101 protein-coding genes and 3 tRNA genes (1 of these 104 running past the window's edge) are annotated in these 114,035 nt (G+C 70.9%); 63 read left to right on the top strand and 41 right to left on the bottom strand.

What is annotated here, in order from left to right; all coding sequences use genetic code 11:
- From IE250_RS05735 to IE250_RS05680, 12 genes are all read left to right on the top strand, one after another.
- A protein-coding gene (locus IE250_RS05735; protein WP_189668218.1) for a class I adenylate-forming enzyme family protein crosses the window boundary here: on the top strand, positions 1-816 show its end. It extends 855 nt beyond the left edge of the window; only the last 816 of its 1,671 coding nucleotides appear in the window; its start codon lies off the left edge, out of view; its stop codon occupies positions 814-816.
- Positions 813-1,787: an NAD-dependent epimerase/dehydratase family protein gene (locus IE250_RS05730; protein WP_189668217.1), complete on the top strand. Its 975-nt coding sequence runs from the start codon at positions 813-815 to the stop codon at positions 1,785-1,787. The genes IE250_RS05735 and IE250_RS05730 overlap by 4 nt, the downstream gene beginning before the upstream one ends.
- Before the next feature lie 95 nt (positions 1,788-1,882).
- Complete coding sequence (locus IE250_RS24385; protein WP_229872155.1) at positions 1,883-3,415, top strand: ATP-binding cassette domain-containing protein; 1,533 nt, start codon at positions 1,883-1,885, stop codon at positions 3,413-3,415.
- Positions 3,412-4,170, top strand: coding sequence for a hypothetical protein (locus tag IE250_RS05720; protein WP_189668216.1), 759 nt, complete (start codon positions 3,412-3,414; stop codon positions 4,168-4,170). Before IE250_RS24385 ends, IE250_RS05720 begins: the two co-directional genes overlap by 4 nt.
- Before the next feature lie 293 nt (positions 4,171-4,463).
- The gene (locus tag IE250_RS05715; protein ID WP_189668215.1) at positions 4,464-6,344 is read left to right on the top strand and encodes an acetolactate synthase large subunit; all 1,881 of its coding nucleotides are present in this window, start codon (positions 4,464-4,466) and stop codon (positions 6,342-6,344) included.
- Positions 6,345-6,349: 5 nt separating this feature from the next.
- A complete protein-coding gene (gene ilvN / locus IE250_RS05710) occupies positions 6,350-6,874 on the top strand; it encodes an acetolactate synthase small subunit (protein WP_189668214.1) in 525 nt (174 codons plus the stop codon).
- Positions 6,783-7,946 (top strand): ketol-acid reductoisomerase, encoded by a 1,164-nt coding sequence (ilvC, locus tag IE250_RS05705; protein WP_373301597.1) that lies wholly within the window; start codon positions 6,783-6,785, stop codon positions 7,944-7,946. The genes ilvN and ilvC overlap by 92 nt, the downstream gene beginning before the upstream one ends.
- A gap of 126 nt (positions 7,947-8,072) precedes the next feature.
- The gene (locus IE250_RS05700) at positions 8,073-8,693 is read left to right on the top strand and encodes an ASCH domain-containing protein (RefSeq protein WP_229872153.1); all 621 of its coding nucleotides are present in this window, start codon (positions 8,073-8,075) and stop codon (positions 8,691-8,693) included.
- Between the two features lie 205 nt (positions 8,694-8,898).
- Entirely contained in the window at positions 8,899-9,297 is a 399-nt protein-coding gene (locus IE250_RS05695; protein WP_189668369.1) for a VOC family protein, read from the top strand.
- A 68-nt stretch (positions 9,298-9,365) separates the two neighbouring features.
- On the top strand, positions 9,366-9,899 hold the full coding sequence (locus tag IE250_RS05690; protein WP_189668213.1) for a pyridoxamine 5'-phosphate oxidase family protein: 534 nt from the start codon (positions 9,366-9,368) through the stop codon (positions 9,897-9,899).
- 104 nt (positions 9,900-10,003) lie between these two features.
- The gene (locus tag IE250_RS05685; RefSeq protein ID WP_189668212.1) at positions 10,004-11,062 is read left to right on the top strand and encodes a 3-isopropylmalate dehydrogenase; all 1,059 of its coding nucleotides are present in this window, start codon (positions 10,004-10,006) and stop codon (positions 11,060-11,062) included.
- 209 nt (positions 11,063-11,271) lie between these two features.
- The gene (locus IE250_RS05680) at positions 11,272-12,402 is read left to right on the top strand and encodes a branched-chain amino acid aminotransferase (protein WP_189668211.1); all 1,131 of its coding nucleotides are present in this window, start codon (positions 11,272-11,274) and stop codon (positions 12,400-12,402) included.
- Positions 12,403-12,476: 74 nt separating this feature from the next.
- Here IE250_RS05680 and IE250_RS05675 read toward each other — a convergent pair whose 3' ends face one another.
- On the bottom strand, positions 12,477-13,355 hold the full coding sequence (locus IE250_RS05675; protein WP_229872152.1) for a GAP family protein: 879 nt from the start codon (positions 13,353-13,355) through the stop codon (positions 12,477-12,479).
- A 72-nt stretch (positions 13,356-13,427) separates the two neighbouring features.
- Between IE250_RS05675 and IE250_RS05670 the strand changes: the two genes are divergently transcribed.
- The 4 genes from IE250_RS05670 (at position 13,428) to IE250_RS05655 (ending at position 19,289) form a co-directional block, all read left to right on the top strand.
- A complete protein-coding gene (locus IE250_RS05670) occupies positions 13,428-14,741 on the top strand; it encodes a sensor histidine kinase (protein WP_189668210.1) in 1,314 nt (437 codons plus the stop codon).
- Positions 14,738-15,397, top strand: coding sequence for a response regulator (locus tag IE250_RS05665; protein ID WP_189668209.1), 660 nt, complete (start codon positions 14,738-14,740; stop codon positions 15,395-15,397). Before IE250_RS05670 ends, IE250_RS05665 begins: the two co-directional genes overlap by 4 nt.
- 121 nt (positions 15,398-15,518) lie before the next feature.
- A complete protein-coding gene (locus IE250_RS05660; RefSeq protein WP_229872151.1) occupies positions 15,519-17,282 on the top strand; it encodes a cellulase family glycosylhydrolase in 1,764 nt (587 codons plus the stop codon).
- 186 nt (positions 17,283-17,468) lie between these two features.
- Entirely contained in the window at positions 17,469-19,289 is a 1,821-nt protein-coding gene (locus IE250_RS05655) for a cellulase family glycosylhydrolase (RefSeq protein ID WP_189668207.1), read from the top strand.
- An 80-nt stretch (positions 19,290-19,369) separates the two neighbouring features.
- On the opposite strand, the gene IE250_RS05650 is transcribed toward IE250_RS05655, so the two are convergent.
- Complete coding sequence (locus tag IE250_RS05650; RefSeq protein ID WP_189668206.1) at positions 19,370-19,948, bottom strand: hypothetical protein; 579 nt, start codon at positions 19,946-19,948, stop codon at positions 19,370-19,372.
- A gap of 160 nt (positions 19,949-20,108) precedes the next feature.
- On the opposite strand from IE250_RS05650, the gene IE250_RS05645 reads away from it, so the two are divergent.
- Genes IE250_RS05645 through IE250_RS05635 form a run of 3 tightly spaced genes read left to right on the top strand, consistent with a single transcriptional unit; the run spans position 20,109 to position 22,716 of the window.
- Positions 20,109-21,038 carry an ABC transporter ATP-binding protein gene (locus IE250_RS05645; protein WP_189668205.1) on the top strand — a complete coding sequence of 310 codons (930 nt, stop codon included), beginning with the start codon at positions 20,109-20,111 and terminating at the stop codon, positions 21,036-21,038.
- A gap of 14 nt (positions 21,039-21,052) precedes the next feature.
- Complete coding sequence (locus IE250_RS05640) at positions 21,053-21,880, top strand: ABC transporter permease (protein WP_189668204.1); 828 nt, start codon at positions 21,053-21,055, stop codon at positions 21,878-21,880.
- Positions 21,877-22,716 carry an ABC transporter permease gene (locus IE250_RS05635; RefSeq protein ID WP_229872150.1) on the top strand — a complete coding sequence of 280 codons (840 nt, stop codon included), beginning with the start codon at positions 21,877-21,879 and terminating at the stop codon, positions 22,714-22,716. Before IE250_RS05640 ends, IE250_RS05635 begins: the two co-directional genes overlap by 4 nt.
- Here the strand turns inward: IE250_RS05635 and IE250_RS05630 are convergent.
- From IE250_RS05630 to IE250_RS05605, 7 genes are read right to left on the bottom strand one after another with little or no spacing between them, the layout of a single operon-like run.
- Positions 22,601-24,112 (bottom strand): alkaline phosphatase family protein, encoded by a 1,512-nt coding sequence (locus tag IE250_RS05630; protein ID WP_189668202.1) that lies wholly within the window; start codon positions 24,110-24,112, stop codon positions 22,601-22,603. The genes IE250_RS05635 and IE250_RS05630 overlap by 116 nt on opposite strands.
- Entirely contained in the window at positions 24,109-25,344 is a 1,236-nt protein-coding gene (eboE, locus tag IE250_RS05625; protein WP_189668201.1) for a metabolite traffic protein EboE, read from the bottom strand. The genes IE250_RS05630 and eboE overlap by 4 nt, the downstream gene beginning before the upstream one ends.
- Positions 25,345-25,356: 12 nt before the next feature.
- The gene (locus tag IE250_RS05620) at positions 25,357-26,232 is read right to left on the bottom strand and encodes a TatD family hydrolase (RefSeq protein ID WP_189668200.1); all 876 of its coding nucleotides are present in this window, start codon (positions 26,230-26,232) and stop codon (positions 25,357-25,359) included.
- A 2-nt stretch (positions 26,233-26,234) separates the two neighbouring features.
- Complete coding sequence (locus IE250_RS24380) at positions 26,235-26,906, bottom strand: EboA domain-containing protein (RefSeq protein ID WP_229872149.1); 672 nt, start codon at positions 26,904-26,906, stop codon at positions 26,235-26,237.
- Positions 26,903-27,799 (bottom strand): sugar phosphate isomerase/epimerase family protein, encoded by an 897-nt coding sequence (locus IE250_RS24375; protein ID WP_229872148.1) that lies wholly within the window; start codon positions 27,797-27,799, stop codon positions 26,903-26,905. Before IE250_RS24375 ends, IE250_RS24380 begins: the two co-directional genes overlap by 4 nt.
- On the bottom strand, positions 27,796-28,881 hold the full coding sequence (locus tag IE250_RS05610) for an SCO3242 family prenyltransferase (protein ID WP_189668199.1): 1,086 nt from the start codon (positions 28,879-28,881) through the stop codon (positions 27,796-27,798). Before IE250_RS05610 ends, IE250_RS24375 begins: the two co-directional genes overlap by 4 nt.
- A complete protein-coding gene (locus tag IE250_RS05605; protein WP_189668198.1) occupies positions 28,881-30,104 on the bottom strand; it encodes an inositol-3-phosphate synthase in 1,224 nt (407 codons plus the stop codon). Before IE250_RS05605 ends, IE250_RS05610 begins: the two co-directional genes overlap by 1 nt.
- 354 nt (positions 30,105-30,458) lie before the next feature.
- Between IE250_RS05605 and cimA the strand changes: the two genes are divergently transcribed.
- Complete coding sequence (gene cimA, locus IE250_RS05600; protein ID WP_189668197.1) at positions 30,459-32,090, top strand: citramalate synthase; 1,632 nt, start codon at positions 30,459-30,461, stop codon at positions 32,088-32,090.
- A gap of 132 nt (positions 32,091-32,222) precedes the next feature.
- Here the strand turns inward: cimA and IE250_RS05595 are convergent, their stop codons facing one another.
- Together IE250_RS05595 and IE250_RS05590 are read right to left on the bottom strand one after the other, a co-directional pair.
- Complete coding sequence (locus IE250_RS05595; protein WP_189668196.1) at positions 32,223-33,131, bottom strand: MurR/RpiR family transcriptional regulator; 909 nt, start codon at positions 33,129-33,131, stop codon at positions 32,223-32,225.
- Positions 33,132-33,242: 111 nt separating this feature from the next.
- Positions 33,243-34,382, bottom strand: coding sequence for an N-acetylglucosamine kinase (locus IE250_RS05590; RefSeq protein ID WP_189668195.1), 1,140 nt, complete (start codon positions 34,380-34,382; stop codon positions 33,243-33,245).
- Between the two features lie 176 nt (positions 34,383-34,558).
- Here IE250_RS05590 and lplAB point away from each other — a divergent pair, with 176 nt between their 5' ends.
- The 6 genes from lplAB (at position 34,559) to murQ (ending at position 41,750) form a co-directional block, all read left to right on the top strand.
- Positions 34,559-35,605, top strand: coding sequence for a lipoate-protein ligase LplAB (gene lplAB / locus IE250_RS05585; RefSeq protein WP_189668194.1), 1,047 nt, complete (start codon positions 34,559-34,561; stop codon positions 35,603-35,605).
- A gap of 182 nt (positions 35,606-35,787) precedes the next feature.
- Positions 35,788-37,080 (top strand): sugar ABC transporter substrate-binding protein, encoded by a 1,293-nt coding sequence (locus IE250_RS05580; RefSeq protein WP_373301595.1) that lies wholly within the window; start codon positions 35,788-35,790, stop codon positions 37,078-37,080.
- Entirely contained in the window at positions 37,077-38,009 is a 933-nt protein-coding gene (locus IE250_RS05575; RefSeq protein ID WP_373301594.1) for a carbohydrate ABC transporter permease, read from the top strand. The genes IE250_RS05580 and IE250_RS05575 overlap by 4 nt, the downstream gene beginning before the upstream one ends.
- Entirely contained in the window at positions 38,006-38,878 is an 873-nt protein-coding gene (locus IE250_RS05570) for a carbohydrate ABC transporter permease (protein ID WP_229872146.1), read from the top strand. The genes IE250_RS05575 and IE250_RS05570 overlap by 4 nt, the downstream gene beginning before the upstream one ends.
- The gene (locus tag IE250_RS05565) at positions 38,875-40,707 is read left to right on the top strand and encodes a glycoside hydrolase family 3 N-terminal domain-containing protein (RefSeq protein ID WP_189668193.1); all 1,833 of its coding nucleotides are present in this window, start codon (positions 38,875-38,877) and stop codon (positions 40,705-40,707) included. Before IE250_RS05570 ends, IE250_RS05565 begins: the two co-directional genes overlap by 4 nt.
- Positions 40,708-40,790: 83 nt before the next feature.
- Positions 40,791-41,750 (top strand): N-acetylmuramic acid 6-phosphate etherase, encoded by a 960-nt coding sequence (gene murQ / locus IE250_RS05560; protein ID WP_189668192.1) that lies wholly within the window; start codon positions 40,791-40,793, stop codon positions 41,748-41,750.
- A 74-nt stretch (positions 41,751-41,824) separates the two neighbouring features.
- Here the strand turns inward: murQ and IE250_RS05555 are convergent, their stop codons facing one another.
- Both IE250_RS05555 and IE250_RS05550 read right to left on the bottom strand, forming a co-directional pair.
- Entirely contained in the window at positions 41,825-42,343 is a 519-nt protein-coding gene (locus IE250_RS05555; RefSeq protein WP_229872145.1) for a GNAT family N-acetyltransferase, read from the bottom strand.
- Between the two features lie 112 nt (positions 42,344-42,455).
- Positions 42,456-43,271 carry a YggS family pyridoxal phosphate-dependent enzyme gene (locus IE250_RS05550; RefSeq protein WP_189668191.1) on the bottom strand — a complete coding sequence of 272 codons (816 nt, stop codon included), beginning with the start codon at positions 43,269-43,271 and terminating at the stop codon, positions 42,456-42,458.
- Positions 43,272-43,434: 163 nt separating this feature from the next.
- On the opposite strand from IE250_RS05550, the gene IE250_RS05545 reads away from it, so the two are divergent.
- The gene (locus IE250_RS05545) at positions 43,435-43,848 is read left to right on the top strand and encodes a YccF domain-containing protein (RefSeq protein ID WP_189668190.1); all 414 of its coding nucleotides are present in this window, start codon (positions 43,435-43,437) and stop codon (positions 43,846-43,848) included.
- Positions 43,849-43,897: 49 nt separating this feature from the next.
- Here IE250_RS05545 and ybaK read toward each other — a convergent pair whose 3' ends face one another.
- Positions 43,898-44,398, bottom strand: coding sequence for a Cys-tRNA(Pro) deacylase (ybaK, locus tag IE250_RS05540; protein WP_189668189.1), 501 nt, complete (start codon positions 44,396-44,398; stop codon positions 43,898-43,900).
- Between the two features lie 130 nt (positions 44,399-44,528).
- Here ybaK and IE250_RS05535 point away from each other — a divergent pair, with 130 nt between their 5' ends.
- A complete protein-coding gene (locus tag IE250_RS05535) occupies positions 44,529-45,281 on the top strand; it encodes a sulfite exporter TauE/SafE family protein (protein WP_189668188.1) in 753 nt (250 codons plus the stop codon).
- An 8-nt stretch (positions 45,282-45,289) separates the two neighbouring features.
- On the opposite strand, the gene IE250_RS05530 is transcribed toward IE250_RS05535, so the two are convergent.
- Together IE250_RS05530 and IE250_RS05525 are read right to left on the bottom strand one after the other, a co-directional pair.
- Complete coding sequence (locus IE250_RS05530; RefSeq protein WP_189668187.1) at positions 45,290-46,531, bottom strand: SGNH/GDSL hydrolase family protein; 1,242 nt, start codon at positions 46,529-46,531, stop codon at positions 45,290-45,292.
- Between the two features lie 155 nt (positions 46,532-46,686).
- Positions 46,687-49,470 (bottom strand): DEAD/DEAH box helicase, encoded by a 2,784-nt coding sequence (locus IE250_RS05525; protein ID WP_229872144.1) that lies wholly within the window; start codon positions 49,468-49,470, stop codon positions 46,687-46,689.
- Between the two features lie 195 nt (positions 49,471-49,665).
- On the opposite strand from IE250_RS05525, the gene IE250_RS05520 reads away from it, so the two are divergent.
- Entirely contained in the window at positions 49,666-50,961 is a 1,296-nt protein-coding gene (locus IE250_RS05520) for a glycoside hydrolase family 6 protein (protein ID WP_189668186.1), read from the top strand.
- Positions 50,962-51,045: 84 nt separating this feature from the next.
- Positions 51,046-51,825: a beta-glucanase gene (bglS, locus tag IE250_RS05515; protein ID WP_189668185.1), complete on the top strand. Its 780-nt coding sequence runs from the start codon at positions 51,046-51,048 to the stop codon at positions 51,823-51,825.
- A gap of 21 nt (positions 51,826-51,846) precedes the next feature.
- Here the strand turns inward: bglS and IE250_RS05510 are convergent, their stop codons facing one another.
- Positions 51,847-52,926 (bottom strand): LacI family DNA-binding transcriptional regulator, encoded by a 1,080-nt coding sequence (locus tag IE250_RS05510; RefSeq protein ID WP_229872143.1) that lies wholly within the window; start codon positions 52,924-52,926, stop codon positions 51,847-51,849.
- Positions 52,927-53,005: 79 nt separating this feature from the next.
- A complete protein-coding gene (locus IE250_RS05505) occupies positions 53,006-54,019 on the bottom strand; it encodes an EamA family transporter (RefSeq protein WP_189668183.1) in 1,014 nt (337 codons plus the stop codon).
- Between the two features lie 39 nt (positions 54,020-54,058).
- Between IE250_RS05505 and IE250_RS05500 the strand changes: the two genes are divergently transcribed.
- The gene (locus IE250_RS05500; protein WP_189668182.1) at positions 54,059-54,607 is read left to right on the top strand and encodes a CGNR zinc finger domain-containing protein; all 549 of its coding nucleotides are present in this window, start codon (positions 54,059-54,061) and stop codon (positions 54,605-54,607) included.
- A gap of 19 nt (positions 54,608-54,626) precedes the next feature.
- Here IE250_RS05500 and IE250_RS05495 read toward each other — a convergent pair whose 3' ends face one another.
- The 3 genes from IE250_RS05495 to IE250_RS05485 form a co-directional block, all read right to left on the bottom strand.
- Complete coding sequence (locus IE250_RS05495; protein ID WP_189668181.1) at positions 54,627-55,439, bottom strand: aminoglycoside 3'-phosphotransferase; 813 nt, start codon at positions 55,437-55,439, stop codon at positions 54,627-54,629.
- Positions 55,440-55,544: 105 nt separating this feature from the next.
- Positions 55,545-56,399 (bottom strand): phosphotransferase, encoded by an 855-nt coding sequence (locus IE250_RS05490; protein WP_189668180.1) that lies wholly within the window; start codon positions 56,397-56,399, stop codon positions 55,545-55,547.
- Positions 56,400-56,501: 102 nt separating this feature from the next.
- Positions 56,502-57,473 carry a 3-methyladenine DNA glycosylase gene (locus tag IE250_RS05485; protein WP_189668362.1) on the bottom strand — a complete coding sequence of 324 codons (972 nt, stop codon included), beginning with the start codon at positions 57,471-57,473 and terminating at the stop codon, positions 56,502-56,504.
- A 130-nt stretch (positions 57,474-57,603) separates the two neighbouring features.
- Between IE250_RS05485 and IE250_RS05480 the strand changes: the two genes are divergently transcribed.
- Positions 57,604-58,566: an aldo/keto reductase gene (locus IE250_RS05480; protein ID WP_189668179.1), complete on the top strand. Its 963-nt coding sequence runs from the start codon at positions 57,604-57,606 to the stop codon at positions 58,564-58,566.
- Between the two features lie 31 nt (positions 58,567-58,597).
- Complete coding sequence (locus tag IE250_RS05475) at positions 58,598-59,473, top strand: PhzF family phenazine biosynthesis protein (protein ID WP_189668178.1); 876 nt, start codon at positions 58,598-58,600, stop codon at positions 59,471-59,473.
- Here IE250_RS05475 and IE250_RS05470 read toward each other — a convergent pair.
- Positions 59,458-60,879 carry a heparan-alpha-glucosaminide N-acetyltransferase domain-containing protein gene (locus IE250_RS05470; protein ID WP_189668177.1) on the bottom strand — a complete coding sequence of 474 codons (1,422 nt, stop codon included), beginning with the start codon at positions 60,877-60,879 and terminating at the stop codon, positions 59,458-59,460. The two genes, IE250_RS05475 and IE250_RS05470, sit on opposite strands and share 16 nt — an antisense overlap.
- Positions 60,880-61,224: 345 nt before the next feature.
- Here IE250_RS05470 and IE250_RS05465 point away from each other — a divergent pair, with 345 nt between their 5' ends.
- The 10 genes from IE250_RS05465 to IE250_RS05420 all read left to right on the top strand — a co-directional run bounded on the left by IE250_RS05465 (position 61,225) and on the right by IE250_RS05420 (position 67,890).
- A complete protein-coding gene (locus tag IE250_RS05465; protein WP_189668361.1) occupies positions 61,225-62,040 on the top strand; it encodes a class I SAM-dependent methyltransferase in 816 nt (271 codons plus the stop codon).
- 95 nt (positions 62,041-62,135) lie between these two features.
- Positions 62,136-62,918 carry a fumarylacetoacetate hydrolase family protein gene (locus IE250_RS05460; protein ID WP_189668176.1) on the top strand — a complete coding sequence of 261 codons (783 nt, stop codon included), beginning with the start codon at positions 62,136-62,138 and terminating at the stop codon, positions 62,916-62,918.
- Between the two features lie 2 nt (positions 62,919-62,920).
- The gene (locus IE250_RS05455; protein WP_189668175.1) at positions 62,921-63,475 is read left to right on the top strand and encodes an NUDIX hydrolase; all 555 of its coding nucleotides are present in this window, start codon (positions 62,921-62,923) and stop codon (positions 63,473-63,475) included.
- Between the two features lie 8 nt (positions 63,476-63,483).
- Positions 63,484-63,771 (top strand): antibiotic biosynthesis monooxygenase, encoded by a 288-nt coding sequence (locus IE250_RS05450; protein WP_189668174.1) that lies wholly within the window; start codon positions 63,484-63,486, stop codon positions 63,769-63,771.
- 119 nt (positions 63,772-63,890) lie between these two features.
- Entirely contained in the window at positions 63,891-65,387 is a 1,497-nt protein-coding gene (gene gltX, locus IE250_RS05445) for a glutamate--tRNA ligase (RefSeq protein WP_189668173.1), read from the top strand.
- Between the two features lie 58 nt (positions 65,388-65,445).
- Positions 65,446-66,570 (top strand): CPBP family intramembrane glutamic endopeptidase, encoded by a 1,125-nt coding sequence (locus tag IE250_RS05440; protein WP_189668172.1) that lies wholly within the window; start codon positions 65,446-65,448, stop codon positions 66,568-66,570.
- Entirely contained in the window at positions 66,567-67,427 is an 861-nt protein-coding gene (locus IE250_RS05435; protein WP_189668171.1) for an HAD family hydrolase, read from the top strand. The genes IE250_RS05440 and IE250_RS05435 overlap by 4 nt, the downstream gene beginning before the upstream one ends.
- Positions 67,428-67,545: 118 nt before the next feature.
- A tRNA-Gln gene (locus tag IE250_RS05430) sits at positions 67,546-67,617 on the top strand.
- A gap of 91 nt (positions 67,618-67,708) precedes the next feature.
- Positions 67,709-67,781: transfer RNA gene (locus tag IE250_RS05425), tRNA-Glu, on the top strand.
- 36 nt (positions 67,782-67,817) lie between these two features.
- A tRNA-Glu gene (locus IE250_RS05420) sits at positions 67,818-67,890 on the top strand.
- Positions 67,891-67,944: 54 nt separating this feature from the next.
- Here the strand turns inward: IE250_RS05420 and IE250_RS05415 are convergent.
- The 3 genes from IE250_RS05415 to IE250_RS05405 form a co-directional block, all read right to left on the bottom strand.
- Entirely contained in the window at positions 67,945-68,919 is a 975-nt protein-coding gene (locus IE250_RS05415) for a PH domain-containing protein (RefSeq protein ID WP_189668170.1), read from the bottom strand.
- Positions 68,920-69,037: 118 nt separating this feature from the next.
- Positions 69,038-69,220: a hypothetical protein gene (locus tag IE250_RS05410; protein ID WP_189668377.1), complete on the bottom strand. Its 183-nt coding sequence runs from the start codon at positions 69,218-69,220 to the stop codon at positions 69,038-69,040.
- Positions 69,221-69,443: 223 nt separating this feature from the next.
- Positions 69,444-70,163 (bottom strand): IclR family transcriptional regulator, encoded by a 720-nt coding sequence (locus IE250_RS05405; protein WP_026365378.1) that lies wholly within the window; start codon positions 70,161-70,163, stop codon positions 69,444-69,446.
- Between the two features lie 94 nt (positions 70,164-70,257).
- Here IE250_RS05405 and leuC point away from each other — a divergent pair, with 94 nt between their 5' ends.
- Positions 70,258-71,796 carry a 3-isopropylmalate dehydratase large subunit gene (leuC, locus tag IE250_RS05400; RefSeq protein ID WP_189668169.1) on the top strand — a complete coding sequence of 513 codons (1,539 nt, stop codon included), beginning with the start codon at positions 70,258-70,260 and terminating at the stop codon, positions 71,794-71,796.
- 13 nt (positions 71,797-71,809) lie between these two features.
- Positions 71,810-72,445 (top strand): 3-isopropylmalate dehydratase small subunit, encoded by a 636-nt coding sequence (gene leuD / locus IE250_RS05395; RefSeq protein WP_189668168.1) that lies wholly within the window; start codon positions 71,810-71,812, stop codon positions 72,443-72,445.
- 107 nt (positions 72,446-72,552) lie between these two features.
- Here the strand turns inward: leuD and IE250_RS05390 are convergent, their stop codons facing one another.
- Positions 72,553-73,413: an LLM class flavin-dependent oxidoreductase gene (locus IE250_RS05390; RefSeq protein ID WP_189668167.1), complete on the bottom strand. Its 861-nt coding sequence runs from the start codon at positions 73,411-73,413 to the stop codon at positions 72,553-72,555.
- 160 nt (positions 73,414-73,573) lie between these two features.
- On the opposite strand from IE250_RS05390, the gene rnhA reads away from it, so the two are divergent.
- Positions 73,574-74,011 (top strand): ribonuclease HI, encoded by a 438-nt coding sequence (rnhA, locus tag IE250_RS05385; protein WP_189668360.1) that lies wholly within the window; start codon positions 73,574-73,576, stop codon positions 74,009-74,011.
- Between the two features lie 89 nt (positions 74,012-74,100).
- Positions 74,101-75,504: a dihydrolipoyl dehydrogenase gene (lpdA, locus tag IE250_RS05380; protein WP_189668166.1), complete on the top strand. Its 1,404-nt coding sequence runs from the start codon at positions 74,101-74,103 to the stop codon at positions 75,502-75,504.
- Positions 75,505-75,626: 122 nt separating this feature from the next.
- On the opposite strand, the gene IE250_RS05375 is transcribed toward lpdA, so the two are convergent.
- The 5 genes from IE250_RS05375 to mmuM form a co-directional block, all read right to left on the bottom strand.
- Positions 75,627-77,993: a sialidase family protein gene (locus tag IE250_RS05375; RefSeq protein ID WP_189668165.1), complete on the bottom strand. Its 2,367-nt coding sequence runs from the start codon at positions 77,991-77,993 to the stop codon at positions 75,627-75,629.
- 196 nt (positions 77,994-78,189) lie between these two features.
- Positions 78,190-78,507 carry a hypothetical protein gene (locus IE250_RS05370; protein WP_189668164.1) on the bottom strand — a complete coding sequence of 106 codons (318 nt, stop codon included), beginning with the start codon at positions 78,505-78,507 and terminating at the stop codon, positions 78,190-78,192.
- Positions 78,508-78,960: 453 nt separating this feature from the next.
- Complete coding sequence (locus tag IE250_RS05365) at positions 78,961-79,584, bottom strand: hypothetical protein (RefSeq protein ID WP_189668163.1); 624 nt, start codon at positions 79,582-79,584, stop codon at positions 78,961-78,963.
- An 851-nt stretch (positions 79,585-80,435) separates the two neighbouring features.
- The gene (locus tag IE250_RS05360) at positions 80,436-82,598 is read right to left on the bottom strand and encodes a hypothetical protein (RefSeq protein ID WP_189668162.1); all 2,163 of its coding nucleotides are present in this window, start codon (positions 82,596-82,598) and stop codon (positions 80,436-80,438) included.
- Between the two features lie 54 nt (positions 82,599-82,652).
- On the bottom strand, positions 82,653-83,555 hold the full coding sequence (gene mmuM / locus IE250_RS05355) for a homocysteine S-methyltransferase (protein ID WP_189668161.1): 903 nt from the start codon (positions 83,553-83,555) through the stop codon (positions 82,653-82,655).
- 194 nt (positions 83,556-83,749) lie between these two features.
- On the opposite strand from mmuM, the gene IE250_RS05350 reads away from it, so the two are divergent.
- Entirely contained in the window at positions 83,750-84,778 is a 1,029-nt protein-coding gene (locus IE250_RS05350) for a DUF695 domain-containing protein (protein WP_189668160.1), read from the top strand.
- Between the two features lie 57 nt (positions 84,779-84,835).
- On the opposite strand, the gene IE250_RS05345 is transcribed toward IE250_RS05350, so the two are convergent.
- Both IE250_RS05345 and IE250_RS05340 read right to left on the bottom strand, forming a co-directional pair.
- Positions 84,836-85,510 carry a hypothetical protein gene (locus IE250_RS05345; protein ID WP_189668159.1) on the bottom strand — a complete coding sequence of 225 codons (675 nt, stop codon included), beginning with the start codon at positions 85,508-85,510 and terminating at the stop codon, positions 84,836-84,838.
- 491 nt (positions 85,511-86,001) lie between these two features.
- Entirely contained in the window at positions 86,002-86,418 is a 417-nt protein-coding gene (locus IE250_RS05340) for a hypothetical protein (protein ID WP_189668158.1), read from the bottom strand.
- Positions 86,419-86,601: 183 nt separating this feature from the next.
- Here IE250_RS05340 and IE250_RS05335 point away from each other — a divergent pair, with 183 nt between their 5' ends.
- Positions 86,602-87,003, top strand: a complete 402-nt coding sequence (locus IE250_RS05335; protein WP_189668157.1) for a nuclear transport factor 2 family protein — start codon at positions 86,602-86,604, stop codon at positions 87,001-87,003.
- A gap of 86 nt (positions 87,004-87,089) precedes the next feature.
- Here the strand turns inward: IE250_RS05335 and IE250_RS05330 are convergent, their stop codons facing one another.
- Entirely contained in the window at positions 87,090-88,583 is a 1,494-nt protein-coding gene (locus IE250_RS05330) for a family 43 glycosylhydrolase (protein WP_189668156.1), read from the bottom strand.
- 399 nt (positions 88,584-88,982) lie between these two features.
- Here IE250_RS05330 and IE250_RS05325 point away from each other — a divergent pair, with 399 nt between their 5' ends.
- Entirely contained in the window at positions 88,983-92,624 is a 3,642-nt protein-coding gene (locus IE250_RS05325; RefSeq protein ID WP_189668155.1) for an alpha-L-rhamnosidase, read from the top strand.
- 147 nt (positions 92,625-92,771) lie between these two features.
- Entirely contained in the window at positions 92,772-93,950 is a 1,179-nt protein-coding gene (locus IE250_RS24370; RefSeq protein WP_229872142.1) for an NUDIX domain-containing protein, read from the top strand.
- Between the two features lie 32 nt (positions 93,951-93,982).
- On the opposite strand, the gene IE250_RS05315 is transcribed toward IE250_RS24370, so the two are convergent.
- Positions 93,983-94,720 carry an SDR family NAD(P)-dependent oxidoreductase gene (locus IE250_RS05315; RefSeq protein WP_189668154.1) on the bottom strand — a complete coding sequence of 246 codons (738 nt, stop codon included), beginning with the start codon at positions 94,718-94,720 and terminating at the stop codon, positions 93,983-93,985.
- Between the two features lie 143 nt (positions 94,721-94,863).
- On the opposite strand from IE250_RS05315, the gene IE250_RS05310 reads away from it, so the two are divergent.
- The 4 genes from IE250_RS05310 to IE250_RS05295 all read left to right on the top strand — a co-directional run bounded on the left by IE250_RS05310 (position 94,864) and on the right by IE250_RS05295 (position 98,466).
- Positions 94,864-95,211: a DUF5808 domain-containing protein gene (locus IE250_RS05310; protein ID WP_189668153.1), complete on the top strand. Its 348-nt coding sequence runs from the start codon at positions 94,864-94,866 to the stop codon at positions 95,209-95,211.
- A gap of 133 nt (positions 95,212-95,344) precedes the next feature.
- Positions 95,345-96,349 (top strand): tripartite tricarboxylate transporter substrate-binding protein, encoded by a 1,005-nt coding sequence (locus tag IE250_RS05305; RefSeq protein ID WP_189668152.1) that lies wholly within the window; start codon positions 95,345-95,347, stop codon positions 96,347-96,349.
- Position 96,350: 1 nt separating this feature from the next.
- The gene (locus tag IE250_RS05300; RefSeq protein WP_189668358.1) at positions 96,351-96,947 is read left to right on the top strand and encodes a tripartite tricarboxylate transporter TctB family protein; all 597 of its coding nucleotides are present in this window, start codon (positions 96,351-96,353) and stop codon (positions 96,945-96,947) included.
- Between the two features lie 10 nt (positions 96,948-96,957).
- The gene (locus tag IE250_RS05295; protein ID WP_189668151.1) at positions 96,958-98,466 is read left to right on the top strand and encodes a tripartite tricarboxylate transporter permease; all 1,509 of its coding nucleotides are present in this window, start codon (positions 96,958-96,960) and stop codon (positions 98,464-98,466) included.
- A 10-nt stretch (positions 98,467-98,476) separates the two neighbouring features.
- Here the strand turns inward: IE250_RS05295 and IE250_RS05290 are convergent, their stop codons facing one another.
- From IE250_RS05290 to IE250_RS05280, 3 genes are all read right to left on the bottom strand, one after another.
- Positions 98,477-99,223 carry a sulfite exporter TauE/SafE family protein gene (locus IE250_RS05290; RefSeq protein WP_189668150.1) on the bottom strand — a complete coding sequence of 249 codons (747 nt, stop codon included), beginning with the start codon at positions 99,221-99,223 and terminating at the stop codon, positions 98,477-98,479.
- 91 nt (positions 99,224-99,314) lie between these two features.
- Positions 99,315-100,628, bottom strand: coding sequence for a sensor histidine kinase (locus IE250_RS05285; protein ID WP_229872141.1), 1,314 nt, complete (start codon positions 100,626-100,628; stop codon positions 99,315-99,317).
- 32 nt (positions 100,629-100,660) lie between these two features.
- Complete coding sequence (locus IE250_RS05280) at positions 100,661-101,344, bottom strand: response regulator transcription factor (RefSeq protein ID WP_229872140.1); 684 nt, start codon at positions 101,342-101,344, stop codon at positions 100,661-100,663.
- A 176-nt stretch (positions 101,345-101,520) separates the two neighbouring features.
- On the opposite strand from IE250_RS05280, the gene IE250_RS05275 reads away from it, so the two are divergent.
- From IE250_RS05275 to IE250_RS05265, 3 genes are read left to right on the top strand one after another with little or no spacing between them, the layout of a single operon-like run.
- Positions 101,521-102,591 (top strand): LolA family protein, encoded by a 1,071-nt coding sequence (locus IE250_RS05275; protein WP_189668149.1) that lies wholly within the window; start codon positions 101,521-101,523, stop codon positions 102,589-102,591.
- Entirely contained in the window at positions 102,588-103,616 is a 1,029-nt protein-coding gene (locus tag IE250_RS05270; RefSeq protein WP_229872139.1) for an ABC transporter ATP-binding protein, read from the top strand. Before IE250_RS05275 ends, IE250_RS05270 begins: the two co-directional genes overlap by 4 nt.
- Positions 103,613-104,542, top strand: coding sequence for an ABC transporter permease subunit (locus tag IE250_RS05265; protein WP_229872138.1), 930 nt, complete (start codon positions 103,613-103,615; stop codon positions 104,540-104,542). Before IE250_RS05270 ends, IE250_RS05265 begins: the two co-directional genes overlap by 4 nt.
- Before the next feature lie 44 nt (positions 104,543-104,586).
- On the opposite strand, the gene IE250_RS05260 is transcribed toward IE250_RS05265, so the two are convergent.
- Complete coding sequence (locus tag IE250_RS05260) at positions 104,587-105,966, bottom strand: MFS transporter (RefSeq protein WP_189668148.1); 1,380 nt, start codon at positions 105,964-105,966, stop codon at positions 104,587-104,589.
- A gap of 293 nt (positions 105,967-106,259) precedes the next feature.
- On the opposite strand from IE250_RS05260, the gene murA reads away from it, so the two are divergent.
- The 3 genes from murA to IE250_RS05245 all read left to right on the top strand — a co-directional run bounded on the left by murA (position 106,260) and on the right by IE250_RS05245 (position 109,558).
- Complete coding sequence (gene murA, locus IE250_RS05255) at positions 106,260-107,576, top strand: UDP-N-acetylglucosamine 1-carboxyvinyltransferase (RefSeq protein WP_189668147.1); 1,317 nt, start codon at positions 106,260-106,262, stop codon at positions 107,574-107,576.
- Positions 107,577-107,765: 189 nt separating this feature from the next.
- Entirely contained in the window at positions 107,766-108,494 is a 729-nt protein-coding gene (locus IE250_RS05250; RefSeq protein WP_189668146.1) for a lysophospholipid acyltransferase family protein, read from the top strand.
- The gene (locus IE250_RS05245) at positions 108,491-109,558 is read left to right on the top strand and encodes an NAD(P)H-dependent glycerol-3-phosphate dehydrogenase (RefSeq protein WP_268247782.1); all 1,068 of its coding nucleotides are present in this window, start codon (positions 108,491-108,493) and stop codon (positions 109,556-109,558) included. Before IE250_RS05250 ends, IE250_RS05245 begins: the two co-directional genes overlap by 4 nt.
- A 78-nt stretch (positions 109,559-109,636) precedes the next feature.
- Here the strand turns inward: IE250_RS05245 and IE250_RS05240 are convergent, their stop codons facing one another.
- A complete protein-coding gene (locus IE250_RS05240; RefSeq protein WP_189668145.1) occupies positions 109,637-110,326 on the bottom strand; it encodes an AMIN-like domain-containing (lipo)protein in 690 nt (229 codons plus the stop codon).
- 19 nt (positions 110,327-110,345) lie between these two features.
- Positions 110,346-111,671: an MFS transporter gene (locus IE250_RS05235; protein WP_189668144.1), complete on the bottom strand. Its 1,326-nt coding sequence runs from the start codon at positions 111,669-111,671 to the stop codon at positions 110,346-110,348.
- 71 nt (positions 111,672-111,742) lie between these two features.
- Between IE250_RS05235 and IE250_RS05230 the strand changes: the two genes are divergently transcribed.
- Together IE250_RS05230 and IE250_RS05225 are read left to right on the top strand one after the other, a co-directional pair.
- On the top strand, positions 111,743-112,744 hold the full coding sequence (locus IE250_RS05230; RefSeq protein WP_189668143.1) for a GlxA family transcriptional regulator: 1,002 nt from the start codon (positions 111,743-111,745) through the stop codon (positions 112,742-112,744).
- A 49-nt stretch (positions 112,745-112,793) separates the two neighbouring features.
- Positions 112,794-114,008 (top strand): trans-sulfuration enzyme family protein, encoded by a 1,215-nt coding sequence (locus tag IE250_RS05225; RefSeq protein ID WP_189668142.1) that lies wholly within the window; start codon positions 112,794-112,796, stop codon positions 114,006-114,008.
- Positions 114,009-114,035: the final 27 nt, after the last annotated feature.

The raw sequence follows: 114,035 nt of genomic DNA, 5'->3' as shown, positions 1-114,035 counted from the left end.
CGTGCCGCCGAGGGCGGTGCGGGCCCCGCGACGGGGCCGGCCGTGCTCGCAGTCGGCGCCGCGCCGGTCACGGTCGCGCTGCTCGAACGCGGCCGCCGCATCCTGCCGGGCACCCGCTGGCTCGCGGTCTACGGCGCCACCGAGATCCTGCCCGCTGCGGTGACGGACGCCGACGAGAAGATCGCCGCCGCGGCGTCCGGCGACCTCGTCGGCCGCCCGCTCGACGGCATCGGGGTGCGGATCGACACGGCGGTCGTCGACCTGGACGAGGCCCCGGCGGCGCCGTCGGACGGTGATCCAGAGGTGGGCGAGCTCGTTCTGACCGGGCCCTCGCTGATGGCCGGGTACCTGTCCGACCTCGACGCCGGCAAGGACCGCGCCACCGAGCACCGCACGGGCGACCTCGCGTACCAGGACGCCGACGGGCGGGTCGTGCTGGTGGGCCGCAACCGGGACATGATCATCCGCGGCACGGTGAACATCTACCCGGGTCTGTTCGAGCCGCGGCTGCGAGATCTGCCGGGGGTGGCCGACGCCGTCCTGGTCGGCGTCCCGGTGGCCGACGGCGACGAGCGGGTGGTCCTCGTGGTGACCGCCGAGGGCGGGCCCGGGGGCGCGGGCGCGCCGGAGGTCCGGGCCGGTACCGAGCTGGCCCGGGCCGTCGCGGGCCAGGTCGGGCGGGTCCTGGACCACGGCGCTCTGCCCGACCTGGTGGTCGAGGCGTCGCACGTGCCGGTCGCGGGCCGCTCCCGGAAGCCTGACCGTCGTGCCCTGGTCAACCTGGTTTCACCCTTGACCGGTACAGTGCGCGCATGAAGGTGGCTGTGACCGGTTCGTCAGGTTTTGTCGGCGGTGCCGTGGTGCGCGACCTCGCGGCGCACGGGCACGAGGTCGTCGCGTTCTCTCGCCGCGTCCCTCGTCTGCCCGGCGAGATCCTCCATCGGGTCGCCCACCAGTTCTGGGACCTGCGAGACGGCCCGCTGGCCAAGGAGGACCGGCCCGAGCACGTCGACGCCGTCGTGCACTGCGGCGCGTCCGTGGGCGACGGCGGCAGCCACGCCCGCGCGTGGGTGGTCAACGTGGAGGGCACGCGCGCGGTGCGCGAGACGTTCCCGGACGCGCGGTTCGTGCACGTCTCCTCGGGCAGCGTGTACGACCCGCGCAAGCCGAGTGTCGCCGCGACGGAGGCGGAGGCGCCCGCGCGGGGCTACGTCAACGCATACGGCTCCACGAAGGCGGCCGCCGAACGCTACCTGGCGTCCGACGCCGCGCGCGAGGACCGCGGGCCCGTCGTCGTCCTGCGGCCGCACGCCGTCTACGGGCCGGGCGACACGACCCTGCTGCCGCGCCTCGAGTCCGCGGCGATCGGCGCCTGGCTCCCTATCCCGGGCGGCGGGAAGGTGCGGCAGCACCTCACGCACGTCGAGACGCTGACCCGTGCGGTGCGGGCGTCGCTCGACGCGGACCTCCAGCCCGAGATCACGGCCGGGCGGCCGCTCGTGGCGAACGTGGCCGACGCCCGGCCCGTCGACCTGGACCAGACGCTCGAGCTGCTGATGTTCGCCCGGTTCCGGCCGGTGCAGGTGGTCGGCATCCCGATCCGGCTGGCGAACGTCCTGGCCTGGGCGGGGGAGCGCGTGGCCCGGTGGACGGGGCGCGAGCCGCGTCTGTCGCGATACACGATCAGCCACCTCGCGATGGAGCGCACCTACGACCTCACGGTGCTGCGCGAGCGCCTCGGCGTCGACCCGGCGCCCACGTCGCTGCACGGTGCGATGAGCTGGTAGTCCTCGGAGGTGGCGGACGCCCAGGGCACCGGACCGGCCTGAGGGTCGCGAGGGGCCGGGGATAGCGCCTGCCAGGAATGCCCTACCCTGTGCGGGTGATTCCAGGGAGCGACGCCGCGATCGAGACGCTCGGGCTGCGCAAGGCGTACCGGTCGGTACGCGGGCGCGCCGTCGGCGTCGACGGGCTGGACCTGCGCGTGCCCGTCGGCGGGGTGCACGCGCTCCTCGGACTGGCGGGCTCGGGCAAGACCACCACGCTGCGCCTGCTGACCGGCCTCGCCCGTGCGGACGGGGGCGCCATGAAGATCTTCGGCACCCACGTGCCGGACGGCCTGCCCGACCTCGCCGGCCGCATCGGCGCCGTCGTCGGTGCCCCCGGGTTCCAGGCCCGGCTGAGCGGCCGCCGCAACCTGGCCCTCCTCGCGAGCGCGGCCGGCGTGCCGCGCACCCGCGTCGACGAGGTGCTCACTCGCGTCGTCCTGACCGACCGGGCCAGGGCCGCCTATGGCACCTACTCCGTCGACGAGGAACGTCGCCTCGCGCTCGCCGCCGCGCTGCTGCGCGATCCCGACCTTCTCGTCGTCGACGACCCGAGCGCGGGGCTCGACGCCGTCGGCACCCGGGAGATCCGGCAGGCCCTGCGCCGCCTCGCGGATCAGGGCAAGACAGTGCTCGTCGCGACAGGCGTCCTCACCGAGGCGCAGCAGATCGCGGACACGGTCACGGTGCTCGACGAGGGTCGCATCCTCGCGCAGGGCACCGTGGCCGAACTCCTGGGTGACGCCAAGGTCAGCGTCCGGGTGCGCGTCGACGAGCCGGGGAAGGCGGCCACGGCCCTGCGCGCCGCGGGTTTCACGGTCCGGGCCGACGGCGACGCGCTGCACGTCGACGGCGTCGTCGAGCCGGCCGACATCTCGCGGGCGCTCGCCAAGCAGAAGCTTTTCGCGAGCGAGCTGGTGCCGCAGCGCGAGGACCTGGCCGCCGTCGTCGGGCGGCTGCGGCCCGTCGTGCCGCCGACCCCGACGCAGCCCACGCGCGCCGAGGAGCGGGCCGCCCGCAAGGCGGCCGACCACAAGGCCGCAGAACGGAAGAAGGCCGCTGACCAGCGCAAGGCCGAAAAGGATGCGGCCGCCAAGCAAGCCGCGGCCGATGCCGGCGCGGCCGAGGAGGCAGCGGCGAAGCAAGCGGCGAGCGAGGCGAGAGCCGCTGCCAAGGAGGCGGCGATCGCGGAGCGGGCCGCTGCCAAGGAGGCGGCAATCGCGGAACGGGCCGCCGCGAAGGAGGCCCGGCGGTCAGCCCGGAAGCCGGCCGTGAGCTTGGCGGGGCGCTCGGCCGGAGGCTCGGCGGGGAGCGCCGTCGCGCCGACCGGGGAACGGGCCGCTGCGGCCGCCGTCTCGAAGCCGGCCGACGGCGCGGCGTCACGCAAGCCCGGGCCGAAGGAGGCGGAGAAGGCCGACGCGAAGGCCGACCCCGGGCGGGCAGCGATCGAAGACAAGGCAGCCAAGAAGACGAACGCTTCGGTGCCGGGTGGACATCAGGCCACGCAGCGGGACCAAGGGCAGCAGACGACGGGGCGGCCGGGTCCGCCTCAGGGTCAGGGCAACAAACGATCCAAGGGGCGACGATGACGGGTCTGCTGTGGGCCGAGCTGCGCCGGTTCGGCGTGCGACCGGCGATCCGGTGGATCGCTGCGGCGATGCTGGGCCACGTGGCGCTGGCCGTCGCGCTGACCGCGTTCGCGCCGGAGGCGTCGACGCTGGCCGCGATGCTGGAGCAGGGGCAGATCTCGTTCTACGCGTTGACGTCGGTGTTCCTCGCCTACGTGGCGGGCGTGCTGCTGGTGACGGGGGACGCGGCGTCGGGCGGGACGCGGGCACTGCTGACCGTCGAACCGCGTCGTGGCCGCGTGTACTGGAGCAAGCTGGCGGCCGCCGGAGTGGCGGTGATCCCGGGGGTCGCGGCGGCGTACGCGCTGCTCGCGTCCGGCATGTACTGGGTGCATGCGCGAGCGCACGTGCTCGGCGGTCCGCCGTCGGAGCTCGTAGAGGCGATGACGTGGAGCGGCGTGCGGGTGCTTGCCCTCGCGGTGTTCGCGGCGGTCGGCGGCGCGGCGCTCGGTGTGCTGGTGCGGCGCTGGTGGGTGGCTGTCTCGCTCGCGGTGGCGTGGTTCCTGGTCGAGGAGCTGGTGCTGAACACGCGCTTCCCCGGGGACTGGTTCCCGTTCACGAACTCGGACGCGTGGGTGCGGGGCACACGGACGGTCCTGTCCGGCGACGGGCTCCTGGCGGTCCCGCTCGTGCACAGCGCGCTCGTGCTGCTGGGCATCACGGTGGTGCTGGCCCTGCTCGGCGCGGTCGTGTTCCGGCGCCGGGACGTACGCTGAGGACGGCGACGGCTTCGCCCGCGAGGCCCGGAATCCTGCGGCTTGACCGCCGTCGCGTCTCGGATCGTGGGACCTTCGGGCCGCTGGATGACATCGCCGCCGATTCGGCGTAACGTGCGTCTCGTGCAGACGATCACTCTTGTAGTACTTCCTGAGCGCGCGGCCTAAGCCCAGCACAGGCATCGTCCGCGCGCTCACCCTGGCAGTCCTTGCTCACCAAGGACCCGGGGTTTTTTTGTTGTCACGAACGCTCGCTTTCGTCCCAGCACGGGGCGCGACGGCAGGAGATCCGTATGACCGGCACACCGACACCCGCACAGATCGCCGCGCGCGCCGAGGCGCGTGACCAGGTGCGCACCGAGCTTCGGTCCCGCGGGGTAGGCGGGAAGACCGAGCCCGAGGCTGCCGCGCCTCGCGTCGGGCCGGAAGAGGTGACGGGCGCGCAGTCGATCGTCCGCTCGCTCGAGGAGGTCGGGGTGGAGGTCGTCTTCGGCATCCCGGGCGGCGCGATCCTGCCTACTTACGACCCGCTGATGGACTCCGCCAAGCTCCGCCACATCCTGGTCCGGCACGAGCAGGGCGGCGGTCACGCGGCGTCGGGCTATGCCCACGCGACGGGCAAGGTCGGGGTGACCATGGCGACGTCGGGCCCGGGCGCCACGAACCTGGTGACGCCCATCGCGGACGCCCACATGGACTCGATCCCGCTCGTGGCGATCACCGGTCAGGTGGCTGCCGCGGCGATCGGGACCGACGCGTTCCAGGAAGCTGACATCGTCGGCATCACCCTGCCGATCACCAAGCACAACTTCCTGGTCACCGATCCGGCCGACATCCCGCGCACCATCGCCGAGGCGTTCCACATCGCCTCGACCGGGCGGCCCGGGCCGGTGCTCGTGGACATCGCGAAGTCGGCGATGCAGTCGCGCACCACGTTCTCCTGGCCGCAGGAGATGCAGCTGCCGGGCTACCACCCGGTGACCAAGCCGCACTCGAAGCAGATCCGCGAGGCCGCGAAGCTGCTGGCCACGGCCAAGCGACCGGTGCTCTACGTGGGCGGCGGCATCATCCGGTCGGGGGCGGCGGACCTGCTGCGCAAGCTCGTGGACCTGTCCGGGGCTCCCGTCGTGACCACGCTCATGGCCCGCGGCGCGGTGCCGGACAGCCACCCGCAGCACCTCGGCATGCCCGGCATGCACGGCACGGTGCCCGCGGTGGCGGCGCTGCAGAAGGCGGACCTGGTCTTCGCGCTCGGTGCGCGCTTCGACGACCGTGTGACGGGCAAGCTGTCGAGCTTCGCCCCGCTGGCGACGATCATCCACGCGGACATCGACCCGGCCGAGATCGGCAAGAACCGCGAGGCGGACGTCCCGATCGTGGGCGACCTCCGCGAGGTCATCGGCGACCTCCTGCCGGAGCTGGCCGGCGAGCACGAGGCGCACGGCAAGCCCGACATCGAGGGCTGGTGGCGCCAGCTCGACGAGTGGCGCCGCACCTACCCGCGCGGCTACACCGAGCCGGAGGACGGGCACCTCTCGCCGCAGCACGTGATCCAGCGCCTCGGGGAGCTGACCGGGCCGGACGGGATCTACGTCGCGGGCGTGGGGCAGCACCAGATGTGGGCGGCGCAGTTCATCAGCTACGAGCGGCCGAACAGCTGGATCAACTCCGGCGGCCTGGGGACCATGGGCTACTCGGTCCCCGCCGCGATGGGCGCGAAGGTGGGCATGCCGGACCGGACCGTGTGGGCGGTGGACGGCGACGGCTGCTTCCAGATGACCAACCAGGAGCTCGCCACCTGCACCATCAACGACATCCCCATCAAGGTGGCGGTGATCAACAACAGCTCGCTGGGCATGGTGCGGCAGTGGCAGACGCTCTTCTACGAGTCGCGCTACTCCAACACCGACCTGCACACGGGCCACGGCACCATGCGGGTGCCCGACTTCGTGAAGCTCGCCGACGCGTACGGCTGCGAGGGCATCCGCGTTGAGCGGGCCTCCGAGGTCGACGCCGCGATCAAGCGGGCCAACGAGGTCGACGACCGTCCCGTGGTCGTGGACTTCACCGTCTCGCGGGACGCGATGGTGTGGCCCATGGTCGCCGCCGGCGTGAGCAACGATGACATCCAGTACGCACGCGGCATCTCGCCGGCGTGGGAGCGAGAGGACTGACCCCCATGTCGAGGCACACCCTGTCCGTGCTCGTGGAGAACAAGCCGGGCGTGCTCACGCGCGTCGCCGGCCTGTTCGCCCGTCGCGCGTTCAACATCCACTCCCTGGCGGTGGGCCCCACGGAGCACGAGGAGATCTCGCGCATCACCGTGGTGGTCGACGTCGAGGAGCACCCCCTGGAACAGGTCACCAAGCAGCTCAACAAGCTGATCCACGTGATCAAGATCGTCGAGCTCGAACCCGAGTCGTCAGTGCACCGCGAGCTCCTGCTCGTCAAGGTGCGGGCCGACGCCGCCACCCGTAGCGGGGTGCTGGAGGTCGTCGAGATGTTCCGGGCGCGGATCGTCGACGTCGTGCCGGACTCCGTGGTCATCGAAGCCACCGGGCCCGCCGCGAAGCTCGACGCCCTCCTCACAGCGCTGGAACCGTACGGCGTCCGTGAGATCGTCCAGTCCGGGACACTGGCCATCGGCCGGGGCGCCCGATCCATCACCGACCGCGCGTTCGACCGCACGGCCCGGTCCGCATAAGACTTTCTTTCCCACCCGAGATATCAACCGAGGAGCAAGAACCGTGGCTGAGCTGTTCTACGACGACGACGCCGACCTGTCGGTCATCCAGCAGAAGAAGGTTGCTGTGATCGGCTACGGCAGCCAGGGCCACGCGCACGCCCTGAACCTGCGTGACTCCGGCGTGGAGGTGACCGTCGGCCTCCGCGAGGGCTCCGCGTCCCGCGACAAGGCCGCGAACGAGGGCCTCGCCATCGCCACCGTGCCGGACGCCGTCCGGGATGCCGACGTCGTCGTCATCCTCGCGCCCGACCAGGTGCAGCGGCACCTGTACGCCGAGGACATCGCGCCGAACCTCAAGGAGGGCGCGGCGCTCGTCTTCGGGCACGGCTTCAACATCCGCTACGGGTACATCAAGCCCGAGGCCGGGCACGACGTGCTGATGGTCGCCCCCAAGGGCCCGGGCCACATCGTGCGCCGCGAGTTCGCCGACGGCCGCGGCGTGCCCGTGATCGTCGCGGTGGAGCAGGACGCGTCCGGCACGGCCTGGGACCTCGCCCTCTCGTACGCCAAGGGCATCGGTGGCCTGCGCGCCGCCGGTATCAAGACGACGTTCACCGAGGAGACCGAGACCGACCTGTTCGGTGAGCAGGCAGTGCTGTGCGGCGGCGCCTCGCAGCTGGTCCAGTACGGGTTCGAGACGCTGACCGAGGCCGGCTACCAGCCGGAGGTCGCGTACTTCGAGGTGCTGCACGAGCTCAAGCTGATCGTCGACCTCATGATCGAGGGCGGCATCGCCAAGCAGCGCTGGTCCGTCTCGGACACCGCCGAGTACGGCGACTACGTCTCCGGGCCGCGGGTCATCGACCCGCACGTGAAGGAGAACATGAAGGCCGTGCTGGCCGACATCCAGAACGGCGCCTTCGCGGCGCGGTTCATCGCCGACCAGGACGCCGGCGCCCCCGAGTTCAAGGAGCTGCGCGCCAAGGGCGAGCAGCACCCGATCGAGGCCACGGGCCGCGAGCTGCGCAAGATGTTCGCGTGGATCAAGCCGTCGGACTCCGACTACGTCGAGGGCTCTGCCGCTCGGTAGGACGTAGCGGCGCGCTGATCAGCAGCGTCCATTCGAGGTGGTCACCCTTTGAGTCGTTCAAGGGGTGACCACCTTGTTTGCGAATGGGGTTACGAACGGGGCGGTTCGTGCTGGCAGGATGTCCCCGTGACCGATGACGCGACGCCCGAGAAGACCGAGCGCGACCCCGAGACATCCGACGCCGAGACGTCTGCCTCCGAGCCGTTCGACCCCGCGACGTTCGACCCCGAGGCGGTGCCCGTCGAGGACGCCGAGCTCGCCGCCGAGGTCGAGAACTTCTGGATCGCCACCCGCCAGTACGCGGGCATGGCCAAGGCGAGCATCGTCGTCGGGCAGACCGTGAGCGAGACCGTGCCGCCGCAGGCCTGGTCGTTCGGTGACGAGCCCGAGCTCGCGGAGAAGCTGCTCGGCGCGGTCCTGGCGGGGGACAAGACCGCGACGTCGTCGGCCCTGTGGGACTACGACGACGAGGGCGCGCCGCTGCCGGTGGCCGGCGAGCTGTCGATCCTGCTGGACGGCGAACGGCACCCGCGCGCGCTGATCCGCACCACGAGCGTCGAGACCACCACGTTCGAGGAGGTCGACGAGGACTTCGCCGCGGCGGAGGGCGAAGGGGACCGCACGCTCGAGTCGTGGCGCGCGGACCACGAGGAGTTCTGGCGCCGGACCCTCGGCGAGGGCCGCGAGTTCACGCAGGACATGCCGGTCGTGTGCGAGCGGTTCGAGCTGCTCTACCCCAAGCCCTGACTCGTCCGGTCCAGCCCGGGCCGCTGAGGCCCGGGCGGCTCATGCCGGGGTCAGGATCAGCCAGGCGAAGCGGCCGTTACGGCGTCACGCCGCGGTCGGCATCGGGCGTGGCGCGCCGAAGTCATCGCGAGTGTCAGTGTCTCGTCCTAGCGTGTGGCTATCGGGCCCGGATCGCGGGTCACTGGTCACAAGAAGGGCGATGGCAATGGCGCTGCGCTGGTACTCGACCGTGGTGGAGTCCACCGACCACAAGAAGCTGGCTCGCTGGTGGGCGGAGGCCCTCGGCTGGGAGGCCATCTTCGAGACGGACGAGGAGTCGGTGCTGGTGCCGCCCTGGGCGCTCGAGCTCTCGGAGAAGCTGGACTTCCATCAGGTTCCGCCGGGCATGGTGTTCGTGCCCGTCGAGCACGAGAAGTCCGGCAAGAACCGTCTGCACTGGGACTTCGCGCCGCACACGAGCGACGACCGGGACGCCGAGATCGCCCGGCTGGTCGAGCTCGGCGCGACGGTGATCGACGTCGGGCAGCCGGCGGACGCGACGTGGACCGTTCTGGCGGACCCGGACGGCAACGAGTTCTGTGTGCTCTCGTCACGGGAGCAATAGCCGGGCGAGCGAGCACGGCGCCGATGACTTCCGGCCCCCGGCGTCGTCGGTCAGGCATGAGCACACCCGTGAAGTCCAAGAATCTGGCTGATCTCTACGGCCTCCAGCCGCTGGAGTGGGAGACCGTCGCCGCATCCCTCGCCGACGTCGGCGACCAGGCTCCAGGCGGCCAGGGGCCCGACCGGCACTCGCACTGGCTCACCACGATCAACCCCGACGGGAGCCCGCACACCACCGGTGTGGGGGCGTTCTGGGACGCCGGCGGGTTCTACGTGGTGTCCGGCCGAAGCGCCCGCAAGGGGCGGAACATGGAGCGCGAACCGCGGTGCACCATCGCGGTCGCGACCGACGACTACGACGTGGTCGTGGAGGGCATCGCCGAGCTGGTGACCGACCCCGCAACGGTGGCGCACATCGCAAAGGTGGCGGTCGACGGTGGCTGGCCGGCGGAGCCGGACGAGTCCGGCAGCGCGCTGACCGCTCCGTACAGCGCGCCGTCGGCGGGACCGGCCCCGTGGCACGTGTACCGGGTGACCCCCACCAAGGCCAACGCGCTGTACGTGCGGGATCCCGGCGGGGCGACGGCCTGGTCGTTCGCCTGACCTGTACGGACCGGCCGGTGGCGGCGCCGAGCTGTGTCCGATGTCGTCGTCCATTCCGTGAGACCCGCGTCTCATCCCGTTTGTCACCCGCGTAGGCTCCGGACATGGCACAGGTGGGTACGACAGGCGGCATCGACCTCGCAGTGGTCGCAGGTGACGGCATCGGGACCGAGGTCGTGGAGCAGGGCCTCTCGGTCCTGGAGGCGGCGCTGGCGCCGTCGGGCACCAAGCTCTCCACCACCGAGTTCGACCTCGGCGCGCGCCGCTGGCACGCGACCGGCGAGACCCTCACCGACGAGGACCTCGAGAAGATCAAGGGTCACGACGCGATCCTGCTGGGCGCCATCGGTGACCCGTCGGTCCCGAGCGGCGTGCTGGAGCGCGGCCTGCTGCTCAAGCTGCGCTTCGCGCTGGACCACTACGTGAACCTGCGCCCGACCAAGCTGTACGAGGGTGTCTCCAGCCCGCTGGCCAACCCGGGCGAGATCGACTTCGTCGTGGTCCGTGAGGGCACCGAGGGCCCGTACGTCGGCAACGGCGGTGCGCTGCGTGTGGGCACGCCGCACGAGATCGCCACCGAGGTCTCGGTCAACACCGCTTTCGGCGTCGAGCGCGTGGTCCGTGACGCGTTCGCCCGCGCCAGCGCCCGCGAGCGCAAGCACCTCACGCTGGTGCACAAGCACAACGTGCTGGTCCACGCCGGCCACCTGTGGCGTCGCACCGTCGAGAAGGTGAACGCGGAGTTCCCCGACGTCACCACCGACTACGCGCACGTGGACGCCGCGACCATCTACCTCACGACCAACCCGAGCCGGTTCGACGTGATCGTCACGGACAACCTCTTCGGTGACATCCTCACCGACCAGGCCGCCGCGATCACGGGCGGCATCGGGCTGGCCGCGTCGGCCAACATCAACCCGGACCGCACCGCGCCGTCGATGTTCGAGCCGGTGCACGGCTCGGCGCCCGACATCGCGGGCCAGGGCAAGGCCGACCCCACCGCGACCATCCTCTCGGTGGCCCTTCTTCTCGACCACCTGGGCTTCGCGGCCGAGTCCGCGCGGGTCCAGGGCGCCGTGGCGGCGGACCTCGCGGCCCGCGGCGACGCTGTACGCACCACCGACCAGGTAGGCCGCGACATCGCGGCCCGCGTGACCGAGTAGCAGCTGAACGATCCCTCGGGGCCCTCGCGAAGTACCGCAGCGCGAGGACACTTCGTGGGGTAAGAGGGCGGCGCCCGGGTCACGCAGACCGAACCCGGGCGCCGCTTTCGTACGTCGAAAGCCGTCCGGGCAGGCGCCCGGCTCGGAATGCTCCTTATGCCTTGCCGGGCGTGGAAGACTGACCAAAGCATCCGGTGAAAGGCATCGACATGACAACGACGACGGACCCCATCCTCCCGACCCGGCTCGAAGACCTGGTCGCGCTCTTCGACGTGCGGCACACTGACACGCCCACCCCGGACGCCGAGCGCGCCGAGGCGCTCCGCGCACCGAAGTTCGGGACCGCGTTCACCGACCACATGGCGCGGATCTCCTGGACCAGCACCGACGGCTGGAAGGACCGGCGGATCGAGAAGTACGGTCCGCTCCAGCTCGACCCGGCGACCGCGGTGCTGCACTACGCGCAGGAGATCTTCGAGGGCCTCAAGGCGTACAAGCACTCCGACGGTTCCGTCTGGACGTTCCGTCCGGACCGGAACGCCGCGCGCTTCGCCCGGTCCGCGCACCGCCTCGCCCTGCCCGCGCTCAGCGTGGACGACTTCATCGGGTCGCTGGCCGCCCTGGTCCGTACCGACATCGCCTGGGTGCCCGACGGCGAGGACTCGTCCCTCTACCTGCGGCCCTTCATGTACGCGTCCGAGGCGTTCCTGGGCGTGCGCCCGGCACTCGAGGTCGAGTACCTGGTGATCGCCTCGCCCGTCGGCCCGTACTTCTCGGGCGGCGTGCGGCCGGTCTCGATCTACGTGTCCGAGGAGTACCACCGGGCCGGGCCGCCCGGGGGAACCGGCGACGCGAAGTTCGGCGGCAACTACGCGGCGAGCCTGCTGCCGCAGCGCGAGGCGCAGGAGCAGGGCTTCGACCAGGTGTGCTTCCTCGACGCCGCGACCAGCACGTACCTCGAGGAGCTCGGCGGCATGAACGTCTTCCTCGTGATGGACGACGGGACCCTGCACACGCCGGAGCTCGGCTCGATCCTGGAGGGGATCACGCGCGCCTCGGTGCTGCAGCTCGCCGCCGACCGCGGGTACCAGGTCGTCGAGCGGCGGATCCCGCTCGCGGAGGTCGTGTCCGGGCTCGAGTCCGGCACGGTCAAGGAGTTCTTCGCGTGCGGCACGGCCGCCGTCGTGACGCCGGTGGGGCGTCTCGCCGGGGCGACGTTCGACCACGAGATCAACGGCGGGGAGCCCGGCGAGCTCACGATGGCGATCCGCCAGGAGCTCACCGACATCCAGTACGGCCGGGCCGAGGACCGGCACAGCTGGATGCGCCGTCTGGCCTGATCACCGCGCTCGCTGGTCGAGCTTGTCGAGCCGGTCTCGACAAGCTCGACCAGCGGAACGGGCACCGGGCTGGGTCAGCCCCAGAGGCGGCTGATCGCGTCTCGGGCCACGAGGAACCCCACGATCCCGACCACCCAGGCGGTGGTGCTCGCCGCGTTCCGGGTGAGCCAGCTGTCGAGCCGCCCGAGCGGACCCGCCACGAGCCGTGCGGCGAGCACGCGCGCCGCGGTCAGCACCAGGGCGGGCGCGATCATGACCAGGCAGTACCCCAGGATCCAGAGGCCCGACGTCGGCCAGCCGGGACCCTGCGTCCCGATCAGGCCGAGTGCCGCGAGGTAGGGGAGCATCGTCGCGACCTCGACCAGCCCGGCCCCGACCGCCAGAGTGGCCAGCGCGAGCCCGCTGCCCGACTCGCTGCCCAGCACGCGCTCGCGCCACCGGCTCAGCTTTCCCGTAGGCGCGGCAGGTTGGTCGGCCCCCGCCCCGGTCTCTGTCGCCGGCGCTGCTGTGCCGGCCACAGACCCTGCGCCAGCCACAGGCCCCGTGCCCGCCGCGGTGGCGCTTGCCACCGGTTCCGCGGACCTGCGGCCCCCCACCGGCTCCAGCTTGAAGCTCCACGCGAACAGCCCCACGCCGATCAGCAGCTGCGCGATCAGGAACGGGCGGGTGCTGGACACGGTGGCGAGCGTGTCGCTCATAGCGCCCGCGCCGAGCAGGATGACGAGCCCGACCAGCGCATAGAACCCGGCGATCGACCCGAGGTAGATGACCATCCGCCCCACGCGCACCCGTCCGGGCGACATGAGCAGCCACACGGGGATGAGCAGCGTGCCGAAGCTCGTGGAGTCGATGAGCGCGAGCACGGCCAGTGCGCCGAACAGCGTGGCACCCGTGAGCTCGCTGGAGAAGATGTCCATGCCGCCCAGCCTGGTGCAGACCCTGTGCGTGCGCATCGGCCGAACCGCCGAGACCGCGTACATCCTTCGGATGACCCGGGCCGCGCCTCCGCGTGCTGAGATGGTGGCATGCCCCGCCCGACCGACCTGATCGCGCCCGTCGCCAAGGTAGTCATGGCCGAAGACCGGCGCGGTGACGTCATCACGGCAGCGGGCCTCCTCGCCATCGCGCTTGCGCTCGACGCCCTCGGTCTGGTCAGGACGTCCTGGAGCGGACCCCCGGACGTGCCGTCCTGGTGGTTCGTGATCCCCGCCGTCGTCGGCTGCACCGCGCTGGTCTGGCGCCGGATCCACCCGCTCGGCGCGCTCGGCGTGGCCACCGTCGCCTTCGGCGCCGACGTCGCGCTCGGCGGCAGCGTCGGCCTGATCGTGATCCTGTGGGAGGCGCTGTACGCGGTCCACCTGCACGGCCGCCCGACGGCGCGGCGGGTCACCGCCGTCGGCGTCGCCCTCGCCTCGCTCGCGCTGATGATCGTGATCGGCGAGATCACGGGCGAAGCCCGATTCGCGATCCTCGCCGGGCTCCAGGCGGTCACCCTCCTCGTCATGCCGATGTGGTGGGGCGCGAACGTGCGTCAGGGCCGGGAGCTCACCGCCGCGGCGCACGAGCGCGGACGGCTCGAGCGGGAACGCGGCACCGCGCTCCTGCGCCTCGCCGAGTCCGCGCGGCACGACGCCGTCCGCGCCGAGCGGACCGCCGTCGCCCGCGACCTGCACGACGTCGTCGCCTCGCACCTTTCCGCGATAGCAATCACCTCGGGCGCAGCGCTCGCGGGCGCGGCCGAACCGGAGCGCGACCGCGCGGCACTGCGCAGCATCCGCGCGGAGAGCCTGGCGTCGCTGGAGGACATGCAGGCGATGATCAGGGTGCTGCACAGCAGCGCGGCGTCGTCGTCCGGGTCGGGCAGCTCGGACCTGCTGGCCGCGCCACGCGCCGCCCAGCTGGCCCCCGTGCTGGAGCAGGCACGGCTCGCGGGACTGGACCTGGCGGTGACGGATCCCGAGGGCGTGCTCTCCGGTGCCACGGTCCTGCCCGCAGCGGTGGACCACGCGGTGTACCGGGTGGTGCGGGAGGCGCTGACGAACGTGCACAAGCACGGCGGCATCCGTGCCGAGCTCTACCTCGCCGCGCGCGAGAGCCTGGAGCTCGAGGTGCAGGACGTCGGCCCCCGCCCTGGCGACGCTCCCCGCGACCGGGCCGACGTCGGAGGCGGGAGCGGGATCGGGATGGTGTCGATGCGGGAGCGGGTCGAGTCCCTCGGCGGATCGTTCGAGGCCGGGCCGGTCGGCACAGGATGGCGGGTCCGGGCGGTCCTCCCGCTGCCCGACCGCCTCGTCGCGGCGGCCTCGGCGGATCGGCCGACGCCGGAAGTCCGCGCATGATCCGCGTCCTGCTCGCCGACGACCACGCGGCGATCCGCGCGGGCCTGCGCATGCTGCTCGCGACGGCAGGCGATATCGAGGTGGTCGGCGAAGCCGGCGACGGCGCGGTGGCGGTGGCGAACGCGCGGGCGTTGCGCCCCGACGTCGTCCTGATGGACGTCCGCATGCCCGGGACCGACGGCGTGACCGCGACCCGGCAGATCGTCGACGAAGGCCTGTCCGAGGTGCTCGTGCTCACGACGTTCGACCTGGACGAGTACGTGTTCGGCGCGCTGCGGGCCGGTGCGGCAGGCTTCCTCCTGAAGACCGCTGAGGCGTCCGCGCTGGTGGACGCCGTACGGCACGTCGCGGCCGGTGACGGCGTGGTGGCGCCGGAGGTGACCCGGCGGCTCATCGCGGAGCTGTCCGCGCCGCGGGACCTGAACGGTTCCGGCAACCGGGGCGGTCCGGTCGCACCCCTGCCCGCGGACCTGACGCCGAGGGAGCGCGACGTGCTCGCGGGTCTCGGCGGCGGCCTGTCGAACGCGCAGCTCGCCGCGGAGCTGACGATCAGCGAGGCCACGGCCAAGACCCATGTGTCGCGCGTGCTCGCCAAGCTCGGCGTCGCGTCCCGGGTCCAGGCTGCTATCGCGGCCCGGGATGCGGGTCTCGCGTAAGTCCTCGCGTGTATGCGCATTTCGAGATCATCGAAGCGCTTGCGTCTGACCCTTGACTTCACTCCCTGACACCCCCAGCATGGGAGCGTTCCCACAGGTGCAAAACGAGAAAGGCCTCGTCATGCAAAGAACTGCGCGGACCCTTGCCGGCATTGTCGCCGGCATCGCACTCACCCTCGCTTCGGTCGCTCCGGCGGCCGGGGCCGGGACCACCAGCAGTCCGGAACCAGGCAGCGTCGCCGAGCGGGCCGGGCAGGTCGCAGCAGTAACGGCAGCAACAGGCAGGGGGAAGAACAAGGGCACGATCGCGGACATCGCCGCCGCCATGCAGCCGGGCTGGAACCTGGGCAACACCCTCGACTCCACCGGCAGCGACGAGACGTCGTGGGGCAACCCCCGGGTCACCGAGGACTTCCTGGACCAGATCCGCGCCCAGGGGTTCAAGAGCATCCGCATCCCGGTCACGTGGAGCCAGCACCAGGGGGGTGCGCCGAACCACACCATCGACCCGGCCTACCTCGACCGCGTCGAGGAGATCGTGGGCTGGGCGCTGGACGACGGTTTCTACGTGATGATCAACATCCACCACGACTCCTGGCAGTGGGTGAACACCATGCCCACGAACCACGACGCCGTGCTCGACCGCTACTCCGACACGTGGACCCAGATCGCCGAGCGATTCAAGGACGAGAGCCCCCGCCTCACGTTCGAGAGCGTCAACGAGCCGCAGTTCGCGGGCAGCTCGGGCGAGGCCCAGGAGCTCGAGCTGCTGGCCGAGCTCAACAGGGTGTTCCACGGCATCGTGCGCGGTTCGGGCGGAGTGAACGCGACCCGGCCGCTGGTGCTGCCGACGCTGCACACGGGTTCCGATCCGGCCCAGCTCAATGCGCTGGCCGGCGAGATCGCCGCACTGAACGACCCGAACCTCATCGCTACCGTGCACAACTACGGGTTCTGGCCGTTCAGCGTGAACATCGCCGGCTACACCCGGTTCAACGCCGAGGTGCAGCAGAGCCTGACCGACACGTTCGACCAGGTGCACTCCGCATTCACCGCACGCGGCGTGCCGGTAATCATCGGCGAGTACGGGCTGCTCGGGTTCGACCGGCACACCGGGACCGTCGAGCAGGGCGAGAAGCTGAAGTTCTTCGAGTACTTCGGGTATGCGGCCCGTCAGCGCAACTTCACGACGATGCTGTGGGACAACGGGCAGCACTTCGACCGCACGGCGTACAGGTGGCGGGACCAGGCGCTGTTCGACCAGATCTCGTCGAGCTGGACGCAGCGGTCGGGGACGGCGTCGTCGGACCTGGTGTTCGTGCCCGCCTCGGGCGCCGTCGCGGCCCAGAGCCTGACGCTCAACCCGAACGGGACCAGCTTCCAGGCCCTGCTGCACGACGGCGCGGCGCTGGTCGCCGGGACCGACTACACCCTCGCGGGCAACGAGCTCACGCTGTCCGCGGCGCTGTTGCAGCGGCTGGCGGGTAACCGGACGCCGGGTCCGGCCGACGAGCTGGTGGTCCGGTTCTCGGGTGGCGTGCCGTGGACGATCCGGGTCATCAACCAGGAGACGCCGGTGCTGCGGAACGCCTCGGGCACGACGGGGTCGTTCGCGATCCCGACGTCGTTCACGGGGGACCTGCTCGCGACGATGGAGGCCAAGTACGCGGACGGGTCCAACGCCGGTCCGCAGAACTGGACGTCGTACAAGGAGTTCGCCTACACGTTCTCGCCGAACTACGACGCCGGGACCATCACCCTCACCCCGGAGTTCTTCGCCGAAGTGAACGACGGGACGGTGAACCTGACGTTCCACTTCTGGAGTGGCGACACGGTCACCTACACCCTGACCAAGACGGGAACGACGGTAACCGGCAACCCCTGACTTGTTGAGTGCTTGATTTTCGCCCTGTCGGCACGTGCTGACGGGGCGAAAATCATGCACTCGACGAAGGGGGGTGAGGGGCTTCCGGGTGACTCGGGCCTGGCGTAAACCCAACCCTTGACGCCATCGCATCCCGCCCCCAGCATTGGGGCGTTCCCGCAGGTCACCCCCAGAAGGGCCTTGTTAATGCAGAGAACTGCGCGCAGCCTGGCCGGCATAGCCGCCGGCTTCGCACTCATCCTCACATCGGTCGCCCCAGCGGCCGGTGCCGAGACGACCAACGGTCCACAGCCTGACAGCATCGCCAGGCAAGGGGCACGGGCCCCGGCGAAAGCACCTGCTACAGCGGAAGCACTTGCCGCGGCGGACGGGCAGGACGGGGCGCTGCAGGTCAGCGACACGGTGGGGGCCCAGGCAACGATCACGGACATCGCCGCGGCCATGCAGCCGGGCTGGAACCTGGGCAACACCCTCGACTCGACCGGCAGCGACGAGACGTCGTGGGGCAACCCGCGTGTCACCGAGGACTTCCTGGACCAGATTCGTGCCCAGGGGTTCAAGAGCATCCGCATCCCCGTCACCTGGAGCGAGCACCAAGGGGGTGCGCCGGATCACACGATCGACCCGGCGTACCTCGACCGCGTCGAGGAGGTGGTGGACTGGGCACTCGACGACGGTTTCTACGTGATGATCAACATCCACCACGACTCCTGGCAGTGGGTGAACACCATGCCCACGAACCACGACGCCGTGCTCGACCGCTACAGCGACACCTGGACCCAGATCGCCGAGCGATTCAAGGACGAGAGCCCCCGCCTCACGTTCGAGAGCGTCAACGAGCCGCAGTTCGCGGGCAGCTCGGGCGAGGCCCAGGAGCTCGAGCTGCTGGCCGAGCTCAACAGGGTGTTCCACGAGATCGTGCGTGACTCCGGCGGCCAGAACGCGACGCGGCCGCTGGTGCTGCCGACGCTGCACACGGGGTCGGATCCGGCCCTGCTCGACGCGCTGGCCGCGGAGATCGCCGCGCTGGACGACCCGAACCTCATCGCCACCGTGCACAACTACGGGCCCTGGCACTTCAGCGTGAACATCGCCGGTCGCACCAGGTTCGACGCCGAGTCGCGGCAGAGCCTGACCGACCAGCTCGACCTGGTGCACTCCGCGTTCGTCGCCCGCGGCGTGCCGGTGATCATCGGAGAGTACGGTCTGCTCGGCTTCGACCGGCACATCGGGACCGTGCAGCAGGGCGAGAAGCTGAAGTTCTTCGAGTACTTCGGCTATGCCGCCCGACAGCGCGGCTTCACGACCATGCTCTGGGACAACGGGCAGCACTTCGACCGCACCGCGAACAGGTGGCGAGACCGGGCGCTGTTCAACCAGATCTCGTCGAGCTGGACGCAGCGGTCCGGCACGGCGTCGTCGGACCTGGTGTTCCTGCCCGCCTCGGGCCGCATCACCGCCAAGAGCCTCAGGCTCAACCCCAACGGGACCCGCTTCGTGGCCCTCCTGCACAACGGCACCAAGCTGACCGCAGGGACCGACTACACCCGTGGGGCGGACAACAAGCTCACGCTGTCGGCCGCGCTGCTGAACCGGCTCGCAGGAGACCGGAAGCCGGGTCCGGCCAGCAAGCTCGTGGTCCGGTACTCGCGTGGCGTGCCGTGGACCCTGCGGATCATCAACCAGGAGACGCCGGTGCTCCGGGCCGCCTCGGGCACGACGGCGTCGTTCAAGATCCCGACGTCGTTCAAGGGCGACCAGCTCGCGACCATGGAGGCGAAGTACGCGGACGGGTCGAACGCGGGGCCGCAGAGCTGGACGTCGTACAAGCAGTTCGACGTGACGTTCAGCCCGAACTACGCAGCACGGACCATCACCCTCACCCCGGACTTCTTCGCAGAGGTGAACGACGGCACGGTGAACCTGACGTTCCACTTCTGGAGCGGAGACACCGTTCGGTACACGCTGACGAAGAGCGGTAGCACCGTCACGGGCAGGGCTGGCTGACGGCCGGCGCCTACTGACAGGCAGGCGTCAGACCCACAGGTCGCCCCCGTGACCTGTGGGTCTGACACGTCCGGCAGCGGTCAGACGGTCGTGCGCCGCACCACCGTGCGGCTCAGCGTCCCGGTGAGCAGCGACCAGACCGCGGAGCCGATGACTATCCAGACGATTGCCGCGAGGATGGCCGGCACGAGCTCGAACTCACCGGCGAACGGTACGGCGGCGAGGATCACGGTGGCGAGGGCGACCACCCAGCCGAAGAACGCCCTCGGGCGGGGCGTGCTCATGACGAGCAGGTAGAGCACGATCGCCGCCAGGAGAGCGAAGAGCGCACCCGCCACGACCCAGGCCATCATGTCGGAGCCCGTGCCGAACACGTCGGCCTGCGGCTGGATCTCGAGGTTGAAGACCTCCTCGAGGACGAAGACCGCGGCGAGCCCGATGAGGGCGGCCACGAGCATCGTTGCCAGCGCTCCGGCCCAGAAACGGCCCACCTCGAGACCGAGGCGCGGGTTCTCTGTGCCTGCCGTGGCGGGGTAGGCGTCGGCGGCCGTGTTCCCCACCGGCTGGGTCGGTGTGCCCGGCGTCTGGGCCGGCGGTGGATAGGCGGGCGGCGGTGGCTCCCCATAGTCAGGGTCGTAGGGGCGGTTCGGGTCAGTCATCGCGGTACCTCCCGGTTGTGAGGTCTATGTCCACTCCAGCACACATCGGCCCCGGTCGCACGGCACGCGGCTGAGGACCGTCGACGCTCTCCTGCGGCTTCCTCGCCGTGCCACCCGCCGTCCGCTCGCCGTGTCAGTGGCCCGTCCTACTGTGTGAGGCATGGCCGAAGAGATCCTCCTCAGCGCACGCGGTCTGACCAAGAGGTTCGGCGACCTCACCGCGGTCGACGGCGTCGACTTCGCCGTGCACAAGGGGGAGTCCTTCGGGTTTCTTGGACCCAACGGGGCCGGGAAGTCCTCGACCATGCGCATGGTCGGGGCAGTGTCGCCGGTGACGGCCGGCGAGCTGCGAATCTTCGGACAGGACCCGGCCACCCACGGGCCGCAGATCCGCGCCCGGCTCGGCGTCGTCCCCCAGCAGGACCAGCTGGACCAGGAGCTCACGGTCGAGGAGAACATGTGGGTGTACGGCAGGTACTTCGGTCTGTCGCGCGCCCAGGTACGCGAGCGCGCGGTCGAGCTGCTGGCGTTCGCGCAGCTCACGGAGCGCGCCAAGGACCGGGTGGAGCCGCTGTCGGGCGGCATGAAACGTCGCCTGACCATCGCGCGAGCGCTGATCAGCACGCCGGAGATGCTGCTGCTCGACGAGCCCACCACCGGCCTCGACCCGCAGGCTCGCCATCTGCTGTGGGACCGGCTGTTCCGGCTCAAGCGCCAGGGCGTCACCCTGATCCTGACGACGCACTACATGGACGAGGCAGAGCAGCTGTGCGACCGGCTCGTCGTCATGGACCACGGGCGCATCGTCGCCGAGGGATCGCCGCAGGCGCTGATCAGGCAGCACTCCACGCGCGAGGTGCTCGAGCTCCGGTTCGACGCCGACGACCACGCCGAGTTCGGCACCAAGATAGCGGGCATCGGCCAGCGCATCGAAGTGCTGCCGGACCGCCTGCTGGTCTACGCCGAGGACGGCGACGAGGCAGCGGCCGGCGTGCACGACCGGGGCATCCAGCCCTTGTCGTCGCTGGTGCGGCGCTCCACGCTGGAAGACGTGTTCCTGCACCTGACCGGCCGGACGCTGGTGGACTGATGACCGGCGCACCGATGAGCACCGAAGTCTTCACCGCACGCGGCGACCACGGCCCGCGACCGCCGCTGGCGGCGCGGGAGCGGATCGGCGCCGTGACCGGGTACCTCCTGCTCGTCTACCGGCGCACGCTGCGCGGCACCATCATCAGCACGTTCGTGTCGCCGCTGTTCTTCCTGCTGGCCATGGGTATCGGCCTGGGCTCCCTGATCGACGAGCGCACCGGCGGCCTCGGCGGCGTGCCCTACCTGCAGTTCGTCGTGCCGGCGATCGTGGCCATGCAGACCATGTGGCTCGCCATGTTCGAGGCCACCTATCCGGTGATGGACTACATCAAGTGGAGCAAGCTCTACGACTCCATGCTCGCCACGCCGCTGCGCGTACGGGACATCCTGGTCGGGCACATCGGCTCCATCGCCGGCCGGCTGGTCGTAGCCACCGCCGTGTTCATGCTGGTCGCGTCCCTGTTCGGCGGGTTCGCCACGTGGGGCGCGCTGTGGTGCCTCCCGATCGCCGTGCTGACCGGCCTCGCGTTCACGGTTCCCATCTTCGGATTCACCGCGACCCAGGACAACGAGGACGGGTTCACCATCCTGTTCCGCCTGATCGCGACCCCGCTCATGCTGTTCAGCGGCACCTTCTTCCCGATCGACCAGCTCCCGGCCTGGATGCAGCCGCTCGCCTGGGTGACCCCCCTGTGGCACGGCGTCGAGTCCTCGCGCATGGTCGCCCTGGGGACCGTCGACCCGCCCTGGCTGGCCCTGCACCTGGGTGTGCTCCTGGCGTTCGTCCTGGTCGCATGGGTGCTGTGCGAGCGAGCCCTGACCAGGAGGCTGGTCAAGTGAGCACGACGACCGCGCCGGCCGCGCCCCGCGGCCTCGCCTCCCGTATCGCCCGGGCGCTTCCCATCCCCGCCGGCGCCGGGATGGCGCGCATGCTCGTCGAGCGCAACATCCGCGCCTACCGGCACCTGTGGGTCGCGCTCGTCACCGGCTTCGCCGAGCCCGTGTTCTACCTGTTCTCCATGGGCATCGGCATCGGCGGCCTGGTCCGGACCGTGACCACCGACTCCGGCGCCGAGGTGCCCTACGCGGCGTTCGTGGCGCCGGCCCTGCTCGCGGCGTCCGCCATGAACGGGGCTGTCTTCGACTCCACGTTCAACGTGTTCTGGAAGCTCAAGTACGCCAAGCTGTACGACGCCATGCTGGCGACGCCGCTCGGCCCGCGAGACATCGCCGTGGGCGAGATCAGCTGGTCACTCATCCGCGGCGCCATCTACTCCGCACTGTTCCTGGTCGTCGCGGCGCTCGCGGGCGCCGTCACCTCGTGGTGGGCGCTGCTCGCGCTGCCCGCGGCCGTGCTCATCGGGTTCGCGTTCGCCGCGATCGGCATGTTCGCCACGACGTTCATGCGGTCCTGGGTCGACTTCGACTACGTGACCCTCGCGATCCAGCCCATGTTCCTGTTCAGCGCCACCTTCTTCCCGCTGGCGACGTACCCGCCCGCACTCCAGTGGCTGGTGCAGGTCACACCGCTGTACCACGGCGTGGCGCTCGAACGAGCGCTCATGCTGGGCCAGGTGGACGCAGGGATCTGGGTGCACGTGGCGTACCTCGTGGGACTTGGCCTGGTGGGCGCCGTCGCGGCGTCGACCCGGCTGGAGAAGCTCCTGCTGTCCTGAGGGCCCCCTGCAGGTCCAGCACCAGCCCCTTGACCGCGGTCGCCGGCACCTGGCCGGCGTCGTCCTCGACCCAGCGCGAGACGGCCGCGGGAATCCGCGCGTCCGAGCAGAGGACGAGGGGCGTGTCCGCGGCCGAGTCGGGCAGCCGGCCGTGTGTTCCGCGCACGTACGACGGGTCGAGCGGGGTGGTACCCATCGCGTACCGCAGCCCGAGCTTCTTGCGCACGAGGTTCAGGCCGGCCTTGGCCTTGGCCAGCGGGTCGGCGGGGTCGAAGAACAGCTCGGCGGGGTCGTAGCCGGGTTTGCGGTGGATGTCGACGCCGCGCGCGAACTCCGGCGCGCGGTCGTCGTTCAGCCAGTAGTAGTACGTGAACCACGAACCCGGCTCGGCCACGACGACCAGCTCGCCCGCTCGCTCGTGGTCCAGCCCGTAGCGGGCCTGCGCCTCACGGTCGAGCACCTCGTCGACGCCGGGTACCTCGCGCAGCAGGTCCGCGACCCGGGCAACGTCCGAGGGGTCGGTGACGTAGACATGCGCCACCTGGTGGTCCGCGACGGCGAAGGCGCGCGACGCCCACGGGTCGAGCTGCTCGCGGCCGTCCTGCACGTAGACCTCCAGGAAGCCCTCGCGACGCAGGATCCGGTTGATGTCCACGGGCCGGTTCGCGGGCGCGATGCCGTACTCCGAGACGGCGACGACGGTGACACCGCCCGCCTCGGCGTCGTCGAGCAGCGGTGCCAGGGCGGCGTCCAGGTCGGCTGCCGCCCGGTCCGCCTCGGGCGACTGGGGGCCGAAGCGCTGCAGGTCGTAGTCGAGGTGCGGCAGGTACGCCGTCGTGAGGTGGGACGCGCGCGTGCGCAGCAGGTGCCTGGTCACGTCCACGATCCAGCGGGTCGACGCGATCGACGCCGTCGGGCCCCAGTAGGTGAACAGCGGAAAGTCGCCGAACCGGCCGGTCAGCTCGTCGTGCAGCGACGCCGGGCGGACGTACGCGTCCGGCGACTTGCGGCCGTCGGCGTGATAGATCGGGCGCGGGGTGATGGTGACGTCCGTGGTCATGCCCATCGCGTACCACCAGCACACGTTCGCGGCGCTGTACTCCGGGTCGTGCCGCCGCCCGGCCTCCCACAGCTTCTCGCCGCCGACCAGCCGGTTGTGCTGGCGCCACAGGTACACGTCGCCCAGCTCCCGGAAGTACCAGCCGTTGCCGACGATCCCGTGCTCGGCCGGCATCAGCCCCGTGAGCATCGACGACTGCACGCTGCACGTCACCGCGGGGAGCACGGTGGCGAGCTCGGACTGCCAGCCCGAGTCCGCGAGCCGCCGCAGGCGCGGCATGTGGGCGAGGGCGCGGGCGGTGAGCCCGACGACGTCGAGCAGCAGGACGGGCCTCATGCGCCGACTCCTTCGGTCGCGACGGCGGCGTCCCCGGTCATCAGGTGCTCCCCGGCCCAGCGCAGCTCGGCCGCGATCCCGGCCACGAGGCCGCCCGCCCCGTCCGCACCAGCCCCGAGCGCGCCATCCCCGACGCCGCCCAGGACGCCGTCCGGCAGGACCGACCACGTGTACGTCTCGACGTCGAGGTGCGCCTCGGCGCCGTGCGGCGCGGCCCGGACCGCGGCGACGGCGTCGCGCAGCACCCTCGTCGTCGCGGTCAGCGGGGCGTCCGGCTCGTGGTGCAGCGGCACGTGGAAGTGCACCCGCCACGGCCCGTCGCCCGGCAGCCCCGGGCGCCGGTCCGCGTTCCCGAGCGCCACGGGCAGGTCGTCGGAGGCCAGCACCTCGCCCGACGGCGCCAGCTCACGCACCTGGTGCAGGTAGCGCTGCTCGACGAACCGCCCGACGGCGTCGCGGGCGCCGCGCACGGACGGGTCGGCGACCTCGAGCGCAGCGGACGCCTGGACCTTGACCACACGCAGGCCGGCGCTGGTGATCCGGCCGACGGCGCCCGCCGGGTCCGCGAACGACACGGCCAGGTGGCACGTGTCCAGGCAGACGCCGACGTACTCGGGGTCGATGCGCCGGTCGTCGGGCCGCTCGGCGCCGGTGCGCGCGGCCAGCCACGAGACGACGTCCTCCACGGTATCGAGCACGCATCCCGGCTCGGGCTCGACGGCGACGCGCACGGTCCGGCCGGTGCGCTCCGCGAGCTCGCGCAGCTCGGCGGAGAGAGTGGCGAAGGCCCGCGTCGCCTCGTCGTCGTCGGCCTGCGTCCAGGGGGCGCGCCAGGCCAGCGGGAGGGTCGAGATCGACCCGGTGGTGTCGTCGTCGGGCAGCAGGTCGGCCAGTACGCGGGCGCACGCGAGCACGTAGTCGAGTCGGGCGCGCTCCGCCCAGGTGGGGGAGTACACCGCGAGCTTGACGACCTCGCGGTGGAAGCCGCCGTACGGGAAGGCGTTGAGGGTGTGTACCTGGAGCCGGTTCTCGGCGAGCGCCGCGCGCAGCCGTTCCCGGTCGGCGGCGGAGCGGTCCAGGCGGTGCGCCAGCTCGGCGGGCAGCCACAGCCCTACGCCGAGCGTGTCGAGGCCGGCGGCCTCGCGCACGGGTCCGGAGTATCGGCCGAGCTGGTCGATCACGCCGTCGAGGTCCTCGGCGGGGTGCACGTTGGTGCAGTACGAGAGCAGCATCCCGATTCCCCCTCAGGCCCGCGCGCCGCGCAGTACGGACGAGCCCTCGAACTCGACGCCTGCCGGCGGAGCGCCCGCGCTGAACCCTGGTACCGGGTCGAGCACGAGGTTTCCCGACTGCTCGTAGAACGCGACGGGGTTGCGCCACAGCACCTGGTCGACGGCGTCGGCCGAGAAGCCCGCCGCGAGCATCGCCTGCCCGGTCCGGGCGGTCTTGAGCGGGTCGGAGCGGCCCCAGTCCGCGGCGGAGTTCACGATCATGCGGTCGGTGCCGTACTCCTGGAGCATGGCGACCATGCGGCGCTCGTCCATCTTGGTGTCGGGGTAGATGGAGAACCCGGCCCACGCCCCGGCGTCGCGCACCAGGGCGACGTTGGTCTCGTTGAGGTGGTCCACGAGCACCCGTTCCGGCGGCAGGCCCGACTCGCGTACGACGTCGAGGGTGCGGCGCGTTCCCGCCAGCTTGTCGCGGTGCGGGGTGTGCACGAGGACGGGGAGCCCGGCTTCCCGGGCCATGACGAGCTGCGCGGCGAACACCTCGTCCTCCTCGGGGGTCATCGAGTCGTAGCCGACCTCGCCCACGGCCACCACGCCGTCCTTGAGCAGGTAGCGGGGGACCTCGGCGAGCACCTCCCGGCAGCGCGGGTCGTTCGCCTCCTTGGGGTTGAGTGCGATCGTCGCGTGGTGCCGGATGCCGAACTGCGCTGCCCGGAACCTCTCCCAGCCGAGCAGGGCGTCGAAGTAGTCGGTGAACGAGCCCACGCTCGTGCGGGGCTGGCCCAGCCAGAACGACGGCTCGACGACGGCGCGCACTCCCGAGGCGTACATGGCCTCGTAGTCGTCGGTGGTGCGGCTCGTCATGTGGATGTGCGGGTCGAGGATGCGCATCGTCACTCCCTTGTCGTGGCAGGCCGGTGGGTCGTGAGCCGGTCGAGGTCGGCCGGTACGGGCCGTCCCGCGGCCCGGCGTTCTGCCGCGAAGTCGCGCGCCATGCGGTCCAGCTCGTCGTCGGTCCGGGTCTCGAGGCCGCTCGCGGCGTCGAGACTCACGCCCTGGAAGACGAGCTTGAGGACCGCGTGCCGCCACGTGTGCTGGTCCAGGTGGCGGGACCCGAACGGGCCGACGGCGGCCGCGACGAGGCTCGGGTCGTTGGTCCGCAGGGCGTCGGCGGCGAGCTCGAGGCCGGCGACGACCAGCTCAGCGGCGCCAGGCTCGACAGTTCCGGCGCCGCCGGCGTCGCTCAGGTCGCCCCGCGCTTCGAGCGCGTCGAGACCTCGCAGCACGCCGCGCCGCTCGGCGGCGTCGCCCTGCCGGTAGAGGAGCGTCAGGCGCTCGGCACAGTCCGGGCCCGTACCGACGGCGGCGGCCAGCGCGACGACGAGCGTCGCCCGCGCGGCGTCGTCGACCGTGCCGTGCACGACGCCGGTCGGGTCGGTATCCGGCCACCGCGGCCCGCGGCCCACCTGGCGGGCGGCGACCGCGAACGCACGGGTGACGCTGTCCGGGTCGCGCGCGACCTCGGCGCAGGCCTCTGCGAGCCAGCCGCTCGTGCCGGCGGTCATGAGCGGGCCCCGTCGCTGGTGGTGTCGGCGCGGGCACCGGTGACGGCCGCCCATGCCCGCATCAGGGCGGTGCGGCTGTCCAGGGCGAGCCGGGGCGCGTCGTGGGAGTGGCGGGGCAGCTCGACTGCGGCGACCCCGGTGTAGCCGATGTCGGCGAGCGTGGCGAGCACGAGCGGCAGGTCGATGCTGCCCTCGCCGAACGGGCGGTGCTCGTGGTGCGTGGGCGGCATGTCGTCGAGCTGCACGTTGAACAGGTGCGGCGCGGCGGCCCGCAGCGCGCCCTCGACACCCTCGGGCTCGACGACGAGGCAGTGCCCCACGTCGACGGTGATCCCCAGCTCGGGCGGCGCGCCCACGTCGGAGTGAAGTCGCAGGGCGTCGTCGACGGTCTCGACGAGCATGCCCGGCTCGGGTTCGAGCGAGAGCCGCACCCCGCGTTCTCCGGCGTGCTCGACCAGGGGTGGGATGCGGTCGCGGAGCCTGGCCCAGCCGTCGGCCGCGTCGGCGTCGTCCGGCAGGATCCCGGAGAAGAACGAGACGCAGCGGGCGTCGAGGTCCGCCGCGACCTCGACGGCGCGTTCCAGGAAGCGCATCCGGAGGGTCGCGTCCCGGTCGACGAGCGTCGGCCGGTGCTTGTGCAGCGGGTCGAGCAGGTAGCGCGTGCCGGTCTCGACCACTACCGCCGCCCCGGCACCCCCGCGCATCCGCTTGAGGTGCCTGCGCAGCGCGGCGACGTCGTCGCCCGCGAGGGGTGCGAACGGGTCGAGGTGCGGGAAGCCGAGGGTGAGCGCGACCGCGTCGTACCCGACGTCGTCGAGCACGTCGAGCGCGGCGGGCAGCGGATGGTCGCCGAAGCCGTTCGTGCCGTAGCCCAGGAGGAACGGGGGCCTCATGTGATGCTAACCCCCGCGCTGCCCCGGGTGCGGCCCAGCAGTCGCAGCCCGTATCCGATCGCGGCGATCCCGGCCAGGACCGCCGTCGTGCCCAGGCTCCCGGAGCGCGCCGCCCACGCCGCCTGCAGCGGCACCATCGCCTGGATCCCGGACCGGGTAGCGGCCCGCGCGTTGGCCGCCGTGGGACTGGCGGCGGCGCGGGCCTGCGCCGGCAGGCAGGCCGCGGCGTAGGCGGTGGCGGCCCCGACCGTGGTCCAGCGGACAGCGGTCCGGCGGGCCGAGAGGGCGGTGGCGGCATGCCAGGGACGTGCGGTGGCCGCCGCGACCGCACCGGCGACGGTGCCCGCGGCGACACCGCCCGCGACCCGCGCCGTCGTGCCGTGCACCTCGCCGCGCGACAGCAGGGTGACGCCCAGCGTGTGGGCGGACAGCCCGGCGGCGGCCGGCAGCGCGGACCGCAGACGCCCGGGCGTGGCGCCGAGCAGCACGTCGAGCCCGCGGCACGCCGCCATGACGAACGGCCCTGCCGAGCGGTCCTTGGCGGCCAGGTCGTACGTCCAGACACAGGCTGCGAGCGGGATCGCGACGCCGAGCGCCCGTCGCCCGCCCGCGACCCCTGCCGCTGCCACGCCACCCGCGGTCAGGGCCGCGCCGACCGCGAGCGCTGTCCCCGGCGTCACCCGGCCCGACGGAACGGGCCGCTCGGGGCGTTCGACGGCATCCACGTCCCGGTCGGCGTAGTCGTTCAACGCCATCCCGCCCAGATAGAGACAGGCCGAGGCAACGGGCAGCAGGAGGTGGCGCGAGCGGAACGGCGTCGGCGTGCCTGCCCGGGCGGCGGCCAGGCCCGCCAGCGAGTCCCCGACGACGGTCAGGGCGGCTGGCGCTCGGACCAGCTCGGCCAGGTCACCGAGGCGCGGCGGCCGCGCGCTGACCGGGGTCCCCGAAGCCGCGTCCGAACGTGCCCTCGCCTCGGCGCGCGCCAGGGCCCTCGCCTGAATTCTCAGCCCGGTCTCCCGCAGCCGTGACTCCGGTCGGTGCTCCGGTGGCAGCTCGAACGGGGGTTCCGGCCGGTACGTCATCAGCGGACCTGCGCCGATGTGCGGCGAACCCAGTCCTCGAGCGCGCCGGCCTGCTCGGCGGCGTCGTGCACGTCCGAGTCCCAGGGGTCCTTGAAGAAGTAGCCGAGCTCTGGGACGGTCCCGCTGATCCCGGCGGCGTGGGCGAGCGCGAGCAGGCGGGCCAGGTCGAGGACGAGCGGCGCGGCGAGCATCGAGTCGTGGGCGCTCCAGGTGGTCTGCAGCGTGAGCCGCGACCCGAGGAAGCCCTCCACGTGCACGTGGTCCCAGGCGACCTTGATGTCGCCCAGGTCGGGCACGTTGTCGATGTGCAGCGGGGTGGTGTCGCTGCCGGTCAGCGCCCGCAGGCCGCGGTTCTTGCTGGCGAGCTTGCTGCGTACTGCCTCGGGGTCGGCGAGGGTGGCGCCGTCGCCGCCGCCCAGCAGGTTGGTGCCGGCCCACGAGAGCACCTTCAGCCCGCGCGCGGCGAACGCGGGGGCCAGCACGGTGCGCAGCCAGGTCTCCCCGGTCTTGCCGTCCTGCCCGGCCGCGGGGATCCCGCGGTCGCGCGCGAGCTGGATCAGGGCGGGCAGGCCCATGCCCGCCGACGGCGTAAAGGCGGCGTACGCGGCTCCGGCGAGGATCGCCGCATACGCGGAGACGGACGACGCGGGCAGCACCGAGCGGGTCGGGTCGGCGAGGGCGGCGAGCAGGGCGTCGGTGTCGTAGTGCTCGGGCACCGGGACGACTGGCGGTTCGGTCGAGGAGACGTCGATCACGACGACCCGCGCCAGGGCATGCCGCTCCTGGAACGCCGTGATGTCCGCGGCGAGCCGCTCGGCGGCGTCCTGCTGCGAGCTCCCGTGCGCCTCCTCCGGGCCTCCGTGCGCGGCGGCATGGGGGTCGTACCCGGACCGCACCTCGGCGTCGGCCCGTTCGAGGGCGTCGTGCGTGGCGGCGAGCAGCCGCTGCGGGATCATGCCGGTCTCGACGAGGCACTCCGCGCGCTTGGTCATGGTGACGGCGGAGATGTCGTGCCCGCCGACGACGAGGTCGGCGAACGCGGGGAGGGCCGCCGAGGCGAAGGGCTCCCGCGCGGTGACGCAGCCCGTCGGCGGCGACTGACCATGGGTGATTGCCGCGAGGCCGACGGTGGCGGTGCTGGCGACGGAGCCGCGCGCTCCGACGAACCAGATTCCAGTGCGTGCAGAGGCCCTGCTTGAAGAGTCATCGTGGGCGTGGTGCATCGTCGCTCCCCGGTTCGACGGCGTCGTCCCAAGCAACCTATCCGGACTTATGGCGATTGGCAAACAAAAGTCCAAAGATGTTTGGGAGAAGCGTGATATGGGGTGAGAGCTGCCAACCTGAGGCCGGCCGTCTCCCGGGCCCCACTTCTGGACACCGCTACCATCAACCGCCCGGCTGTGGCACTATGACCCGCATGACCCCGCGCCCCACCCTGCGACAGGCGATCAGCATTTCGTAGCGCGTCCGGCGACACCCCACCGGACGCGCAGACCTTCCACACCCGGAGGGTCTTTTTTTGTTGGCCTGAAGATCTGACCTCAGCCACCGTGCCAGACACATCGTTGGGAGCATCGATGACCACCGCCTCGTTCCAGGTGTACGACACGACGTTGCGCGACGGCGCACAGCAGGAGGGTATGAGCCTCTCCGTCTCTGACAAGCTCGCCATCGCAGCACTGCTCGACGAGCTCGGCGTCGGCTACATCGAGGGCGGCTGGCCGGGTGCGGTACCCAAGGACACCGACTTCTTCGCCCGTGCCGCGACCGAGCTGACCCTGAAGAACGCGGTGCTCGCCGCGTTCGGGGCGACCCGCCGCGCGGGGGTCCGCGCGGGCGACGACCCGCAGGTGCGGGCCCTGCTCGACGCCGCGACCCCCGTGGTGACGCTCGTGGCCAAGTCGGACGTGCGGCACGTCGAGCGTGCGCTGAAGACGACCCGCGCCGAGAACCTCGCGATGATCAGCGACACCGTCGCCTTCCTCGTTGGCGAGGGCCGCCGGGTGGTGCTGGACGCGGAACACTTCTTCGACGGCTACCGGCACGACGCCGAGTACGCGACCAGCGCTGTCGCCGCCGCGTTCGACGCCGGCGCCGAGGTGGTCACGCTCTGCGACACCAACGGCGGCATGCTGCCCACCTGGGTCGGCGAGATCGTGCGGGAGCTGCGGGCCGGGACCGCCGTCGGGCCGGAGCAGATGCTGGGCATGCACGCCCACAACGACACCGGCTGCGCCGTCGCGAACTCCCTCGCCGCCGTCGAGGCGGGCGCCACGCACGTCCAGGGCACGGTCAACGGGTACGGCGAGCGCACCGGCAACGCCGACCTCGTCACGGTGGTGGCCAACCTCGAGCTGAAGGCAGGCATGTCCCTCCTGGCCGACGGCGGCCTGCGGGAGGCATCCCGGATCTCGCACGCCATCAGCGAGATCACGAACATCTCGCCGTTCGCGCGCCAGCCGTACGTCGGGGCGAGCGCGTTCGCGCACAAGGGTGGCCTGCACGCCAGCGCCATCCGGGTGGACCCCGACATGTACCAGCACACGGACCCCACCCTGGTGGGCAACGACATGCGCATGCTCGTCTCCGACATGGCCGGCCGCGCCTCGATCGAGCTCAAGGGCCGCGAGCTGGGCTTCGACCTGGCCGGACAGGGCGAGCTGCTCTCCCGGGTCACGAACCGCGTGAAGGAAGACGAGGCCGCCGGCTACACCTACGAGGCGGCCGACGCGTCGTTCGAGCTGCTGCTGCGGTCCGAGCTGGGAATCCGCCCGGAGTTCTTCACCGTCGAGTCCTGGCGCACCATCGTGGAGACCCTCCCGGCGGGCGCGGCCCCGCCGTCGGTCCACTCGCCCGACGCCAACGCCGTGGCTGAGGCGACCGTCAAGATCTGGGCCGGCGGCGAGCGGATCGTGACGACCGGTGAGGGCAACGGCCCGGTCAACGCGCTCGACCACGCGCTGCGCACCGCGCTGTCGCGGGTCTACCCGGAGCTCGCCCGGTTCGAGCTCATCGACTTCAAGGTCCGCCTCCTCGACACGGAGCTCGGCACGGACGCGATCACGCGGGTGCTGACCGAGACCAGCGACGGCGAGCACTCCTGGTCGACCGTCGGCGTGGGGTCGAACGTGGTCGAGGCCGCCTGGGAGGCCGTCACCGAGGCGTACGTGTACGGGCTGCTGAAGTCGGGCGTGGAACCCCGCCCCTGAACCCACCCCCGCCGAAGTAGAACTGTGGCGAGATGGAACTGTGGCGAGATAGGACCAGGGCGAAGTAGAACTGCTGCAGTTCTACTTCGCCTGGTCCTATCTCGCCACAGTTCTACTTCGGCAGATCGGTGGTCAGGCTACCGGCGCGGCCGGCCGCTCCGCCTTGCCGCGGCCCAGGTCGAGGCGCTGGTCGCGCACGGCGTCGTAGGTCGCCTTGATGGCGATCGACGAGCGGTCGTAGGTGCGCTGGGCGACGCGGACGAACAGGTATTCCACGACCGTGAGCTGCGCGATGCGGCTGGACATCGCCCCGACCCGGAACTGGGTCTCGCGGGCGGTGGTAGCCAGGACGACGTCGGCAACCGCGCCGATCGGCGCGTCCGGGAAGTTCGTGATCGCCGCCGTGAGGGCGCCGCGCTTGCGCGCGTTCTCGAGGGCCTGGTTGGTCTCGCGCGTCTGCCCCGAGTGCGAGACGGCGATGGCGACGTTGCCCGGCTCGAGCAGCGCCGACGAGGCGAGCTGCTGGTGCGGGTCGGGGGAGGTGAACACGAAGACGCCGATGCGCTGCAGCTTCATCGCGAGGTCGGCGGCGGCGAGGTTGGAGGAACCGACGCCGTAGACGTCGACCCGCTTGGCCTCGGCGATGGCCGTCGCCACCTTCTCGATCGCCGCGGTGTCGATCATGCGGGCGGTCTCTTCGATGGTCCGGGCCTCGTGGAACGCGATCTTCGAGACGACGGCTTCGATGTCGTCGGTCTGGTTGATCTCGCCCTCGGCGATACCGGACCGCTCCATCTCGACCTCGCGCCGGCTGGTCGCCTGCGCAAGGTCGATCCGGAACTCGGGGTAACCGGCGTAGCCGACGGCGCGGCAGAACCGCACCACGGTGGCCTGTGACGTGTCCGCGTGACCGGCGAGCTCCGTGATGGTGGAGGCGACGACCGTGTTGGGGTCGTCGAGGACGGTCTGTGCCACTCTCGCCTCGGCTGGTCGCAGCGTGGGCAGTGCGCGCCTGAGTCGGACGAGGACGTCACCTGTCATGTCGCATCTCCCGGGATGGGGTCGTGGGGCTGGGGTCGAGAACATACACCCGTACCGGGGACTCGGGCACGACGGGGTAGTGAAGGAACGCGTCGGACGAACGACAGCCGCTCACTGAAGCTCGTCGCCGGGCAGCTCGGTCGCCGAGAGCTTCGCAGCCAGGGTGTCCGAGGCGCCCAGGTCTGCGGGGGTCTCGCGGAGCGTGTGGTGGCCGTCCACGCGGACGGTGAGCCACGGCCGGAAGCCGGCTACCGACTGGGGTGCGTCACGCAGGCGCCGCGCCAGGTGGAGCGCGCCGTCGAGCGGCGACCCGGCGCTCGGCACCAGAGATACCTCGGGCCGGTCCTCGGAGAGCTGCTTGGTGAGCGCCACCGTGAGCGGTGACTCCTCCTGCACCAGGCGGCCGGTCGTGGAGGCGAGCGGCGGGATGCCGTTGCCGAGCGCGCTCGACAGCGTGTCGGCGAGGTGCCGGCCTGCCTGCTCGAGGATGTTGATCGAGGTCTCGTCACCCTGGGCCGCGGCGATGATGACCTCCGGGGCCATCGACGCGAGCTGCTTGGCGCGCTGCTCGTTCTTGTAGAACTGGTTGGGCCAGCTCTCGATGAGGCCGAACTTGGCGACCGCCGCTTCCAGGAGAACCTTCGAGGCACCGCGGGTAGCCCCGTCGTGGTAGCGCCCGGCGGCACGCAGTGCCTCGCCGCCGACCCACACGCCGGCACCCAGGTCACCGAGCAGGTGTCCCCAGCCGTCCGCGCGGCGCCAGCGGCTCACGCCGTCGTAGCCGAACGCCACTGCGCCGGTGCCCACCGAGAGCACGGCCCCGGCGCGTCCGCGCAGAGCGCCCAGGTGCGCGGTGAGCGCGTCACCGGCGACGGCGGTGCGGTTCGTCCGCAGCTCGCGGGCGAGGATGTCGTGCACCTCGAGCGGGTTGCTGACCAGCGAGGTCAGGCCCGTGATGCCGACAGCGGCCGAGGCGACGGGCGCGGTGCTGCCGTCGCTCATCCCGTGGTGACCCATGCGGGCGGCCCACGCGTTGAAGGACTGGCACAGGGACGCGACGACGGCTGGAGCGTCGCTGCCGTCGTGGTTCACCTTGACGGCGCGGCCGCTCAGACTGATGCGCTGGGCATCCGTGGGGTTGCCGAATTCCGCAACCAGGCGCGACCCGCTGCCGCCGACGTCGAGTGCGACGACCCAGGCGTCAACGGCATAAAGCGCCGCTTCATCAATAACCCGTGCGTGTTCGGACACCCGGTCATTCTGACACGAAACCAGGGCAAGGTTGTCTAAAGAGGGGAGGAAATTCTGGTCTGTTCTGCTGCCCATTCTCACCAAATATCGGACGTGCCCGACGTCGGGCGCCACCTTCCGTACCCAAGGCGGCTCCGACGCCGGACACCGCAGGCACCGTCGCCTACTGTGAACACGTGCGAGGAGAGTTCAAGGTTCCACTCGGAAAACTGGTTCGTGTCGAGACAGAGGTGGTAGCCGGGCGTCTGGCCGGCACCAGGGTGAGCGGGGACTTCTTCCTCGAACCCGACGAGGCGCTCGAGGCCATGGGGGATGCACTCGACGGCATGCCCGTCGACGCCTCGAAGGCGCAGCTCGCCGAGGCGGTGCGGGCCGCGCTGGAGGGCGCCTCTGCCGTCGGGTTCGACGCCGACGCCGTGGCGATCGCCACCCGGCGCGCGCTCCGCCACGCGACCGCCTGGGAGGACCACGAGTTCCAGGTGATCCGCACCCCCGCCGTATCGCCGCTGCTCAACGTCGCGCTCGACCAGGTGCTCACCGAGGAGCTCGGCGCCGGACGGCGTGGGCCGACCCTCCGGTTCTGGGAGTGGGACGAGTCCGCGGTGATCATCGGGTCGTTCCAGTCGCTGCGCAACGAGGTCGACGTCGACGGTGCCAAGCAGCACGGGGCCCGCGTGATCCGGCGGATCTCCGGGGGTGGCGCCATGTTCATGGAGCCCGGCAACACCATCTCCTACTCCCTGTACGTGCCGGGCTCGCTCGTGGACGGGCTGAGCTTCGAGCGGTCCTACGCGTTTCTCGACGACTGGGTGATCGGGGCGCTGCACGGCCTCGGCATCGACGCCGCGTACGTGCCGCTCAACGACATCGCCTCGCCCGCGGGCAAGATCGCCGGGGCGGCCCAGAAGCGGCTGGCCGGGGGTGCAGTCCTGCACCACGCGACGATGGCGTACGACATGGACGCCGACAAGATGACGGACGTGCTGCGGATCGGGCGCGAGAAGCTCAGCGACAAGGGCACCCGTAGCGCCAACAAGCGCGTGGACCCGCTGCGCTCGCAGACCGGGCTCACCCGCGCCGACGTGATCGACGCGCTCGAGACGTCGTTCCGCGAGCGGTACCGCACTGTGACCGGCGAGATCACGCCGCACGAGTGGGCGCTGGCCCGGGAGCTGGTCGAGTCGAAGTTCGGCACGCCGGAATGGACCGCGCGGGTGCCTTAGAGAGGGTCAAAAGCACTGCCTCGGGACCCCGTGCCATGACGAGCAATCACGGTTTGGTAACACCCCTAGCAGAGAATTCACCCGGTCAGTAATCTCCACGCAATGCCGCGCATTGGGAAGTTCATTTCTCACAAATGTCAACTGGCTGCTCTCGCGGCACCCGAGCGGAAGGAAGCCGAACGATGACTCGAGCGATGCGGCGGCCCGTCATGGCGGCCACCGGAGCCCTGCTTCTTGCGGCGACGACGGCCGCGTGCGGCAGCGGAGGCGGCGGCGAGGGCGAGGGTGACGGCACCCTCAACGTCTGGATCATGCAGGGCACCAACCCCAGCGCCGAGGACTTCTTCGCCGACGTCGCGACGGCGTTCGAGGAGGAGACCGGCGCGACGCTCGACGTCGAGTTCGTCGAGTGGGCCGACGCCCACGACCGCTTCGTGACCTCCATCGCGGGCGGCACCACCCCCGACGTCGCCGAGACCGGCACCACCTGGACCCCCGAGTTCGCCGACGCGGGCGCACTCGCCTCGCTCGACGAGTACGTGGACGGTGCGGGCGTCTCCGACGACCTGGTCGAAGGCCTGGTCGAGGCGGGTACCTACGACGGACAGCTCTACGGCATGCCCTGGTACGCCGGTGTGCGTTCGCTGGTCTACAACACCGAGATGTTCGAGCAGTCCGGCGTCGAGCCGCCCACCACGTGGGCCGAGCTCGAGGAGGCCGCGGCGGCGCTCAAGAAGGAGTACCCGGACAAGATCGCCGTCGCGGTCCCCGGCGACGCCGAGTTCACGGTCTACCCGTGGGTGTGGGGCGCGGGCGGCGAGGTCGCCACGCTCGACAGCGACACCTGGACCTCGGGCCTGGACAGCCCCGAGGCGCAGGAGGGCATCGACTTCTGGACGGGTCTGGCCACCGAGGGCGACTACTCGTCGGCCGGCGCCACCACCTGGCGCGAGACCGACGTGCTGGACGCGTTCGCGGCCGGCGACGTCGGTATGGCCGTCATGGGCTCCTGGACGCCGGGCGCGATCGTCGACGCGAACGCCGACATGGAAGGCAAGTTCGCCGCGGTGCCGATCCCGGGCCAGGACGGCGGCATGTCGCCGTCGGTCCTGGGCGGCTCGCACCTGAGCATGTTCGAGACGGCCGAGGACAAGGACCTGGCCTTCGCGTTCATCGAGATGATGACCACCGGCGAGTTCGCGCAGCAGTGGGGCGAGCAGTCCGGGTACTTCCCGGGCCAGGTCTCGCTGCTGGAGGAGACGCTCCAGAGCACGGACCCACTGGTGGCGCCGTTCGCCCAGCAGTTCGTCGAGGGCGGTGCGTCCGTGCCGGTGGCGCCCACCTACGGGGCGGTGCAGGCCAAGGCGACCACGAGCACGATGATGCAGTCGATCCTGGCCGGCGACGCGGACGTGGCGACGGCGAGCACGGCCGCCGCCGAGGAGATGACGACCGTGCTGAACGGGTCTGAGTGACTCTGCAGCTGACCGAGACGCTTCCGCGGCTCAGCCGGGCCAGGGCCGCCGTCGTGCGGCCCTGGCTGCTGCTCGCCCCCGCGCTGGCGATCCTGGCGGTGCTGCTGCTTTGGCCGCTGGTGCGGGTGTTCCTCTTCTCCCTGCAGGACTACGGCCTGCGGGAGATCACCACCGGCGAGCCGAGCTGGATCGGCCTGGAGAACTACGCCGAGATCCTGGCCACGCCCGAGCTGTGGACGGTGGTGCTGCCCAACACCGTCGGGTTCGCCGTGCTGTCCGTGGCCGGCACCGTCGTGTTCGGCACGGCCGTCGCGGTGCTCCTCGCGTCGCTCGGGACCTTCTGGCGCACCGTCACCTCGAGCGCGATCATGGCGGCCTGGGCCATGCCCGCCGTCACCGGCACGTACGTGTGGGTCTGGATCTTCGACGCCGACCGCGGGGTGTTCAACGACGCCCTGATGGCCCTCGGCCTGCTGGACGACCCCACGAACTGGTTCACCAACCGGTGGACGTTCTACGCGATAGTCCTGCTCAACGTGATCCACCACGGCTTCCCGTTCGTCGCCGTCACCGTGCTCGCGGGCCTGCTCGGGGTGCCGAAGGAGATGCTGGAGGCCGCCGAGATGGACGGCGCCGGGGCGTTCCGCCGGTTCTTCCTGATCATCGTGCCGCAGCTGCGCCAGGTGTTCGCCGTCGTGATCATCCTGTCGACCATCTGGGACTTCAAGGTGTTCGCGCAGGTGTACCTCATGCCGGGCGGCGCGGGCTCCAACCGGTCGGTGCTCAACCTCGGCGTGTGGTCGTACGTGGAGTCGTTCGGGCAGAACAGGTACGGCTTCGGCTCGGCGATCGCCGTGCTGCTGACGCTGCTGCTGCTCGTGATCACCGCGGTCTACGTCCGCACGGTCCTGGCGGAGGAGGAGCGATGAGCGCAGGCCGCTCCGCCCCGACCCTGCGTCCGCTGCGCCGCACCCCGCGAAGATCGCCCCTGCGTCAGCTCGGCAAGGGTGTGCTCGTCGCCCTGTTGCTCGCTTTCACGCTGTTCCCCGTCTACTGGATGCTGAACAGCTCGCTCGACGCGCAGGCCGGGCACACCAGCAGCTTCTGGCCCGCCGAACCCACGCTCGACCACTATTGGTTCGTCCTCACCGAGGGCGGGTTCGGCACGTTCCTGCGCAACTCGCTGCTCGTGGCGCTCGGCACCGTCCTCATCTCGTCGGCGCTCGCGCTGCTGGCGTCCGTCGCCGTGGCCCGCTTCCGGTTCCGGATGCGCACCCAGGTCCTCATGCTTGTGCTGATCGTGCAGATGGTGCCCCTCGAGGCGCTGGTCATCCCGCTGTTCGTCCAGGTCCGCGACCTGCAGCTGCTCGAGACCCTGACGGGCCTCGTCGTGGTGTACGTCGCGCTCGCGCTGCCGTTCGGGATCTGGATGCTGCGCGGGTTCGTCGCGGCGGTCCCGGTGGAGCTTGAGGAGGCCGCCTACCTCGACGGCGCGAGCTGGGGCCGGATGTTCTGGTCGGTCCTGCTGCCGCTCGTGGCGCCGGGCCTGGTCGCGACGAGCATCTTCAGCTTCATCACCGCCTGGAACGAGTTCATCTTCGCCATGACGATGCTCGGCGGCGCAACCGAGAGCTACACGGTGGCGATCGGGCTCCGCTCGTTCTTCGGCGTCCACTCCAACGACTGGGGCGCCATCATGGCCGCCTCCACGATCATCACGGTGCCCGTGATGATCTTCTTCATCCTGGTCCAGCGCCGCCTCGCCTCGGGTCTGACCGCGGGGGCCGTGAAGGAATGACCGGAGCGCCCGCTGCCGGGCCGACGAGCGCCGAGCCGACACGGACGGAGCGCGCCATCAACGGCGTGCTCCTGCCCGGCTTCGAGAGCGGCGGTTCCGAGGGCGTTGGTTCCGGGGGCTCTGGTTCCAAGAGCAGCGGGCACGACAGCGCGCGCGTGCCCGGCTGGCTCGCCGACGCCGCCCGGGCCGGCCTGGCCGGCGTCGTCTACTTCGCGCGGAACACGCCCGACGTCGCCACCACCGCGGCGCTGTCCGCGGCGCTGCACGCGATCTCGCCCGACCTGGTGATCGCCGTCGACGAGGAGGGCGGCGACGTGTCGCGGCTGGAGGCGATCAACGGCTCGTCCCTGCCGGGGGCGGCGGCGCTCGGCGCCCTGTCGAGCGCCGCGGTATCCCTGGACGCGGGACGGGCCCTGGGCCGGCTGCTCGCAGCAACCGGCATCGACCTGCTCCTCGGCCCGGTGCTCGACGTCGTCTCCGAACCCGACAACCCGGTGATCGGCGTGCGCGCCTTCGGGACCACGCCCGGCGACGTCGCGCGGCACGGCATCGCGTTCGCCCGCGGTTTGCGCAGCGCCGGCGTCGGCGTGTGCGGCAAGCACTTCCCCGGCCACGGCGCCACCACCGTGGACTCCCACGTGGGCCTGCCGGTCGTGGACGAACCGCTCGACGACGTCCGCGCGCGCGACCTCGTCCCGTTCGCGCGGGCCCTGTGCCCGGAGGTGGACGGACCCGGTTCGTCCACGCGCGGTCCGGCGACTCGAGACCGGTCCCGGCTCGACGCCGTCATGACCGCCCACGTGCTCTTCCCCGCGGTCGGCCCGGCGCCCGCGTCCCTCGAGCCGGCGGCGACGCGCCTGCTGCGCGAGCTCGGGCACGACGGCCCGATCATCACCGACGCGCTCGACATGGGCGCACTGCGGGGGCTCACCGGTTCCGTGGGGGAGGCCGCCGTCCGCGCCGTCGAGGCCGGTGCCGACCTCCTGTGTCTCGGCCTCGACCCGGCCCTGTACACGGAGGCGTACGACGCCCTGGACCGGGCAGTCTCCGCCGGCCGTCTGACCGTCGAGCGGCTCGAGGAGTCCGGCACGCGCACGCGGGCGCTCGTCGCGGCGGTCCGCGACCGCCGGGCGGTCGCAGGTGCGGTGACCGGCGTCGACGCCGCGAGGGAGGCGCTCGCGGAGCTGTCCGACCTCGGGGCGAGCATCGCGGACGCCGTCGTGCAGGTGCGGGGTGCCCGCCTGGTGCCACTCGCGCCCGACGCCAGGCCTGATGTGGTCGACCTGCGGACCCGGCTGGACCATGCCGCAGGCCGTACGGCCCGGCACGTCCAGACCGCCATCGCGGCAGCCTGGCCCCGGGCGAGGCTGCTCGCGGAGAGCGACGACGGGCAATTTGGTCCCGATGAATCTGGACTGGCGGTGTTTATTGCCCGATTATCCCGGTACGGTGTATCGGCGGATCTCGACAGAACCGGTACCAGACGTGGCGCAGACTTTCCTGTGGGCACTCCTGCAGCTCCTGTAGTGGCTCAGGCAGTGCCTCGCACGGAGGCTCACCCAGTGCCCAGCACTGCGCCTCGTCCGGAACCGCTCGTCGTGATCACCCGTGAACCCGTCCCGGGTTCGGCCGAACGTGCCCGGCTGGAGAAGCTGTGGGCCGTTCGCCCGGACCTTGTGGTGGTCCATACGGGTCTCCCCGGGCCGGTCGACGACTGGTTCGGGACGCTGAGTGGTGGTGGCCCGGGGGTCGTGGTGGCGTGCGGGACCGGACGGGCGAACGCGGCGGCTGCCGTCGAGCGCCTCCGTCGTCCAGATCAGCAGTCATGAGCAATGAGCAGCACAGCGTCCAGGGACGCACAGTCCAGGAACACCAAGTCAAAGAGCACAGAGCAAGCGAAGGGGGCTCGCCGATGATCGCGGAGGCGGGAATCGAACGGCACGCACAGTCGGCGTCGCGCCCGGTCTCACCCACCGAGGAGCGCAACCCGCGCACACGTGACATCGACGTGGTCTCCACGGCCGAGATGGTGCGCATGATCACCGACGAGGACGCCGCCGTCATCGCCGCGGTACGCGCGGCGCACCCGCGCATCGTCGAGGCGATCGACCTGGCGGTGGACGGGATCCGGGCCGGGGGCCGGGTGCACTACGTGGGCTCGGGCACCTCGGGCCGCATGGGCCTGCTCGACGCCGCGGAGCTGCTGCCCACCTACGGCGTGGGCGAGGAGATGTTCGTGCCGCACCTGGCCGGCGGGCTGAGCGCCTTCAGGAAGTCGGCAGAGGGTGCGGAGGACGACGTCGAGGCGGGTGGTGCGCTCGTGCGCGACGTCGGACCCGCGGACATCGTGTTCGGGATCGCAGCCAGCGGCGGCACCCCGTATGTCGGGGGAGCGCTCGACATGGGCCGCGCCCGCGGCGCGCGGACCGTGCTGCTCGCGTCGAACCCGTTCGCGTCCCTGGCGCCGAAGGCTGACGTCCCGATCCTGGTGAACACCGGGCCCGAGGCCATCACGGGGTCCACCCGCATGAAGGCGGGCACCGCCCAGAAGCTGGTCCTGAACACCTTCTCGACGGCGGTCATGGTGCGGCTCGGGAAGACCTACTCCAACCTCATGGTCGAGGTGATCGCCAGCAACGCCAAGCTGCGCGGACGCCTGGTGCGACTGCTCACCCAGGCCACGGACCTGGCGCCGGACGTGTGCGAGAACGCGCTCGCGGCGACCGACGGCGACCTGCGGATCGCCCTCGTGATGCTCGTGGCGGGCGTGGACCGGTCAGCGGCGACGGGTGCCCTCGCCGCCGAGCCGGGGCGGTTCGGCAGCCCGTCCGTCCGCGAGGCCCTGGCGACCCTGGGCAAGAACCGGGCCTAGCCCCCGCATTGGTTGTGGGCGTGACCGTTGCGACTACGCGTCCGGTTCAGGCGCAACGATCGCGCCCACAACCCTCAAGGGGTGGGGTGGACCTCTGCCGCGAGCTTTGCCACCAGGACGTCGCCGCCCTTGGTGAGCTGCTGCCCGCGCTCCTCGAAGCCGAGGCGTCCGTGGAAGCGCATCGAACCGGGGTTCGGCGGGTTCAGGTTGACCTCGCAGGTGACGACGTCGTGGCCGGCGGTGCGGGCGGCGTCGAACACCGCGTCGTAGAAGAGGCGGCCGATGCCGCGGCCGCGGGCGCCCTCGCCCACCACGATGCGGTCCACGTACAGGTGGTCCAGGCCCCGCTCCTCGAACCAGGCGTAGTTCTCGCCTGACCAGTCCTCGCCGCCGTCGAGCGCGACGACGAAGCCGAGGGGGTCGGCGGGCGTCTCGGGGTCGATCGCGACCAGGGCGAGCGACGAGGCGTCGAGCAGCTCGGTCATGTCGTCGGCCGGGGTGTCCGGGACGGCGGGGATCGCTGCGTTGTTCAGACTGACCAGACGAGAGATGTCGGCGTCAGTGGCGGGGCGCAACAGGGTGGCCGTGGACATGGCGCGATCACTCCAAGGAGTTGGCTGGGAAACCCGTCGACCCTAGCTGTCAGGTCGCCCGCACGTCTGTGACCTGGGTCAAAGAGTGGTGGCAGTCACGCGCGGCGTCGGGTCAGGGCGCCGGCCGCGGGCCGAAGACCGCGGTGCCCACCCGCACGATCGTCGCGCCCTCGGTGATCGCCAGCTCCAGGTCGCCGGTCATGCCCATGGAGAGCTCGGTCGCGGAGCCCGTCCCCGGCGCACCGGACGCGAGGACGTCGTCGCGGACCGCGCGCAGCCGGGCGAACCCGGCACGGACCGTCTCCCCGGCCGATCCGTCCAGGCGTGCGCCGATCGTCATGAACCCGGTCAGGCGCAGGCCCGGCAGGGCGGCGACGGCGGTGGCGAGCGCGACGGCGTCGTCGGGCCCGACCCCGGACTTGCTCACCTCGCCCGTGACGTTGACCTGCACCATCACCTCAAGGGCGCGGTCACCGGTGCGGCCGTCACGCACGCAGCGGTCCGAGATCGCCTGGGCGAGGTCCAGCGAGTCGAGCGTCTCCAGACACGTGGCGGTGGCCAGCACCTGGTTGATCTTGTTGCGCTGCAGGTGACCGATCATGTGCACCTCCAGCGAACCGTCCGCGACCCGGCCCGCCACGGCCGGAGCCTTCGCGACGAGCTCCTGCACCCGGTTCTCGCCGATCAGGTCGACACCTTGCGCCAGCGCCTCGAGCACGGCGTCCGGCGTCTGCGTCTTCGTCGCGACGAGGAGCCGCACCTCACCCGGGTCGCGTCCGGCCGCGACGGCGGCAGCGGCGATCCGGCCCCGGACGACCGCGAGACGCTCGGCGACCGAGCCGGGTGCGGGCTGAGCCGCTGCCGGCGCGGCGGCTGCTCGGTCGGCCGTCGGCGGCTGAGCTGCGGAGGGCTGGGACTGGTCGGGCACGGGGCGAGTCTATTTCGGCGCGCCGGGGACGCCCGACCTCGGCAGACTGGACAACCAGTGCCTGCGGGTGACCAAGCCTGTCGTGCTGCCCGCGGCGCGCTCAGGGTCGGGTCAGGGGATTGCCGGGTACCGCTGACCTGCCGTTCTACGGAAGGATGGCCCCATGAAGACGCTGCTGAACATCATCTGGGTCATCTTCGCGGGGTTCGGGCTCTGGCTCGGGTACATGCTCGCGGGGATCATCTGCTGCCTGCTCATCGTCACCATCCCGTTCGGCATCGCCTCCTTCCGCATCGCGGGGTACGCCCTGTGGCCGTTCGGGCGCGAGGTCGTCGAGAGCCCGCGCTCAGGAGTGCTTTCCCTGATCGGCAACGTGATCTGGGTGATCGTCGCAGGCTGGTGGCTCGCCCTCGGGCACATCATCACGGCGATCCCGCTCGTGATCTCGATCATCGGCATCCCGATGGCCTGGGCGAACCTCAAGCTGATCCCGGTCTCGCTGATGCCGCTCGGCAAGCAGATCGTGCCCAGCGACGCTCTGCTGCCGACCTACCGCAAGCAGGCCGCCGAGGCCTGATCCGGTAGGGACGGCGGCGCCGGCCGGGTCCTCGGGCCCGGACTCGCGTTCAGACCCGCGCGATCGGCGCCGTCGTCCCACCGGTCAGCGTCAGCAGGTCGGCCGGCGCGAGGCCGACGTCGAGCCCGCGCCGGCCCCCGGACACGTAGACGACGTCGAACGCCTCCGCCGACTCGTCGAGCACCGTGGTGTGCCGTGTCTTCTGCCCCAGCGGCGAGATGCCGCCCACCACGTACCCGGTTGCGCGCTCTGCCGCCGCGGGTTCGGCCATGGCCGCCTTCTTGCCGCCCGCGGCCCGGGCCAGGGCCTTGAGGTCGAGCTGGCGGTCCACGGGGACGATGCCCACCACGAGCTTCCCGTCGACGTCGGCCAGCAGGGTCTTGAACACCTGCGGCGCGTCGACGCCGATCGCCTCCGCCGCCTCCATGCCGTAGCTGAGGTCGCTCGACGGGTCGTGCTCGTACGGGTGCAGCGAGTGCGTGACGCCCGCCTTCTCGAGCGCCACGACGGCCGGGGTCCCATGGCTGGCGCGTGCTGTCTTCTTGGCCACGACGCGATTCTGCCTCCTCCGGCCCCTGGCAGCGCACAGATTTCCCGCGCGAGCTCTCCGCAACGGCGCAGTCCTGCGCCGTCGATTCCCGGTCGGCTCGGTCGGGAAGCGATCAGTTAGCGTGGGTAACGTGTTAGCCCTCCTGATCCTTGCCATCCTCGTCGGGGGCTCCCTGCAACGCGTGGCGGGGATGGGCTTCGGGCTCGTCGCGGGGCCGTTCATCGTGCTCCTCATCGGCCCGATCGAGGGCGTCCTCTTCGTCAATCTCGTGGGCGCGATGATGGCGCTGCTCGTGCTCGGGCGCACGATCCGCGGGGTCGACTGGTTCCGCTACCGCTGGCTCGTGACCGCCTCGCTGCTGGTCAGCGTCCCGGCGGCGCTGCTCCTGAAGAACGCGAGCGCATCCGTCCTGGAGATCAGCGTCGGCGGCATCGTCGTGGTCGCCATGACGCTCGCCCTCGTGACCTCTCGCCTGCGCGGGGCGAAGCGGCCCTTCGCGCCCGAGGCGCGCCTGCCGCTCCTCATCACGGGCGCGGCCGCCGGGTTCGGCAGCGTCGCGGCCGGGATCGGGGGCCCGCCCATCGCCGTCTACTCCGTGCTCGACCGCTGGGACCCCCGCGCGTTCGCGGCCACCGCCCAGCCGATCTTCCTGACCAACGCGCTGGCGGCGATGACGGCCAAGCTCCTGGTCGCCGACGCCATGTTCCCGGACCTGGCCGTCTGGGAGTGGGCGGTGATCGGCGTCGCGCTCGTGGCCTCCATCGGGCTGGGTGAGCTGCTCGTCGGGCGGATCTCGGCGAGCGCCACGCGCAAGGTGCTCGTGGCGCTCGCCTACGTGGGCGGGTTCGCGACGCTCGGCCGCGGGCTGATCGGGCTGGTCTGACGCTCGGGTCAGCGGAGCGACATGTTCGGCTCGCCGTTGGTCAGGCCCGTGCCCGCGATGGTGCACGAACCGCTCCGTGGCGCCCCGCCGTTCCAGGCCTGCCGCACGCAGGAGCGCATGGCGAGCTGGCCCCAGTAGTTGGGATGCAGCGACTCCTGCACGTAGTACGGGCTGTCGCCGATGGTCGACACGGTCCGGATCTGGTTGACCCACTCGGTGCGGTCGACGGCGCCCGGCGTCTGCCAGGTGGCCAGGCCCACCTCCTCGTAGAGGCCGACGGCCCGCTCGCACAGGCGCCGCCCGTCGAAGGCGTGGGTCAGGTCGAGCTGCCGGACGTTGGTCAGGCCGGAGTCGGCGACGGCTCCGGCCACCGCGCCGTTGATGGTGGGAAGGGCCGTCGAGTTGGACCAGGTGGCGTCGGCGTTCCAGAAGCCGCACCCGCCGGTGAACTGGCGCGAGTAGCCGGACTCGGAGTAGCGGATGCCCGCGCCGTCCGGCATGGGCGACGGATAGTTCTGCACCAGCAGGGTCCACTGCGTGTCGGTGTAGCCGGCGCTGCGCATAGCCGTGCGGACGTTCTGGAAGGCGCCCGCGATCCGGGCGCGGACGGCGGCGACGTTCGCCGTCGTGAAGTTGGCGGTCACCGAGGAGTCGTCGGAGCAGAGGTCCTTGGCCCAGGTGGGGGAGCCCAGGAAGTCGACGACGCAGCGCTGCACGATGCTGCTGAACCCGAAGTCGTTGCCGCCGATCGAGATCGCGACCATGCGGACGTTGTGGGTGGTCGCGAACTCCTGCAGCATGCGCGCCTGCCCCTTGTGCGCGCTGTTGGCGGCGTCGGCGTAGAAGTCGATGCCGGGCTTGAACCGGTCGGCCGTGGAGGTCGCCGTGCGGGCGCCGCTGCAGGCCAGGTTGAGGCCGTTGATCCCGCCGCCGATGAACGCGGGGGCCGACCGGGAGCGGTGGCAGCGGTCGATGGTCTCGCCCGTGCCGCCCGGGTTGTCGAAGTAGGCGGTCGGGCCGAGGGCGTCGGCCCGGGCGGAGTCGCTGTTCGAGCTGCCGGCCCAGCGTCCGGCCTCGCCGGAGATGTAGGAGTCGCCGACGGTCACGACCCACGGCGTCCCGACGCCGGGGGCGTCGGCGGCCCGGGGAGCTGCGGCTGCCGGGGCGGCAGCGGCAAAGAGGCCGGCAAGCATGCCGGCGGCGATGAGGAGGCGGAGGGCGAGGTCGGGAAATCGCAGGTGCGTCGTCATTGGCACTCCTGTGTCCAGGCAGCGCCCGCGCGGCGCTGCTGACCGGGACTCTAATAAGGGGAGTTTAGGTCAAGACCGCCGTATGGTAAATAGGCAGTAAATCGGACATGCCGATTTAGGGCGGGCCCCCTGAGGGCCCGCCCAGTCCCTGCCGGTCAGATCTGCCCGACGCCGACCACCGTGAGCACGACCTCGCCGGCCTCGTCGCTGGCCGCCAGGTCGACCCGCGCCGTGATGGCCCAGTCGTGGTTGCGTACGGGATCGTCGAGCACCTGACGCACCCACCAGGTCCCGGGCTCGACGCGGCCGGTCTCGCCGCCGGCGCTGCCCGGCAGGTCGGCGCCGGGCTCGAGGATCGTCAGCAGCGCTGCCGAGCGCGCCTCCGGCCCGATGCCCACGGCGTCGTCGCCCTGCTCCTCGAACAGCGGGTCCAGGGCCTCGCCCCAGGCGTCGGCGTCCCAGCCCGGGTCCAGGGCGGCCAGCGCGGAGTAGGCCTCGCGCGCGACCAGCTCGACGCGGCGGAACATCGCGTTGCGGACCAGCCGGCGGAACGCGCGCGGGTTGCCGGTGACGGGTCGGGCGGGCGCCTCGGCTCCGGCGCCGGCCAGCTCGCCGTCGGTCACGAGGTCGGCATCGTCGTCCACGGGGTTCGCCAAGCGTTCCCACTCGTCGAGCAACGACGAGTCCACGCCGCGAACGAGCTCGCCGAGCCACTCGATGATCTCCTGCACCTCCTCGGTGCGGTGCTCGTCGGGAACCACCTGGCGCACGGCGCGGTAGGCGTCGGCGAGGTAGCGCAGCACCACGCCCTCGGTGCGCTCCAGCCCGTACACGCTCACGATCTCGGCGAACGTCATGGCCTTCTCGACCATGTCACGCACCACCGACTTGGGGGAGAGCTCGGCGTCCGCCACCCACGGGTTGGTGCGGCGGTAGGTGTGGAAGGCGGGCTCCAGGAGGTCCGCCAGCGGCTTGGGCCAGGTGACCTCCTCGAGCAGCTCCATGCGCTCGTCGTACTCGAGGCCCTCGGCCTTCATCGCGGCGACCGCCTCGCCGCGGGCCCTGTTCTGCTGGCCCATGAGCACCTGGCGGGGGTCGTCGAGGGTGGCCTCGATGACGGAGACGACGTCGAGCGAGTGCGCCGGGCTCTCGACGTCGAGCAGGTCCATGGCCGCCAGGGCGAACGGCGACAGCGGCTGGTTCAGCGCGAAGTCGCGGGGGAGATCCACCATGAGGCGGGCCGACGGGCGGAGCCGGCCGTCGCCGTCCGGCACTGCGCTGTCGGAGACCATGACCTTCTCGACGACGCCGGCGGTCCGCAGCGACCTGTAGATGCGGAACGCCTGGCGCACGTGCTCGGCCTGCTGCGTCTCGGTGTCGTGGTTGGCCGTCAGGAGGTGGCGCATGGCGTCAACGGGGTCTGCGGTCGCGGCCCCGGGGCCGGTCGGACGGACCGACGCTCGCGCCAGGACGTTGAGCACCATTGCGTGGTTCACGCGGAACTGGGAGACGAGCGGCTCGGGATCGGCGTCGCGCAGGCGCTCGAACGTGGCGTCGGTCCAGTTCACGGAGCCGGACGGCGCCTTCTTGCGCACGATCTTCTTGAGCTTCTTCGGGTCGTCGCCCGCCTTGGCCAGGAGCTTTCGGTTCTCGATGACGTGCTCGGGCGCCATGACGAGGACCTCGCCCACGGTGTCGTACCCGGCGCGGCCCGCGCGCCCGGCGATCTGGTGGAACTCACGGGCGCTGAGGTGGCGCATGCGCTCGCCGTCGAACTTCACGAGGCTGGTCAGGAGCACCGTGCGGATCGGCACGTTGATGCCGACGCCCAGGGTGTCGGTGCCGCACACGACCTTGAGCAGGCCCTTCTGCGTGAGGCGCTCCACGAGGCGGCGGTACTTCGGCAGCATGCCGGCGTGGTGCACGCCGACGCCGTGCCGCAGGAACTTGCTGAGCGTCTTGCCGAACCCCGTGCCGAACCGGAAGGCGCCCATCTCGGCGGTGATGGCCTCCTTCTCGGACTTGCTCGAGACGTTCATCGACAGCAGGGACTGGGCGCGGTCGACGGCGTCCTTCTGCGTGAAGTGGACCACGTAGACCGGGGCGCGGTGGGTCTGGACGAGCTCCTGGATGACCTCGGTGAGCGGCTCCACCACGTAGGAGAAGGTGAGCGGCACGGGACGCTCGGCGCCCGCGACCTCGGCAACGGGCCGGCCGGTGCGCTCCTCGATGTCCTCGCGCAGGCGGGTCGTGTCGCCGAGCGTGGCGCTCATCAGGATGAACTGCGTGTCCTTGAGCTCCAGCAGCGGCACCTGCCAGGCCCAGCCGCGCTGCGGGTCGCCGTAGTAGTGGAACTCGTCCATGACCACCTGCGAGATGGCGTCGTCATCGGTGCCGAGGCCGGTCTCGCCGTCGCCGCTGCCGCGGCGGAGCGCGAGGTTCGCGAGGATCTCCGCGGTGCAGCAGATGATGGGTGCATCCGGGTTGACGGCGGAGTCGCCGGTCATCATGCCCACGTTCTTCGAGCCGAAGGCCGCCACCAGATCGAAGAACTTCTCGCTGACCAGCGCCTTCAGCGGGGCCGTGTAGTACGTGCGGCCGCCGCGTCCGGACCGGTGGGCCGCCAGCGCGGCGAACTGCGCGCCCATCGCGACCATCGACTTCCCGGAGCCGGTCGGCGTCGCGAGGACCACGTGGGAACCGGTCATGACCTCCAGGAGAGCCTCCTCCTGGTGCGGGTAGAGCGCCCGCCCGCCCGCGGCGGCCCACTCGCCGAAGCTCTCGAACAGGACGTCCGGATCGGGGTCCTTGCCCGTGGGCGCGGGCAGGTACGGGATCAGGGTCCCGGCGGGCTTCGGGATGTCCGATGCAGAGCCGGACCGGCCGGTCGTCGAGGTGGCTGTCGCGGAGGTCGAGGTTGTCGAAGAGGGCGCCGTCATGGTCCGCCCATTCTTGCAGGCGGGTGAAGCGTGCTGCGGAGTCGTCGGACCTCGTGACGCCAGGAGACCTTGACACGGTTGCCCGATGCCCCGGACGATGGGCAAACTGGGAGCGCTTCCACATGTTTCCAGTCCATGCCTCACCGTCGCGAACATGCAACGACGCGTTCGCGGAGACCTTGGGAGACCCCCCGCATGACACGACCGAACTCTCGGCGGCGGCTCATGGCCGCGCTCACCGTGTGCGCTCTCGGCGCAACCCTGCTCGGTGGCAGCCCGGCCTGGGCGAGCAACGACGTCCTGGCCCCCGGGACCGAGCTCTTCAACGACCCCCAGAGCACCACCAAGGAGGCGGCCCACGCTCTGCGCGGGCAGGCCAAGCGGGACGCGCTCCTGCTCAGCAAGATCCCCAGCTCCACCTGGTTCACGGACGGGAGTCCCGCCGAGGTGGAGACGGACGTCCGGAGGCTCGTCAAGCGCACGGGCGAGAAGGTCCCCGTACTGGTCGCGTACAACATCCCGTTCCGCGACTGCGCGCTCTACTCGGCGGGCGGCGCCCTCGGCGTCGACGAGTACAAGGCGTGGATCGACGGCTTCGCGGCCGGGATCGGGAACGAGGAGGCCGCGGTCGTCCTCGAGCCGGACGGGCTCGGCGTCATCCCCTGGTACACCCCGTTGGACGGGCAGCTCGAGCGGTGCCGGCCGCCGGAGTACGACCCCGAGACCACGGGCCGGGACGCCGCCGCGGAGCGCTTCGAGATGCTCAACTACGCGGTCGACCGCCTGAAGCAGCAGCCGAACGCCGTCGTGTACCTCGATGGCACGAACACGTCCTGGCTGAACGTGGGTGAGGCCGCAGACCGCCTGGTCAAGGCCGGTGTCGAGCGCGCGGACGGGTTCTTCCTGAACGTGTCGAACTACGAGCTCACCGAGAACAGCGTCGCCTACGGCACCTGGATCTCCCGGTGCATCGCCTACGCCACACAGGTAGCGACCGGCGACTACGCGAGCTGCGGCAACCAGTACTGGAGCGGCGGCCCCGCGAACGACTGGACCGGCGTGACACTGTCCAACCAGGGCATCTGGAGCCCGACCGCGACGGACCCGGCACTGAACACCGCGGGCATCGACTCGCGTTACGACCTCGCCCTCGGCGACGTCGAGGCCACCACGCACTTCGTCGTCGACACCAGCCGCAACGGCCGGGGCGCCTGGGCCGCGCCGGCCGGGGTCTACCCCGACGCCGAGACGTGGTGCAACCCGCCGCACCGCGGCCTGGGCCTGCGGCCGACGACCGACACCGGAAACGAGCTCGTCGACGCCCTCCTGTGGATCAAGATCCCGGGCGAGTCCGACGGCGAGTGCTTCCGCGGCCTCGGCGGGCCCGAGGACCCCGAGCGCGGCATGGTCGACCCGGCCGCCGGCCAGTGGTTCCCCGAGCAGGCACGAGAGCTGATCGAGCTCGCCCAGCCGGCGCTCGACCGGAGGTGAGGAGGTAGCCGCCCGGCTCGACGAGCACCCAGCCCTGGCTCGATGCCGGGGTCTCCCGCACCATCGGTACCAATGGAGGTACTCATGCGATCAATGACGATGCGACACCGCTCCGCACCACGCCGTCTGCTCCTGGCCTTGGCCCTGCTGCTCGGCCTCTCGGCGGCGCCGGGGCTGACACCGCCCGCCCAGGCCGCCGGCGGCAGCTTCGTCGACAACCTCGACTCCCACAACGCCGGGCGCTGGAACAAGGCCGACGGCTGGACCAACGGGGGCATGTTCAACGCCGGCTGGCGGGCCGACCACGTCTGGCACAGCGGCGGGGTCATGGGCCTGAACCTGGACAACGCCACCTGCCCGAGCGGCTGCTCGGGCAGGCCGTACGCCTCCGGCGAGTACCGCACCAATGACCTGTACTCCTACGGGCGCTACGAGGTGCGGATGAAGGCGGCGTCCGGGTCCGGGATCGTCAGCTCGTTCTTCACCTACACCGGGCCGAGCGACGGCCAGCCGTGGGACGAGATCGACGTCGAGATCCTCGGCAAGAACACCTGGCAGATGCAGACCAACTACTTCACCAGCGGCGTCGGGGGGCACGAGGCGATCATCAACCTCGGCTTCGACGCCGCGGCCGGCTACCACAACTACGCCATCGAGTGGTGGCGAGGGGGCACCATCAACTGGTTCGTCGACGGCCGCCTCGTCCACCAGGAGAACGGCTCGCGCGGCCCGCTGCCGACGCATCCGCAGCGCATCATGATGAACCTGTGGCCCGGGACCGGTGTTGATGACTGGCTCGGGCCGTTCAACTACTCCGGGCAGCGCACCGCCACCTACGACTGGGTCCGGTACACGCAGTACTGACGGCGACGCCCGGCGAGGGGGTCAGGTCTCGATCCCCTCGCCGGGTGCCCGCTCCGCGGGTGCCCCCTCGCCGGGTGCCGAGCCTCGCACGACCAGCCGCGTCGGCAGGATGATCGGGGTCGGGGTCTCACCGCTGATCAGCCGGACCAGCATCGTGGCCATCTCCTGACCGAGACCACGGATCGGTTGGCTGATCGTGGTGAGCGCCGGCTCTGTGTGGCGCGCGATCTCCAGGTCGTCGAAGCCGACCACGGCGACATCGTCGGGGATGCGGCGACCCTCAGCCTTGAGGGCGCGCAGGGCGCCGGCGGCCATGTTGTCCGAGGCGGCGAAGACGCCGTCGATGTCGGGGTGCGCGGCGAGCAGCCGCGCCATCGCCTGGGCGCCGCCCTCGTAGCTGAAGTCGGCGTGCTCGACGAGGTCCGCGGGCAGCTGCCCCACCGCCATCGCGTCGGCGAAACCCTGATACCGGGCGACCGATGCCTGCAGGTCCATCGGACCGGTGATCGTGGCGATGCGCCGGCGCCCGGAGCTCAGCAGGTGCTCTGCGGCGAGGCGGGCACCGCCTCGGTTGTCGACGTCGACGTACCAGCGGGCCTCTCCGTCCAGCGGCCGGCCACCGAGCACCACCGGCAGATCGGTCGCCGCCGCGACCCGGTTCAGCGGGTCGTCCCCCCGCAGGGCCATGAGCATCACCCCGTCGGACCGACGGGACCTCAGCAGCCGCTCGAGCCGGGCCTGGCCGTGCTCCGAGGACGCGAGCATGAGCGTCAGGTCCAGCTCCGACTTGTCCAGCGCCGTTGCCACACCGACGAGCACCTGGGAGAAGAACGGATCCCCGAACAGTGCCGGGTCGTCGTTGGACACTGCGAGGACCACCGACCCGACCGTGCTCGTCGCCAGGGCTCGCGCCGTCGCATTCGGGACGTAGCCGAGCTCGCTCGCGGCCCGTGCGACCGCCTCGCGCTTCGCCGGACTCACATTGCGGACGTTGTTCATCGCACGGGACGCCACGGACCGCGAGACCCCCGCCCGCAGGGCGACCTCCTCGAGCGTGGGCACCTTGGGCGCTCGGCCCGGATTCTCACCGAGCGGTCTCACGCGATGACGGTCCACAGGGCCAGTCGTCGTGGGGTCTGGCATGTCGCCAAGCCTAGTGCCCGACGCCGTACCGGCCCGTTTACCGACGCCCGTCCGCCGAGGCCGCACCCGTCCGCTTCTCACCGGCCTGGACCGCGATCACACCGGCGAGGATCAGGACGCCGCCCACGAGCTGGATCGTCCCGGGGAGCTCGCCGAGCAGCAGCCAGGCGAAGGCGATGGCGGCGACCACCTCGAACAGCCCGACGAAGGAGGACAGCCGTGGCCCCAGGAGGCGGCCGGCGGCGATCCCGGCCACGTAGGCGAGCGCGGCGGTCACGATGCCGAGGCCGACCACCGGCAGCCACCACGGCACGGCCGTGCCCGCGTAGACCGGCGATGCGGTGCTGTACTCCAGCGGCATGAGCCCGGTCGCGCCGAGCACGCCAAGGGCCAGGGTGGCGGTGGTCAGGCCGCCGGCCGCGAGGGCGAGCGGCGGCAGCCCGGTGTCGGCCTTGGCATTGATGACGAAGTACGTGGCGACGCCGAGCATCGCGACGAGGGCCCAGGCGACGCCGACCGGATCCATCGCCGTGGCGCCCGGAGCGCCGGAGGCCAGGTCCAGGACCAGCACGAGGCCGACGGCGGCGAGCAGCGTGCCCATGATGGTGGCCCTCGTCGGACGCTGGCCGTGCCGGAGCCAGAACCAGAGCACCACGGCCGCCGGTGCCGTGTACTCGATGAGCAGGGCCGGGCCGATGGCCATGTACTGCACGGCGGAGAAGTAGGCGAACTGGCAGCCCGCGACCGAGACCGCTCCGTAGATGGCGATGAGCCCGAGATTGCGGCGCACGGGGCGCCAGTCCCCGCGCAACGACACGATGCCGAGCGGGAGCACCACGACTGCCGCCAGCGCGACGCGGGCGAGGACCATCGCGCCAGGGCTCCAGTCCGTGTCGAGGAGCCCGCTCGCAAACACCCCGGACAGGCTGAACGCCGCGGCGGAGACGCCCGCGAACACCAGGCCGGCGGTGAGGCGGCGGGTGCGAGGTGATCGGACGACACCCGGCTCGATGGCGCCCAGCCCGGTGATGTCAGGTGTCACAGTGCCCATGGGTCCTGACGCTACGGGGGTACGGGGTAATGTGTCAACGTGGTTTTCGCTCATGACACTGAGGCATCCCTCCAGGCCGCCGTCGCGCTGGTGAACGCCGCCGAGCCGCCGGTCACGATCGTGACCGTGGCGGATCTCGACGCGTTCTTCGTCCGGCACGGCTACACGGGCCGGCACGACAGCACTGAGGCCGAGCTCGACGAGGTGCTGGAGCTCCAGCCTCGGCTGCGCGAGCTGCTCCTCGCCGACCGCGACTCAGCCGCGGGCCTGGTGAACGACATGCTGGCCGCCGCCGGCGCGGTGCCCCGGCTCGTGCGGCACCCGCCCGAGGACTGGCACATCCACGCCGTGCCCGACGACGCTCCGCTCGCCACACGCGTCCTCGTCGAGACCGCGATGGCGATGGTCGACGTCATCCGGGACGACGAGCTCTCCCGCCTCGCCGTCTGCGCCGACAGCGACTGCGAGGGGATCGTCCTCGACCTTTCTCGTAACCGCTCGCGGCGCTACTGCTCCGTGACGTGCAGCAACCGCAACGCCCAGGCGGCCCATCGAGCCCGCCGCGCGGATCAGACCTCGATGGCGTAGCGGGTCCGTCCCGGACCGGTCAGCCCAGGTCCCACAGGATCCGGTAGTAGGCGACCCGGTCCGGGTCCTCCTCGATCCCGTACGCCTCGTAGACCAGGTGCTCGTACCCGGCGCCGAAGTTCCAGCCCAGGCTGTACGTCGCGATCGCGAGGTCGGCCCAGCGGTCGGCGACGCCGAGGGAGCCGAGGTCGACGTGCGCGGCCCAGCTGCCGTCGTCGGCGAGCAGGGTGTTGGGCGCGCATGCGTCGCCGTGGCAGACGACGAGGCGGTCGTGGTCGGGTGCATCGGCGACGCGGGCGCGCGCCTCGGCCGACCAGCCGTCGGACGGGAGGCCCGCGGCCGCCCGGGCCTCGGCGCCCGCGATCCGGTCCTCGATGCTCCAGGTCCAGGGGCACTCGTCGACGGGCAGGGCGTCGTGCAGAGCCCGCAGCCCCGCCCCGATGGCGCGGGCCGCGGTCTCGGGCTCGGCCAGCCAGCGCGGGTCGACGGCGGAGCGTGCCTCGATCGCGACCGTCGCCAGCCATTCCGCGTTCTCGTCGGCGCCGACCTCCAGTACCTGCGGCACCGGGGTGTACGGCGCCGCCCACCGCATCCGAGCCGCCTCGTCGGCGAGATCGACGTCCTCGGCCAGGGCCCGGTCCGTGCGCGGCGACCACTTCACGAAGTAGGCGCGCCGCGTCGCGTCCTGAGCCTCTAGCGGATTAGCGCCGAACGGTTCGACACGGAACGTGAGGCCGCCCAGCTCGTTGCGCCAGGCCGGCGTGACGAGGCCGTCGCCGGCGAGCTCCCGCACGACGTCGGGCACCGCTATCGCGTCGGAGGGGATGGTCATGTGGCCAGCGTCTCAGACGCCGCCAAGGAACTACGACGTGTTTTCTCACTCCGCACGGGCGGCCGGCCCTCCTCCGAACGATGGATGCCGGCTGATGCACCGCGTCTACGACGCGCGCCGCCGCTGACCGGCACGGGCGGCCTCCTCGACGTCCCACAGGGCCCGGTAGTACGTGGTCCGCTCGGGGTCGGGCGCTACGCCGTACGCGGCGAGCACCAGCGGCTCCAGGCCGGCACCGTAGCGACGGGTGACGCTGCGGGTGGTGACCGCGATGTCGGACCAGCGGTCCGCCACGCCCAGGTCACCGACGTCGACGTGGGCCGCGAACCGGCCGACGCCGTCCAGGAGGGTGTTCGGCACCGTGGGGTCGCCGTGGCACACCACGAGCCGGTCGACCGGCGGGGGGTTCCCGAGGGCGGCGGCGATCGTGGCCCGCTCCGCGGCGGTCGGCGGAGCCGTCGGGCCGGTCGTGAGCGCGGCGACGCGCAGCTGGGCCGTGCGGACGAACGGGCAGGTGTCCGTGGGGAGCGCGTCGTGGAAGCGGCGCAGGCCCACGCCGATCGCGATCGCCGAGCGCGCCGCCAGGCCCTGCCACCGGGGCTCGATGGCCGAGGTCGCTACCGCGCCGTCGACCTCGACGGCCGCCGTGAGCAGCCAGGAGCCGTACGTGTCTCGGCCGGCCTCCAGCGCGCGGGGGACCGCGGTGAACGAGTCGGCCCAGACCAGACGGTCGGCCTCGGCCAGGGGGTCCGGGCAGGCCGCGCCGGGGGCCACCCACTTGAGATACGAGCTCGCACCAGGCGCTTCCTCGGGCTCCTCGAGCCGGACCGTGATACCGCCGTACTCGTTGCGCCATACGGGAACGACCGTCGCCCCGGACCGCAGCCGTCCGGCCAAGGCGTGTACGACGGGCGGTACTTCGACGGGCGTCGGACTGATGCCGACGAGCGCGCTCGACACAGGACCATCCTCCCATAGAGCGGGTGAAAAAGTGCTCCTGGTTCATGGTGCCCGCGGGCATTGGACAACATCGCGCACCGGCTGGGGCAGTACGGCAGGGCCCTACCGCGGAACGTTGGTCGCGGTCCGTTCCATGGCGTTGCGGGTGGCGAGCACCGTGTCGCAGACGTCGAGCAGCCGACGACGGAGACCGTCGGACCGCCTCGCGTACTCCCGCTGCCGGTGCACGTACTCCGCCTTGCCCTGCGGTGTCTCGATCTCGACGGCGGCGACGCCGTACCCGGACACGTCGTACGGCGAGGCGGCCATGTCGGTCCACCGGATGTCGCGGGCCAGCTCGAACGCGTCGAGCAGGAGGTCGCCGGGCACGGCCGGGCCGAGCTTGAGGCACCACTTGTAGAGATCCATGTTGGCGTGCAGGCAGCCCGGCTGTTCCATGCCGATCTGCGCGTCCCGGGTGGGCTGGAGCTGGTTGCGGCCCGTCGCCTCCGGCGTGAAGAACCGGAACGCGTCGAAGTGCGAGCAGCGCACGGGGTTCGCCTCGACCACGGCGTCCGTCCCGGCATGCCCGAGCCGCAGCGGCAGCGGGTGCCGCTGGTCCCGGCCCGCCTCCCGGTCGCGGTAGACCATGGCCCACTCGTGGAGCCCGAAGCAGCCGAACGTCCCCGGGCGCGACGCCGTCGCCGAAAGCAGGTCGCGCACGTACCGCACGGTGTCGCCGCGGTCGGCGAGGAAGGCATCGAGGTCGAGGGTGACGGTGTCGAGTGTGCCGGGAGCGACGGCGCCGGGCGTTGCGCCGTCGGACCTGGTGGTCCTGTGCCAGCGCCATGTCGCGCGGTCCTCCGGATCGGGATCGGGAGCCTCCGCGGCGGCGCCGTCAGGCAGCGCGAGGGCGACGCCAGCGCCCGGGTGCCAGCGGCGCAGGTGTGTCATCCGGGTGGGGTAGTAGGTGAAGAGGAAGTCCTCGACAGCGTGCTTGCGTCCGGCGGCGCGGGCCTCGCGCCAGACGGCCGTGAGCGCATCCGCACGCTCGGCGTGCGCCGCCGCGACGGGCAGCCACTCCTCGGGGAACATCGCTTCGGCGGCACGCTCGTGATTCGAACCGAGGACTGTGCTCACCGGTCCAGGGTACGGCCGCCACGGCAGGCTCCCGGCCCGCTCCGGCGGGGCGGAATCCCACCGGAGGCCGTCGTAGGGTGCCAGCATGTCCGACCTTCCTCTGCGCCGCCTCGGGCGCTCCGGCCTGTCCGTTCCCGTCGTCGGCCTGGGGTGCAACAACCTCGGCCGCACCGGCACCGTCACCGAGACCAGCGAGGGCGCCACGGCCCTGGTCGACGCCGCGATCGACGCGGGCGTGACCTTCTTCGACACGGCCGACCGGTACGGTGCCCGTCCGGGGCTCTCCGAGGAGCTGCTCGGCGCCGCGCTGCAGGGCCGCCGGGACGACGTGCTGATCGCCACGAAGTTCGGGCTCGACATGAACGGCGCGAACGGCGCGGACTTCGGGGCGCGTGGCTCCCGCCGGTACATCGTGCGTGCGGCGGAGGCGTCGCTGCGCCGGCTCGGCACCGACTGGATCGACCTGTACCAGCTGCACACGCCCGACCCGGCGACCCCGATCGACGAGACGCTCGCCGCGCTCGACGACCTGGTCCGTTCCGGGAAGGTCCGCTACGTGGGCCACTCGAACCTCACGGGCTGGCAGGTGGCCGACGCAGAGCACGTCGCCCGGTCGACGACCAGCACGCGGTTCGTCTCTGCGCAGAACGAGTACTCGCTGCTGTCGCGGGGCGTGGAGCGCGAGGTGCTGCCCGCGGCGAAGGCGTACGGGATCGGCGTGCTGCCGTACTTCCCCCTGGCGAACGGCCTGCTGACCGGCAAGTACTCCGGCGGTGCCCGGCCCGGGGGCACCCGCCTCGTGACCGCGAAGCGCCATCTGCTGGAGACCGCGCCGTGGGAGGCGCTGGACCGGTTCGGCGCGTTCTGCCGGGAGCGCGGCGTCACCGAGACCGACGTCGCGTTCTCGTGGCTGCTGTCCCGGCCCGAGGTGTCGTCGGTGATCGCGGGGGCCACCCGGCCCGAGCAGGTGCGCAGCAACGCCCGGGCCTGGTCCTGGACGCCGACCGCGGAGGACCTCGCCGAGCTGGACAACATCTTCCCGGCCTGACAGGCGCTGCCGGATCGGTAGCGTATGCGGCATGAGCCTCCCGTTCCGCCAGGTAAACGTCTTCTCCTCGGCCCCGACGGGCGGCAACCCCGTCGCCGTCGTGCACGACGCCGACGGCGTCTCCGACGACCAGATGGCCGCCTTCGCCCGGTGGACCAACCTCTCGGAGACCACGTTCCTGCTCACCCCGACGGACGCTGGGCGGGACGCCGGCGCCGACTACCGCGTGCGGATCTGGACCCCTGGCGGCGAGCTGCCGTTCGCCGGGCACCCGACGCTCGGCACAGCGCACGCGTGGCTGGAGGCGGGCGGCGAGCCCCGCGGGCAGGACGTGGTCCAGGAGTGCGGCGTGGGCCTGGTGCGCGTGCGGCGGGATGCCGTCGGCGAGGGGGAACGCCTGGCGTTCGCCGGGCCGCCCCTGGTGCGTTCGGGCGCGGTCGACGACGCCCATGCCGAGCAGATCGCGCGGTCGCTGCGCATCGACGTGTCCGACGTCGTCCGCTCGGCCTGGGTCGACAACGGCCCCGGCTGGGTGGCGGTCCAGCTACGTGACGCGGAGGCCGTGCTCGGGCTGGAGCCCGACTACCCGGCGATGGGCGACCTGAAGCTCGGTGTGGTCGGCGAGTACGGGGTCGGCGTCGTGGGCGAGTACGGGGCCGGCGAGCCGGCGGTCGAGGTGCGTGCGTTCGTACCGGCCATCGGCGTCGCGGAGGACCCGGTCACCGGCAGCCTCAACGCGGGCCTGGGCGAGTGGCTCGCCGGGGACGTGCTGCCGTCGTCGTACGTCGCGTCGCAGGGGACCGTGCTGGGTCGCAGCGGCCGCGTGCACGTCGAGAAGCTGCCCGACGGTGAGGTGTGGGTCGGCGGCGACACGATCACGACGATCGCCGGTCAGGTGAGGTTCTGATCAGCCGGCTCGCCTGACGCCCGGCTCGATGCCGACGCCGGAAACGCCTTGCGGGCGACCCTCCCGAACAGGCGCTCCAGGGGGCCTCGGCCCAGCAGCGCCCGCCACAGCGTGGCCGCCGCGAGGGTGATGAGCACCATCCACCCGAGCGGCTCGTTGGTCTCTGGTTCGAGCAGGTCCCAGTAGGTGCGGGTCCACCACCAGATGGCGGCGATCTGCAGGGAGTAGACGGTCAGCGCCAGAGCGCCGACGGCGGCCAGCGGCGTCGCGACCACCAGCACCACCCACCGCAGGACCCGTCCGAGCCACCCGGCCGGCCCGCCGCCGTCGGCGGTCCGGCCGCCCACCCCGAGGCCGACAGCGGCGCCGACCAGCAGGCACAGCCCCAGGACGCCGAGCGCGAACCCGCCGGAGCCGATGGCCTCGAACATCGTGTCGTCGTGCGGACCCTCGAGGTACAGGCCGGACACCGGCGGCCAGGGGTCGGACCAGGGCGGAGCCAGGCCGTTCTCAGACGACGTGATGGCGATCTGTCCCTCGATGGCGAGCCGGCCTCCGGCGTCGGCCACCAGGGTGGCCGAAGCGATCGAGCTCAGGGCCGCCACGCCGAACCCGCCGGCGACCAGGCCAAGGTGCACCGTCGGCGACCGCAGGTCGCAGCGTCCTATCGCCAGCCCGGCGAGCACGTACGCCATCCAGACCAGGGCGGGGTAGTGGCCCGTGAGGAGGAAGTCGGTGGCGGCGCCGGAACCGTCGTGCGGGGCCCGCAGCCCGGCCCGGGCCAGCGCCTCCGGCCCGTAGTACACGAGGACCGGCCCGACCACCGCGATGATCACCGCGATCGCCGCCAGCCGCACCGGCGGCATACGCAGGAACGGCAGGGCCAGCACGAAGTACGCGGCATAGAAGCCGAGGATGAGCAGCACCCGCGTCCCGAAGAGGTCGAGCACCGCGACCAGGGCCATCAGCAGGACGGCGCGCACGAGGATCCGGGCGCGCGCGGTGCGCATCGCCTCGCCCGTCACGGGCTTGGCGCCCCCGGTGAACAGCGCCAGGGACAGCCCCGCGACCGTCGCGAACAGGATCGACGAGCGCCCGTGCGCCAGGCTCAGCCAGCCCTCGAGCGTGCTGATGTCCCCGGAGGTCACGCCGACGTGCGCCGTGAACATCCCGAGCACGGCGACACCCCGGGCGATGTCGGCCCCGAGAACGCGGCCCGGGCCGCCGAGCAGTCTGTTGCGCACCCTGCCGATTGTCCCGCGAGAGGCCCCGCCGGCGGGCTTCCCGGTCGCCTTGTCGGCGGACGTGCCTGCGGATGTGTCGGCGGGCGCGCGGGAGGGCTGCTCGGAGGACTGGCCGGCAGGTTCTTCGAACGGCCTGTCGAACGGCTGGGCAAGCGTGGGCATGCGCGCATCCTTGCGCGTCGCCGACGCCGACGCGCGCCGGCCACGCCGTCGGCTGGGCAGCTGCACAACCCGTCCCGAAGGATGAGAACGAAGGTGTGCCGCACTGCGCGTCGCACATACAGTGCGGCCATGACCGGCAGCGGCAACGAGTTCGACATGGCCCGCACTGACACGTCGAGCCACAAGCTCAGCGACGCGTTCGGTAATACGTACAGCAACGGCGGGAACGAGGGGGCCGGCGGCGCCTCCCGAGACCGCGGCAAGCCGGCGGGGACCGACCCGATCGACGCGGTCGACGCCCCGAGCAGCCGGTCGGGCCTGAACAGCCCGGGCGCGGTGAAGGACCTGACCAAGGAGTCCGAGTCGTACACGCACGGGCACCACGAGTCCGTGCTGCGCTCCCACCGGCGACGGACGGCGGCGAACTCCGCGGCCTTCCTGCTGCCCCACCTGCTCTCCGACATGACGCTGCTCGACGTCGGCTGCGGGCCCGGCACCGTCACCGTCGACCTGGCCGAGCGGCTGACACAGGGCAGCGTCGTGGGCGTGGACGCGTCCGACGACGTCCTGGAGTCGGCGCGCGGACTCGCCGACGCGCACGGTACGAAAAACATCAGCTTCGAGCACGCCAACGCGTACGAGCTGCCGTTCGAGGACGACTCGTTCGACGTCGTCTTCGCGCACCAGCTCCTGCAGCACCTGTCCGACCCGGTGGCCGCCCTGCGCGAGATGAAGCGCGTAGCCAAGCCGGGCGGGTTCGTCGCGGTGCGCGACGCCGACTACGACGCCATGACCTGGTACCCCGAGTCTGCCGAGCTCACCGAGTGGAACATGCTGTACCACGAGGTCACGCACGCCTACGGCTTCGAGCCCGACGCCGGCCGCCGCCTCGCCTCCTGGGTGAGGGACGCCGGCTTCGACCCCGCCACGATCGAGCCCGGCGCGAGCGTCTGGTGCTACGCCACCCCCGACGACCGCACCTGGTGGGGAGGCCTGTGGGCCGAGCGCTGCACCCAGTCCAACTTCGCGGTCCAGGCCAAGGACTCGGCGCTCGCGGACGACGTAGCCCTCGAGCAGCTCGCCCAGGGCTGGCGCGAGTGGGCCGCGGCGCCGGACGGCTGGTTCGCGGTCCTGAACGGCGAGGTCCTGGCCCGCGCCTGACCCACCTTGGTTGTGGGCGCGATCGTTGCGCCTAAAACGGACGGGTAGGCGCAACGATCGCGCCCACAACGAATTGTGGGACGTAGATTGTGCTCGTGCGTATCGCGAGATTTACCACCGGAGACGACCCCCGCTTCGCCCTCGTTCAGCAGGAGGGCGACAAGACGTTCCTCGCCGTCCTGGGCGGCGACCCCCTGTACATGCCGGCCATGCCGACCGGCGAGCGCATCGAGCTGGGCGACGGCGTCCGGCTGCTCGCCCCGGTCATCCCCCGGTCGAAGGTGGTGGCGGTGGGGCGCAACTATGCCGCGCACGCCGCCGAGTTCGGCAACGACGTCCCGACGTCGCCGATGCTGTTCCTCAAGCCGAACACGTCGGTGGTCGGGCCGGACGACCCCATCGTGCTGCCCGACTGGACCATCGAGGTGGGGTACGAGGCCGAGCTGGCTGTCGTGATCGGCAAGGTGTGCAAGGACGTGTCGCCGCAGAACGCGATGGCGTACGTGCTGGGCTACACCTGCGCCAACGACGTCTCGGCGCGCGATGCGCAGAAGACGGACGGCCAGTGGGGCCGTGCCAAGGGTTTCGACACGTCGTGCCCGCTGGGGCCGTGGATCGACACGGACGTGAACCCGGAGGACGTCGGCGTGGTGTCCCGCCTGAACGGCGAGACCAAGCAGGACGGGCGGACCAGGGACCTGGTGTTCGACGTGCCGTTCCTGGTGTCGTTCGTCTCCGAGGCCATGACCCTGCTGCCGGGCGACGTGATCCTCACCGGGACCCCCGCCGGCGTCGGACTGATGGACGCGGGCGACCGGGTAGAGGTCGAGATCGAAGGCCTCGGCGTGCTCAGCAACCCGGTGGTGCGGCGGGCCTGAGGGTGACGCTGCACGACGACGCGTTGACCGTCCTTGCCGACTGGACGGCGCCTGCTGACCACCAGGAACGCCTGCGCGTTCGGTACGTCCGGCACCTCGAGGCGCACGACGACGGTGTCTGGCGGGACTGCGTGCCCGACCACATCACAGCGTCGACCCTGGTGCTGTCGCACGACGGCGAGCGGGTGCTCCTGACACTCCACGCGAAGGCCAGGCGATGGTTCCAGTTCGGCGGTCACCTCGAGATGGGCGATCGCACGCTGGCCGACGCCGCTGAGCGGGAGGTGCGCGAGGAGTCGGGGCTGCCGCTGTGGGTCGAGCGCGTGCCGGTGCATCTGGACGAGCACGAGGTGCCGTTCTGCCGGCCGGGCATGGGCGACTCGGTCCGCCCGGTACGCCACCTGGACGTACGGTTCGTGGCCGTGGCGGAGCCGGATGCCGAGCCCGTGGTCTCGGCGGAGTCCCTGGATGTGCGCTGGTGGGACGTCGACTCGCTGCCGAACCCCGAGTTGACCGAGCTGGTGGTGCTGGCCCGGACACGGTTCGCCGGGGCATGATCCGATGCATGATCACCAGACGGTCCACCGCCAAGGTGCGGGCAGGCATGCTCGATGAGTTCCGCGCCTTCATCGAGGCCGGGACAAAGGAGTTCGCGACGCTCGACGGTTTCCTGGGCGACGAGATCGTCGTCGGACCCGACACCCTCACCTACGTGAGCCGGTGGCGGGACGAGGCGGCGCTCGCGGCCTACGCCGGACCGGGCTGGCGCACCGAACCCGTGAAGTTCGAGGACGAGGACCGTTTCCTGGTCGAGCCGCTGCACGTGCGGCACGACGGGCTTCCAGGAAACTGACCAGCGACTATTCCGGGTCATCGCGGCGCGTACCAGTCACGCCGGCGGGCTCCTGGTCAGCGACCTGCGGGACCGGAGAGCGCGGAACCGTGTCGGTGCCACCGCTTAGGCTTGTCCCCGTGACGTTCCCCGCTCCTGGCAGCTCTCCCATCCGTGTCCGCTTCGCGCCGTCGCCCACCGGCATGTTCCACGTGGGCAGTGCGCGCTCCACGCTCTTCAACTGGGCCGTGGCGAAGCACGAAGGCGGCACGTTCGTGCTGCGCATCGAGGACACCGACGTCTCCCGCAACCAGCCCGAGTGGGTGGAAGGGATCCTGGCGGCGATGGAGTCGCTGGGGATCAGCACCCAGGACCCGGCGTTCGAGGGGCCGTACTTCCAGTCGCAGAACGTCGAGCTGCACCAGCAGTCGGCGCTGCGCCTGTTCGAGACGGGCGCCGCGTACTACTGCGACTGCACGCGCGATGTGCTCGTGGCGCGGACCGGCTCGCAGCACGCCGGCTACGACGGGTTCTGCCGGGACCGTGGGCTCGAGTACGCCGAGGGCCGGGCGTTGCGGTTCCGCACGCCGGACGAGGGGGAGACGCACGTCGTCGACCTGATCCGCGGCAACCCGACGTTCCCGAACGAGGCCATCGAGGACTTCGTCATCGCGCGCGGCAACGGCACGCCGGTGTTCCTGCTGGCCAACGTCGTCGACGACATGGACGAGCGCATCACGCACGTCATCCGTGGCGAGGAGCACCTGCCGAACACCCCCAAGCAGCAGCTGCTGTGGGCGGCGCTCGGCGCGGCGCCGCCCGTGTGGGCGCACCTGCCGGTGCTCGTCAACGAGAAGCGGCAGAAGCTGTCGAAGCGCCGCGACAAGGTGTCGCTCGAGTCGTTCTTCGCGGAGGGCTACCTGCCAGCCGCGATGGTGAACTACCTCATGCTGCTCGGCTGGTCGCCGGGCAACGACGAGGAGATCCTGCCGTTCGACGAGATGGTGAGCCGGTTCAAGATCGAGGACGTGAACTCCTCCCCGGCGTTCTTCGACGTCAAGAAGCTCACCGCGTTCAACGGTGAGTACATCCGGGCCCTGAGCGTGGCGGAGTTCACCGCGGCCTGCGGCCCGTGGCTCCACGGCCCGAACGCGCCGTGGAGCGAGGAGCAGTTCGACCGATCAGTGTTCGACGCCGTCGCGCCGCTCGCCCACTCCCGCGTGGCCCTGCTGTCGGAGATCACGGACAACGTCGACTTCCTCTTCCTCGACGCCCCGATCATCGACGAGGACTCCTGGAACAAGGCATTCAAGGGTGCCGCCGGCGAGCTCCTGGCCGACGTGCGCGCGGCCCTGGCCGACACGGGGCCCGCCGAGGTCGCCTGGGAGGCCGAGGCGCTCAAGGACACGGTCACCACCGTGGGCGAGGCGCACGGCATGAAGCTGGGCAAGGCGCAGGCCCCGGTCCGGGTCGCCGTGACGGGGCGCCGGATCGGCCTGCCGCTGTTCGAGTCGCTCGAGGTGCTCGGCCGGGAGCGCACGCTCGCTCGCCTCGACGCGGCGCTGGCACGCCTCGCCGAGACCGCCGCACCAGCCGTGACGCCGTCAGAGGCCGGGGTCTCCGCCGGGGTGGAGTGAGCTGTCCGAGCCGTACCGGCTGACAGCTTTCGTTCGGGTTTCGGACTAGCGTGGCGGTGTGACCGACGCCATGACGCCTGTACCAGCGCCGCCTCCCGCAGGGACCGCTCCCGCCTCGCGTGAGTACCCACAGGCCCTGCGCGGTCCGTGGCACCGGTGGTGGCGGCCGCTGCTCGGGCTGGGTGCGCTCGTGGCCGCCCTTGTCGTGCTGTTCGGGGCGATGCTGCTGTACCTCTTCGTCTTCATCGTGGCGCAGGCGGCGGGGGTGCAGCTGCTGGACCCGACGTCGGTCACCGACGCCTGGTTCGCCTCGCCGGTCGGCCTCCTCGTGACCAATCTCGGGCTCGCGCTGGGCATCCCGCTCGCGCTGGTCGCGACCTGGGCGCAGGCCAAGCGCGCCGGGCTGGTGTCGTCGGTGGTCGCGCGCGTGCGCTGGCGCCTGCTGCTCGGCGGGCTGGGTCTCGCGCTCCTGGTCCTGGTGCCGCTCACGCTGGGCAGCGACCTCGTCCTGACGCAGCTCGACCTGCCGGCCGACGACGGCTCCGGCGCAGACGGCTCGGGCGACGACGAGGGCTGGTGGCCGCTCACCCCGGCGTCCGCCTGGATGGCGCTCACCGTCGTGGTCCTGCTGACCACGCCGCTGCAGGCGGCCGGCGAGGAGTACTTCTTCCGTGGCTGGCTGTCGCAGTGGATCGGGAGCTGGCTGCGGTGGCGGTGGCTGGCCGTCGTCGTGCCAGCGGTCGTGACGGCGTTCCTGTTCGCGCTGGCGCACGGCACGCAGAGCCCGTGGCTGTTCGCCGACCGGCTGGTGTTCGGCCTGATCGCCAGCCTGCTCGTGTGGCGGACGGGCGGGCTGGAGCTCGCCGTCGCGCTGCACGTGGCGAACAACCTGCTGGCGTTCGGCCTCGCCATCGCCTACGACGGTCTGGCGGACTCGCTCCTGATCACCGAGGTGCCGCCCGTCGAGGGAGCGATCAGTATCGGCGTGACGATAGTCACGACCGCTGTGCTGCTGTGGTGGGCGCGACGCCGACGGCCGACCCGGATGGTGACCGATCCGGTGCCGGCCGCCCCCGTGCTGACGTACCAAGCGGCGTCCTACCCCGCGGCGTACCGGGCGGACGCGGGCCTGGCGTCCGGACATGCGGCCGAGGGGGACACGGCGAAGGGGGATCGAGCATGACGGTGGACGGCATCCTGTTCGATGTCGACGACACCCTCGTCGACACCAAGGGGGCCTTCGCGCGAGCGCTCGCGGCCGTGCGCGCGGAGCACCTGCCGCACGTATCGCCCGAGCGCGAGCCCGAGATCCTGTCGCACTGGCGTACCGATCCGGGCGGCTACTACCGCCGCTACACGAGCGGCGAGATGGACCACCTGACCCAGCGCCGGCACCGGGCCGCGCTGCTGCACGAGACGTTCGGCGCAGCGCCCGTTACGGAGTCGTCCTTCGAGGCGTGGGACGCGCTGTTCTGGGGCACGTTCGAGCAGTCGTGGACGGCCCACGCGGACGCCCGGGCCGCCGTCGACGCCGCGCTCGCCGCGGGGATCCGCGTCGGCGTCGTGACGAACGCCGCCACGGACCTGCAGGAGCGCAAGCTGAAGGCGGCGGGGCTCGCCGACCTGCCGGTGCTCGTCGGGGTGGAAACGCTCGGCTTCGGCAAGCCCGATCCCCGCGTGTTCCTCGAGGGTGCGCGGCGGCTGGGCACTGAACCGTCCAGGACCGCGTACGTGGGCGACGAGCCCGCCGTGGACGCACTGGCGGCCCGACAGGCGCACCTGACGGGCGTCTGGCTGGACCGGGCGGGTCACCGGCGTGGTCCGGGCTATGGGGGCCCCTCGCGGTCCGTCCCTGCGGTCCCCAGCGCCGCGCAGCCGGACGCCGTGCAGCGTGATGCCATGCAGCGTGACGCCGGGCAGGACGACCCGCAGGACCCGGACGCCTTGCGGGCGGTCGGCATCGTGGTGATCGAGACACTGGCCGAGCTCCCGGCGGCACTGGGCTACGGCCCCTCACCCAGCCCGGATTTGCCTGCGTGACGGACGGCACCCGGATCCCGTTTTGCCCACCGTCTGAGGTCAGGTAGTGTTCTCCAGCGGTAAGGCCTCCACGGAAAGCCTGTCGGAGACAGGTGTATTCCAGGCGGTCATACCCCCATGGGGTATGGTGTAATTGGCAGCACGAGTGATTCTGGTTCACTTAGTCTAGGTTCGAGTCCTGGTACCCCAGCGCAGAGCGCAGCGCACCTATAGCCGACGCGAGTTGGTCGCACGGTGCGCTACGGTTCTCACCGGCAACCGGTCCATAACCGGTAGTTCAGGCCCCCATCGTCTAGCGGCCTAGGACGCCGCCCTCTCACGGCGGTAACGCGGGTTCAAATCCCGCTGGGGGTACGCAGTCCACCGGCTTCGGTCGGCGGATTCGTTCAGGCCCCCATCGTCTAGCGGCCTAGGACGCCGCCCTCTCACGGCGGTAACGCGGGTTCAAATCCCGCTGGGGGTACAGCAGAAAGGCCTGGTCCACGTGGACCAGGCCTTTCGTCGTTGCCATGGTTCGTCAGCTGATCTTCGGGTCCTTGCCGCCCTCGATGAACGGCTTGGGCCGCACCTCGGCCGGGCCCGGGTCGGCGGTAGGACCGCCGGGCACATGCTCGCCGCCGTCGCTCGCCCGGCCGGCCGGAGTCCCGCTGCCCGACGCCGCGGGTGCCGCCGCGCTCCCGGTCTTCGACCAGGTCACACCAGTCGGGTCCCCTCTGTCCGGGATCGTGCTGTCCGGGACGGTGCCGCCCTTGATAGTGCTGTCCGGGGTCATGCTGCCCGGCGCGGCGCCGTCCCCGGTCATGCTGCCCGACCCGGCGCCTTCGCGGGCGATCGGGAGGGTGATGCGCTGCGTCGGCGGGTTGCTGCGCCGCCCGATCCGCGGCATGAGAGCGGGCGGGGCGGCCGCCTGAGACTCGACCGGTGGCGCGGCCTGCGGCCGGATGTTCGGGTTGGTCTGCGCTGCGGCCTCGGCGTCGGCGGAGTCCGGGTGGAAGAGCGTCGCGATGATGAGGCGGTACCGGGAGTCGGGCCGGGGCACCCAGGTGACCCGGTCGAGCGCCTGGTCCTGCCCGGCGGTCTCCAGGATGAAGGTGCCGTAGCCGAGCAGCTGGCCGAGCGGTGTGCGCTCGTACCCGAGGTCCGTCACCTTCTCGGACGGCATCATCGCCACCCGGTGCACCAGGAACCCGGAGAGCAGCAGGAGCCGGCGGTCGGTCATGACGAACCACTGGGCCCGCCACTCCAGCCACTTGTACAGCAGGCGCGCGCCCAGGACGAGGAACGGCAGCCACAGCCATGCCAGCTCGTCCCGGACACTGGGCTCTACCGCGGCGAGGACCGACACGACCAGCACGAACGAACCTGCTGTTGTCAGAATCGGCTCCCACAGCATGGCCCAGTGCCGGTGCGTGGCGATGATGATCTTCTCGTTCGCGAGGATGTATCGCTGCAGGGCGCGGCTGCGGATGACGAAGTCCGCGGTGGCGCTCATGCGGGTCTCCCCGGGGTGCGTCGGATGGATTCGATGGTTCGGGCTGCTGGATCGAACCGCTGGATCCGGCCCCATGGGCCTGGTCCGATCGTCGGGCCCCGCCGTCGACCCTACGTGGTCAGCGGCCGATGGACCCGGTGAAGAGCTCCTCGAAGAATTTGCCGATGTTCGCGATGGCTCCCCAGATGACGTCCCAGAGGGCAAGCACGACGTCGGCGGAGCGCTCGGGGTCGTTGATGACCGAATACAGCAAGAAGATCACCACGAGCCAGATGATGATGAGCCTCACCTTGGGGGGCATCAGATACCTCACGACGTAGGAGCGTGCGCCCCTGATGTGCACACGTCTCGCGAAAGGGTACTTACTCGACATGGACCAGGGGAATGACCTGGCCCGGCGTGGCGACCCAACACTCACCGACCGCTCACCGACTGCACACCGTGTGCGCACCGGTTCGGGTCTCGGGCGCGCCTCGACGGGCGCCCGAGCGAGCGCTACCTGCAGAGCTGGCTCAGCGGGGTCGCTACTCGCCGGACCGGTGCAGCACCTCGGTGAGCTTGTTCGCAGCGGCGACGACGGCGGCCGAGTGCAGCCGGCCGGGCTGCCGGGAGAGACGCTCCACGGGCCCGGACACGCTGACGGCGGCCACGACCCGGCCGGATGGGCCACGAACCGGGGCTGAGACCGATGCCACACCGAGCTCACGTTCTGAGACGGACTGGGCCCAGCCTCGGCGTCGGACACCGGAAAGGATGGTGGCCGTGAACGTCGCGTCGCGTAGGCCACGGTGCAACCGGTCCGGCTCCTCCCAGGCGAGCAGCACATGGGCCGCGGATCCGGCGCTCATGCTGAGCGTCGCACCCACGGGTATGGAGTCGCGCAGGCCGACCGGGCGTTCGGCGGCGGCGACGCAAACGCGGTGGTCACCCTGCCGGCGGTAGAGCTGGGCGCTCTCGCCCGTGTGGTCGCGAAGCGCGATGAGGACCGGGTTCGCAGCCGCCAGCAGGCGGTCCTCACCGGCGGCCGTGGCCAGCTCGTTGAGGCGCGGACCCAGCACAAAACGGCCCTGCATGTCTCGGGCCACGAGACGGTGGTGCTCGAGTGCCACGGCCAGTCGGTGCGCCGTCGGGCGAGCCAGGCCAGTCGAGGAGACGAGCTGCGCCAGGGTGGCCGGGCCGGCCTCGAGTGCCCCGAGGACGGACGCCGCCTTGTCCAAGACGCCGACTCCGCTAGTATCGTCCATACCGCGATATTGCCGTCTCGGAACGTGAGATTGCAAGTCGGGACCCAAAGTTGTTCCTGAAGAGGTAGTTTTCTTAAGAGGGAGGCGAACCGCAATGGCCGGCACGCTGGCGGAGAAGGTCTGGGAAGCGCACCTGGTGCGCCGAGGCGAGGGAGGCTCGCCTGATCTTCTCTACATCGACCTGCACCTAGTGCATGAGGTCACGAGCCCCCAGGCGTTCGAGGGGCTGCGCCTCGCCGGACGGCAGGTGCGGCGACCCGACCTCACGATCGCTACCGAGGACCACAACACCCCAACGCTCGACATCGATCGGCCGATCGCCGACGCGACGAGCCGCACGCAGATCGAGACGCTGCGGGCCAACGCCAAGGAGTTCGGCGTCCGCCTGCACAGCCTCGGTGACGCCGACCAGGGCATCGTCCACCAGGTGGGACCGCAGCTCGGGCTCACGATGCCCGGCCTCACGGTCGTGTGCGGCGACTCGCACACCTCCACGCACGGTGCGTTCGGCGCGCTCGCGTTCGGTATCGGCACGTCCGAGGTGGAGCACGTGCTCGCCACGCAGACGCTGCCGCTCGCTCCGTTCAAGACGATGGCGATCACGGTGGACGGGACGCTGCCCGCTGGCGCCACCTCCAAGGACATCATCCTGGCGATCATCGCCAAGATCGGCACCGGCGGCGGTCAGGGCTACGTGCTCGAGTACCGCGGCGAGGCCATCCGCGCTCTCTCCATGGAAGCCCGGATGACCATCTGCAACATGTCGATCGAGGCCGGCGCCCGCGCCGGCATGATCGCGCCGGACGAGACCACGTTCGAGTACCTCAAGGGCCGCCCGCACGCGCCCGAGGGCGCGGACTGGGACGCGGCCGTGGAGTACTGGAAGACCCTGCGGTCCGACGACGACGCGGAGTTCGACGCCGAGGTTGTGCTCGAGGCGTCCGACCTCGAGCCGTTCGTCACCTGGGGCACGAACCCGGGTCAGGGCCTGCCGCTGTCGGCGTCCGTGCCGGTACCGGCGGACATCGCCGACGAGGGCGAGCGCGAGACTGCGGCGAAGGCCCTGGAGTACATGGGCCTGGAGCCCGGCATCCCGCTGCGCGACATCCATGTCGACACGGTGTTCATCGGCTCCTGCACCAACGGTCGGATCGAGGACCTGCGGTCCGTCGCGAAGGTCGTCAAGGGCCGCCAGAAGGCCGACTCCGTGCGGGTCCTGGTGGTCCCGTCGTCGGCTCGCGTGCGGCTGCAGGCCGAGGCCGAGGGCCTCGACGTGATCTTCAAGGACTTTGGCGCCGAGTGGCGCAACGCCGGTTGCTCGATGTGTCTCGGTATGAACCCGGACCAGCTCGCGCCGGGGGAGCGGTCGGCCTCGACGTCGAACCGCAACTTCGAGGGGCGGCAGGGCAAGGGCGGGCGCACCCACCTGGTATCGCCGCTGGTCGCCGCGGCGACGGCGATCCGGGGCACGCTGTCCAGCGTCAGCGACCTGGACCTGCCCGAAGAAATCGACCTGACCACGTTCGACGGCACGCCGCTCGACGGCGTGGGCGCCTCCCCGCTGGGCGAGTTCGTCACCGACCTGCCCATGCCGATCGCGAGCCGGCCCGTGGGCCAGCCCGCGCTGCGCTGAGAGGACCCTGACCATGGAGAAGATCCACACCCACACCGGCGTCGGCGTGCCGCTGCGGCGCAGCAACGTCGACACCGACCAGATCATCCCCGCCGTGTACCTCAAGCGGGTCACGCGCACCGGGTTCGAGGACGCGCTGTTCGCGGCATGGCGGGGCGACCCGTCGTTCGTGCTGAACCAGGAGGCGTACTCGAAGGGGTCCGTGCTCGTGGCCGGGCCGGACTTCGGCACGGGGTCCTCGCGTGAGCACGCCGTCTGGGCGCTCAAGGACTACGGCTTCCGCGTAGTGCTGTCCTCCCGGTTCGCCGACATCTTCCGCGGCAACTCGGGCAAGCAGGGACTCGTCGCGGGCGTCGTCTCGCCCGAGGACATCGAGATCCTGTGGAAGATCCTCGAGACCAAGCCGGGCACCGAGGTGACCGTCGACCTCGAGGCCAAGACCGCCACGGCGGACGACGTCACCGTGCCCTTCCAGATCGACGACTACACACGGTGGCGTCTCATGGAGGGGCTCGACGACATCGGCCTCACCCTGCAGCAGGCCGACGCGATCGCCGCTTTCGAGGAGACCCGGGAGCCGTGGCGCCCGAAGACCCTGCCGGCCAAGCACCTGCCGTCGATCGAGATCGAGGCGGCCCGCCCGGTCTGATCTTCGCGGTCTGACCTTCGGTGGTCGAGCCTGCCTTCGGTGGTCGAGCCTGCCTTCGGTGGTCGAGCCTGCCTTCGGTGGTCGAGCCTGTCGAGACNNCGACCCTGCTACAGGCTGGGTGGTCCCTGGCGCACCTTCTCCAGGAGCATCTCCGGGGTCACCGCGGCCGGGTCCCACCAGGAGTCGATCCACCAGGTTGCGCCGGCGTCCGCCATGGCCCGCGCCTGGTCGGCGGCCTCGGCCGGGTCGGTCGAAAGCTTCCCCTGCGCGACGACGTCGAACGGGCCGTCGGACGCCCGCTCCAGGTTGTCGCGGTGCTTCGCGAGCCACTCCGTCAGGCCGGCGATGGCGTCCGGGAGCGGTTCGTCGGAGGTGCCGCGCTGCTGCGGAACAATCCCGTCCCAGCGCAGCGCGCGCCTGAGGTTCTTGGCCGGCGGGTTCTCGGCGTCCCACACACCGACGGGCCATACCGGGATGTGCCCGTTCACGGGTGGTGTGGGGAAGTGGAGCTCGCCCGTGCTCAGGCGCGTGCCCTGGAACTCGAACGGCTCTCCCTTCCAGGACTCGGCGAGGAAGGTCAGCACGTCGTCCAGGAGCTCTGCCCGTTCGCGCAGCTCGGTGGGTTGGCCGGGCACCGACGTGAACGCCTGGTCGATCGTCACACCGACGCCCACGGGAAGCACCAGGCGCCCGCCGGACAGATGGTCGACGGTGAGCGCGCGCTGAGCGAACTCCCACGGCCGGTGCCGGGGTACCGCGAAGACCATGGCGCCCAGCGTGATCCGTTCGGTGACGGCCGCTACCGCGCACAGCAGGCCGAACGGGTCCCAGGTGGCCGAGGGCCACTCGCTGCCCATGCTGATCGCGTCCCACGTGAAGTAGCCGTCCCAGCCGTGCTTCTCGCACTCCTGCGCGAGAACCAGCTGCTGCGCGGGCGTTCCGAAACTGCCGATGAACCCGAACTTCATCGTTCCCCTCCCGTTGCGTCCGACCGTCTTGCGTCGACCGTCCTCGCGTCCAGCGTCGGCGCGTCCATGACCGACCTCCGTCACGCTACGCCGGGACTCTGACATCGGCGCCGACACCTACCCTGTCCTCGCGCGCCGATAGGGTTGCCCGGTGACGCAGATGCAGCCCGTGGTGGAGATGTGGACCGATGGCGCCTGCAAGGGCAACCCGGGGCTCGGCGGATGGGGTGCGCTCCTGAAGGCGGGGGAGCACAGCAAGGAGCTGTTCGGCGGGGAGAAGCTCACCACGAACAACCGCATGGAGCTCACAGCGGTGGTCGAGGCCCTGCGGGCGCTCAAGCAGCCGAGCGAGGTCACCATCCACGTGGACTCGTCCTACGTGATGAACGGCATGAAGACCTGGATCGTGGGCTGGAAGCGCAACGGGTGGAAGACCGCGAGCAAGCAGCCAGTGAAGAACGTCGACCTGTGGCAGGCCCTCGACGCCGAGGTCGCCAAGCACACGGTGCGCTGGGTCTGGGTCAAGGGCCACGCGGGCGACCCGGGCAACGAAGCGGCGGACGCGCTGGCCAACAAGGGCGTCGACAGCGTCCGCTGAGAGCGCCGGACGCGCCGTCTCGGGTGTCGTAGCGACAACGAGACCGATGTCACGTCACCACGATTCGCGCACCCTAATACCCTTGACCCATGGCTTCCCACTACGACGTCGTACTCCTCGGTGCGGGCCCCGGCGGCTACGTCGCCGCCATCCGCGCTGCCCAGCTCGGTAAGTCCGTTGCGATCATCGAGGAGAAGTACTGGGGCGGTGTCTGCCTCAACGTGGGCTGCATCCCCTCGAAGGCCTTGCTCCGCAACGCTGAGCTGGCCCACATCTTCACTCACCAGAAGGACTTCTTCGGCATGGCCGGAGACGTCACGTTCGACTACGGGAAGGCCTGGGACCGCTCGCGCACGGTCGCGGACGGGCGCGTCAAGGGCGTGCACTTCCTGATGAAGAAGAACAAGATCGCGGAGCTCGACGGCCGCGGAACGTTCCGCGACGCGAACACCATCGAGGTGGCCCTCAACAAGGGCGGCACCGAGACCGTGACCTTCGACAACGCGATCATCGCCACGGGCTCCGAGGTGCGCCTGCTCCCCGGCGTCGAGCTGTCCTCGAACGTGGTCACCTACGAGGAGCAGATCCTCACGCGCGACCTGCCCAAGTCGATAGCGATCGTCGGCGCCGGCGCCATCGGCGTGGAGTTCGCCTACGTCCTGAAGAACTACGGCGTGGACGTAACGGTCATCGAGTTCCTCGACCGTGCGCTGCCGAACGAGGACGCGGACGTCTCCAAGGAGATCGCCAAGCAGTACAAGAAGATCGGCATCAAGGTGCTGACCTCCACGGCCGTCCAGACGGTCAAGGACGACGGGGCGTCCGTCACCGTCTCCTACAAGGGCGTCAAGGACGACAAGCCGGGCGAGCTCGTGGTGGACAAGGTCCTCATGGCCGTCGGCTTCGCGCCCAACGTCAGCGGGTTCGGGCTCGAGAGCACGGGCGTGCAGCTCACCGACCGCGGCGCGATCGCCATCGACGACTACATGCGCACCAGCGTGCCGCACATCTATGCCATCGGTGACGTCACCGCCAAGCTCATGCTGGCGCACGTCGCGGAGGCGCAGGGCGTCGTCGCGGCCGAGACCATCGCCGGGGCCGAGACCCAGACGCTGGGCGACTACCGCAATATGCCGCGCGCCACGTTCTGCTCCCCGCAGGTCGCGTCGTTCGGCCTCACGGAGCAGCAGGCCAAGGACGAGGGCTACGACGTGAAGGTCGCGTCGTTCCCCTTCATGGCGAACGGCAAGGCACACGGCCTGGGCGACCCGACCGGCTTCGTCAAGCTGGTCGCCGACGCCAAGTACAACGAGATCCTCGGCGCCCACATGATCGGCCCGGACGTCTCGGAGCTCCTGCCCGAGCTGACGCTGGCGCAGAAGTGGGACCTCACCGCCGACGAGATGGCGCGCAACGTGCACACGCACCCGACGCTGTCGGAGGCGCTGCAGGAGTCGATCCACGGTATTACCGGGCACATGATCAACTTTTAGTCGATCCCTCGGCCGCCCTTGGGCGGCCGGCCTGGTCAGAGGCCCGGATCCGCGGAATTCCGCGAATCCGGGCCTCTTCGCGTCCCGGGGTGTCGTGGACATTACTCGGGGACCTGGCGACCTCAGTCGGCTATGTCGCCGTAGATGATGCCGCGGCCGTTGGTGGTGAGGTAGACGCGGCCGTAGATCCACGGGTCGCCGGTGATGGCGGAGCCCGAGTAGGCCCACTGGTGGTCGTCGTCGTCGATGCGGATCCAGCGGTTCCCGCCGTCGGTCGAGCGGTAGATCGCGGCCTTGCCGCCGATCCGCGCGGAGCTGTAGATCGCCGGGTAACCGGACTTCTTGGACGCCTTGCCGAAGCCGACCGACTCCGCCGTGTCGAACTCGGCGATGCGCTTCCAGGTGGCGCCGCCGTCCTTGGAGCGCCACATGCCGCCCGCGATGTCCTTCTTGGTGTCGCCGCGCCCAGCCAGCCAGATGTGGTTCTTGTGGCCGGGGACGGCCCGGAAGTCGTCGACGCCCGCGGTCGGCAGGCCTGTCGCCCCGGTGTCGGTGAACGTCGCGCCGCCGTCGGTGCTGCGGTAGAACGTGCCGCCGGCGGACGAGTAGAGGACCGACGGGTTGACGCGGTCGGACCGGACCTTCGCGCCCGCCGGGAGCCCCTGGACTGGGTCCCACGTCTCGCCCAGGTCGGTGCTGTACACCGGGGTGACCTCGGTGTTGTTCGGCGACCAGACGATCGCGGACGCGTCGGCGGTGATCGCGACGGTGCCGCCATGGCCGTCGCCGGGCACGCCCTCGACGCGCGACGCGTTCCGCCAGCTCTTGCCGCGGTCGGTGGAGACGCCGACGTGGCCCTTCTCGTTGCCGTGCACGTTGCCGGTGCCGACGATGATGTCCGGGTTGGACTGGGCGAAGTCGACGCTGGTGCCCGTGGACCAGCCGGTGTTGATCATCGGCTCGGCCCGGCCGAGGTCGGTGTGGACGAAGCCGCCGACGTCGCCGACGGCGGAGACGAGCGTGCCGCCGAGCGCCGCGAGGTCGAGGGATGCGGTCTCCTCAACGCCTTCGGCGCGCACGCCGACCGTGAACTTCTCGATCGACAGGGCGACGCGCTGACCGGCTTCGTCCTCGCCGATGAGCTCGCCTTGGTTGTCCCACCGGGTCAGTTCCTCGGTGCCCCAGATGGAGGCGCCGGTGCCCCACATGATGCGGTCGGAGTTGTGCGGGTCGATCGCGAAGGCCTCGATCATCCACCCGTGCTTGACCGCGTACTGCGGGCCCTGGTCCTCGCCGTTCCAGGACAGCCACGGGGATCCCGAGCTGTCCATGACGAACCGGTCGGTGCGGTCCTGGCCTTCGGCGTAGTCCCAGCTGAGCGACCAGGTCTGTCCCGAGTCGGTTGAGCGGTACAGGATCTCGTCGGGCCACCAGTTGTTGCACGTGGAGGCCATGAGCGTGCCGGGGTTCTGGCGGTCGACGGTGAGCCCGCCGAAGCCCGGGATCACACCTCTCGGGCTGTACCCGGGGGTGACGTCGGCCCATTCGCCGGTCTGGGTGGCCAGGCGCCAGATCTGGCCGCCGTTGCCCGAGCTGGGCGCGCCGTTGTAAGGGCCGGGGTCATGGCTGGTGATGACGTACAGGTAGCCGTTGGTGTTGTCCACGGCGGACTGCTTGGGGATGGTGCGGTTGCCGTCGACGACGCCGATCGCCTCCGCGGCACCGGGCACGGGCTGCCAGGTCGCGCCGCCGTCCTCGGAGACGTAGAGCGGGTCGTCCGGGTCGGCCACACCGACGTAGATCTTGCCGCCGATCTGGTCGAAGTCGATCCAGATCACGCCCTGGTTGTCGGCGAGGTAGGTGTTCGAGGGGTCGACGACGAAGTTGCCAGGGTTCGGGAACTCCTCGACACGCGCCCAGGTGCGACCGTAGTCGCGCGAGCGCCACAATCCGTTGCCGTTCGGGGTGCCGAGGTACAGCTCGGCGTTGTCGGCCGGGTTGACGACAAGGCGCTCGCCCATGCCGCGGCCGGGCATGTTGCCGCCCTGCTTGAACGGGAGCTCGGCGATGCCCCACGTGTCGCCCTTGTCGTCGGAGTAGAGCACGGCGCCGTTGTTGGGGTCCCAGTCGATGGTGTAGGTGCCGACGGCGGCGTAGACGCGGTTGGTCTCGACCGGGTCGCTGGCCACGGAGACGACCCCGGCGTAGCCCCACTTGTCGCGGCCGACCCAGTCCAGGAGCGGCTTCCAGGTCCGGGAGTCCTCCTGCCAGCGGTAGCAGCCGCCGATGTCGGTGCGGGCGTAGATGAGGTTCGGCTCGGTCTCGTTGAAGACGATGCCGGGCACGAAGCCGCCGCCGTTGACGACGGCGTTCTTCCAGGTGTAGGCGCCCGCATCGTGCGCGTGGGCGTTGGCCTGTGCCGGCGTTTGCGGGAGGCCGACCGCGACAGCGGCCGCGCCGACTGACGCGAGAAAGGTGCGTCGTTTCATGATGCTCTCCTTGGGTCTGGTGACAAGGGACTGGTCTGGGGCATGCGGCGGCGTGCGGGGAGGGCCGCGGCACTCCCCTCCTTGAGCGGAGAGGCGCTCGAAGGGCGCCCCGTCGGAGGGATGGGCCATGCCGATGACCTTGCGATGGCGAAAGTTGAGGAGTGACGTCGATCGGGAGCGTCGAGGCTGTGCACCGTCAGTCGGTGCCCGTGACCGTGGTGCCGCCGCGGACGACGGTGTAGGTGACCTTGTCACCGCTCCGGAAGTGGAACGTGAGCTGCTGCTCCAGAGCGCGATGTACTGCGCGTCCACTTCCCGACTGCTCCTCGGCCTTCTTCAGTGGTACGGCCGATCCGGGGACGGCGACGCTCACGGTGAGCGCCACACCGGCGGCCAGAGCGGAAAAATCTTCAAGGTCGGTCTCTTCATCGAGATGTCCTTCGACGCGCACTGTGGTCTCGCGCTTCGGAAAACGTCGAAGCGCTTCGATCATCGAAGCGGCGAAGTGAGACACTGTCAACCCTTGCGTCATGTCAAACTGCCCCTGTGGCTAGGCGAAACGCTTCGACTCATGGCACTTTGCCGTGGGGTCAGAAGGTTGCGGCGGCCGCGCGCGTCCCCCGGACTCCCGGGAGAAGTGTGTGTTTGACCTGGTCCCGCCACTCGGTGGCCGACCTCAGCTGCTCCGCGCTGCGGGTGGGCGAGCGGCCCGCAGCACCTGCCGCTCCGCCAGGGTCAGGTCGCGGAACGTGCCAGGACGTCTCGGTCTTCGTCGTGGCGCGTGCTCGATCCGACGTACCCGGCGACGAAGCGCTTCCTCGCGTCCAGCGGCCGGCCGGTGTTCGATGCCGCTATCTGCCTGTGGACTGGCAGCACCTGCCCTTGAGAACCTGTCGGACCGCGAAGAGCGAGCGGAGGCGGGCCCTGACCAGCACCAGGACCGGCCTCCGCTCGGTTTACCCCAGGATCAGGGCCGGATCGTAGGAACGAAGTTGTTCAGGAGGAACTTGCCCTTCTTGCCCGGGGGCAGCTCGCCCATGAACCGAGTGACGACGCCAGTGCGCTCCGACTCGACGAAGACCTGGAAGTCGATCGTCTTGACCGAAGCGTCAGCCCAGTGCCCGGTCTGCGCGGCCACGAGCACAGCCTCCGAGGCGCCCTCGACCTCGATGTACGAGGCGTAGAAGCCGAGCTCGTTCAGCTCCTCCGGGTCCGGCATCTCCTGGTTCACAAAGGGCGACTGAACGAGGATTCGCCAGTGCAGGTCGCCGAACTCGTCGGAGATGATGACCTTGCGGGACTCCCACTCGTGGCCTTTGCCGCCGTCGCCCACGATCTTGTGACCGGTCCACTTGGCCGGAATCTTGTAGCCGACGCCGTTGGTCTTGGTCCTCTGCCAGTTGTCGGTCGCGCCCGGGGTGGGGTCACCGAGGTTGACCGGGGTCCCGACCGGATCGCAGTCGGACGGACCCGCGGCCTGGCTGGGGGAGTGCGCGGACGTGGCCGCGCAGGCCACCGACGCGGGGCCGGCGACGGCGGTCGTCGTCGTGCCCGCCGTGAGGCCCACCACGAGGCCTGCCAGCAGAACCATCGAACCTATCTTTGCGTGTGTGTTTCGCATGACTCCTAAGACGCACCGGTCGGCTGGATGGTTGTGCCTATCCCGAAAGTTGTGAGACGTTCAAGCAGGTCGGATGCTGTTTCTGGCTGTTCCACAGGGCCTCTGGCGGCGGGGCACAGACGCGCCCCAGGTCGTGTTGGAGCGGTTCGAGACGAAGTAGTCGCTGGCCCAGCGCCCGTCGCGCAGCTTGTCCACACCGGGTGCGTCATGGACCGCCGAAGCCTTGGCGTTGGCCTCCTGTGTGGGCTACCGGTGAGGCGCTCGGCCACATCCGCTCGGGTGCTTGTAGTGGTCCACCCGCACGCATTCGGTGATGACCACGGCACCGTCGGACTCGTGGCATGGCTATTCCAGCGCGGAGCAGCTCAGCGACGATGTCTGAGAGCGCGTCGTGGGCCTGTACTGCGGGATGTCAACCGGGTGGAGTGTGATTCACGTGGCTGGGAGGCATCCGTAGCCTTGAGGCATGTTCGTACGCGAGGGGGTCGCTGATGGCTGGTCTGTGGGGTAGGAAGTCTCGCGCAAAGAGCTTGAAGCGGGGCACGTGGGGAAGTACGACGAAGGGTCGTAGCAAGAACCTGGCCAAGCGATTGTGGGGGAGCAGCAAGGGCCGCAAGCGCGGCCTGTGGTGAACCCAGGCGGAGGGCTTCGCGTTCCGGGGCGTGTGGTTCCGGGTCGAGCCTCGGGCAAGGAAAGGGCCGGGCTCGTGGCACGAGCCCGGCCCTGCACCGTCTAGGAACGAGGAAAGCGCGGCGGCTAGGCTTTTGACAGGAGTGAGAAGGAAGTCGCCGCATGGCCTCGTCCGGGTGACACCCTAGCCGTTACGCCGGGACGAGGTCGAGGAGATTCTGAGGCGTGATGATCCGGGAACCCGCTGGGAGGTTCTCGGGTGCGGCGAACCCGATGTACGTGACAGGGCGGCCATCCTGGGGGGCCTCTTCGCGGACGTCGACCCCGTCAGCCCGGAGCAGGGAGACGAGGTACCGGACGGTGAGGAACCGATGGGCGGCGATGTCGCGGACGAGGGTCGTGGTGGTGACGCGGTGGCCCTCGACGGTGTTGAACCCGGAGCGTCCCTTCGGGTTCAAATGCAGCCAGAGCGCCTCCCAGCCGTCGTCGTCCCGGAGGAAGGCGAGCGGGATGGTGACGCGACCGAAGCCGGTCAGGTCGGACTTAGCGCGGACGGTGGCCGGCTCGAACGGGAGCCCTCGCTGGGCGAGATCACGGGTCATGAATCCGAAGAAGGCCTCGGCTGTCTCGTCGAACCGTTCGCCCGCATACACGTGGACCTGAGGTACGACAACATCCCGCCGGACGTTTGGGGTCTCCACGTCGATGAACTCGGTGGCGCCGCCGGGGGCTTCGGTCAGGTCGCCGGAATGCACGAAGCCGCCACTGCGGAGCCGGGTCCAGGAGACGTGATCGGACCTGGTGAAATCCGCGTCGAGCAGTAGGCACGAGAGGTCGAGATCGGTTCGCCGGTCATTCTGGCGCCAGTGGACGAAGAACCGCAGCAGCTCACCTGTCACCCGTGTGCGAGACCCGCGTGGGAGGATGCCCGTTCCGCCGGGCCGGGCCCGCCCCGACAGAGGAAGGGCCACGTCGAGGAAGTCCGGGTCGACGACGAGGACATCCGGCTGCGGGAGCCGGCGCAGGACCTCGGCATCGCAAGCGTCGACGAGGGGTTCGAGGGCTTCCGCAGGTAGCGGCGCGCGGTTGTCCGCGCCGGCCCAGGCGCCACCGATGCGGTTGACGAAGACCCTCCGGTCGGAGCCGGCCGCGCGGCGGTTCTCCAGGTGCTGGCGCAGCGAGAGCAGCACACGCCCGGACACACCGGGCAGAGCTTCCTCGACCGCACGGAGAACGGCCGCGGCGTCGGCGTCGTCGGCGGCGGTGCGCAGCAGATGGTCGACACGCCGGACAAGGGCACCGGGCGCCGCCGAGAGCAGGCGCGTCGCTTCAGCGCGCTCGCCTGTCGCGAGAGCGCGTTCGACCCGTGCGGAGAACGACGACGCATCCTCGTCACCACGGGCGACGGCGAAAACCCGGCCAGCGTTCGGCAGGCCACGGTGCTCGTGCGGGTGCAGGCGCTCGCCCAGCCGCTTCCACGCCTCGCGGTGCATGGCGACGTCGCCGAGCTTGGCTGGGGACGACGCGACGATGCCGTCAAGGGTGCGGAGCAGGAGACGCCGGGTCGCCCTGGGAAAGGAGCGGAACCGGGTCGAGGCCTCCAGGGTGACGTCGCCGTCGGACAGTGCGCATGCCAACCGCAGCACGTCGGTCACGGTGTCGGCCTGCGGCTCACGCCCGGTCGCGACGTGCACCGCGTTGACGATTGCGCGGCTCGCGCGCATCGGCACCGACTCGGGCTGCGACATCGAGTTGCAGTGCTCGGCCAGAATCGCGAGCGCCACCAGGTCGTCGTCCGACAGCGGTGTGGTGCTGCCGGCAAGCACAAGGTAGAGCCGGTGGGCCTCCTCGTCGAGGGTGCCGCCGAGATCGAGGACAGTGCACCGGTCGGTGACCGCCGGGAGGAACTCTTCGTGTGCGGCGACCATCTCCGCGTAGGTGTGCTGGTACCGCCCGTACTTGCGAAGCGCCAGGAGGTTCACCTTCTGACGTGCGAAGATCTCGGCCGCGCGGTCCGCGTAGTCGGTGTCCTTCAGCGCGTCCTTGAGGCAGGAGACCCAGAACTCGAGGGTGTCGGGCACGTTCTTCGGGAAGTCCCGGAAGTATGCGTTGTGCTCGACGTGCGCGCCCACCGACTCCCGCACCACCGCGAGCGCCTGGACGGCCACTAGCTTGGCGTCCCGCGGGGCGAGTCCACCGAGATGACGCAGGAGACGGTCCGAGGCCTTGAAGCCGACGGCGAGGAGCGCGACATCGAACCGCCGCGCGATCGACGAGCCGTCGCCGGTCGACCCCTCCGTCACTGGGACGCGCCAGCTCTTGCGGACGATCAGGTCGTGAGTCTTCTGCGACATGTCACGAATGGTGGCACGGGACAACCGAGCGGTCGGACCGAGTTCGGGGGTGGTCTAGCCCGCGGCGGCCACGGCACGAGCGATGTTGTCGATGTCGGCTGGGCGTACTCGGCAGCATCCGCCCACGATCCGTGCCCCGTCGGCGACCCACTGTCGCGCTTGCTGCGCGGAGTGCTGCGACGTGCCCACCCAGGTGCGCTGCTGGGCGTCCCAGTCCTCGCCGCTGTTCGGGTAGACGATCACCGGCTTCCCGGTGACGTCGCGGGCGGTGGCGATCGCGGCCGACACGTCGGACGGGGCGCAGCAGTTGACGCCCACCGCAACGACCTCGGGCACATCCCGTGCGAGTGCGAAGGCCTCGGCCAGCGGTTGCCCGGCGCGTGTGCGGTCGCCGTCGATGGTGTATGTGAGCCACACGGGGATGCCGATCCCGGAGATCACGGTCATGAGCGCTTCGGCCTCGTCCATGTCCGGGATGGTTTCGAGCGCAAGCAGGTCCGGCCCCGCGTCGGCCAGCACTTCAAGGCGGGGTCGATGCCACGCCGCCAGGTCGGCCATGCTCAGCCCGTATCGGCCTCGGTATTCCGATCCGTCGGCCAGCGCCGCACCATAGGGGCCGACCGACGCCGCCACCCAGCGCTCCCGCCCGTCCCCGGCCATCTCATCGCGAGCCGCCTGGGCCAGTTCGACACTGCGCCGCAGCAGCCGCACGGCCTCGTCCCGACCGATGCCGCGCGCCTCGAACGCGTCGAACGACGCCTGGTAGCTCGCCGTCGTCGCGATCACCGCTCCAGCCCGGAAGAACGCCAGGTGAGCGGCCTTGATCTCGCCGGGGGCGTCGACCAGCAACCGCGCCGACCACAGATGGTCCGAGAGATCATGCCCGCGCGCCTCAAGCTCGGTCGCCAGGCCGCCATCGGTGATCAGTACAGGTCCGTTCGGTTCGGGGAACACCACGACGTGACTCTAATCCCCGCGCGCTTCGAGGTGTCGACGGTCGTCGTCGATGTGTCGCGAACCGAGGATCCGGGCTGGTCCAGGCGTTTGCTCCGGGCTGGATCCGGGGCGCGGCGGGTCCGGCTCGCGATCGCGCAGTGGCGGTAGGGTCGGCAGCGAACTGGTGGTACGGGGGGCATGGGCGAGGAGTAGGCGTGGGCCTTTTTGGCAACCGCAAGCGAGAACCGAGCGACGGCGTGGGGATCGACGAGTTTTGGCGGTGGTGGGACAGCGCTGCTGAGGAGCTCGCCGAGGCGGTGCCGGCTGGCCGGCTCGCGGAACATGTCGATGCGGTCAGCGAGCGTGTGAAAGCGATCCATCCGGAGCTGGCATGGGAGTTCGGCCGGGGCATCCACAGCGAGCACCAGTTGACCGTGACCGCCGCCGGAAACCCTGCGCTTCGGCGGATCGCACGGCGGTGGATGCGCTCGGCGCCGCCGTCGGACCGGACGTGGTCGTACTACGACATGCGGCTTCCGAGTTCGCTGGACGCAGTGCTGAGGATCGGGGACGCGGAAGTAGCGTTCTCCGATGTGCGCGTGGTCGCCGAGCAGCGCGCGACCGGCCTGGACGTGACGGTGCACCACCCGGTATTTGCCTCGGTTCCCGCCGAGGTGTGCGGCCAGATCGCGTTCCTGTGCTTGGACACGGCTCTGGGCGAGGAGGCGACTGAGCTGTGGATCGGGGAGATCGACTGGTCCGTGGGGGACCCTGCCGGGAGTCGTCCGCTCGCAGAGCTTCCGGTGATGCTGGCCCCGGTGACGCAGGAGTACGCCCGGGACGGGAAGATGGGCTGGCTCCTGGCCGACGCTCGGACGCCGCACGGCCCGATGCTGGTGCGGTGCCTGAACCGCCTGTCGCCCGTGCAGGCTCCGGATCTCGACCAGCATGTCGCGATCACGGCGGAGTTCCGCGCCGCGACGTCGGCGGGCATGCCAGGACCAGGCGACGAGAACGACCTGGCCAACCTGGAGAGGAGCTTGGACGCGGTCCTGGAGGGCGTGGGGCAGGTGGTCGCGGTTCAGACTGGTGGCGGCAGCCGGACTTTCCACTGCTACGTCGACTCCACGACCAGCGGTGCCGACGAGCTCAAGAAAGCGGCGAGAAGTTCCGCCGGGGCTCGAGTGCGGATGCACGCACGGCTCGATCCGTCGTGGGAGGCCGTAAAGCCGTTTCGCGTGTGATGGTCGATCCGAGCTGTAGCGGCTCGGGGTACAAAGCCCAGGCCGTCCACGCTGAATTCATCGGTGAGTCTCGCAGTAGGCGATGTGAAGCCTGGTGGGCGGATTGCGGCGGTCGTTTTCCCAGGTTCGTCCGAGGTTGATCTCGGCGCAGCAGTGGGCGTCCGGCGTCTGGGCCAGGTGCGCCGGGCAGTCCTCGGCAAGCCCGCGCACCTGGTTGGAGGCCAGCTCGAACGCGGGGCGACTACCGATCACGAACAGCGTGTCCGCGGCGGTCTCCCACAGCAGGTGATCGCGGAACCCTTGGTGCCATCGGCGGCCATGGTCCGATGGAGTGATCTCGGGGAATGGCTGTGCGGGCAACCGCACTGTGTGCGGGGTCCACGAAGTTGTGCGGGCGCGAAGTTCTCTCCACTGCGTCACCGGGAATCGCAGGCTGTGGTGCAGCAGCACAAGGTCAGAGGGCCGCCCCTCCATCCACGACCCGCACTCGCTGGTGGCTTGACGCAGGGGGAGATGGATCAGGCTGTTCGGGGAGCGGGCGGCGAGCCACCATGCGCACGCGATGTCGAACGCCGCGGCCTTGTCCACAACTAACTGCGCGGCTCCCCGCCCGGCGCCGTCGTACAGCGGGGCGTGGGCTTTCGGGGATGCCGGCCGGAGTACCCGGTACGACTTGCCGCCCAGCGCGACCGTGCTGACCAGGGTGCGCCACCTCTGTTCGGCGAGCTTCATGCATCGCCTCGCAGCCAGTCCTCAAGGTCGGCGAGGGCGCCAGGCGCACGTGAGAGCACGGCGGCGGCACCGTCTGAGAGACGGTCGGCGATCTCGGCGGTGGCTTGCACGCCGCACATGATGTCAGCGGTCGAGAGCGGCGGCCGAACGAATAACGCCATGATCGCGGGGCTTCGGGTCGCCGAGGTTGATACGCAGGCCGCGCCGCGCGGTCACACAGGCGCGTCGTGTAATGAGCGAACCACTGGGCGCGCTGGGCAACGAGCTTCTTGTCCATGAGGCTCGGGTCGTCGTCCGCGCCGCGATACACGGCCATCAGCTTCCAGCTCCGGCGCTCGGCAGGAGGTCGATGTCGACGAGGTAGCCGAATAGCTTGTGATCGCGGCGCCTGCCCTCCTTACTGTTCACTCGCTGCACGGAATTGACGGCTCCCGGTGGCATACACATGGACGGCTTCCGGGGCCGCGGCTCGATCCTTCTCGGCGGCGGATCTAAGCATTGGCGCAGTGTGCCCCGCCCTGTCCGTTAACGGCTTGGGGCACGTTGCGCAGGTCGACGATCAGGGCCGTCACGTTGCCGTTGGCGTCGCGCACGATCTCGTCCACGAACCCGGTCGCGATGAGAGCGCGGAAGTCGGACTGATCAAACGCCAGGGGCTCGGGGAACGTGACGGTGGCGAACGGGGGCGACACTGTGATCATGTCGCCGACGAAACCCTCAGGCGTCTGCCCGGCCGGGTCACCGATCGAGGTGTTCGCCCGCGCTGCGGCGGCGGCACAGTTCACCGACTGGATGATCGGGTGAATCGTCGCCTGTGCGGGGGCGGTGAAGGTGGTCAGCAGCGCAACGCTCGCCACCACGGGGACTGCCAAGCGGACCCCTAAACGCGTCTTCGACATTCTCTTCATGGCTCGGCCTCCTTGCCGTCGGGCGCGAGGATGCAGCCGCGGACGGGCATTGATCGAAGAGCCTCGCGTCCTTGACCTATTTTCTACCTTCAGCCGAAGACAAGCATCGTTATCTGGGGATGAACCGCCGGTCAAACTTGACCCGCACATGCAAAGCGCCGAGCCCAGGACGATGCTGAGGGCATGACGACCGACCGTGACGACTTCCTAACCTGGGTCAGCTCCGCGCTGTACGAAGCGGAGGTCGCTCTGCACAACGGCGACGCGGCTCCACGCCGGGCGCTGTGGTCCAGCAAGGAGCCCGTAAGCATCCTGGGTGCGTTGCGGAACGCGTACGGGCAGCAGGAGGTCGAAGAGACCTTCGCCTTCCTGGAGAGGAGCTTCTCTGACTGCACGTCTTACACGTTCGAATTGCAGGCGTATGACGTGCTCGGAGATATGGCCTATACCGTCGGCATGGAGCACACGTCGGTCTCCATGGACGGCGAGCCGCGCGATTACACCTTGCGCGCCACCCAGGTGTATCGCCGCGAGGGTGGCGATTGGAAGGTAGCCCACAGGCATGCCGACATCGTGAACGAGTGACGGCGCCAGACCCGACACTCGCCGGCGGAGACCTGGATCCGCAGATCCAGGTCCCCGACGGTCTCGTTCTTGTCAGTGTGCTCCGGTCAGCTGATCGCCCACTGCTGGGCGTTGTTGCCGTTGCAGGTCCAGAGCCTGACCTCGGCGCCGGGTTGCGTGCCCAGGTTGAAGTTGTCCAGGCACAGCCCGCTGTACCGGTTCTTGATCGTGCTCTGCCCGTTTCCGGCGTCGGCGATCTGCCACTGCTGGACGGTTGCGGTGTTGCAGGTCCACTGCCGGACTTCCGCGCCGGGCTCGGTGCCCCACTCGTAGTCGTCGAGGCACAGACCGGAGTACCGGTTCTTGATCTGGTAGTAGCCCTCGCCGTAGTAGTCGAGGTACCAGTCCTGCACCGCGTACGTGTTGCAGGTCCACTGGCGAACCTCGGCGCCGGGCACCGTGCCCCACTCGAAGTCGTCGAGGCAGAGGCCCGAGTGCCGGTTCTTGATGGACTGACCGTTCGTGGCGCCGTCCTCCCCGGACGGTCCGGGCAGGACCGTGGACAGGGCAACGGGCACGCCGAGGTTGGGCGTGCCGTTGGAGTTCCAGGAGATCTTCTGGACCCGGGTTCGCCTCGTGGTGCCGCACCCGTCCGACGCCGAGGAGTTCGCGTGATAGGCGATCCAGGTCTCCTTGCCGTCGGGCGACTTGAAGAACGTGTGGTGGGCCGGGCCGTACACCCCGTTGGCGTCGCTGCGCTGGAAGATCGGCTGCGAGTGCTTGGTCCAGCTGCTCTGGGACAGCGGGTTGGTGCCCGTGTACTCGAGCATCCCGATCTTGTAGTTGGGTCCCCAGCACGCGCTGGCCGAGTAGGTGATGAACGTCTTGCCGTCCCGCTGGAGCGCGGTGGGACCCTCGTTGACCGCGCCCTCCTGGGTCTCCCACGCCAGGGTGGGGGAGGAGATGCGCGTCCCGTGGGCCGACACCGTCCAGGGGTTGCTCATCGGGGCTATGAAGTTGGACTGGAGACCGTCGGCGGCGAACGCCGAGAACATGAAGTAGTTGCTGCCGTTGAGCTTCAGGACGCTGCCGTCGATCGCCCAGCCGCCGTTGGGCATCAGGCCCAGCACACCCTTGTACGTGTAGGGCCCCATCGGGTCGTTGCCGGCGCTCTCGAGGACGTGCGTCTGGCGAGCGCCGCCGGCCGAGGAGCTGGGCTCGGCGGAGTAGTAGAGGTACCAGCGGAGGCCGTTCGGCCCATTGAGCTGGACGAGCTCCGGCGCCCACATCGTGCAGCAGCCGCTCGGGGCGGTGAGGCGGAAGACGACTTGCTCGGGCGCGGCACCCAGGCCTTCCAGGGTCGACGAGCTCCGCATGACGACGGTGGAGTTCCAGGTCGTGGCCGCGTAGTAGTAGCGGCCGTCGTGTACTCCGAGCCACGGGTCGGCGCTGATCGGCGAGTTGACGAGCGGGTTCGTGACGTCGGTCCCGGTGACGGCCCGAGCTGTCGGCGGGCTGAACGTGGTCATGGTCAGAACCAGGGCGAGGGTGAGCAGGGCCATGAACCAGCGGGGTTTGCTCAGTGTGCGGGCGGGGTACACGATCGCTCCTTTGCGGTCGGATGACAGGTCAGCGCCCTCCGTGATGCCGGAGCGTGAGCGCGAAAGTGGAGTCGCTCCAGGGATCCGCGTCCCGATGTGAGCGGTAACATCGCAATGGTGCCCTGAGCCCTTTACTTGGTCAAGAGGGACATATCGCCCAGCCCGCAACCTGCGGCTCGGTCGGACTCGGGGCGGCGTCCTGTGACGGCCTTGACGCGCGTGTCGCTGCTCCCCTACGTTTCGACCACGCTTTGAAACGTATCAATCACGATCCGAACCCTGCAACGGTGCATGGAAGGCAATCTGATGATCATTCCCGCCACGGTGTGGCCCCCGGCGATGACATGGCGGCGGCTGGCCGCTCTCGCCACCTGTCTTGCGATATCAGTGGGAGGCATGATGCTTCCCAGCTCGGCCGAAGGGGCCCAGGCAGAGGTGGCAGCTCTGATCACGGTCGCGGGGCTGACGACAAACGGGCGCGTCAACCCGCTGGGCATCGGAGGACAAGACCCCGTTCTGGGATGGGCCTCGTCCTCGTCCCGACGGGGGGTCACGCAGTCGGCCTACGAGGTCCAGGTCGGTTCCTCCGCCGGTGCGTCCAACGTCTGGAGCACCGGGAAGGTGCTCTCGTCGCGTCAGGTCGACGTCGAGTACGGCGGTCCTCAGCTGACGGCCGGCACGCGGTACCACTGGCGGGTGCGGGTCTGGGACGACCAGGGCACGGCCAGTGACTGGAGCGCACCGGCCTGGTTCGAGACCGGTCTGCTGTCGGCCGGCGACTGGGGGAGTGCCGAATGGGTCGGCAAGCCGGCCCCGTCGTACGAGCACTGGACCGACTACACGGCGACCACGCGGTTCAGGCTCAACAGCGCTGCCTTCGGCGTGTTCCTCCGGGCGCAGAACATCAGCAACACCTACATGTGGCAGGTCAACGTCAGCTCTGGTGTACCCCTGCTGCGGCCACACCTTCGAGTGAACGGCGCCTACAGCCTCCTCGGTGAGGTCGACCTGCGACCGTTCGGGTTCACCGCCGCCGGACTGCTGGCCGGCGAGCACGACCTGTCCTTCCGGCTGGCCGGGAACACGATCGAGACGACGCTGGACGGCAAGATCGTCGACACGCGTGCGGCGACGAGCTTCAGCTGGGGCCGGGTCGGGATCCGCACCTTCGGGACCGAGTCGGTGACCATCAGCTCCCTGAAGGTGACCAAGGCCGATGGCACCGTGCTGGCCAACCCTGACTTCGGAAGCAACCCGCTCAGCGCCGGCTCGTTCGCCGGCCGTCAGGTCACCGTGAACCAGACCACCGACGCCATGCTCAAGGGACCTGAGGAATCCTTGCCGCTGCTGCGCAAGGAGTTCGTGACCTCGGCGGGAAAGACGCTCAGGAGTGCGCGTCTCTACGCTTCGGCCCACGGCATCTACGAGCTCTCGATCAACGGCGACAAGGTCGGCGACCAGTTCCTGGCACCGGGCTACACCGAGTACGCGAAGCGGATCCAGTCCCAGACCTACGACGTGACCGGCCTCGTCAATGAAGGCACCAACGGACTCGGTGGCGCACTGGGCGAGGGCTGGTGGGCCGGCAAGATCGGCCTGGACGGCAAGGGCCAGTACGGCACCAACCTGGACCTCGTCGCTCGTCTGAGGCTCACCTACACCGATGGCAGCGTGCAGTGGGTCGACACGAACTCGAGCTGGAAGTGGGCTCCGAGCCCGTTCGTGGCTACTGACAACCAGCTGGGTGAGACCTACTCCGCCGCACTGGAGCAACCGGGCTGGGACAAGGCGGGGTTCGACGACGCGGCCTGGAAGCCGGTGACGGCGCGGACCTCCGACGCCGCGAAGCTGTCGCCGCAGCCCGACGAGCCCGTCCGCCAGACCGACCTGCTCAGCACCGTCAAGGTCACCGAGCCGGTCGCGGATGTGAAGATCTACGACCTCGGCCAGAACATGGTCGGCGTCCCGCGGGTCACGATCACGGGCAAGGCCGGCGAGACCGTCCGGCTCCGGCACGCCGAGGTGCTCAACCCCGACGGCACGATGTACACCGCCAACCTCCGCGCGGCTCTGGCCACCGACTACTACACGTTCGCCGAGGACGGCACGATCACCTATCAGCCGACGTTCACCCAGCACGGCTTCCGCTACATCGAGATCACTGGCCTCGCACAGGCACCGGCAGCCACCGACGTCAAGGGTGTGGTGCTGGGATCCGACCTCCCACGGGTGGGCTACCTCGAGACCTCGAGCTCGATGCTCAACCAGCTGCACAGCAACGTCACCTGGGGTGCCAGGGGCAACTTCCTGTCCATCCCGACCGACACTCCCGCTCGCGACGAGCGGCTCGGCTGGACCGGTGACATCAGCATCTTCGCGCCGACGGCGAGCTACCTGAGCGACACCCGGGGCTTCCTGAGCAAGTGGATGACCGACGTACGGGACGAGCAGCTTGCCAACGGCGGGGTGCCGTCGGTCGTCCCGTCGACCAACGGCGCCTTCGGCCAGAGCGCCGTGGGCTGGGAGGACGCGATCATCACCGTGCCGCACGCGGTCTGGAACGCCACCGGCGACGCTCAGATCGTCCGGGACAACTACGCGGCGATGAAGAAGTTCTTCGACTATGCCCGGGCCAGCGCCGGTACGGACAACCTGGAGACAGGCCGGTTGTGGTTCTTCACCAACGACTGGCTGCACCTGGACGACCCGACCAACCAGGGTGTGCTCGGCACCGCGATCTGGGCACAGGACGTCAAGATGATGTCCGAGATGGCCGCCGCGATCGGCCGCGACGCGGAGGCGGCCGAGTACGCCAGCCTCTACGAGGCCGTCCGTCAGTCCTTCACCAACGCGTATGTCGCGTCCGACGGCACCGTGCTGGGGAACTCCCAGACCGGCTACGCGCTCGCGCTGGGTCAGCAGCTGATCACCGACCCGGGCCGTGAGCGCAAGGCGGTGGAGAAGTTCGTGGCGAAGCTGGCACAGACCGGCTACCACCTGCGCACCGGCTTCATCGGCACCCCGTGGTTGCTGCCCGCGCTGACCAACATCGGCCGGGACGACCTCGCCTACACGATGCTCCAGCACAAGGACTACCCGTCCTGGGGATACGAGATCGAGAAGGGCGCGACCACGATCTGGGAGCGCTGGAACTCGATCATGCCCGACGGCTCCTTCGGCCCCGTGGACATGAACTCCTTCAACCACTACGCCTATGGCGCCGTGGCGGACTGGATGCACCAGAACATCGGCGGCATCAGGATCGGCGAGCCGGGCTACCGCAAGAGCATCATCGAGCCCCACGTCGAAGGTGGCGTGACCTCGGCGAAGGGCGCGCTGCAGACGGTCTACGGCGAGCTGTCCAACTCGTGGCGGAAGACCGCAGACGGTCTGACCATGACCGTGACCGTGCCGGTGAACACGACCGCGCAAGTGCGCATACCCTCGGATCACCCCATCCAGGTCACCGAGTCCGGCAAGCCACTCGCGGTCAGGAACGGCATCCAGACTTTTCGCTACGACGACCAGGAGTCGAGGACGGTCGTCACCGTGGGGTCGGGCACCTACTCGTTCAGGGCAGCCGCCATCTCAGTGCCCCCGACGGAATCCGCCGTCGACCACGTCGACTTCGGCGAGTCGGTCTCGGAGAGCGCCCACGCGGTCGCGGGCTCGTCGAGCAGCGGCACCAGCGTCGAAGCCGGACTGACCCGCCGCTACGCGCACAACCAGTTCCCGGGCGCCTTCTACACCGCCCGGGTCAAGGTCCCGGCCGGCAAGCCGTTCCTGCTCAGGATGCGCGAGACCTGGCACACCCCTGGGGTCAAGGACTATCAGGTTCTCGTCGACGACACGGTGGTCAAGCACGTGCACATGACCCGCGGTACCGCCGGTCAAGCAGTCACGAGCTACGAGATCCTCGTCGACGAGCCCGCCGCCGTCAGCAACGACGGGACAGTGACGGTCAAGTTCCTCTACCCGACCACCAACGCGGCGTTCGCGTACTACGACCCCTCGATCGCGGACCTGTGGGTCCTCAGCTGACCGGCTCTCGACACCGCCTGACCGTCGAGACGGACGACGGGTCGACCATCAACGCACTCTTCCGGCCGCGGTAGCAGCGGCCGGAGGGGCGTGCCAAAACGGCAAAACTGGTGTGTCGGCCGGGCATCGTGCGCAAGGATGACGGGCGTGGATCCGAGAGCCGACGCCGCCGCCCTGGTCGCCGACCGTTACCCGGAGGCAAGGTGGGCGCTGCTGGCCGGCAGCGTGCTCGATCCAGGTTCCCGGACGGCGGGGTCGGACCTGGACATCGTGGTGTGCGTGCCGGACGACGCCGTCGGGCATCGCGACGCGCTGCGCTGGCGGGGCTGGCCGGTCGAGCTGTTCGTGAACACCGACGCCGGCCACCGGTGGTTCATCGCGCAGGAGACGGCGCGGAGGAAGCCGACGCTGGTGCGGATGATCGCAACGGGCGTGCCGGTGGCGGGGGAGGCAGACGTCGTCGGGCTGAAGGCGGAGTGCCAGACGCTGCTGGACGCCGGCCCGGGACCGGCGTCGGACACCGCGCTGGAGGATGCCCGGTATGGCGTGACGGACCTGCTGGACGACCTCGCGTACGCACGCGACGGCGGCGAGGCGGATGTCGTTCGGTCGGTCCTCTGGGAGCGGGTCGGGCACCTTGCCCTGGCGGCAGCCGGGCGGTGGGACGGCGGCGGCAAGTGGCTGCTGCGCGAGCTGCGCGCCTGGGATGTCGGGTACGCCGCCCGATGGGTAGCCGCCAGACATGACGACCGGACGATGGTCGCCGTAGCGCGGGCGACGCTGGACGCTGCCGGCGGGCCGCTCTTCGAGGGCTACCTCCGCCAGGCGCCCGTCGTCGACGAGATCCCCGCGACCTCGACCACGCCGTCGGTCGTGGTGCGGCGTGCGGCCCGGGCGATCCTGCTGGACGATGAGGGCCGCCTCGTGGTGATCAAGCGGACCGTTCGCGGGCGTGCGCCGTACTGGGTGACTCCCGGCGGCGGCGTCGAGCCCGAGGACGCCTCGGTCGAGGAAGCGTTGCACCGAGAGCTGTTCGAGGAGCTCGGCGCGACGGCGAAGGTTGTCCGGCAGGTGTTCCTGGCCTCCGGCCCCAAGGATGCCGGGATCGCGGTGCACCACTATTTCCTGGCGCGCGTCGTCTCGATGGATCTGGCGTTGCGTTCCGGCCCGGAGCTCCAGGAACCGACCCGCGGCACCTACGACGTCGAATATGTGGATCTGCGCGACGACGATGCGCTTGCGGGAACCAATCTGGGGCCTGCGTCCTTGAAGGCCTTCATCTGGGCCAACCGTGGCGCACTGCTCGCCGAAGCCAGGATGTCCTGAGCCGCACGACCGGCGCACGGACGGCATCCTGCTCACGGGTGCGCTCCGAGCGCGGCGCCGGTCTCCTCCGCCAGCGCCTGGAGGAGCCGGTCCTGGAAGGCCCTGTCGTGGGTCGCCGCGTGCGGCTCCTGGCGCTGTTGGTGGTACCAGTACCCGCCGGTGGACAGCGCCTCCGGCTCGTCGCTGGTAACGAGCCACTCCTGGGTGCGGTGACCCAGCTCGAGATCGTCCGGGGCGCCAGGCCCACCCATCCGAGTGGGGACCCAGCCCGGGTCGACGGCGTTGCTCAGGACCCCCGGGCGCAGACGGGCCACTGCGGCCGCCAGGGCGGTGACGAACAGCTTGCTGTCGGCATACGAGCCCGCCGTCCGCCCCGACCAGTCGACCCGGTCGACGGAGGGATGGCCGCTGAAGTGCGAGCCGCTGCTCAGGTACACCAGGCGACCGGGGTCCGGCAGCAGGGCCGTGAGGAGGTACGGGGCGACGATGTTGACCGGCATGACGGCCCGGCCGCGCCACACCCCGGCGTTGTGGATGACCGCGTCGAGCGGGGCGGCGTCCGCCAGCTCGGCGGCGACGTCCCGCACGGCCTCCCGGTCGGCTAGGTCGCCCACCACGAGCTGCGCACCCCGGGCGATGAGCGGGCCGATGTGCGCGGCCCGGTCCGCGTTCCGGGCATGCACCACGACCTCGTGCCCCTGCGTCAGGAGTGTCTCGGCCGCGGCGCGGCCCAACCCGTCGACGGAACCGGTGACCAGTATCCGGCTCACGACCGCACCTCGTGCGCACCGTTGTTCATGGGGTCTCACGCTAGACCGCGTCCGCGACGCTGCGGGAGCTGCGTTCGCGGCGTCGCCCGTGGTGGCACAGGATGGACGGCGAGGGACAGGCACCGAGAACACCGGAGGCGACCGTGGGATCCACCAAGTCCGTGACAAACGGCGACGAGGGCACGGTCAAGCACCGGCGCGGGCGTCTGAAGAAGGTCATCAGGCTCGTCTCGCTCGCGCTGACGGCGGCCGCGGTGTTCAAGGAGCTACGCACGCCGGAGGACGAGCGCACCTGGCACGGCAAGGTGGTGTCGGTGGTTCCCTACGACTTCCGCTTCCCGACCATGGCCCGTGTCCGTGAGCGGATGTGGAACCCCGAGGCCGACCATGTCCTCGGCCCGCGCGTGTTCGGGGTGGGCTGGACGGTCAACGCGGGGAAGGTCGTAGCGCTGGTCCGGGGCAGGATGGCAGGGGGCAAGACCGGCGCCTGAAGAGGTCACCGTTCGATCAAGCCGCGCTCAAATTGTGGCGGGCGTCACATGTCGAGAGGTACGGTCACAGTCTGGACCGGATTACCCCACAACGGATCAACCTCTACCGGATCAACGATGATCGGAGACGGACATGACTCCCGCCGGACCCCGGAAGGTGGCCGCGTACATCGGTGCGCTGGCCGGCTTGGGCCTCATCCTGGCCGCCTGTTCCTCGGGCGGCGGCGCTGACCCCGCCGAGTACCCCGAGGACAACATCGAGGTGATCGTGCCGTTCTCGGCGGGCGGCCCCACCGACACCGTGACCCGCATGGTCGCCGAGCCCATGTCCCAGGACCTGGGCGTGCAGATGGTGGTGCAGAACGTGGACGGCGCCGGCGGAACCGTCGGGGCGGGCCAGGCCGCCGCGGCCGAACCCGACGGCTACACGGTGCTCATGCACCACATCGGCATGTCCACGGCGCCCGCGCTCTACCCCGACCTCGCCTACGACCCGGTCGCCGACTTCAAGACGGTGGGCCTTGTCACCGAGGTGCCCATGACGATCATCGCGCGCTCCGACTTCGAGCCCGAGACGTTCGAGGACTTCGTGACCTACGTCCAGGAGAACGCCGACACGGTGACGATGGCGCACGCCGGCGAGGGCTCCGCGTCCAACCTGTGCGGCCTGCTCCTGACGGAAGCCCTCGGCGTCGAGGTCACGGCTGTGCCCTACGACGGCACCGGTCCCGCGATGACCGAGCTCGTGGGCGGCCAGGTCGACTTCATGTGCGACCAGACCACCAACACGACCGGCCAGATCACGGCCGGCAAGGTCAAGGCGTACGCGGTGACGACGCCGGAGCGCATCGAAGCCCTGCCGGACCTGCCCACCACCGCGGAGGCCGGCCAGCCCGACATCCAGGTCACCGTGTGGCACGGCCTGTACGTCCCGGCCGAGACGCCCGACGAGATAGTCGCCACGCTCACCGAATCGCTCCAGGTGGCCTTGGCTGACCAGACGGTCATCGACCAGATGGCCGACCTCGGCACGGCACCCGTGAGCGAAGAGCAGGCCACACCCGAGGCGCACACCGAGCTGCTCGAGGAGCAGATCGGAACCTGGGGCGAGATCATCAGCGCCAGCCAGGGAGGCTGAGATCGGCGTCCTCCGGCCCCGCTCGACGAGCGACCTCGTCGCAGGCCTGATCTTCGTCGGGCTGGGCGCGGCCTTCGCGGTCGGGGCGCTCGGGTACGACCTCGGCTCCCTCCTCGAGATGGGGCCGGGGTACGTGCCGTTCGCCCTGGGCCTGCTGCTCGCCGCCCTGGGCGTAGCCACGGTCGCCAAGGCGTACGTCGCCCCGGACACGGCGCCGGGCGAGGCGCCCCGCGACGCAGGGTCCGACGCGCCCCGCGACGCGGTCCCCGACGACGAGGGCGGCGCACGCAGGGCCGGCACCCAGGACGTGGAACGGCACGACGCCGAAGCACCCGACCCCCGTCCGCTCGCCGGGATCCAGTGGCGTCCTACCGTGGCGGTGGTCGCCGCGGTGGCGTTCTTCGCGCTGACGATCGACGCCCTCGGCCTGATACCCGCGACGTTCGGCACCGGCCTGCTCGCGGCGCTGGCCCGGCCGGGTACAAATCCGCTGCGGGCCCTGATCATCGCCGTCGGCCTGACGCTGGCGAGCTGGGTCGTCTTCGTGGTCCTGCTGCAGCTGCGACTGGACCTGTTCGGCGACTGGCTCGGCGGCTAGGGGGCCCGGGATGGATCTCCTCGACAACCTCGCGCTCGGCTTCTCCCAAGCCCTGCAGTGGCACAACATCATGTTCTGCCTGCTCGGCGTGGTTCTGGGCACCGCCGTCGGCGTGCTGCCCGGAATCGGGCCGACGGCGACCATCGCCCTGCTGCTCCCGATCACGTTCGGGTTCGACGACCCGACGTCGGCCCTCATCATGCTCGCCGGCATCTACTACGGCGCCCAGTACGGCGGGTCGACGACGGCGATCCTGCTCAACCTCCCGGGGGAGTCGTCGGCAGCGGTGACGGCGATCGACGGGCACGAGATGGCCCGCTCCGGTCGGGCCGGCGTTGCGCTGGCGGTGGCCGCGCTCGGCTCGTTCGTGGCCGGGACCGTGGCGACCGTGGTGCTCGCCGTCGCCGCCCCGCCACTGGCCCAGGCCGCCCTGTCGTTCGGCGCCGCCGAGTACTTCTCGCTCGTGGTGCTGGGCCTCATCGGGTCGATCGCGCTGGCGAGCGGGTCCATGCTCAAGGCGCTCGCGATGATCGTGCTCGGCATCCTGCTCGGCACGCTGGGCCAGGACCTGTACACCGGCACACCGCGGTTCACGTTCGGCGTGCGCGAGCTGTATCAGGGCCTGAGCTTCGTGGCGCTCGCCGTCGGCGTGTTCGGCATCGCGGAGATCCTGCGCAACCTGCACGACCCACGTACCCGGACCCGCATGGTGAGCCGTGTCGCGAACCTGTGGCCCACCCGGGCCGAGCTGCGCCGGATCGTCGCCCCGGTGATCCGCGCGACCGGGCTCGGGTCGCTGCTCGGCGTGCTGCCGGGCGGCGGGCACGTGCTCGCCTCGTACGCCTCGTACGCCGTGGAGAAGCGGGTCTCACGGAACCCGCGCGAGTTCGGGCACGGGGCGATCGAGGGCGTGGCGGGACCGGAGTCGGCGAACAACGCCGCGGCGCAGACGTCGTTCATCCCGCTGCTGACGCTCGGCCTGCCCGCGCACCCCGTGATGGCGCTGATGGTCGGGGCGTTCATCATCCAGGGCATCACGCCGGGGCCCGATGTCATGATCGAGCAGCCGGCCCTGGTCTGGGGCCTGATCGCGTCGATGTGGGTGGGCAACGTGCTGCTGGTGCTGCTCAACCTGCCGCTCATCGGGCTGTGGGTGCGCATGCTCACCGTGCCGTACTCGGTGCTGTTCCCGATCATCGTGGTGTTCGCCTGCATCGGCACCTACTCGCTGGGGCAGAACCCGTACGACGTGCTGGCGGTGGCGTTCTTCGGCCTGCTGGGCTTCGTGCTCATCCGCGCCGGGTGCGAGCCGGCGCCGCTGCTGCTCGGGTTCGTGCTGGGGCCGCTGCTCGAGGAGAACCTGCGCCGGGCGCTGCTCATCTCGCGGGGTGACCCCTCGGTGTTCTTCACGCGGCCGATCTCGGGGGTGCTGCTCGGGCTCGCGCTGGTCGCGCTCGTGGTCACGGTGCTGCCCACGATCCGCCGCAAGCGGGACGTGGTGTTCGCCGAGGAAGAGTGACCCACCGAGATCACACGGTCAGCAGCCCCCGGGTCAGGGCGGTGACCGCCCCGGCCACGGCGACCGTCAGCGCGATGACCGACGCGACCCGGGTCGGGATGTGGCGCGCCAGGAGGGCGCCGAACCCCACCCCCGCGAGCACTCCGACGAGGAGCAGCGGCCACACCCACCACGCCGGGGCCGAGCCGGGCGGGATCGCGCCGAACGCGAGCTTGGTGACCACCGACATGGTGTTCATGACGACGAGCAGCGGCTGCAGGGTCGCGGCGAACGACCGGTGCTCCCAGTGGGTGGCCAGCGCGTATGCCGTCCACGCGGGGGCGGCCACGCCGGACGTGGTGTTCATGAAGCCGGCCGCCAGGCCGGTCGCGACGGCGACGGAACGTCCCTTGATCCGGACCCGCCGGCGCAGCAGGGCCGAGGCCGCCAGGGCGGCGAGCACCGACCCGCCCACGATCACGTCCAGCCACGCGGCGTCGGCCTCGCGTACCGTCAGCGCGCCGAATATCGAGCCCACCAGCATGAGCGGCAGGATCGTGACCACCCTGCGCCAGTCGACCCGGTCCCGGAGCGCCCGCAGGATGAGCAGGGCCGTGACGATCGCGGCGACGTTGCTGACCAGCACGCCCACCGACGCGCCGAGGAACACCGTGAGCACCGGCGCGGCCACCAGGCCAAGGCCCATCCCGGCGACCCGCTGCAGCCCGGCCCCGAGCACGACTGCCGCGCAGGCAGCGATCAGGGCAGTCGTCTCCACATCGCCACGGTATCCGCCCGAGGCGGGAATCCGGACCGGCGGCCCGCACGGCGGCCGGCCGGGGCCTTGAGCCGGGCACTGCCGGCCCTGCTCAGTCGGCCCGGGGCCACACGACCGTGAACCGGGCGCCGCCGTCGGGCGACTCGCCGACGGCGACCCGGCCGCCCCGGCGGCGGACGAGCTCGGCGACCAGCGCCAGGCCGAGGCCGGCGCCGCCGGACGAACGCGAGCGGTCGTCCGAGACCCGGTAGAAGCGGTCGAAGACCCTCGCGCGGTGCTCCGGCTGGACGCCCGGGCCGTCGTCGTCGACCAGCACGCGGACGGTGGACCGGCCGGCGAGGACCGACACCACGACCCGCGTTCGCGTGTACTGGCAGGCGTTGCGCAGCAGGTTGTCCAGGACGAGCTCGGTCTCGGTGTGCGCCGCGGCCGCCCAGGCCTGGGCGGTCATCGCGTTGACCACTATCGGAACCGGCTGCTCCGCCGCGCCTACTACCCCCGTGCGCGCCACCGCCGCACGCACCTCGCCGACCAGGTCGACGGAGTCGGCCGGCGGCAGCTCCCCGGCGTCCGAACGCGCCAGCGCCATCAGCCCGTCGAGCAAAGCAGACAGCCGTTCGGCGTCCGCGAGGACGTCGGCGTGCACCTCCTGCGAGAGCTGTGGGTCGGGATTGGCCACCGCGACCTCCGACTGCACGCGGATGGACGCCACGGGGGACCGCAGCTCGTGCGCCGCGTCACCCGTGAACCGCCGCAGTCGTTCCGTGACGGCGTCCTGGCGGTCGAGCAGGACGTTGAAGTCGTCGGCCAGGGCGCGCAGCTCGCCCGCCGCGGCGTCGGGCACCGCCACGCGGGCGCCGGGCGCGAGACGGCGGACGGACTGGCGCATCCGGGCGACCGGGAGCAGCGCCGACCCGACGGCGAACCAGATCGCGACCCCGGCCACCACGGACCCGACGAGCGCGGTGACCAGCAACCACCGGCCGCCCGAGTCCTTGGCGGCCTGCTGCCCCACGAGACCCGTCCCGACGACCACGAGCCGTTGGCTCCCGTCGGGAGCGGTGGCGACGACGCCGTGCCATCGGACGGGCTGGGCGTCGCCCGCGGTGACCGGCGTGCCCGCCTTCAGGGTGCGGACCTGATCGCGGGTCAGGACCGGTGGCGCGCCGTCGTCGGCGGAGCCGCCCGCGGTGTCCAGCACGCGCACCTCCAGACCGTCGGGGGAGGCGGGCGCCCGGCCGGCGACGACGTCGCGGGCGGCGCCGCTCAGCGCGGCCTGGAGCTCGTCGTCCACGGCGTTCGTCAGCAACGGCCCGAGGCCCCGGCCGGCGACCATCGCCAGACCCAGCAGGCATGCCAGGGTGACCGCCGTGGCGAGGGCGGTGATCCGCAGGCGCAGCGACACGCCCGCCCAGCGCCCACCCGACGACGCCCGCACTAGTCGGGCCCTCCGAGCTGGTACCCGTGCCCCCGGACGGTCCGCACCAGGTCCTCGGCACCGACCGCGGACAGCTTGCGGCGCAGATAGCCGACGTACACCTCGACGACGTTCCTGGTCGCGGCCTGCTCGTCGCCCCAGACCTCGTTCAGCAGCTCCTGCTTGGTCCACACCGTCCCGGACCGCGAGGCCAGCGCCGCCAGCAGCGCGTACTCGCGCGGGCTCAGCGGGACGTCGACGTCGTTGTACCGCACGGCGCGCGCCCCGCGGTCGATCGTCAGCGGTCCGAGCCGGATCCGGCCCCGCGCGGTTCCCGCGGCCGCGCGGCGCAGGACGGCACGCAGCTGCGCGAGCAGCACCACGAAGGAGAACGGTTTGACCAGGTAGCCGTCAGCGCCGAGGTCCAGCCCGTCGGCCTGGTCCACCTCGCCGTCCTTCGCCGACACGAACAGCACTGGTGTCGTGACCCCGGCCGACCGCAGCTCCTGCAGCACGCGGTACCCGGACAGGCCGGGGATCATGATGTCCAGCAGGATCGCGTCGAACGACCCGGTGCGCGCCAGCCGCAGCGCCGTCGGCCCGTCGGCGGCGACCGTGACGTCCATGCCCTCCGCGCGCAGGCCGCGATCCAGGGCCTTGCGCACACCCGGCTCGTCGTCGACCACGAGGATCTGCGGTCTCATGCCTGCCAGCATGCCGCACGCGGCCGCCATCGGTGCATTCCGACCGGAGCATCCCGGCCCTGCTCTCAGCGCGATCTCAGCCGGAGGCACCCTCTCAGGGAGGTCTCAGCAGCCAGGGGGCATCGTTGAAGGTGTCGGGTACAGCACACTGGTTCGTAAGAGCGAAGGAGCGGGACATGAGGCCGAGGACGAAGGCGCTGGTCGCTGCCGGGTCGGGCATCGCCGCCGGGCTCGCGGGTCTGGCGCTGACCGCGCTGCCCGCAGGCGCGGACGACGATCCGGTGCTGCCCCCGATCGACGCGGAGCAGCTGGTCACCTCGACACTGGCGGCCCAGCCGCCCGCGTTCTCAGGCGTGGCCGAGATGCAGAACGAGCTCGGGCTGCCCGCCGTACCCGGGATGGAGGCGCTCGACTTCGAGTCGGTGCGGGTGTTCCACGACGGCGAGGAGGGCGCTCGGGTCCAGGTCGAGCGGGAGGCGTCGGAGCTGACGTTCGTGAAGAACACGGACGAGGCGTGGGCCTACGACTCGCAGGAGAACACCGCGAAGCGCCTCACCTGGGACGACGCCGACGCCGCAGCCGCCAGGGGGCACGCAGAGGGCGAGATGGCGGACCCGGCACAGGCTGCGGCCGAGATCATCGAGCGACTGCGGCCGACCAGCGACATCTTCGTGGACGGCACGGCGCGGGTCGCGGACCGCGCCGCGTACGAGCTGGTGCTGACGCCGAAGCCGTCGGAGAAGACGCTGCTGCGGGAGATCACGGTGGCGATCGACGAGGAGACGCGCGTCCCGCTGCGGTTCGACATGTTCGCCAACGGCAGGTCGGAACCCGTCCTGTCGCTCGGCTTCGTCGAGTTCGAGCTCGGCGCGCAGGACGCTGAGCTGTTCGAGTTCACGCCGCCGGAGGGCGCCGAGGTCGAGACCACCGAGGCCGACGACGTCGCCCGTGCGGCCGGCGAGCACGACGCCGAGGGCGCCGAGCAGCGTGCGACGACGGTCGGCGACGGCTGGGACACGGTGGTGATCGTCGAGGCACCTGCCGCAGCGCCGGCCGAGGGCTCCGCGGAGAGCGGGCAGGATCTCGCCGCCGTCCTGCAGCAGATCGGTGAGCCGGTGACCGGTGAGTTCGGTTCCGGGTCCCACGTCCAGATCGCAGTCGGCGGCGCGGTCATCACGCAGGACGGCCGGATCGCGGCCGGCGCGGTGCCGCTGCAGGTGCTCGTCGACGCCCTGGACCAGGAGTGACCACAGCGCGCGCCGAAGAGGCGGTACCGGGGCCCGGGAAGGGCTCCGGTACCGCCTTCGCGGCGCGCACCCGGGGGCTGCGCAAGGTCTATCGCGGCACGGTCGCCGTGGACGGCGTCGACCTGGAGGTCCCGGAGGGTGCAGTGGTCGGGATGCTGGGGCCGAACGGCTCGGGCAAGACGACGACCATCCGGATGCTGCTCGGCCTCGTCCAGCCGACCGAGGGGGAGATCGAGCTGCTGGGGGTGCCTGTGCCCGGGGAGCTCGACCGGGTGCTGCCACACGTCGGGGCGCTGGTGGAGGGGCCGGGCTTCCACCCGTTCCTGTCCGGACGGGAGAACCTGCTGCGGTTCGCCGCCGCAGAGCCGTTCCTGGCCGGCGGGCAGCTGGACGGCGCGGTGTCCGCCGCGCTGGAGCGGGTCGGCCTCGCGGACGCGGCCAGAAGGAAGTACCGCGCGTACTCGCTGGGCATGAAGCAGCGCCTGGGGCTCGCCTCGGCGCTGCTGGCGCCGCGCAGGCTCGTCGTGCTGGACGAGCCGACGAACGGTCTCGATCCGGCGGGTACGCAGGAGGTCCGCCGGATCATCGCGGAGCTGCACGACAACGGCGTGACGGTGCTCGTCTCGTCGCACCTGCTGGCGGAGGTCGAGGCCACCTGCACCCACGTGGTCGTGCTGAACGAGGGCGTGGTCGTGGCGCAGGGCGCGCTCGACGACCTGCTGGAGTCCGGTAGCCCCACGCTGCTCGTGTCCACGCCCGACGGCGCGTGGGCCGTCGACACCCTGCGGGACCATCGGATCCCCGCGCGGCTCGCGCCGGACGGCGTCCGCGTGGACATCACGACGACGGCGCCCGCGACGGTGATCGAGACGCTGGTCCGTGCGGGCGTCGGCGTGGACGAGGCCCGGCGGGAGCGCACCGGGCTGGAGGAGGCCTTCGCGCGGCTGACGCACGACGTCGGCGAGGTGGTCGGCGAGCTGGACGCCGACGAACCGGCCGTGGCTCAGGAAGGCAGGGCGCGATGACCACCCAAGGCCCGATGGCGCTGCCGGAGGCGGACGCCGTCCCCTCCGGGGTCCTGCCCGACCGGCGGCGCGCCCCGATCACGCGTCTGCTCCGGGCCGAGGTGCGGTGGATCTTCCGGCGGCCGAGGACGCTGGCCGTGCTGGGCCTGCTCGCCGCGCTCCCGGTGATCACCGGTGTGGCCGTCGACCTGACGATGGACGGTCAGGGCGCCTCCGCTCCAGCCGGCCCCGGCGGCGGCGGCCCCGGCGGGCCCGGCGGCGAGCCGCCGATCTTCGTGACCATGGCCACCAGCGCCTTTGTGCTGCCGCTGGGGTCGCTGATGACGCTGCTGATGCTCCTGCTGCCGCTCACGGTGGCGATGGCGAGCGGCGACGCCCTGGCCGGCGAGCAGTCCCACGGCGCGATGCGCGGCTGGCTGCTCGCACCCGTGGCCCGGGGCCGGCTGCTGGTGGTCAAGGCGGTGGGCGTGCTCGTCGTCGCCCTGGCCGCGTCCGCGCTGGTCGTCACGTCCGGCCTGGTGACGGGGCTCGTCCTTGCCGGGACCGACGGCCTGGTGTCGATGTCCGGGACCGAGCTGTCGGTCGCGGACGTGCTGTGGCGCCTTGCCATAGCCGTCGCCTGGGCCACCGTGTACCTGATGGCGGTCGGTGCCGTAGCGCTGGCCATCTCGGCGTCCACCGAGCACCCCATGGTGGTGGTGGTGAGCGTGCTCGGCGGTCTGATCGTCTCCGGGGTCCTGATGCAGATCTCGGCGCTGGACTGGCTGCACCCGTACCTGCTGCCGACATCGGTGACCAGCCTGGTCGACCTGATCCGGGACCCGGTGTCGTTCGACGGCCTGGGCGAGGGAGCGTTCCGGGCGCTGTGCTACCTCGCCATCGGCATGTCCCTGGCCTACGCCCGCATCACGACCCGCGACGGCTGAGCCAGCCGTCGCGGGTCGTGACGGCCGAGCCGTCGGGCCGTGCGTCAGGCCGTGACGTTGTCGTCGTAGGCGACGTCGCGCGTCTCGCGCTCCAGGAGCAGCGCCACGAGCGTGATCACGGCCATCGCGGAGAGGTAGATGCCCACCAGCACGGGGGAGCCGTCGGCCTTGGCCCACAGCCACACCGCGATGAACGGCGCCACGGCCGCGCCGAGCACCGACGACAGGTTGTACGCGACCGCGGAGCCTGTGTACCGCACGTTGGCCGGGAACAGCTCGGGCAGGACGGCGGCCATCGGGCCGAACGTGAGCCCCATCAGCGTGAAGCCGAGGATCAGCAGGGTCTGCACGCCGATGTGGCCCGCGGAGAACAGGGGCACGAACAGGCCGCCGAACAGCACGATCGCGACGGTGACCCAGATGAGGTGCGCGCGCCGGCCGAACTTCTCCGCCATCGGCCCGGAGACCAGCGTGAAGATGCCGAAGAACACGACGCCGATGATCAGCATCCAGAGGAAGTCGATCTTCTCGTAGCCCAGGCCGGCGGGGGAGCCGTCGGTGGGCGCGGTCGAGGCGATGCCGTAGTTCAGCGTGAACGTCGTCATCAGGTAGAACAGCGCGTACGTGGCCAGCATGATGAACGTGCCCGACACGATCTGCTTCCACGAGGTGCGGAACACACGGGCCACCGGCACCTTCGCGACGGCCTCGGCCTCGACAACCTTGCGGAACGCCGGCGTCTCGAGCAGCGAGAGCCGCACCCACAGGCCGACGATCACGAGGACGGCGGACGCGAGGAACGGGATGCGCCAGCCCCAGTCGGCGAACTGCTCGGGCGAGAGCGCGGTCGACAGGGAGATGAACACGGTGTTGGCGAGGATGAAGCCGATTGGCGCGCCGAGCTGCGGGAACGTGCCGTAGATGGCGCGCTTGCCCTGGGGGGCGTTCTCCGTGGCGAGCAGCGCGGCGCCGCTCCACTCACCGCCGAGGCCGAGGCCCTGGGCGAACCGGCACAGCACGAGCACGGCAGGGGCGGCCACAGCCCAGCCCGGCGTGGACGCCGCGGGGATGAGGCCGATCAGGATCGTCGCGATCCCCATCGTGAGCAGCGACGCCACGAGGGTCGCCTTGCGGCCGACGCGGTCGCCGAAGTGCCCGAACAGAACCGAGCCGACCGGCCGCGCCACGAAGGCGACGCCGAACACGGCGAACGACGACAGGAGCTGCGTGGTGGGGTCCGCGGCGTTCGGGAAGAACAGGGCGGGGAAGACCAGCGAGGCGGCGGTCGCGTAGATGTAGAAGTCGTAGAACTCGATCGATGTACCGATGAGGGAGGCGACGACGACGCGGCCACGGGGGTTGCCGGCGGGCGTGCTCTGCCCGCCCTGGGCGGTCCCGGCGGTCGGCGTAACGGGTGTGCTCATGCGCGCGACACTAGGCAGGGCGTCCGCGATCCGGGAGCGACGTCTCGGAGTATGGATGGACCCTTGACGTAGGCTGCCGACCACGACTTTGCGGGCGAACTTTGCGGGCGAACGCAGTGCGGACGGCGTGTCGACCTGCGACTGAGTGCGCCCGGAGTGAAGGTGTAGTGAACGGTGAATACTCCCGCCGGGCCACGTGTTGGCACGACCGGCGGTCAGGGGCAGGATCGAGCGGGCGCCCCGGCTCCGCCATTGAAAATCCAGCATCGGAACGAAGAGACGACGACGAGGATATGAACGATCTGCTGTATGTGAATGGCGGCAACCCGTTGAACGGGACCATCACCGTTCGAGGCGCAAAGAACTTCGTGTCGAAGTCCATGGTTGCTTCCCTGCTGGGGGAGACCCCCAGCGTCCTGCGGAACGTACCGCAGATTCGTGACGTCAAGGTCGTCTCGGGGCTCCTGGACCTGCACGGTGTCAACGTCAAGTACGACACCGACGCGGGCATCCTGGATCTCGACCCGTCCAACGTGGAGTCGGCCCACGTGGCCGACATCGACGCCCACGCCGGCTCCAGCCGCATCCCGATCCTGTTCTGCGGGCCCCTGCTGCACCGGCTCGGCGAAGCATTCATCCCCGACCTGGGCGGCTGCCGCATCGGCGACCGGCCGATCGACTACCACCTCGACATCCTGCGCCAGTTCGGCGCCGTCGTCGACAAGCGGCCCAACGGCATCCACCTGCGGGCGCCGCGGCGACTGCACGGTGCCAAGATCTCCCTGCCGTACCCGTCGGTGGGCGCCACCGAGCAGACGCTGCTCACGGCGGTCCGCGCGGACGGCATCACCGAGCTCTCGGGCGCGGCGATCGAGCCCGAGATCATGGACCTCATCGCGGTGCTGCAGAAGATGGGCGCCATCATCTCCGTCGACACGGACCGCGTGATCCGCATCGAGGGCGTGGACCGCCTCGAGGGCTACACCCACACCGCCCTCAACGACCGGATCGAGACCGCGTCCTGGGCCGCGGCGGCCCTCGCCACGGGCGGCGACATCACCGTCAAGGGCGCCACCCAGCCCGAGATGATGACGTTCCTCAACACCTTCCGGAAGGTCGGCGGCCGGTTCGAGGTGCAGGACGACGGCATCCGCTTCTGGCACGCAGGCGGCGACCTGAAGTCCATCGTGCTGGAGACCGACGTGCACCCCGGCTTCATGACCGACTGGCAGCAGCCGCTCGTCGTCGCGCTCACGCAGGCCACCGGCCTGTCGATCGTGCACGAGACCGTGTACGAGAACCGCTTCGGCTTCACGGACGCGCTGCGCAAGATGGGCGCCACCATCCAGGTCTACAAGGAGTGCCTGGGCGGTCGCGACTGCCGGTTCGGCCAGCGCAACTTCCACCACTCCGCCGTCGTCTCCGGCCCGACGCCGCTCACCGCGGCCGACATCGAGGTGCCCGACCTGCGCGGCGGGTTCTCGCACCTGATCGCGGCGCTCGCCGCCAAGGGCCGGTCCACGGTGCGCGGCATCGGCCTGATCGACCGCGGCTACGAGAACTTCCAGGACAAGCTGGAAGCCCTCGGCGCGGAGGTGGTCCGCGGCTGACCCCCGCTCCTCGCCGAGATGGAACCAGGGCGAGATAGAACTCGGGCGAAGTAGAACCACAGCGCGTGGGTTCTACTTCGCCAGAGTTCTATCTCGCCCTGGTTCTACCTCGGCGCACGGGGAGGGCCGCATTTGTGGTGGACCCGAGTATTCTTCTGGACCGTGCCCATCCCACGCCCTGAGTCACGCATGTATCGCTTCGTCGCGTTCATCGTGCGGAACCTCATGTTCTCGCTGTGCAGGTACGACTGGAAGGGCGGGGAGAACTTTCCGGCCAAGGGCGGGTTCATCGCCGCGGCCAACCACGTCACCGAGCTCGACGCTCTGACGCTGGCGCACTACCTCTTCGACAACGGCCGCGAGCCGCGCATCCTGGCCAAGCGCGGCCTGTTCACGTCGCCGCTGACGGGGTGGGCCCTGCGGGCCACCAAGATGATCCCGGTGGACCGGGAGTCGGCCAGGGCGACCGAGTCCCTGAAGGACGCCGCGGCCCAGCTCGGCGACGGCGCCTGCGTGGCGATCCTGCCCGAAGGGACCCTGACGCGGGACCCCGAGTACTGGCCGATGGAGGGCAAGACCGGCGTGGCCCGCATCGCGCTGACGACGCGCCTGCCGGTGCTCCCGGTCGCGCAGTGGGGGGTCACCGACATCCTGGCGCGGTACGGACGGCTGCCGAAGCCGTTCCCCCGCAAGAAGGTGACCATCCAGACCGGCCCGCCCGTGGACCTGAGCGACCTCTACGACCGGCCCCAGGACACCGCCACGCTGCGCGAGGCCACGTCCCGGATCATGGATGCCATCACCGCGGAGCTCGAGCAGATTCGCGGCGAGGTGGCGCCCAAGCCACGGTTCGACCTGCGCAAGCACCCGGAGTACGAGGCCAAGATGACGAACTACCCGCCGGTGGAGCGCCCGTGAGCGCCCCGACGGAGCAGACACAGCCGGAGCAGGCTTCCGCAACTGCGGCACGGCCCAAGGTCGCCGTGCTCGGCGCGGGCTCGATGGGCACCACGTTCGCGCTGGTCCTGGCCGACGCCGGGTGCGACGTCACCCTGTGGGGCCGCGACGCCGCAGTGCTGGATGCCGTCGACCGGACGCACCGCAACGAGAAGTACCTGCCGGGCGTGCAGCTGCCCGCGATGCACGGCACCACCGACCCGGCCGTCGCCCTGCGGGGCGCGTCCATAGTGGTCGTCTCGGTGCCGTCCCAGGTCGCCCGGGCGACCCTGGAGTCGATGAAGGACCTGGTGCACGAGCTGGCGACGCCGGACGCCGTCGTCGTCTCCCTGATGAAGGGCGTGGAGCTCGGCACGGACAAGCGCATGAGCCAGGTCATGGCCGAGGTGCTGGACCTGCCGGACGAGCGCGTCGCCGTCGTCTCCGGGCCCAACCTGGCGCCGGAGATCGCGGAGCGGCAGCCGACGGCGACCGTGGTCGCCTCGCGCAGCGAGGCCACGGCGCAGCTGGTGGCCTCGGCGTGCGCGACCGGTTACTTCCGCCCGTACACGAACACCGACGTGGTGGGCGTGGAGCTGTGCGGCGCGGTGAAGAACATCATCGCCCTGGCGGCGGGCATGGCCCAGGGCCGCGGCTTCGGCTGGAACACGCTGGCGACGCTCATCACGCGCGGCCTCGTGGAGATCACGCGCCTCGGCCTCGCGCTGGGGGCCGACGCCGCCACGTTCTCCGGGCTGGCCGGCATGGGCGACCTGACGGCGACGTGCGCGTCTCCGCTGTCGCGCAACCACCGGCTCGGCAAGCACGTCGGCGAGGGGCTCACGCTCGAGGAGGCGATCAAGGCGACCGGCGGCACGGCCGAGGGCGTGAAGTCGTCGCAGTCGGTCCTGGAGCTGGCGCGGGCGCACGACGTCGAGATGCCGATCACGGCCGGAGTGGTCGAGGTGCTGGCCGGGAACCTGCCCCTGTCCGACCTCGCGGCGGCGCTGCTCGCGCGGCCCCAGAAGTCCGAGGTCGCTGGCTGACGCCACCCGCGGGGGAGACCCGCGGTACCCGCGGGTCGAGCCTGTCGAGACCCAGCGGATCGAGCTCGTGGTGGTCGGTCAGTGCTGGATGTCCAGCACGACCCGGGTCGGGTTCTCCAGGAGGAACACGCGGAACGGGCGCTCGGTCTCGTCCACCCCGATGAACGCCGTCGTGTATCCCTCGAACCAGTAGCGGTACACGATCTCGTCCACCGCCTCCGTGCCCGGCTGGATGTGGTCGCCCGAGTACTCCTCGACGCCGCTGTCCGTCGGGGTCGCCGTGCCCGACAGCGACACGCGCAGGATCGCGTCGCCGTCGACCTCGACAGGTTGCCCTGAGCCGTCGTCGGTCGCCAAGTCCACGTACTCGACGCGCCAGCCGGGCTTGCCGCTGCCCCTGCCGGCGAGGTCGAACACAATGCGGTCGTAGCCGTCGTGCTCGGCGACGCGGATGTCCGTGACGGACAGGAAGGTCGCGCCGGCGCCCTGGGGCTCGGCGGTGTCGGGCCGCGTGTTCGCGGAGAAGGCCGGACCCGTGGCGACCTCGGTCGCCGAGGCGTTCGGCGTGGGTGTCTCGTCGCCCGACCCCGGATCCTCTGCGGCCCGGGTGTCGGACGGCGACGGGTCGGCCGTCTCCGAGGCGGTGGGCGTAGGGCTGGACACGCCGGACAACGGCTCGTCGGGGCCTGCCTGACCACTGGTGCAGCCGGCCAGGAGCAGCGCCACGGCTGCTGCTGCCAGGGCTGTCAGATGTCCGGCTCGTCCCATACCTTCAACTGTAGGTGCTTCACACGTTCGCGAAGTCGGCGATTCGGTTACGGTTTCGCCGGATCACCAGCGACATCAGAGCGGCACCCGCGCACAGGGCGCCCGCGCCGTACCAGACCGCGTCGTACGAGCCGGTGACGTCGCGAACCAGGCCCCCAGCGAACGCCACGACCCCGGCGCCGACCTGGTGCGACGCGAGCACCCAGCCGAACACGATCGGCGCGTCCTCGCCGTAGAACTCGCGGCACAGGGCGAGGGTGGGCGGCACGGTCGCCACCCAGTCCAGCCCGTAGAAGACGATGAAGAACAGCATGGGCGCCTCCACGTGCGGCGCCATGAGCGACGGCAGGAACAGCAGCGAGACACCGCGCAGCGCGTAGTAGACGCCCAGCAGGACGCGGGGCGAGTAGCGGTCGGTCAGCCAGCCCGACCCGATCGTGCCGATCACGTCCACGACCCCGATGACTGCGAGCAGGCTCGCGGCGACCGTGATCGGCATGCCGTGGTCGTGCGCGCCGGGCACGAAGTGCGTGCGGACCAGTCCGTTCGTCGTCGCGCCGCAGATCGCGAACGCCCCGGCGAGGAGCCAGAACGGGCCGGTGCGGGCGGCGTCGAACAGCGCGGTGACTGCGCGCTTGGCCGCGCCGCGGGCCGGCGCGGGCTTCGGCACGTACGCGCCGCCGTAGGGTGCGAGCCCGAGGTCCGCGGGGTGGTCACGCAGCAGGAACAGCACTAGCGGGATCGCCACGAGCGCGGCGATGGCTACGGTGACCGACGCTGGGCGCCAGCCCTGGTGCTCGACGATCCACGCGAGCAGGGGCAGGAACACGAGCTGGCCCGACGCCGTCGCCGCCGTGAGCACGCCGCTGACCAGGCCGCGCCGGGCCACGAACCAGCGCCCGGTCACCGTCGCGGTGAACGCCAGCGCCATGCTGCCGCTGCCCACCCCGACCAGGACCCCCCAGCCGAGCACGAACTGCCATGGCTCCGACATCCATACCGTCGAGAGGGCGCCGGCCGTGATGACGACGAGCGCGGCGGTGACCACCGGCCGCATGCCGAACCGGTCCATGAGCGCTGCGGCGAACGGCGCCGTCAGCCCGTACAGGATGACCTGCAGGCCGACGCCGAAGCCGATGGTCGCGCGCGACCAGCCGAGCTCCGCGTTCAGCGGTTCCACGAACAGGCCGGGAGCGGCGGTGAACGCGGCGGCGCTCATGACGGTCACGAAGCTGACCGCGGCCACCCACCAGGCGGGGTGGATGCGGGGGGTCCGACGGCGGCGGTCCGAGGACTGGGCCGACGTGTCCTCGGCGTCGGGCACTGGCGTGCTGATCTGCGACATGGACCCCAGCCTGCGGGAGCGGCGCGGTCGGGGACAGTGACCAGAAGGTCACGGTCCAATAGGATCGGGCCATGGCACGATCACTCACCGCTTCGTCGGAACCGGACCCGCATCGGGTTGCCGTCCTGATCGTCGACGGGTTCATCCCGTTCGAGCTCGGGATCGCGCACCGAATCTTCGGCATCGCGCGTGACGCCGAGCGACGGCCCCTCTACGAGGTCGTGACCTGCACTGCCGGCGCGCCGGGTCCGGTGCAGTCCGACTCGGACGTGGTGGTGCAGGTGGCGCACGGCCCCGAGGCCCTGGAGACGGCGGACACGGTGGTCGTCCCCGCGTCGCACGAGTTCGGGCCGGTGTACGACGAGGGCCGCCTCACCCCGGAGCTCGAGGACGCCTTCCGGCGCATTCGGCCGGGCACCCGGCTCATGTCGATCTGCATCGGCGCATTCACGCTCGCCGCCGCCGGGATCCTCGACGGCCGCCCGGCCACGACGCACTGGAGCTCGGCCGAGCACTTCCAGAGCCTCTTTCCGCGCGTCAACATGGACCCCGGCGTGCTGTACACGGACGACGGCGACGTGCTCACCGCGGCGGGTGTCGCCTCCGGGATCGACCTGTGTCTGCATGTCGTGCGGCGTGATCACGGCGCCGCCGTCGCGCTCGACGTCGCCCGCCGCACCGTCGTGCCGCCGCACCGGGACGGCGGCCAGGCGCAGTACATCGCCCGCCCCCTGCCCGACGCCGACGGGCCTGGAACCGCCGCGACCCGCGCCTGGGCGGCGGAACGGCTGGCCGAGCCGGTGACGCTGGCCGCCATGGCCCGGCACGCCTCGATGTCGGTGCGGACGTTCACCCGGCGGTTCCGCGAAGAGACCGGCGAGAGCCCCGGCCAGTGGCTCCTCCGGCAGCGGGTCGAGCATGCGCGGACCCTGCTGGAGTCCTCCGACCTCTCGGTCGAGCAGGTCGCGCGACGGTGCGGTTTCGGTACGGCACAGTCATTGCGGGCACACGTCAGCGCGACGCTCGGCGTCACGCCGACGGCGTACCGGAGGACCTTCCGCCAGGCGGCCTGAGCTCGGACGATCCGGCAGTCGACGCCCAGGCCGCCGTATCCTCGCCAGCATGAGCACCGCCCCCGAGCACCGTCCGTCGACCGCTCTCGCACCCGCCACCGTCGTCGTCTCCGCCGGGCGCCCTGCCCGCGCCCAGGGCGGGCACATCAACCCGTCCCTCCCGCTGAACTCGACGTACGTGTCGCGTGGCGTGATCACGCCCGGCGAGCTGTCGTACTCGCGCGGCGACAACGACGCGTGGCACCCGTTCGAGGAGGCGCTCGTCGCGCTGGAGTCCGGCGCGGCCGACTCAGGCGGCCCGGGCAGCGGCGCGGCGGCCGGCGGTGAGGCGCTCGTGTTCTCGTCGGGCATGGCGGCGATCGCCGCCGTCTTCTCCCTGGTGCCCGACGGCGGCACCATCGTGCTGCCGCGGCACGCCTACCAGGCGGGCATGGTGCTCGCCGACCAGATCAGCGACAAGCACGGCGTGACCCTGCGGCACGTCGACATCGCGGACACCGACGCCGTGGTCGCGGCGCTCGAAGGCGCCGACCTGCTGCTCGTCGAGTCGCCGACCAACCCGATGCTGGAGGTAGCGGACCTGCCCGCCGTCCTCGGTGCGGCCCGCGCACGGGGGGTGCGCTCGGTCGTCGACAACACGTTCGCGACGCCCCTGGGGCAGCGGCCGCTGGAGCACGGCGCCGACATCGTGCTCCACTCGGTCACCAAGTACCTGGCCGGCCACTCCGACGTCGTGCTCGGCGCGCTCGTGACGCGCGATGCCGAGCTGGCCGCCGTCCTCCGCGAGCACCGCATGCTGCACGGCGCGATCGCCGGACCGTTCGAGGTGTGGCTGGCCCTGCGCGGCCTCCGCACCCTCGCGCTGCGCTTCGAGCGCGCACAGGCGAACGCCGCCGAGCTCGCCCGGCGTCTCGCGGACCACCCCGAGGTCGCCGAGGTGCGGCACCCCTCTCTGCCCGGCGACCCCGGGCACGAGCGCGCGAAGGCGCAGATGAACGGCTTCGGCGCGATCATCGGGGTGCGGCCGAAGCAGCGGGCCGCGTCCGGCGAGGCGGCCGCGATCGAGCGGGCGGACGCCGTCGTGAACGCGGTGCGTCTGTGGCTCCCCGCCACGTCGCTCGGCGGGGTGGAGTCCATGCTGGAGCGCCGACGCCGCTGGGGCACCGAGGCGCCGACCGTGCCCGTGGACCTGCTGCGCCTGTCGGTCGGCATCGAGGACGTCGAGGACCTCTGGGCAGACCTGGACCAGGCCCTCCGCTCCTGAGGAAACCCTTGGTTGTGGGCGCGACCG

It is taken from the genome of Promicromonospora soli (genome assembly GCF_014653785.1).
In the GTDB taxonomy this organism is placed as follows: domain Bacteria; phylum Actinomycetota; class Actinomycetes; order Actinomycetales; family Cellulomonadaceae; genus Promicromonospora; species Promicromonospora soli.
The sequence above is the reverse complement of the archived record's forward strand: the minus strand, read 5'-3'. Positions and strand labels throughout refer to the sequence as shown.

Excerpts from the sequence above, each read along its gene's own strand:
- leuD (WP_189668168.1), top strand. The coding sequence starts at position 71,810 with ATGGAGAAGATCCACACCCACACCGGCGTCGGCGTGCCGCTGCGGCGC.
- IE250_RS05405 (WP_026365378.1), bottom strand. The coding sequence starts at position 70,163 with ATGGACGATACTAGCGGAGTCGGCGTCTTGGACAAGGCGGCGTCCGTC.
- IE250_RS05595 (WP_189668196.1), bottom strand. The coding sequence starts at position 33,131 with ATGACAGGTGACGTCCTCGTCCGACTCAGGCGCGCACTGCCCACGCTG.
- IE250_RS05655 (WP_189668207.1), top strand. The coding sequence starts at position 17,469 with ATGCAGAGAACTGCGCGCAGCCTGGCCGGCATAGCCGCCGGCTTCGCA.
- IE250_RS05545 (WP_189668190.1), top strand. The coding sequence starts at position 43,435 with ATGAAGACGCTGCTGAACATCATCTGGGTCATCTTCGCGGGGTTCGGG.
- IE250_RS05375 (WP_189668165.1), bottom strand. The coding sequence starts at position 77,993 with ATGAAACGACGCACCTTTCTCGCGTCAGTCGGCGCGGCCGCTGTCGCG.
- leuC (WP_189668169.1), top strand. The coding sequence starts at position 70,258 with ATGGCCGGCACGCTGGCGGAGAAGGTCTGGGAAGCGCACCTGGTGCGC.
- IE250_RS05325 (WP_189668155.1), top strand. The coding sequence starts at position 88,983 with ATGCTTCCCAGCTCGGCCGAAGGGGCCCAGGCAGAGGTGGCAGCTCTG.
- IE250_RS05390 (WP_189668167.1), bottom strand. The coding sequence starts at position 73,413 with ATGAAGTTCGGGTTCATCGGCAGTTTCGGAACGCCCGCGCAGCAGCTG.
- IE250_RS05620 (WP_189668200.1), bottom strand. The coding sequence starts at position 26,232 with ATGCGCATCCTCGACCCGCACATCCACATGACGAGCCGCACCACCGAC.
- rnhA (WP_189668360.1), top strand. The coding sequence starts at position 73,574 with ATGCAGCCCGTGGTGGAGATGTGGACCGATGGCGCCTGCAAGGGCAAC.
- IE250_RS05260 (WP_189668148.1), bottom strand. The coding sequence starts at position 105,966 with ATGAGCACACCCGTTACGCCGACCGCCGGGACCGCCCAGGGCGGGCAG.
- IE250_RS05250 (WP_189668146.1), top strand. The coding sequence starts at position 107,766 with ATGTATCGCTTCGTCGCGTTCATCGTGCGGAACCTCATGTTCTCGCTG.
- IE250_RS05280 (WP_229872140.1), bottom strand. The coding sequence starts at position 101,344 with ATGAGACCGCAGATCCTCGTGGTCGACGACGAGCCGGGTGTGCGCAAG.
- IE250_RS05630 (WP_189668202.1), bottom strand. The coding sequence starts at position 24,112 with ATGAGGCCCGTCCTGCTGCTCGACGTCGTCGGGCTCACCGCCCGCGCC.
- IE250_RS05360 (WP_189668162.1), bottom strand. The coding sequence starts at position 82,598 with ATGTCGCAGAAGACTCACGACCTGATCGTCCGCAAGAGCTGGCGCGTC.
- IE250_RS05645 (WP_189668205.1), top strand. The coding sequence starts at position 20,109 with ATGGCCGAAGAGATCCTCCTCAGCGCACGCGGTCTGACCAAGAGGTTC.
- IE250_RS05565 (WP_189668193.1), top strand. The coding sequence starts at position 38,875 with ATGACCGGAGCGCCCGCTGCCGGGCCGACGAGCGCCGAGCCGACACGG.
- IE250_RS05720 (WP_189668216.1), top strand. The coding sequence starts at position 3,412 with ATGACGGGTCTGCTGTGGGCCGAGCTGCGCCGGTTCGGCGTGCGACCG.
- IE250_RS05730 (WP_189668217.1), top strand. The coding sequence starts at position 813 with ATGAAGGTGGCTGTGACCGGTTCGTCAGGTTTTGTCGGCGGTGCCGTG.
- IE250_RS05520 (WP_189668186.1), top strand. The coding sequence starts at position 49,666 with ATGACACGACCGAACTCTCGGCGGCGGCTCATGGCCGCGCTCACCGTG.
- IE250_RS05475 (WP_189668178.1), top strand. The coding sequence starts at position 58,598 with ATGAGCCTCCCGTTCCGCCAGGTAAACGTCTTCTCCTCGGCCCCGACG.
- IE250_RS05365 (WP_189668163.1), bottom strand. The coding sequence starts at position 79,584 with ATGGTTCTGCTGGCAGGCCTCGTGGTGGGCCTCACGGCGGGCACGACG.
- IE250_RS05580 (WP_373301595.1), top strand. The coding sequence starts at position 35,788 with ATGACTCGAGCGATGCGGCGGCCCGTCATGGCGGCCACCGGAGCCCTG.
- IE250_RS05230 (WP_189668143.1), top strand. The coding sequence starts at position 111,743 with ATGGCACGATCACTCACCGCTTCGTCGGAACCGGACCCGCATCGGGTT.
- ilvN (WP_189668214.1), top strand. The coding sequence starts at position 6,350 with ATGTCGAGGCACACCCTGTCCGTGCTCGTGGAGAACAAGCCGGGCGTG.
- IE250_RS05450 (WP_189668174.1), top strand. The coding sequence starts at position 63,484 with ATGATCACCAGACGGTCCACCGCCAAGGTGCGGGCAGGCATGCTCGAT.
- cimA (WP_189668197.1), top strand. The coding sequence starts at position 30,459 with ATGACCACCGCCTCGTTCCAGGTGTACGACACGACGTTGCGCGACGGC.
- murA (WP_189668147.1), top strand. The coding sequence starts at position 106,260 with ATGAACGATCTGCTGTATGTGAATGGCGGCAACCCGTTGAACGGGACC.
- IE250_RS05525 (WP_229872144.1), bottom strand. The coding sequence starts at position 49,470 with ATGACGGCGCCCTCTTCGACAACCTCGACCTCCGCGACAGCCACCTCG.
- IE250_RS05640 (WP_189668204.1), top strand. The coding sequence starts at position 21,053 with ATGAGCACCGAAGTCTTCACCGCACGCGGCGACCACGGCCCGCGACCG.
- IE250_RS05240 (WP_189668145.1), bottom strand. The coding sequence starts at position 110,326 with ATGGGACGAGCCGGACATCTGACAGCCCTGGCAGCAGCAGCCGTGGCG.
- murQ (WP_189668192.1), top strand. The coding sequence starts at position 40,791 with ATGATCGCGGAGGCGGGAATCGAACGGCACGCACAGTCGGCGTCGCGC.
- IE250_RS05610 (WP_189668199.1), bottom strand. The coding sequence starts at position 28,881 with ATGACGTACCGGCCGGAACCCCCGTTCGAGCTGCCACCGGAGCACCGA.
- IE250_RS05470 (WP_189668177.1), bottom strand. The coding sequence starts at position 60,879 with ATGCCCACGCTTGCCCAGCCGTTCGACAGGCCGTTCGAAGAACCTGCC.
- IE250_RS05415 (WP_189668170.1), bottom strand. The coding sequence starts at position 68,919 with ATGAGCGCCACCGCGGACTTCGTCATCCGCAGCCGCGCCCTGCAGCGA.
- IE250_RS05605 (WP_189668198.1), bottom strand. The coding sequence starts at position 30,104 with ATGCACCACGCCCACGATGACTCTTCAAGCAGGGCCTCTGCACGCACT.
- IE250_RS05485 (WP_189668362.1), bottom strand. The coding sequence starts at position 57,473 with ATGTTCCCCGAGGAGTGGCTGCCCGTCGCGGCGGCGCACGCCGAGCGT.
- IE250_RS05505 (WP_189668183.1), bottom strand. The coding sequence starts at position 54,019 with ATGGGCACTGTGACACCTGACATCACCGGGCTGGGCGCCATCGAGCCG.
- IE250_RS05265 (WP_229872138.1), top strand. The coding sequence starts at position 103,613 with ATGACCACCCAAGGCCCGATGGCGCTGCCGGAGGCGGACGCCGTCCCC.
- IE250_RS05650 (WP_189668206.1), bottom strand. The coding sequence starts at position 19,948 with ATGACTGACCCGAACCGCCCCTACGACCCTGACTATGGGGAGCCACCG.
- IE250_RS24380 (WP_229872149.1), bottom strand. The coding sequence starts at position 26,906 with ATGACCGCCGGCACGAGCGGCTGGCTCGCAGAGGCCTGCGCCGAGGTC.
- IE250_RS05670 (WP_189668210.1), top strand. The coding sequence starts at position 13,428 with ATGCCCCGCCCGACCGACCTGATCGCGCCCGTCGCCAAGGTAGTCATG.
- IE250_RS05555 (WP_229872145.1), bottom strand. The coding sequence starts at position 42,343 with ATGTCCACGGCCACCCTGTTGCGCCCCGCCACTGACGCCGACATCTCT.
- IE250_RS05695 (WP_189668369.1), top strand. The coding sequence starts at position 8,899 with ATGGCGCTGCGCTGGTACTCGACCGTGGTGGAGTCCACCGACCACAAG.
- IE250_RS05675 (WP_229872152.1), bottom strand. The coding sequence starts at position 13,355 with ATGCGCACGCACAGGGTCTGCACCAGGCTGGGCGGCATGGACATCTTC.
- IE250_RS05225 (WP_189668142.1), top strand. The coding sequence starts at position 112,794 with ATGAGCACCGCCCCCGAGCACCGTCCGTCGACCGCTCTCGCACCCGCC.
- IE250_RS05660 (WP_229872151.1), top strand. The coding sequence starts at position 15,519 with ATGCAAAGAACTGCGCGGACCCTTGCCGGCATTGTCGCCGGCATCGCA.
- IE250_RS05495 (WP_189668181.1), bottom strand. The coding sequence starts at position 55,439 with ATGACCATCCCCTCCGACGCGATAGCGGTGCCCGACGTCGTGCGGGAG.
- eboE (WP_189668201.1), bottom strand. The coding sequence starts at position 25,344 with ATGCTGCTCTCGTACTGCACCAACGTGCACCCCGCCGAGGACCTCGAC.
- IE250_RS05480 (WP_189668179.1), top strand. The coding sequence starts at position 57,604 with ATGTCCGACCTTCCTCTGCGCCGCCTCGGGCGCTCCGGCCTGTCCGTT.
- IE250_RS05275 (WP_189668149.1), top strand. The coding sequence starts at position 101,521 with ATGAGGCCGAGGACGAAGGCGCTGGTCGCTGCCGGGTCGGGCATCGCC.
- IE250_RS05435 (WP_189668171.1), top strand. The coding sequence starts at position 66,567 with ATGACGGTGGACGGCATCCTGTTCGATGTCGACGACACCCTCGTCGAC.
- IE250_RS05665 (WP_189668209.1), top strand. The coding sequence starts at position 14,738 with ATGATCCGCGTCCTGCTCGCCGACGACCACGCGGCGATCCGCGCGGGC.
- IE250_RS05715 (WP_189668215.1), top strand. The coding sequence starts at position 4,464 with ATGACCGGCACACCGACACCCGCACAGATCGCCGCGCGCGCCGAGGCG.
- IE250_RS05335 (WP_189668157.1), top strand. The coding sequence starts at position 86,602 with ATGACGACCGACCGTGACGACTTCCTAACCTGGGTCAGCTCCGCGCTG.
- IE250_RS05530 (WP_189668187.1), bottom strand. The coding sequence starts at position 46,531 with ATGACGACGCACCTGCGATTTCCCGACCTCGCCCTCCGCCTCCTCATC.
- IE250_RS05685 (WP_189668212.1), top strand. The coding sequence starts at position 10,004 with ATGGCACAGGTGGGTACGACAGGCGGCATCGACCTCGCAGTGGTCGCA.
- IE250_RS05305 (WP_189668152.1), top strand. The coding sequence starts at position 95,345 with ATGACTCCCGCCGGACCCCGGAAGGTGGCCGCGTACATCGGTGCGCTG.
- IE250_RS05340 (WP_189668158.1), bottom strand. The coding sequence starts at position 86,418 with ATGAAGAGAATGTCGAAGACGCGTTTAGGGGTCCGCTTGGCAGTCCCC.
- IE250_RS05410 (WP_189668377.1), bottom strand. The coding sequence starts at position 69,220 with ATGCCCCCCAAGGTGAGGCTCATCATCATCTGGCTCGTGGTGATCTTC.
- IE250_RS05295 (WP_189668151.1), top strand. The coding sequence starts at position 96,958 with ATGGATCTCCTCGACAACCTCGCGCTCGGCTTCTCCCAAGCCCTGCAG.
- IE250_RS05680 (WP_189668211.1), top strand. The coding sequence starts at position 11,272 with ATGACAACGACGACGGACCCCATCCTCCCGACCCGGCTCGAAGACCTG.
- IE250_RS05345 (WP_189668159.1), bottom strand. The coding sequence starts at position 85,510 with ATGAAGCTCGCCGAACAGAGGTGGCGCACCCTGGTCAGCACGGTCGCG.
- bglS (WP_189668185.1), top strand. The coding sequence starts at position 51,046 with ATGCGATCAATGACGATGCGACACCGCTCCGCACCACGCCGTCTGCTC.
- lpdA (WP_189668166.1), top strand. The coding sequence starts at position 74,101 with ATGGCTTCCCACTACGACGTCGTACTCCTCGGTGCGGGCCCCGGCGGC.
- IE250_RS24375 (WP_229872148.1), bottom strand. The coding sequence starts at position 27,799 with ATGAGGCCCCCGTTCCTCCTGGGCTACGGCACGAACGGCTTCGGCGAC.
- IE250_RS05235 (WP_189668144.1), bottom strand. The coding sequence starts at position 111,671 with ATGTCGCAGATCAGCACGCCAGTGCCCGACGCCGAGGACACGTCGGCC.
- IE250_RS05570 (WP_229872146.1), top strand. The coding sequence starts at position 38,006 with ATGAGCGCAGGCCGCTCCGCCCCGACCCTGCGTCCGCTGCGCCGCACC.